This is a genomic window from Terriglobus albidus (assembly GCF_025685425.1).
Taxonomy (GTDB): Bacteria; Acidobacteriota; Terriglobia; order Terriglobales; family Acidobacteriaceae; genus Terriglobus; species Terriglobus albidus.
The window spans coordinates 1-115,343 of the sequence record NZ_JAGTAS010000048.1; the positions used below are offsets into that span (position 1 = coordinate 1).

91 protein-coding genes, 1 tRNA gene and 1 riboswitch (1 of these 93 running past the window's edge) are annotated in these 115,343 nt (G+C 59.3%); of the genes, 42 read left to right on the top strand and 50 right to left on the bottom strand.

Translation table 11 applies throughout. The features are described from left to right. Window positions 1-204: 204 nt before the first annotated feature. Window positions 205-1,851, bottom strand: coding sequence for a DHA2 family efflux MFS transporter permease subunit (locus tag OHL21_RS08040; protein ID WP_263416736.1), 1,647 nt, complete (start codon window positions 1,849-1,851; stop codon window positions 205-207). Between the two features lie 263 nt (window positions 1,852-2,114). Between OHL21_RS08040 and OHL21_RS08045 the strand changes: the two genes are divergently transcribed. Then, window positions 2,115-2,690: a 5' nucleotidase, NT5C type gene (locus OHL21_RS08045; RefSeq protein WP_263416737.1), complete on the top strand. Its 576-nt coding sequence runs from the start codon at window positions 2,115-2,117 to the stop codon at window positions 2,688-2,690. Between the two features lie 321 nt (window positions 2,691-3,011). On the opposite strand, the gene OHL21_RS08050 is transcribed toward OHL21_RS08045, so the two are convergent. Then, on the bottom strand, window positions 3,012-3,737 hold the full coding sequence (locus OHL21_RS08050) for a helix-turn-helix domain-containing protein (protein WP_263416738.1): 726 nt from the start codon (window positions 3,735-3,737) through the stop codon (window positions 3,012-3,014). 281 nt (window positions 3,738-4,018) lie between these two features. Between OHL21_RS08050 and OHL21_RS08055 the strand changes: the two genes are divergently transcribed. Together OHL21_RS08055 and OHL21_RS08060 are read left to right on the top strand one after the other, a co-directional pair. Further along, window positions 4,019-4,918 carry a fibronectin type III domain-containing protein gene (locus tag OHL21_RS08055; RefSeq protein ID WP_263416739.1) on the top strand — a complete coding sequence of 300 codons (900 nt, stop codon included), beginning with the start codon at window positions 4,019-4,021 and terminating at the stop codon, window positions 4,916-4,918. After that, on the top strand, window positions 4,915-5,676 hold the full coding sequence (locus OHL21_RS08060; RefSeq protein ID WP_263416740.1) for a fumarylacetoacetate hydrolase family protein: 762 nt from the start codon (window positions 4,915-4,917) through the stop codon (window positions 5,674-5,676). Before OHL21_RS08055 ends, OHL21_RS08060 begins: the two co-directional genes overlap by 4 nt. 319 nt (window positions 5,677-5,995) lie before the next feature. On the opposite strand, the gene OHL21_RS08065 is transcribed toward OHL21_RS08060, so the two are convergent. The 11 genes from OHL21_RS08065 to OHL21_RS08115 form a co-directional block, all read right to left on the bottom strand. Continuing rightward, on the bottom strand, window positions 5,996-8,353 hold the full coding sequence (locus tag OHL21_RS08065) for an Orn/Lys/Arg family decarboxylase (protein ID WP_263416741.1): 2,358 nt from the start codon (window positions 8,351-8,353) through the stop codon (window positions 5,996-5,998). Between the two features lie 262 nt (window positions 8,354-8,615). Then, window positions 8,616-10,583 carry a PP2C family protein-serine/threonine phosphatase gene (locus OHL21_RS08070; RefSeq protein ID WP_263416742.1) on the bottom strand — a complete coding sequence of 656 codons (1,968 nt, stop codon included), beginning with the start codon at window positions 10,581-10,583 and terminating at the stop codon, window positions 8,616-8,618. Between the two features lie 14 nt (window positions 10,584-10,597). Further along, window positions 10,598-10,951: an STAS domain-containing protein gene (locus OHL21_RS08075; protein WP_263416743.1), complete on the bottom strand. Its 354-nt coding sequence runs from the start codon at window positions 10,949-10,951 to the stop codon at window positions 10,598-10,600. Next, window positions 10,952-11,389: an ATP-binding protein gene (locus OHL21_RS08080; RefSeq protein ID WP_263416744.1), complete on the bottom strand. Its 438-nt coding sequence runs from the start codon at window positions 11,387-11,389 to the stop codon at window positions 10,952-10,954. It abuts the gene before it with no gap. Further along, a complete protein-coding gene (locus OHL21_RS08085) occupies window positions 11,386-12,582 on the bottom strand; it encodes a PP2C family protein-serine/threonine phosphatase (protein WP_263416745.1) in 1,197 nt (398 codons plus the stop codon). The genes OHL21_RS08080 and OHL21_RS08085 overlap by 4 nt, the downstream gene beginning before the upstream one ends. Before the next feature lie 360 nt (window positions 12,583-12,942). Continuing rightward, a complete protein-coding gene (locus OHL21_RS08090; RefSeq protein ID WP_263416746.1) occupies window positions 12,943-13,611 on the bottom strand; it encodes a PspA/IM30 family protein in 669 nt (222 codons plus the stop codon). Between the two features lie 63 nt (window positions 13,612-13,674). After that, window positions 13,675-15,096: a flotillin family protein gene (locus tag OHL21_RS08095; protein WP_263416747.1), complete on the bottom strand. Its 1,422-nt coding sequence runs from the start codon at window positions 15,094-15,096 to the stop codon at window positions 13,675-13,677. Between the two features lie 126 nt (window positions 15,097-15,222). After that, the gene (locus OHL21_RS08100; protein WP_263416748.1) at window positions 15,223-15,789 is read right to left on the bottom strand and encodes an NfeD family protein; all 567 of its coding nucleotides are present in this window, start codon (window positions 15,787-15,789) and stop codon (window positions 15,223-15,225) included. A 2-nt stretch (window positions 15,790-15,791) separates the two neighbouring features. Continuing rightward, window positions 15,792-16,319 carry a helix-turn-helix domain-containing protein gene (locus OHL21_RS08105; RefSeq protein ID WP_263416749.1) on the bottom strand — a complete coding sequence of 176 codons (528 nt, stop codon included), beginning with the start codon at window positions 16,317-16,319 and terminating at the stop codon, window positions 15,792-15,794. A 224-nt stretch (window positions 16,320-16,543) separates the two neighbouring features. Next, window positions 16,544-17,575, bottom strand: a complete 1,032-nt coding sequence (locus tag OHL21_RS08110; protein WP_263416750.1) for a ribonucleotide-diphosphate reductase subunit beta — start codon at window positions 17,573-17,575, stop codon at window positions 16,544-16,546. Between the two features lie 67 nt (window positions 17,576-17,642). Continuing rightward, the gene (locus OHL21_RS08115) at window positions 17,643-20,093 is read right to left on the bottom strand and encodes a ribonucleoside-diphosphate reductase subunit alpha (RefSeq protein ID WP_263416751.1); all 2,451 of its coding nucleotides are present in this window, start codon (window positions 20,091-20,093) and stop codon (window positions 17,643-17,645) included. A gap of 133 nt (window positions 20,094-20,226) precedes the next feature. Further along, window positions 20,227-20,303, bottom strand: a riboswitch (adenosylcobalamin-variant (AdoCbl-variant) riboswitch). Window positions 20,304-20,470: 167 nt separating this feature from the next. Between OHL21_RS08115 and OHL21_RS08120 the strand changes: the two genes are divergently transcribed. Then, window positions 20,471-21,463: a transaldolase gene (locus OHL21_RS08120; RefSeq protein WP_263416752.1), complete on the top strand. Its 993-nt coding sequence runs from the start codon at window positions 20,471-20,473 to the stop codon at window positions 21,461-21,463. A 336-nt stretch (window positions 21,464-21,799) separates the two neighbouring features. Here the strand turns inward: OHL21_RS08120 and OHL21_RS08125 are convergent, their stop codons facing one another. Next, the gene (locus tag OHL21_RS08125; RefSeq protein ID WP_263416753.1) at window positions 21,800-22,612 is read right to left on the bottom strand and encodes a GNAT family N-acetyltransferase; all 813 of its coding nucleotides are present in this window, start codon (window positions 22,610-22,612) and stop codon (window positions 21,800-21,802) included. Between the two features lie 181 nt (window positions 22,613-22,793). Here OHL21_RS08125 and OHL21_RS08130 point away from each other — a divergent pair, with 181 nt between their 5' ends. Beyond that, window positions 22,794-23,396 (top strand): TetR/AcrR family transcriptional regulator, encoded by a 603-nt coding sequence (locus OHL21_RS08130; protein ID WP_263416754.1) that lies wholly within the window; start codon window positions 22,794-22,796, stop codon window positions 23,394-23,396. Beyond that, window positions 23,396-25,390, top strand: coding sequence for a squalene--hopene cyclase (gene shc / locus OHL21_RS08135; RefSeq protein WP_263416755.1), 1,995 nt, complete (start codon window positions 23,396-23,398; stop codon window positions 25,388-25,390). Before OHL21_RS08130 ends, shc begins: the two co-directional genes overlap by 1 nt. 278 nt (window positions 25,391-25,668) lie before the next feature. Here the strand turns inward: shc and OHL21_RS08140 are convergent, their stop codons facing one another. Genes OHL21_RS08140 through OHL21_RS08150 form a run of 3 tightly spaced genes read right to left on the bottom strand, consistent with a single transcriptional unit; the run spans window position 25,669 to window position 27,527 of the window. Further along, entirely contained in the window at window positions 25,669-26,097 is a 429-nt protein-coding gene (locus OHL21_RS08140; protein WP_263416756.1) for a GNAT family N-acetyltransferase, read from the bottom strand. Between the two features lie 14 nt (window positions 26,098-26,111). After that, window positions 26,112-26,687, bottom strand: coding sequence for a thioredoxin family protein (locus tag OHL21_RS08145; protein ID WP_263416757.1), 576 nt, complete (start codon window positions 26,685-26,687; stop codon window positions 26,112-26,114). Window positions 26,688-26,696: 9 nt separating this feature from the next. Beyond that, a complete protein-coding gene (locus tag OHL21_RS08150; protein WP_263416758.1) occupies window positions 26,697-27,527 on the bottom strand; it encodes a putative bifunctional diguanylate cyclase/phosphodiesterase in 831 nt (276 codons plus the stop codon). Window positions 27,528-27,654: 127 nt separating this feature from the next. Here OHL21_RS08150 and OHL21_RS08155 point away from each other — a divergent pair, with 127 nt between their 5' ends. Further along, window positions 27,655-28,623 carry a small ribosomal subunit Rsm22 family protein gene (locus OHL21_RS08155; RefSeq protein WP_263416759.1) on the top strand — a complete coding sequence of 323 codons (969 nt, stop codon included), beginning with the start codon at window positions 27,655-27,657 and terminating at the stop codon, window positions 28,621-28,623. A 369-nt stretch (window positions 28,624-28,992) separates the two neighbouring features. Here OHL21_RS08155 and OHL21_RS08160 read toward each other — a convergent pair whose 3' ends face one another. From OHL21_RS08160 to OHL21_RS08180, 5 genes are all read right to left on the bottom strand, one after another. Beyond that, the gene (locus tag OHL21_RS08160; RefSeq protein ID WP_263416760.1) at window positions 28,993-30,633 is read right to left on the bottom strand and encodes an amidase; all 1,641 of its coding nucleotides are present in this window, start codon (window positions 30,631-30,633) and stop codon (window positions 28,993-28,995) included. A 16-nt stretch (window positions 30,634-30,649) separates the two neighbouring features. Continuing rightward, window positions 30,650-31,636 carry a transglutaminase family protein gene (locus OHL21_RS08165; protein WP_263416761.1) on the bottom strand — a complete coding sequence of 329 codons (987 nt, stop codon included), beginning with the start codon at window positions 31,634-31,636 and terminating at the stop codon, window positions 30,650-30,652. A 12-nt stretch (window positions 31,637-31,648) separates the two neighbouring features. Further along, on the bottom strand, window positions 31,649-32,632 hold the full coding sequence (locus OHL21_RS08170) for an alpha-E domain-containing protein (RefSeq protein WP_263416762.1): 984 nt from the start codon (window positions 32,630-32,632) through the stop codon (window positions 31,649-31,651). A 9-nt stretch (window positions 32,633-32,641) separates the two neighbouring features. Beyond that, window positions 32,642-34,105 (bottom strand): circularly permuted type 2 ATP-grasp protein, encoded by a 1,464-nt coding sequence (locus tag OHL21_RS08175; protein WP_263416763.1) that lies wholly within the window; start codon window positions 34,103-34,105, stop codon window positions 32,642-32,644. 92 nt (window positions 34,106-34,197) lie between these two features. Continuing rightward, window positions 34,198-35,082: a hypothetical protein gene (locus OHL21_RS08180; RefSeq protein WP_263416764.1), complete on the bottom strand. Its 885-nt coding sequence runs from the start codon at window positions 35,080-35,082 to the stop codon at window positions 34,198-34,200. Between the two features lie 97 nt (window positions 35,083-35,179). Between OHL21_RS08180 and OHL21_RS08185 the strand changes: the two genes are divergently transcribed. Together OHL21_RS08185 and OHL21_RS08190 are read left to right on the top strand one after the other, a co-directional pair. Further along, window positions 35,180-36,502, top strand: a complete 1,323-nt coding sequence (locus tag OHL21_RS08185) for a zinc dependent phospholipase C family protein (protein ID WP_263416765.1) — start codon at window positions 35,180-35,182, stop codon at window positions 36,500-36,502. 60 nt (window positions 36,503-36,562) lie between these two features. Next, entirely contained in the window at window positions 36,563-38,329 is a 1,767-nt protein-coding gene (locus OHL21_RS08190; protein WP_263416766.1) for a glycoside hydrolase family 13 protein, read from the top strand. A 71-nt stretch (window positions 38,330-38,400) separates the two neighbouring features. On the opposite strand, the gene OHL21_RS08195 is transcribed toward OHL21_RS08190, so the two are convergent. Further along, window positions 38,401-39,564, bottom strand: coding sequence for a glycosyltransferase (locus OHL21_RS08195; protein ID WP_263416767.1), 1,164 nt, complete (start codon window positions 39,562-39,564; stop codon window positions 38,401-38,403). A gap of 45 nt (window positions 39,565-39,609) precedes the next feature. Between OHL21_RS08195 and OHL21_RS08200 the strand changes: the two genes are divergently transcribed. Further along, window positions 39,610-40,188, top strand: coding sequence for a hypothetical protein (locus tag OHL21_RS08200; protein ID WP_263416768.1), 579 nt, complete (start codon window positions 39,610-39,612; stop codon window positions 40,186-40,188). A gap of 119 nt (window positions 40,189-40,307) precedes the next feature. Here OHL21_RS08200 and OHL21_RS08205 read toward each other — a convergent pair whose 3' ends face one another. The 3 genes from OHL21_RS08205 to typA form a co-directional block, all read right to left on the bottom strand. Next, entirely contained in the window at window positions 40,308-41,258 is a 951-nt protein-coding gene (locus tag OHL21_RS08205) for an LOG family protein (RefSeq protein ID WP_263416769.1), read from the bottom strand. Between the two features lie 106 nt (window positions 41,259-41,364). Next, window positions 41,365-41,667 (bottom strand): hypothetical protein, encoded by a 303-nt coding sequence (locus OHL21_RS08210; RefSeq protein ID WP_263416770.1) that lies wholly within the window; start codon window positions 41,665-41,667, stop codon window positions 41,365-41,367. 35 nt (window positions 41,668-41,702) lie between these two features. Then, window positions 41,703-43,520, bottom strand: a complete 1,818-nt coding sequence (gene typA / locus OHL21_RS08215; protein WP_263416771.1) for a translational GTPase TypA — start codon at window positions 43,518-43,520, stop codon at window positions 41,703-41,705. A 113-nt stretch (window positions 43,521-43,633) separates the two neighbouring features. On the opposite strand from typA, the gene OHL21_RS08220 reads away from it, so the two are divergent. Continuing rightward, window positions 43,634-44,005: a hypothetical protein gene (locus OHL21_RS08220; RefSeq protein WP_263416772.1), complete on the top strand. Its 372-nt coding sequence runs from the start codon at window positions 43,634-43,636 to the stop codon at window positions 44,003-44,005. A 216-nt stretch (window positions 44,006-44,221) separates the two neighbouring features. Here OHL21_RS08220 and OHL21_RS08225 read toward each other — a convergent pair whose 3' ends face one another. Further along, window positions 44,222-45,901 carry an AsmA-like C-terminal region-containing protein gene (locus tag OHL21_RS08225; protein ID WP_263416773.1) on the bottom strand — a complete coding sequence of 560 codons (1,680 nt, stop codon included), beginning with the start codon at window positions 45,899-45,901 and terminating at the stop codon, window positions 44,222-44,224. 107 nt (window positions 45,902-46,008) lie between these two features. Here OHL21_RS08225 and OHL21_RS08230 point away from each other — a divergent pair, with 107 nt between their 5' ends. Further along, a complete protein-coding gene (locus OHL21_RS08230) occupies window positions 46,009-48,036 on the top strand; it encodes an ABC-F family ATP-binding cassette domain-containing protein (protein ID WP_263416774.1) in 2,028 nt (675 codons plus the stop codon). 2 nt (window positions 48,037-48,038) lie between these two features. Next, window positions 48,039-50,837, top strand: a complete 2,799-nt coding sequence (locus OHL21_RS08235; RefSeq protein ID WP_263416775.1) for a phosphoenolpyruvate carboxylase — start codon at window positions 48,039-48,041, stop codon at window positions 50,835-50,837. A 70-nt stretch (window positions 50,838-50,907) separates the two neighbouring features. Here the strand turns inward: OHL21_RS08235 and OHL21_RS08240 are convergent, their stop codons facing one another. Both OHL21_RS08240 and OHL21_RS08245 read right to left on the bottom strand, forming a co-directional pair. Further along, the gene (locus OHL21_RS08240; protein ID WP_263416776.1) at window positions 50,908-51,126 is read right to left on the bottom strand and encodes a hypothetical protein; all 219 of its coding nucleotides are present in this window, start codon (window positions 51,124-51,126) and stop codon (window positions 50,908-50,910) included. A 36-nt stretch (window positions 51,127-51,162) separates the two neighbouring features. Next, window positions 51,163-51,411: a hypothetical protein gene (locus OHL21_RS08245; RefSeq protein WP_263416777.1), complete on the bottom strand. Its 249-nt coding sequence runs from the start codon at window positions 51,409-51,411 to the stop codon at window positions 51,163-51,165. A 117-nt stretch (window positions 51,412-51,528) separates the two neighbouring features. Between OHL21_RS08245 and nadC the strand changes: the two genes are divergently transcribed. The 6 genes from nadC to OHL21_RS08275 are packed head-to-tail and all read left to right on the top strand — an operon-like array spanning window position 51,529 to window position 58,782. Further along, window positions 51,529-52,413: a carboxylating nicotinate-nucleotide diphosphorylase gene (nadC, locus tag OHL21_RS08250; protein ID WP_263416778.1), complete on the top strand. Its 885-nt coding sequence runs from the start codon at window positions 51,529-51,531 to the stop codon at window positions 52,411-52,413. Further along, window positions 52,413-53,183 (top strand): biotin--[acetyl-CoA-carboxylase] ligase, encoded by a 771-nt coding sequence (locus OHL21_RS08255; protein WP_263416779.1) that lies wholly within the window; start codon window positions 52,413-52,415, stop codon window positions 53,181-53,183. Before nadC ends, OHL21_RS08255 begins: the two co-directional genes overlap by 1 nt. Before the next feature lie 28 nt (window positions 53,184-53,211). Beyond that, entirely contained in the window at window positions 53,212-54,039 is an 828-nt protein-coding gene (locus OHL21_RS08260; RefSeq protein ID WP_263416780.1) for a type III pantothenate kinase, read from the top strand. A gap of 2 nt (window positions 54,040-54,041) precedes the next feature. Further along, window positions 54,042-54,779 (top strand): hypothetical protein, encoded by a 738-nt coding sequence (locus OHL21_RS08265; RefSeq protein WP_263416781.1) that lies wholly within the window; start codon window positions 54,042-54,044, stop codon window positions 54,777-54,779. Continuing rightward, window positions 54,776-56,062: a 23S rRNA (uracil(1939)-C(5))-methyltransferase RlmD gene (gene rlmD, locus OHL21_RS08270; protein WP_263416782.1), complete on the top strand. Its 1,287-nt coding sequence runs from the start codon at window positions 54,776-54,778 to the stop codon at window positions 56,060-56,062. The genes OHL21_RS08265 and rlmD overlap by 4 nt, the downstream gene beginning before the upstream one ends. Before the next feature lie 20 nt (window positions 56,063-56,082). Next, the gene (locus OHL21_RS08275) at window positions 56,083-58,782 is read left to right on the top strand and encodes a DNA internalization-related competence protein ComEC/Rec2 (protein WP_263416783.1); all 2,700 of its coding nucleotides are present in this window, start codon (window positions 56,083-56,085) and stop codon (window positions 58,780-58,782) included. Here the strand turns inward: OHL21_RS08275 and OHL21_RS08280 are convergent. The 5 genes from OHL21_RS08280 to OHL21_RS08300 form a co-directional block, all read right to left on the bottom strand. Beyond that, window positions 58,772-59,512 (bottom strand): SDR family oxidoreductase, encoded by a 741-nt coding sequence (locus tag OHL21_RS08280; protein ID WP_263416784.1) that lies wholly within the window; start codon window positions 59,510-59,512, stop codon window positions 58,772-58,774. The two genes, OHL21_RS08275 and OHL21_RS08280, sit on opposite strands and share 11 nt — an antisense overlap. Window positions 59,513-59,522: 10 nt before the next feature. Next, window positions 59,523-60,851, bottom strand: a complete 1,329-nt coding sequence (locus OHL21_RS08285) for an FAD-binding oxidoreductase (RefSeq protein WP_263416895.1) — start codon at window positions 60,849-60,851, stop codon at window positions 59,523-59,525. 184 nt (window positions 60,852-61,035) lie between these two features. Next, on the bottom strand, window positions 61,036-61,410 hold the full coding sequence (gene rplT / locus OHL21_RS08290; protein ID WP_263416785.1) for a 50S ribosomal protein L20: 375 nt from the start codon (window positions 61,408-61,410) through the stop codon (window positions 61,036-61,038). Window positions 61,411-61,594: 184 nt separating this feature from the next. Then, window positions 61,595-61,792 (bottom strand): 50S ribosomal protein L35, encoded by a 198-nt coding sequence (gene rpmI / locus OHL21_RS08295; RefSeq protein ID WP_263416786.1) that lies wholly within the window; start codon window positions 61,790-61,792, stop codon window positions 61,595-61,597. 268 nt (window positions 61,793-62,060) lie between these two features. After that, window positions 62,061-62,600 carry a GNAT family N-acetyltransferase gene (locus OHL21_RS08300; protein ID WP_263416787.1) on the bottom strand — a complete coding sequence of 180 codons (540 nt, stop codon included), beginning with the start codon at window positions 62,598-62,600 and terminating at the stop codon, window positions 62,061-62,063. 151 nt (window positions 62,601-62,751) lie between these two features. Here OHL21_RS08300 and gyrB point away from each other — a divergent pair, with 151 nt between their 5' ends. From gyrB to OHL21_RS08320, 4 genes are all read left to right on the top strand, one after another. Then, window positions 62,752-65,364, top strand: a complete 2,613-nt coding sequence (gene gyrB, locus OHL21_RS08305; protein ID WP_263416788.1) for a DNA topoisomerase (ATP-hydrolyzing) subunit B — start codon at window positions 62,752-62,754, stop codon at window positions 65,362-65,364. 199 nt (window positions 65,365-65,563) lie between these two features. After that, complete coding sequence (locus OHL21_RS08310; protein WP_263416789.1) at window positions 65,564-66,346, top strand: sulfite exporter TauE/SafE family protein; 783 nt, start codon at window positions 65,564-65,566, stop codon at window positions 66,344-66,346. Window positions 66,347-66,371: 25 nt separating this feature from the next. Beyond that, entirely contained in the window at window positions 66,372-66,806 is a 435-nt protein-coding gene (locus OHL21_RS08315) for a DUF971 domain-containing protein (RefSeq protein ID WP_263416790.1), read from the top strand. Next, window positions 66,803-67,462, top strand: a complete 660-nt coding sequence (locus OHL21_RS08320; RefSeq protein ID WP_263416791.1) for a ferredoxin--NADP reductase — start codon at window positions 66,803-66,805, stop codon at window positions 67,460-67,462. Before OHL21_RS08315 ends, OHL21_RS08320 begins: the two co-directional genes overlap by 4 nt. 211 nt (window positions 67,463-67,673) lie before the next feature. Here the strand turns inward: OHL21_RS08320 and OHL21_RS08325 are convergent, their stop codons facing one another. From OHL21_RS08325 to OHL21_RS08340, 4 genes are all read right to left on the bottom strand, one after another. After that, complete coding sequence (locus OHL21_RS08325; RefSeq protein WP_263416792.1) at window positions 67,674-68,492, bottom strand: LytR/AlgR family response regulator transcription factor; 819 nt, start codon at window positions 68,490-68,492, stop codon at window positions 67,674-67,676. A 127-nt stretch (window positions 68,493-68,619) separates the two neighbouring features. Continuing rightward, a complete protein-coding gene (locus OHL21_RS08330; RefSeq protein WP_263416793.1) occupies window positions 68,620-69,153 on the bottom strand; it encodes a zinc ribbon domain-containing protein in 534 nt (177 codons plus the stop codon). Continuing rightward, on the bottom strand, window positions 69,153-69,479 hold the full coding sequence (locus tag OHL21_RS08335; RefSeq protein WP_263416794.1) for a hypothetical protein: 327 nt from the start codon (window positions 69,477-69,479) through the stop codon (window positions 69,153-69,155). Before OHL21_RS08335 ends, OHL21_RS08330 begins: the two co-directional genes overlap by 1 nt. Next, the gene (locus OHL21_RS08340; RefSeq protein ID WP_263416795.1) at window positions 69,479-70,108 is read right to left on the bottom strand and encodes an RNA polymerase sigma factor; all 630 of its coding nucleotides are present in this window, start codon (window positions 70,106-70,108) and stop codon (window positions 69,479-69,481) included. The genes OHL21_RS08335 and OHL21_RS08340 overlap by 1 nt, the downstream gene beginning before the upstream one ends. A 174-nt stretch (window positions 70,109-70,282) precedes the next feature. On the opposite strand from OHL21_RS08340, the gene rlmB reads away from it, so the two are divergent. Beyond that, complete coding sequence (gene rlmB / locus OHL21_RS08345; RefSeq protein ID WP_263416796.1) at window positions 70,283-71,068, top strand: 23S rRNA (guanosine(2251)-2'-O)-methyltransferase RlmB; 786 nt, start codon at window positions 70,283-70,285, stop codon at window positions 71,066-71,068. Then, window positions 71,069-72,895, top strand: coding sequence for a gluzincin family metallopeptidase (locus tag OHL21_RS08350; RefSeq protein WP_263416797.1), 1,827 nt, complete (start codon window positions 71,069-71,071; stop codon window positions 72,893-72,895). A gap of 95 nt (window positions 72,896-72,990) precedes the next feature. On the opposite strand, the gene OHL21_RS08355 is transcribed toward OHL21_RS08350, so the two are convergent. Together OHL21_RS08355 and lepB are read right to left on the bottom strand one after the other, a co-directional pair. After that, window positions 72,991-74,613 carry an AsmA family protein gene (locus tag OHL21_RS08355; protein WP_263416798.1) on the bottom strand — a complete coding sequence of 541 codons (1,623 nt, stop codon included), beginning with the start codon at window positions 74,611-74,613 and terminating at the stop codon, window positions 72,991-72,993. After that, complete coding sequence (gene lepB, locus OHL21_RS08360) at window positions 74,614-75,411, bottom strand: signal peptidase I (RefSeq protein WP_263416799.1); 798 nt, start codon at window positions 75,409-75,411, stop codon at window positions 74,614-74,616. It abuts the gene before it with no gap. 226 nt (window positions 75,412-75,637) lie between these two features. Between lepB and OHL21_RS08365 the strand changes: the two genes are divergently transcribed. The 3 genes from OHL21_RS08365 (at window position 75,638) to OHL21_RS08375 (ending at window position 77,881) form a co-directional block, all read left to right on the top strand. Further along, window positions 75,638-76,180, top strand: a complete 543-nt coding sequence (locus tag OHL21_RS08365; RefSeq protein ID WP_263416800.1) for a regulatory protein RecX — start codon at window positions 75,638-75,640, stop codon at window positions 76,178-76,180. Next, on the top strand, window positions 76,177-77,073 hold the full coding sequence (locus OHL21_RS08370; protein ID WP_263416801.1) for a hypothetical protein: 897 nt from the start codon (window positions 76,177-76,179) through the stop codon (window positions 77,071-77,073). The genes OHL21_RS08365 and OHL21_RS08370 overlap by 4 nt, the downstream gene beginning before the upstream one ends. Before the next feature lie 292 nt (window positions 77,074-77,365). Then, window positions 77,366-77,881: a DinB family protein gene (locus tag OHL21_RS08375; protein ID WP_263416802.1), complete on the top strand. Its 516-nt coding sequence runs from the start codon at window positions 77,366-77,368 to the stop codon at window positions 77,879-77,881. Between the two features lie 371 nt (window positions 77,882-78,252). On the opposite strand, the gene OHL21_RS08380 is transcribed toward OHL21_RS08375, so the two are convergent. Then, the gene (locus tag OHL21_RS08380) at window positions 78,253-79,401 is read right to left on the bottom strand and encodes a GGDEF domain-containing protein (protein ID WP_263416803.1); all 1,149 of its coding nucleotides are present in this window, start codon (window positions 79,399-79,401) and stop codon (window positions 78,253-78,255) included. Window positions 79,402-79,525: 124 nt separating this feature from the next. On the opposite strand from OHL21_RS08380, the gene alaS reads away from it, so the two are divergent. Both alaS and OHL21_RS08390 read left to right on the top strand, forming a co-directional pair. Continuing rightward, window positions 79,526-82,204 carry an alanine--tRNA ligase gene (gene alaS, locus OHL21_RS08385; RefSeq protein WP_263416804.1) on the top strand — a complete coding sequence of 893 codons (2,679 nt, stop codon included), beginning with the start codon at window positions 79,526-79,528 and terminating at the stop codon, window positions 82,202-82,204. A gap of 327 nt (window positions 82,205-82,531) precedes the next feature. Then, window positions 82,532-84,802, top strand: coding sequence for an N-acetylmuramoyl-L-alanine amidase (locus OHL21_RS08390; RefSeq protein WP_263416805.1), 2,271 nt, complete (start codon window positions 82,532-82,534; stop codon window positions 84,800-84,802). Window positions 84,803-85,162: 360 nt separating this feature from the next. Here OHL21_RS08390 and OHL21_RS08395 read toward each other — a convergent pair whose 3' ends face one another. Beyond that, window positions 85,163-86,356: a hypothetical protein gene (locus tag OHL21_RS08395; RefSeq protein WP_263416806.1), complete on the bottom strand. Its 1,194-nt coding sequence runs from the start codon at window positions 86,354-86,356 to the stop codon at window positions 85,163-85,165. 158 nt (window positions 86,357-86,514) lie between these two features. Between OHL21_RS08395 and OHL21_RS08400 the strand changes: the two genes are divergently transcribed. From OHL21_RS08400 to OHL21_RS08430, 7 genes are all read left to right on the top strand, one after another. Beyond that, a complete protein-coding gene (locus OHL21_RS08400) occupies window positions 86,515-90,012 on the top strand; it encodes a TonB-dependent receptor (protein ID WP_263416807.1) in 3,498 nt (1,165 codons plus the stop codon). Window positions 90,013-90,182: 170 nt separating this feature from the next. After that, complete coding sequence (locus tag OHL21_RS08405; RefSeq protein WP_263416808.1) at window positions 90,183-92,735, top strand: amylo-alpha-1,6-glucosidase; 2,553 nt, start codon at window positions 90,183-90,185, stop codon at window positions 92,733-92,735. A 305-nt stretch (window positions 92,736-93,040) separates the two neighbouring features. Further along, window positions 93,041-94,180 carry a DUF6599 family protein gene (locus tag OHL21_RS08410; RefSeq protein ID WP_263416809.1) on the top strand — a complete coding sequence of 380 codons (1,140 nt, stop codon included), beginning with the start codon at window positions 93,041-93,043 and terminating at the stop codon, window positions 94,178-94,180. Window positions 94,181-94,525: 345 nt separating this feature from the next. After that, a tRNA-Thr gene (locus OHL21_RS08415) sits at window positions 94,526-94,601 on the top strand. A 213-nt stretch (window positions 94,602-94,814) separates the two neighbouring features. After that, window positions 94,815-96,296: a glycoside hydrolase family 55 protein gene (locus tag OHL21_RS08420; protein ID WP_263416810.1), complete on the top strand. Its 1,482-nt coding sequence runs from the start codon at window positions 94,815-94,817 to the stop codon at window positions 96,294-96,296. Between the two features lie 320 nt (window positions 96,297-96,616). Next, entirely contained in the window at window positions 96,617-97,531 is a 915-nt protein-coding gene (locus tag OHL21_RS08425; protein ID WP_263416811.1) for a tetratricopeptide repeat protein, read from the top strand. A gap of 34 nt (window positions 97,532-97,565) precedes the next feature. Continuing rightward, a complete protein-coding gene (locus OHL21_RS08430; protein WP_263416812.1) occupies window positions 97,566-98,810 on the top strand; it encodes an MFS transporter in 1,245 nt (414 codons plus the stop codon). 50 nt (window positions 98,811-98,860) lie between these two features. Here OHL21_RS08430 and OHL21_RS08435 read toward each other — a convergent pair whose 3' ends face one another. Next, the gene (locus tag OHL21_RS08435) at window positions 98,861-99,589 is read right to left on the bottom strand and encodes a hypothetical protein (protein WP_263416813.1); all 729 of its coding nucleotides are present in this window, start codon (window positions 99,587-99,589) and stop codon (window positions 98,861-98,863) included. Window positions 99,590-99,729: 140 nt separating this feature from the next. On the opposite strand from OHL21_RS08435, the gene OHL21_RS08440 reads away from it, so the two are divergent. Further along, window positions 99,730-100,293: a peroxiredoxin family protein gene (locus OHL21_RS08440; RefSeq protein WP_263416814.1), complete on the top strand. Its 564-nt coding sequence runs from the start codon at window positions 99,730-99,732 to the stop codon at window positions 100,291-100,293. 211 nt (window positions 100,294-100,504) lie between these two features. On the opposite strand, the gene OHL21_RS08445 is transcribed toward OHL21_RS08440, so the two are convergent. The 4 genes from OHL21_RS08445 to OHL21_RS08460 all read right to left on the bottom strand — a co-directional run bounded on the left by OHL21_RS08445 (window position 100,505) and on the right by OHL21_RS08460 (window position 106,140). Continuing rightward, window positions 100,505-100,879 (bottom strand): DUF59 domain-containing protein, encoded by a 375-nt coding sequence (locus OHL21_RS08445; protein WP_263416815.1) that lies wholly within the window; start codon window positions 100,877-100,879, stop codon window positions 100,505-100,507. A gap of 131 nt (window positions 100,880-101,010) precedes the next feature. Further along, window positions 101,011-101,916 carry a polyprenyl synthetase family protein gene (locus OHL21_RS08450; protein ID WP_263416816.1) on the bottom strand — a complete coding sequence of 302 codons (906 nt, stop codon included), beginning with the start codon at window positions 101,914-101,916 and terminating at the stop codon, window positions 101,011-101,013. 25 nt (window positions 101,917-101,941) lie between these two features. Continuing rightward, window positions 101,942-103,651 carry a glycosyltransferase family protein gene (locus OHL21_RS08455; protein WP_263416817.1) on the bottom strand — a complete coding sequence of 570 codons (1,710 nt, stop codon included), beginning with the start codon at window positions 103,649-103,651 and terminating at the stop codon, window positions 101,942-101,944. Beyond that, a complete protein-coding gene (locus OHL21_RS08460; protein WP_263416818.1) occupies window positions 103,648-106,140 on the bottom strand; it encodes a penicillin acylase family protein in 2,493 nt (830 codons plus the stop codon). Before OHL21_RS08460 ends, OHL21_RS08455 begins: the two co-directional genes overlap by 4 nt. A 248-nt stretch (window positions 106,141-106,388) precedes the next feature. Here OHL21_RS08460 and OHL21_RS08465 point away from each other — a divergent pair, with 248 nt between their 5' ends. The 4 genes from OHL21_RS08465 (at window position 106,389) to OHL21_RS08480 (ending at window position 111,981) form a co-directional block, all read left to right on the top strand. Beyond that, the gene (locus tag OHL21_RS08465) at window positions 106,389-108,041 is read left to right on the top strand and encodes a Na+/H+ antiporter (RefSeq protein WP_263416819.1); all 1,653 of its coding nucleotides are present in this window, start codon (window positions 106,389-106,391) and stop codon (window positions 108,039-108,041) included. Then, on the top strand, window positions 108,038-108,721 hold the full coding sequence (locus tag OHL21_RS08470; RefSeq protein ID WP_263416820.1) for a GNAT family N-acetyltransferase: 684 nt from the start codon (window positions 108,038-108,040) through the stop codon (window positions 108,719-108,721). The genes OHL21_RS08465 and OHL21_RS08470 overlap by 4 nt, the downstream gene beginning before the upstream one ends. 75 nt (window positions 108,722-108,796) lie before the next feature. After that, entirely contained in the window at window positions 108,797-109,783 is a 987-nt protein-coding gene (locus OHL21_RS08475; protein ID WP_263416821.1) for a DHH family phosphoesterase, read from the top strand. 770 nt (window positions 109,784-110,553) lie between these two features. Next, the gene (locus tag OHL21_RS08480) at window positions 110,554-111,981 is read left to right on the top strand and encodes a sensor histidine kinase (protein WP_263416822.1); all 1,428 of its coding nucleotides are present in this window, start codon (window positions 110,554-110,556) and stop codon (window positions 111,979-111,981) included. Between the two features lie 87 nt (window positions 111,982-112,068). On the opposite strand, the gene OHL21_RS08485 is transcribed toward OHL21_RS08480, so the two are convergent. The 3 genes from OHL21_RS08485 to rseP all read right to left on the bottom strand — a co-directional run. After that, window positions 112,069-112,563 (bottom strand): response regulator, encoded by a 495-nt coding sequence (locus tag OHL21_RS08485; RefSeq protein ID WP_263416823.1) that lies wholly within the window; start codon window positions 112,561-112,563, stop codon window positions 112,069-112,071. Further along, complete coding sequence (locus OHL21_RS08490) at window positions 112,553-114,082, bottom strand: PAS domain-containing sensor histidine kinase (protein ID WP_263416824.1); 1,530 nt, start codon at window positions 114,080-114,082, stop codon at window positions 112,553-112,555. Before OHL21_RS08490 ends, OHL21_RS08485 begins: the two co-directional genes overlap by 11 nt. A 332-nt stretch (window positions 114,083-114,414) precedes the next feature. After that, window positions 114,415-115,343, bottom strand: the 3' portion of a protein-coding gene (gene rseP, locus OHL21_RS08495; RefSeq protein WP_263416825.1) for an RIP metalloprotease RseP. It continues 424 nt past the right edge of the window; only the last 929 of its 1,353 coding nucleotides appear in the window; the start codon falls outside the window, past its right edge; it ends in the stop codon at window positions 114,415-114,417.

Consider the following 115,343-nt stretch of genomic DNA (forward strand, 5'->3'; position numbering starts at 1 on the left):
CAGCTTCCGCCTTCTTCTCCATAACAGACGCAGCGGTTCCTCACAGAGCTACTTCTGATTCAACCCTAGCTCCCTCTCCTCAACTCACTTTTTCTCCTCTCACGTACAAAGTAAGTGACATTAGGCTAAAAGCCCACGGCTCCCACCGTTTTGAGCTTCGTTCGAAGATCCCGTGCGTGATGGATGGAATTTCGAACTGCAGTTTTAGTGTCCCGCCGATGCACTGGCGCCCTTTGGCGGCCGCGGAATGAGGAACAGCAGCGGCAGCATGAGAGCGCAGAAGATCGTCAGATAGCGAATGACGTCGATGTATGCCAGCGCGGATGCCTGACGGTGCAGCATGTTGTAGATATAGGCCTGCGCCGTATGCAGCGCTCCCTGGGACTCTGAGCCTCCGTTGCCGCCGGCGAAGATGCTGGCGAACGAGTGGACGCGATCCATGAAGTTGCGATCATTCGGTGTCAGGTTGCGAATCATCGAGTTCTCATGGGCTGCAATGCGACGCGTAAGCATCGTAGCCATGAAGGCGGTACCGCAGCTTCCACCTACATTACGCGCAAGGTTCGTCAGGCCGGAGACGTCGTTGTTCTCGCTCTGCTTTACGCCAATGTACGCAATGGTGTTGATCGGGATGAACAGGAAGGCGAGACCGGATGCCTGGAAGATACGCATGAGGACCAGCGTTCCATAACTGACATCCAGGTTCAGCCTTGCCATGTTGATCAGAGATAACGTCAGTGAGGTGAAGCCGAAGGCAATCAGCTTGCGTGGATCGACCTTGCTTGAAAGGAAGCCCACCACCGGCATCATGGCCATCATCATGAAGCCCGCGGGTGAAAGTACCTTGCCGGCGAGCTCGGCTGTGTAACCCAGCAGCGTCTGTACGAACTGCGGAATCAGGATGGTGGTTCCGTAGAGGGTGAAGCCCAGGACGAACATCAGAATGAAGCTGATGGAGAAGTTCGTCCGCTTGAAGAGCGTCAGGTTCACGATCGGCCGGTGACCGGTGCGGAGCTGACGGAGTTCCCACCAGATCATGGCGATGAAGGCGGTGACCATCAGTACGGTGAAGAAGGTAATGGCGCGCGAGGAGAACCAGTCGTCTTCCTGGCCCTTATCGAGCACGAACTCCAGCGAACCGAAGGTCATACCCAGCAGGGCGAATCCCAGGAAGTCGAGTTTGATGCCCCCCTTCTGCGCCTCGGCGACCTGCTTGTGCACATACGGCGGATCTTCCACGATGCGGCTGGTCAGGAAGAGCGACAGCAGACAGATGGGCACATTGAGGAAGAAGATCCATCGCCAGTCGTAGTTGTCGGTGATCCATCCACCGAGGGTGGGTCCGATGGCGGGAGCCACGACGACGGCAAGACCATACATAGCGAAGGCCTGCCCTCGTTTTTCAGGCGGAAAGGTATCGGCCAGGATGGCCTGTTCGGATGGCGCCAGACCTCCTCCTCCCACACCCTGCAGGATACGGAAGAAGACCAGCAACGGTAGCGAGGGCGCCAGACCGCACAGCGCAGACGAGATGCCGAAGAGCGCCACGCAGATCATGTAGAACTTCTTACGACCGATGAAGGTCGTCATGTAGGCGCCTGCGGGCAGAATGATGGCGTTCGCCACCAGGTAGGCGGTCAGTACCCAGGTCGCTTCATCCTGACTGGCTCCGAGGCCGCCGGCGATGTGCGGCAAGGCTACGTTGGCGATCGAGGTGTCCAGCACCTCCATGAACGTGGCCAGTGTGACCGTCATGGCGACGACCCAGGGGTTTACCTTGGGACGCCATGGCTGTACAGGGGCGGCGGCGGTAGACGCGGAGGTTGTTTCCAGGGTCGCTGTAGCGCTCATAAGTTCCGGCAAATTAGGGGTCTATTGCTTAGGGTTTGGATGTGCCGGCTATCGCTCCGATGCAGTTTATTCACCGGTCGCAGGCTGCTCATTAAATGCGCCGAGGTTTCCCGTGCAGGCAGAGCGCGGTACGATCTATATCGAAAGCATTTTTCCTGTTGCTGGGTATCCCGGAAGAGGGAGTGCAGCGGCGTTTTCATTGCGGAAACGCCCATAGATGCGGATGCCCTACTCTAGCCCTACAGGAAAAAATGCTAAGCCCTATGTCGCTGAAAAGAATCGCAATCGATATGGATGAGGTAATGGCGGACACGCTCAGTGAGCACATTGCCCGCTACAACCGAGATCACGGCGAGCGGATTACGAAGGAAGATCTCACCGGTAAGTGGCTCTGGGACGTGGTCTCGGTCGACCGCCACCATATATTGCAGCAGTACCTCTCCAGTGAGGACTTCTTCGCAGACCTGCCCATCATGGAAGATGCGCAGCGGGTGATTCAGGCGCTGCAGGCGAGGTACGAGGTCTTTATCGCCTCGGCGGCCATGGAAGTGCCGTCCTCGTTCGCGGCGAAGTTTCGCTGGCTGGAGCGCCACTTCCCCTTTCTTCCGCCCTCTCATATCGTCTTCTGCGGCGACAAGGGAATCATCGATGCGGATTATCTGATCGACGACAATCCCCGACAGTTCCGCCGGTTCAAGGGCGAAGGCATCCTGTTCACCTCGCCGCACAACAAGCTGATCAAGGGCTATCGGCGGGTGAATAACTGGCTCGATGTGGAAGAGCTTTTCCTGGGGGCGGCTGTTGGCTCCGGCGGTCTGCAGGAAAAGCTGATTCCGTAGCGAGACGTATCAATACATTTTGGGCACCCCTACTCTGGGTGCCCCATCCATTGCATCGCAATGGGTGGGTATTCGAGCGAAGCTCGAACCGGGTGGGAGCCGTGGGCTGAAAGCCCACGGTCTATCGGCTCAATATTGAAATGGGCTTTAGCCTTGGGCTTTTTCCTGTCAGACAAAGAAGGCCCGGGGCTAAGAAGCCATTACTTTTACGCCTTTATCAGCGGGCTGAAGCCTGGCTGAAGCCCGCTGCTCCCACCAATTTTAGACATCCTCCGGGCTGTCTCAGATCAACCTCGAATTGGATGACAAGCCCTGACGCGCTCACGCGCTTTGTTGTGGACGATTCACCACAGACAGGCGCCGGGAGTTGTTTGCTCCGTTTGCGTGCGGCCGCTGGCCCGGGTCGGCCTGATGTGCTCCCTGCATGCTGATGATGAGAGCGCGGGCGTGAGTCTCTCCAACGCACTGGTAGCTGTGAATCGTGCCGGAGTCGAAGTAGATCGCATCATCGGCTTCGAGCCGATGTGTTTGCCCGCCATGTGTGACCTGCAACTGGCCGTGCAGCAGATACAGGAACTCATGTCCCGGATGTTGATGAGCGCGCGTCTCGCGGCCCGGCTGCGCTGGCAGAAACTCGGCAAGGTAGGGGTCCAGCTGTCGATCGGGAACCAGGTAGCCCAGGTTTTCAAAGTAGTAAGCCGGGTTTTCCGTACCGGATTGCGGCATCTTCACGCGCTCACTCGCGCGGTGAATCCGAAAGAGCGGCCGTGGCTCCGGTTCGAAGAAATAGGAAAGGTCCTTGGAGAAGACCAGGGCAATGCGTGCCAGGTTGCGCAAGGTTGGCACCACGCGTCCAGTCTCGATCTGCGAGAGGAAACTCGCCGAAAGACCGGTGTGGCGCCCCAGCTCTACCAGTCCCATGGACTTTTTCAGGCGCAAAGCCTTGACTCGTTCGCCGAGGCGTTTTTCCTGAATGCTGGCTTCGACAGCGCCTGAAATCGGGTCGGAGGAGACGGGATCTTCCGGAAGGGATGCGGTGAGGGACATGCGTTTTGCTCTCCTGCGGGGAATACGTTATGTCGCAAACGTTAGATTTTGGCCCATCAGCAATTTCTTTACGGCAGAGACACCAGAGGCGGAATGCTAGTCTCTAGATGGTGGTGCTGGTTTCGAGACGGATGCGACTAAGGCAAAGAAAAGCTTATTTATGTGCATCTTGCTCCCTTCTTGCGGTCGTGGGATGTGCGAATCCCGGGCCGCCAAAACCACCGTCACTTCATCTTGCGCGCGTTCCTACGGACCTTTCAGCAGTTCGACAGGGAACCCGAGTGACCCTCCATCTCACGCTCCCTAAGACGACAACCGATAACGAGCCTCTGGACCGCGACTCCAGCGTGGAGATCTGCCGCAGCGAGGGCACATCGGAATGTGCGCCTGTGATCAAAGTGCCAATAAGTAAGATCAATGACTTACGAGACACGTTGCCTCAGACCCTCGCTTCTGGTGCGGCAGTGGAGGTGCACTACCAGGTACGCATCACAAATGCGGCGGGGCGCGCGGCGGGTTGGTCAAAGCCGGTGACGGTCGCGGGTGGAGACGCTCCGGACCAGATCCAGGGGTTGCAGGCCTCACTTGGAGGCACAGGACTACTGCTGCGTTGGGCACCTTCCGCGGCGCCTTGTGACGAGATCCGGATCGAGCGCATTGAGCCGGACAGGGCACAACCCAAAAAGAAGACATCCATCGAACGCAAGCGGGAGCAGCAACAGATCGTGCTAGCCGTACCCGCAACCCAGGGAGATCCAGGTGGCGCTGTCGACGCCACGGCAGAGGCGGGGCAGCGCTATGTCTATCGTCTTGAGCGGCGCCGCCGTCTGCGGCTGGGTACCGATGAGATCTGGGTGGCTGGTGCGGCTACGGAATTGGATACGGGCGTCCTGCGCGATACCACTCCACCGGCGGTTCCGCAGTCCCTGGAGGCGCTGTCGTCAGAGTCGGGCATCTCTCTCTCCTGGCAGCCGGGAACCGAGACCGACCTGGCGGGATACGTGGTCTATCGCGTGGACGACTCCGGAGAGCTTCGCCTGACTGCCATGCCTGTCACCGCACCGCAGTTTACTGACACGACAGCCATAAAAGGCAAACAGTATCGTTATCGCGTCGCGGCTGTGGACCGCGCCGGCAATGAGAGCGCTAAGAGCGAACCAGTTACTGAGGAGATGCGATGAGGTACTGCCGATTTGTTGCCGATGGACAGCCCACGTATGGGCGTATCGAAGGAGACCGGATCGTCGCCCGCGCTTCCAGCTTTGAAGGCCTGGCAAACAGCTCGCCTGTGAGCCTTGCGCTGGATGAAGCCGAGCTGCTCCCCCCGGTCGAGCCAACGAAGATTCTTTGCGTGGGCCGCAACTATCGCGACCACGCTGCCGAGATGGGCAACGACGTTCCCAAAGAGCCTCTGCTCTTCCTCAAGCCTCCGTCGGCGCTGCTGGCGCCGGGCGGCACGATCTGGAAGCCGGCCATCACGCAACGCCTGGACTTCGAGGGAGAACTCGGCATCGTGATTGGCAAGCGAGCCAGCCGCATCGGGCCGGATGAGGACGTGCGCGGCTACATTCGCGGCTACACCATCGTGAACGATGTCACCATGCGCGATATCCAGAAGGCAGATGGGCAGTGGACGCGCGGTAAGGGATTCGATACCTCCTGCCCCGTGGGACCTGTGGTGACCGATGAGGTGGATCCGCTTCAGAGCTCGCTTACTGTGGAGACATCGCTGAACGGCGAGGTTCGTCAGCATGGCGAGACACGCGACTTCATCTTCCCGATTCCCGAGCTTCTGCGTTACATCACAGCAGTGATCACGCTGGAGCCGGGAGATCTGATTCCCACGGGAACGCCCGCGGGCGTTGGGCCGATGCAGAGCGGTGACAGGGTCGAGGTGCGAATTCAGGGGATTGGTTTGTTGACGAATAAGGTGGGTTAGCTCACGGAGAACTCATCTCCCTTTCAATGAATTCGGGTGGGAGCAGCAGGCTCCAGTCCGCTGATAGAGACTTGTAAAGAAATGGGCTTTTAGCCCCGGGGCCTCTTTGATCTATTACGCTCAAAGGCCCAGGGCTAAAAGCCCAAATTCTTATAGAGCTATAAACCGTGGGCTGAAAGGCAGACTGAAAGCCCACGGCTCCCACCTGATCTCGCTTCGCTCGATACCCACGCTAAGCCCAGCGAACAAGTTCGCTGGGGACCCCACCCTTTCGCTGTTCGCGAAAGCATGGGCAACCATGGCATCGCTCGTGCGGGTTTTACTTTGCGGCTGACTGACGCGGTTTCTTCTTTTTGTTGCGGCGGATGCCCTTCTCAATCACAGCGCGCATCCAGTAGTTACCGTTGCCGTCGACCTCGATACCATGGACTTCGCGCTCGAAGCCGGGGAAGCGCTTGCCGAACTCTTCCATGGCCAGAATCAGCTTGATCACCGGGCTATTTGGTCCGCCCAGCCGCTCACCCGGCATCGACATCGGGATACCTGGAGGATAGGGAACCAGCATCACGGCGGCGATGCGGCCGGCCATCTTGGCGAAGGGTACACGCTCGGTTTCGTGGCGGACGAGCTTCTGGTAGGTCTGTGACGGCGTCAGCACAGGATCGAAGTCTTCGTCGCAGGCGGCATTGACCAGGCCGGCGAGATTCAGCTCGATCATGGCCTCGTGCATCTCGTCGGAGAGCTCCTTCAAGGTGGTATTGCGATACCGCTGCGGAAACCGGGCTACCAGCTCGGGCAGTGCTTCTTCCAATGAGGCTTCGCTGTCGTAGAGGCGCTTGAACTCAAAGAGGTTCTCGAGCAGCGATCCCCACTTACCCTTGGATGTGCCCACACTGAAGAGCACCAGGACGGTGTAGTCGCCGGTACGGGCGATCTCCACGCGGCGGGAGTCGAGAAACTCGGTCAGGATCGCGCCGGGGATGCCCCAGTCGGCCACGGTACCCTGCGCGTCGACGCCCGGGGTCAGGATGGTGACCTTGGTGGGGTCGAGCATGCAGTACTCGTCAGTGATATCGGCGTCCTGGTAGCCGTGCCAGTCGTGGCCGGGCTTCAGGGTCCAGCAGGAGGGATTGGTGCCCAGCAGCTCGTCGGGGGCCTCTTCGAAGAGGTGTGTCTCGCCGCTGCCGGGGTCGGTAACCGACTCCGGCTGGAAGAGGCGGAAGAACCAGCCATCTCCGTTGTCTTCCGTAGAGCGGAGACGGTGAGCGACCGAAGACATGGCCTTGCGGAAGCTGATGGCGTCCTGAATGGTGTCTTCCATCAGCGTCGGACCCGAGGGCTCATCCATCATGGCCGCGGCAACGTCGAGAGAGGCGATCAGCGGATAGAACGGCGAGGTGGTGCCGTGCATCATGAAGGCCTCGTTGAACTGGTCGAAGTCCATCGGAGCGCGCTCCGACAGGCTGACGTGAATCATGGAACCCATGCTGAAGGCAGGCAGCATCTTGTGCGTGGACTGCACGGCGAAAATAGCCGGGCGGTTCGCCATATCTTCCGGAACGCCCATGGCGTAACGGCCCTTGTAGATGGGATGGAACTTGGCGTAGGCGTACCAGGCCTCATCGAAGTGAACGCGCGGAACCGAGGCGGCCAGCTCCTTCACGACGCGATTTACGTCATAGCAGAGGCCGTCGTAGGTGGAGTTGGTGACGACGGCGTAGGTCGCCTCCTGCGAGGCGGCGCCCTTGCAGAACGGACTCTTCGCGATCAGCTCCTTCACGTTCTTCGCGCTGAAGCGCTTCAGGGGCACCAGACCGATCATGCCGTAGCCGTTGCGTGTCGGCTTGAAGTAGACGGGACGAGCTCCGGTCACCGTCAGCGAGTGACAGATGGACTTGTGACAGTTGGCGTCGGCGAGGACGATGTCGTCTTGCGCGATGACGCCGTGACCGACGATCTGGTTGGAGTTCGACGAGCCGCCGAGCACGAAAAAGGTCCAGTCCGCTCCGAAGATGCGGGCGGCATTGCGCTCGGCGTCTCCCGGAGGTCCGAGGTGATCGAGCCAGCTTCCCAGCGGAGCGGTGGAGATGCCGAGGTCAGAGCGCATGAGGTTCTCGCCGAAGAAACGGTGGAACTCCATGCCGATGGGATGCTTCAGGAAGGCGACGCCGCCCATGTGTCCCGGGGCGTCCCAGCTATACGCGCCCTGATCGGTGTACTTCTTCAGCTCGCGGAAGTAGGGCGGTAGCAGGGTCTCGTGGTAGCGCTCGACGGCGAAGTCAACGCGGTTGGCGATGAAGGCTGGGGTATCGCCAAAGAGGTGAATGTACTCGTGCACCTGCTTCACGACTTCGATCGGTAGCTCGCTGACCAGGGTGCGGTCGGCGATGAGGAAGATCGGGATCTTCTTGTTGTGGCGGCGTACGGCGCGCAGAATCTGCACGGCCTCGCGTTCTTCGAACTGGCTGTCTCCTTCGAGATCCCAGTCCAGCAGAACGGCGGAGTAGGAGGGGTCCGAGATGACCAGCGACAGGCCGTCTTCGGGGGTCGTCGTACGGACAACATCGTAGCCTTCATCGGAGATGGCTTCGACCAGACGCCCCATGGCGCGGTCGGATACAGATTCGGTGCCGCCAACCTCGGAGGCGATCAAAAGGACCCAGCGTTTTTCACTCATACCAGCTATGTATGCTATCGCGATTGCGTGGTTTATGTGTGAGTAGGAACGCCTAATCCCATTCACCTTCCTGACTGCCCGGGTGCCCCACCCTCGCAACGCTAGGGTGGGTAAGGAAAACTCCAGAATCTATCGCAAGACAAAATCAAACTTGCTGCGTTATTTCTCGATCTATCGTGACTTCGAACCCACCCTAGCGTTGCGAGGGTGGGGGACCCGGGTTTGGAAAAAGATGCCTCAGAAACGACGAGATGGACACACTCTACTCCAAGGCCAAAGCCAGCACAGTAATGTCGTCTGTCTGCCCAAAGGCATGCGCAACTTCGGCGATGTCATTGGCAGGCAGGCGTGTCAGCGTTACCAGCTTGTCGAAGCCGTAGAGATCGCCTGTGGCGGAGCGCGCCTCCGGCACGCCGTCGCTCAGCAGCACCAGCCGTTGGCGAGTGGCCAGGTTGCCATGTTCCGTGTCGTATTCCGCCTCGGGGCTGATGCCGAGTGGAAGAGCTCCGGCACTCGGCAGCTCCTCTCCGTCGAGATAGGGATTCAGATGGCCCGCATTCGCGTAACGGAAGCGTCCGTCCTTTTCCACCAGCAGTGCACAGGCGGTGGTGAAGCCGATGTCACCTTGCGAGAGCAGAGCGCCGTTCAGGTTCTGCAGCACGAGTGAGGGTTCACGCGAGCTCTCGCGGTGCAGCGCGCCCAGAATCAGCGAAACGCGTAATGCCGCCTGCATGCCTTTGCCGGAGACATCGCCGACGATCGCGAAGAGTGAACCGTCCTCTCCAGGGGAGATCAGGAAGAAGTCGCCACCGACCTCTGAGGCGGGACGATACGCCGTCTCAACAGCGAATCCGGGCGTCGGTTTGTTGGCGCGCGCCAGCAGCAGCGTTTGTACGTTGTGTGCGGCTGCAATCTCGGCGGAGAGTTCGGCCTTCTCGCGTGCCAGACGGATGGTGCGCAGCACCATGAAGACCAGCAGCACGATGCTGGCAAAGAAGGACGTCACCTCGGACCAGCCAATATTGAAGGTGATGCCGGGAACCCGTTCGAGAGGATTGCTGCCGCCCGCGATCACCTTCGTAAGGATGAGGATGCTTCGCGTAATCTGTGCCAGAACCAGCACAGACGATGGTAGTACGGCGACCAGAAGCAGACCGGCGTCGCGATTCCCACGGCGCCATGCACGGTAGATGATCACCGGAACGACGAAGTCGAGAAGTGCATAGGTGCCGATGGCAAACGCTGTCGGCAAGAGACCCTGAACCAGGAAAGAAAATATCTGTGGTGCGAGCAGGAAAAGATTCTGCAGGACAACGCCATTGACCAGCAGCAGAAGCTGGATGATGCCGAAGAGCTTCCATCGTGGCCGGTCCAGAATGCGGCGGATGAACTCAAGATTGAAGATGACCGGAGCGGTGGCCAGCAGCGTCGTCAGTAACAGGGCAAAGCCGCTGCGCTGAATCGGCCTGGTGAACTCCCACATCTCGAGCATGTTGTAGACAGCGATCGTGATGTAGCTCAGTGCGAGGTCAAGGTACTCTCGTCCACGCGCTGAGAGATAGAGTCCCAGGGCAACGATGCCGGCGATACATGCGATCACCAGGTTGGTGTAGTTGCTGGCCAGGCTCTCGAAGATGGAGAGGGAACGCGTGTCGTTGATATGTGCGGCTGCACCCAGAAGCAGAGATGAGTCTGTGCTGATGCCGCCCTGTTGCGAATCTTTGGTGAACAGAATGCCCGTGCGCAGGGCAAGCACCAGATGGCCATCCGGAGCGATATCCGCGGGTAAAAGGTAGACCATGGGAACCATATCGCCAAAGACTCCCGGGTCGCCGATTCTTCCTGCGCCGCCGACGCGCTGTCCGTTGGCATACAACTCAAACGGACCATGGATGCCATTGACGCTGACGGCAAGATCTTTGATCCCCGCAGGCGCTTCGATATGGGCACGGTACCACACTACATGGGATGGCCGTTGCCAATAGGCGCGCAACGCGTCACTACGTTTGCGCGGTCTCCAGTGTGAGTCGTCATAACCGGGCTGAGCGAAGGCAGGTTCATCCTGTGTGGAGTTGGTAAACCAGAACGAAGAGATGTTGAGCGGCCGGTCCATGCCGGTCCACGTCAGATGCGCCGGGTCGGCGGTATCGGGCGCTGGAACAGGTATCTGCGCACGCAGCGCCGTCATGCTCAGCAACAGCAGAATCGCGAGAAGAGATCGGCGCGGCATAGAAGTTCAAGTCCTTAGAGCAGGCGCAGAGCTGTTGCTTCATCCGGTGAGAGCGTGGCGTACTTGCCGATGCCCACCATCGTAAAGACCTTTTGAAAGTGCGGTGTCAGGCCGAAGATGCCGACGGTCCGGCCACCATTCCTGGTGGCGTCCAGCAGCAACTGGATGATGATGGCGATGCCGGAAGAGTTCACATACTCGGTCCCGGAGAAGTCCAGCAGAAGCTTCTGCGCGTCGGTAGCTCCGTATGCCTCCAGAATGGGCTCCTTGGAAGTGGAGGCGATGTCGCCCGCAAAGGCGAGGATGGTCACCGGAGCTCCGGAGGCAGCGATCGCTGTCCGCGTAGCAACTTTCGTCGGGGCCTGCATTTAGTTCTTCTCCTTGTCGAGGCGGATCACCAGCCGTACGAAGCTCTTTCCCGGCGGTCCCTGGTGCCATTCGGCCTCATCGACCAGTGACTGAATCAGAAAGATGCCCATGCCGCGTGGGTCCTCTTCGCCGGCCATCTTGCGGTCGATATCGGGTGTGGCCGGTTGTCCTATGATGCCTGCTCCATCGTCAATGACCTTGATCTCAAGATGATCTTCGCCGGGTGACAGAATCACGCCCACGGAGAGCGTGTCGTCCATCTGATTGCCGTGCTCGATCGCATTGATACAAGCCTCGGCCACGGCCGTCTTCAGATCTTCAATGCGGTCGGGGCTGAAGCCCATCAACTGGGCCATGCTGGCGGCCGTGCTCATGGCTACTTTTTCAAAGCCGAGCTCGGAGGGCAGGGTTACTTCGACGGCGCTTCCGTTCTTCATGCGGTTGCTGCCTCAAGATGGCAGAGGGCCAGGCCGGTCATGTCATCGGTTGGTGGTGCGTTGTTGGAGAAGGCGGCGAGCGTCGCCCAGATTGCGTCGAGCATCGCCTCCGGATCGCGGGTCTCAAGCTGCTGAAAGGCTGCTGCCAGCCGCTCGCAGCCGAACTCATCCTCGCCACAGAAGACCTCGCTGAGGCCATCGGTGTAAAGCAGCACACGGGCGCCGGCAGGCACGTGGATCGGTTCGGCGGTATAAGTCATGCCAGGGAACATACCCAGGGGAGGCCCGGAGGCCTCGATCATGCGCAGGCTGCGGTCCGGCTCCAACAGAATGCCGGGATTATGGCCACAGTTCACAATCTCTCCCTCGCCTGTCCTGGGATCGAGCCGCAGCAGGATCGCCGTCACATAGCGGCGTCGCGCTTCACTGCCTTCATCGTAATGCTGCTGGCCTACCTGTGATGCCATCTCGGCCAGCGACACTGCGCGGCTGGCCAGCGAGCGGAGTGCGGAGCGAAAGCTGGTGGCGACGATGGCCGAGGCCAAGCCCTTACCGGCAACGTCGGCAACCACCATCAGGTGCGATCCGTCGGGCAGCTCAATGGTGTCCAGGTAATCACCGCCCACCTCATAACAGGTGGTGGAACGCGCCGCGATGGCGAAGCCGGGAATCTGCGGCATGGCTTTGGGAAGCAGTGACCGCTGGATCTGCCGGGCGGCGTCCAGATCCTGCTGTACCCGAGCCCATTGGAGATTGCGTTCGTGGAACGTTGCGTTCTCCAGGGCAACGGCGGTCTGCAGGACAAGACCTTCGAGGAAGTCCTGTTCGTAGAGTGAGAGCGCTGCATTCTGTGGTGTGGCGACGATAAGGGTCGCGAGGCTGGAGCCTTCTTTTGAGAGCAGGGCAAACCGGGGACAGCCATCGAAGGGCGGCTGAGGAGCCTCACCATAACTTGCCATCACGTCCCCGTCTGAAGCGAGAAAGACTGCTCCTTCCATCTCCAGCTCACGCACCACGATACGCGCAGTCTGCTGCAGTACCTCGCTCGCCTGAATGGTGGAATGCACCTGACGCGAGGCCTCGAGCAACGCCTGGAGGCGCGCGATCTGTTGTTCGAGAATAAGGGTGTCCTGGAGGCTCGACATAGCGGTGATGCCGGAAGTGTACATGGAAAACCCTTGCGAAGTTCGCAAATTGGTACTTCTAATAGGCACTCATGGTAAGCGGTCGATCACCTTGAGCGGGAGATAGCCCATACTCTGGGTGCCCCATCCATTGCGTAGCAATGGGTGGGATATTCGGGTGCTCGGCGAGCTTGGTTCGCTGGCTTGAACGATGCGAGCGAAGCTCGAAACGGGTGGGAGCTGTGGGCTTCCAGCCCACAGTCTATTGGCTCAATATAGAAATGGGCTTCAGCCCTGGGCTTCTTTGTCTGTCAGGAAAAGGCCCAGGGCTGAAGCCATCTACTTTTTCGTCTTTATCAGCGGGCTGAAGCCCGCTGCTCCCACCCACTCAGCTGATCATTCAATCATTCCATTCTTCAATCATTCAATTTACCCCGGCAGCCGTTGTTGTTCCTTGAGCTCCAGCAACAATGCATCGATCTGGCTTTCACGCTCCAGCTTGTGAAAACGGTCTTCTACCGTATTCATGCCGAGGACGGTCTGTGCACCGGTGTTCTCGGCTTCCTGTCCCAGGATCTTTGCTTTCATCCGGTCGAGAGAACGTAACGCGGCTCCATCGGCGATCTTCGTCTGCGCCGCCGTGGCTTTGCTTGCAGCGCGGGCGCGACGATTGCGCGCCATCAGCAGCTCGCACTGTGCTTCGGTCTCTTTCAAGCGCGCCTGCAGTTGCAGATAGGCATTGCGCATGGTGTCCAGCTCTACCTGTTGATCTTCAATCTGTTGATTGAAGCTGACAGCGAGTTGCTGCGCGCTCAGGCTGCGGTCCAGTGCGGCGCGGGCAAGGTCTTCATCGTGGCGGCCGATGGCCAGCTCGGCTTTGCGTCGCCAGCCGGCGGCAGACTCTTCATACTCTCGCTTACGATTTTCCAGCAGATGCAGGTCGGCCACGGCAATCGCGACTTGAGTCTTAACCTGGAGCAACTGGTTTTCCATATCGAGCAGGAGCTGCTTGATCATCTTTTCGGGATCTTCAGCCTTATCGATCAGGTCGTTGAGATTGGCTCGCAGCAGTGTAGTGACTCTTTCTAAAAGCGGCATGATGGGTTCCTCCTTCCATCGAAGCCGGCGGAGCCGCATGATCCGGCTCCGCCGACTTACAACTTACGCATGGCTGTTGCCCTGAGAGTTGTCGCGAGGCTTCATCTGCTTCACGTTGCTCATCAGGTCGTTCAGGTTCATACCGCTCAGAGCTTCGAACAATGCCGGAACTTGCGAGGCAATCTTGGTCATCTCGCCGGTGAGCTTGTTCGCGCCCAGGTTGTTGCCGTCGCCGGTGGAGACGATGGTGATCTTGTCCACCTTCGAGAGCGGCTCGCTCATGGCGCGTACCACCTCAGCCATATTCGAGATCAGGCGGTCGACAACGGCAGCCTGCGTCCACTCCTGATAGGCCTCGGCCTTCACGTTCATGGCCTTCGCTTCGGCCTCACCCTTCTGGAAGATGATGGCGGCTTCCGCTTCACCCTGCGCACGGATGGCAGAGGCGCGGCCTTCGGCTTCGGCAACCAGGCGGGCACGTTCAGCGGCGGCAAGGTTTTCGATGCGCTTACGCTCGATCTCAGACTGCTTGAGCACCGTAGCGATCAGCTCTTTCTCGTGACGCAGGATCTCAGCCTCCTGCACCTTGACCTGCTGCTCCTTCTCCACCTGCTGCACCTTCACTTGCTCAGCCACAACCTGCTGCTGCATGACGTTGGTCTGCAGTTCGTAGGCTTTGTCGGCCTGGGCTTCCTGGCGGCGGCTCTGCTCGGTGAACTGTGCCTTCTGGATGTCGAGGTCGCGTTGTGCCTCAGCCTGTTTAGCCAACGAGGCGGTCTCGGCGATGACTCGCTCCTGGTCGGCAGCGGCCTTGGCAATGGCGGCTTCACGCAGAGCATTAGCACGCTTGATGGCGGTATCGCGCTCTGCTTCGGCTGCGGCGATTTCAGCATCGCGGCGAATGCGGGCAACGTCCGGGCGGCCCATGTTCGTGATGTATTCGTTCTTGTCACGCACCTCCTTGATGGTGAACGAGACGACTTCCAGACCCATCTTGCTCATGTCTTCAGCACAGGTGGAGCGCATACGGTCGGCAACCATCTCCGGCTCTTTGACGATCTGTTCGACCGTGAGCTGACCGATGATGCCGCGCAGATGGCCTTCCATAACCAGGCGGATCAAGCCCTCGCGCTGTGGGGGCGTCTTGGTCAGGAACTGCTCCGCGGCTGTAAGGATCGACTGCTGATCGCTGCGTACTTTGATCTGTGCCACGGCCTCCACCGTTACGGCGACACCCTGTTTGGTGTACATGTCCTGCTGCGGGGCTACGTCGAACGACATCAGTTCAAGCGAGAGCTCGCGGCAGCTTTCCACGAGCGGGAAGATCACCGAGCCGTGTCCCTTGATGACACGCGGCCCACGAAAACCGTAGACGATTAAGGCTTCGTTCGGTCCGGCTTTACGAAACATCTTGGCCAGAAGGACCAGAAGAACCAGCGTCGATACGGCAATGAGTCCAACAATAATGAATACCGAATCCGGCATAACATTCCTTTGAGTTAAGCCAGTCGTAAGGCATGGGCTGCCGTTCACCCGGTCGCTGGCTGCGGCCGGGCAGGCATTGAGCTTTTCTTCTGCAGCTCAGGTAGAAGAACTTAGTGAAATCTGGCCCTAAGGCGTGTCATCGAGCCGGAGATCGTTCCATGGCTTCACGTACGCCACGCCCCTCTCATACCGCAGCACGATCACCTCGGCGCCACGCGGTAGCGGTTGTCCATCCGCACTGCGGGCGATCGCCGAGCAGCGCACACCGTTCTGCGTGTACAGCAGTTCGCCGGTGCCTCCATCGCGGATGCCCGCACTCAACCGTCCGGTAACACCCCGAACATCTGTGTCCTCGGCGGTCAGCTCCCGCTCGCGGGGCAGCAGCACCTTCGCGAAGAAGGTGAACAGAATCGCCGCTCCCACCAGGCCGCTTGCCGCCGCCAGCAGCAGGACTACAGGAGCGATGAATACGCTGTAGTGATGCAGCAGGTAGCCTGCGCCGCCGAACCAGCAAAGAAACGCCAGAACGGTGAAGGCGTTGAAGCGGGAGACTCCATGTCCGTGGTGCAGGCCGGCCGAATGGCCGAGGTGGAAGTGTCCCAGATGAAGATGCCCAAAACCACCGACTGCGGACAGCACACTCAAAACCAATCCAGTACCAAAGCAGACGAGATAGATGACATCCCAGTTCATCGTTATTCCTTCCTTCCGCGGGCTGCCTTCTTTGGGACAGCCTTTGCGGGTTTCCTCTCCACCTCTGCCGGCCGCAGAATCTCCGTCAGCCGCTCGACCAGGTGGGGCGTGTCGAGAATCGATGCCAGTAACAGCAGGCAGTGCCGGGAGCGTTCGTTCCGCGCTAGCTTCAGCAGCGCCGCGCGCAGCTCCGGATCGCGCCGGAAGCGCTCAGCTCCGCTGACCAGCCAGAGATCGACCTTGTCCTCCAGCACTCGCGCATCCGACAGCAGGTCGGCGTGATATCCCTCAGGGTCATCCACCAGGTAGCCGGGATGGACCTTGAAGAACTTCGCCAGCACCTGCCTGGTTGTGTTGGTGAGGTGAGGACGGGCTCCGCTCTCGATCTGTGAGAGGTAGCTTTGGCTCAGGGAGCCTCCGGTCTCTGTCTCAATGGCCCGCAACAGTTCCTGCTGCGTCATCGACCGGTTCATCCCGCGAAGCGAACCTTCCACTTCGCGGAGGTAGCGGATTTTCTCTGCCAGTTTCATGGCCATCGCAATCCGCAATATTTATATCGCAATTTGCGATATAGGTCAAGGGATGTTGTGGCTGTCGTTTACCGCGTGGGTGGGTTTTGTTGAATAGTTGAATGGTTGAATTGTGTGATTGTGGCGGGCTTTCAAACACAAGCCACACGGAACTAAGTGGAGAGGCCCTCTCGGTGAGAGGGCCTACGATTCAACCATTCAACTATTCCACCATTCAACCGTTTTTAGAAATCCTCATGGCTGAAGTCGACTTCTCCTGCTACCGCGACCTGGTAAGCCGAGACGCGGCGTTCGAAGAAGTTGGTCAGCTCCTGAACGTCCTGCAGTTCCATGAAGGCGAAGGGATTCTTGCTGCCGAAGATCGGCTGCATGCCCAGGCGGGCGACGCGTGAATCGGCGACGTACTCGAGATACTGGCGCATGTCGCGGACACTCAAACCGGCCACGCCGCCGGAGAGCAGGTCTTCCGCGAACTGCAGCTCTGCGTTCACCGCGTCCTTCAGCATCTCCGCAACGTCCTGCTCCATCTGTGCGTCCCACAGGTCGGGTTGCTGGCCGCGGACGACGTTCACCACTTCGAAGGCGAACTCCAGGTGCGCGCTCTCATCGCGGAAGACCCAGTTCGTTCCCGAGGCCAGGCCATGCAGCAGGCCCTTCGAGCGCAGGAAGTAAACATAGGCGAAGGCTGCGAAGAAGAAGAGGCCCTCGATGCAGGAAGCGAAGCAGATCAGGTTCAGCAGGAACTGGCGGCGGTGCTGCGCGGTCTCCAGTTGATCGAGCTTCTGGATGGAGTCCATCCAGCGCATGCAGAACTCGGCCTTCTTGTGGATGGAGGGAATGTTCTCGACGGCAGCGAAGGCGGCGGCGCGTTCATCGGGATCGGGGATGTAGTTGTCCAGCAGCGTGAGATAGAACTGCACGTGCACGGCCTCTTCAAACAACTGGCGCGAGAGATAGAGGCGCGCTTCAGGCGAGTTGATGTGCTTGTAGAGATTCAGCACCAGGTTGTTGGAGACGATGGCGTCACCGGTGGCGAAGAAGGCGACAAGGCGCTGGATGAGGTGAATCTCGGCCGGGGAGAGTTTGCTGCGCAGATCGACCAGGTCGGTAGAGAAGTCGACCTCTTCCACGGTCCAGGTGTTCTTGATGCCGTCGCGGAACATGTCGTAGAAGACCGGGTAGCGCATGGGGCGCAGGGTCAGGCAGAGGCCGGGATCGAGGATATGTTCGGGAACTTCGACGGAAGACGTAGACATGGGTAGGCTCCTTCGAGTACAAGGCCAGTCCTTCCCGTATCAGAGAAGGACTGGCGGATGAATTGGGTTACTGGCAGGCTTCGCAGCTCTCGGGATTCTCGAGCGAGCAGGCGATGGCCTCAGAGGGCGTATAGGTGGTGGTAGCGGCGGGAGCGGCTGCCGGAGCAGTCTGCCGCGCGCTGGAGCCCTGAATGGTGGTCTTGGCGATACGCGTCGCCGGGCGCGAGCGCAGGTAGTAGGTGGTCTTGATGCCGTTCTTCCAGGCATACATGTACATCGACGACAGCTTGCCAATGTTCGGGCTCTCGGCGAAGAGATTCAGGCTCTGCGACTGGTCGATGTAGGCTCCGCGGTCGCGCGCCATATCGATCAGGGAGCGCATGGGGATCTCCCACACGGTGCGGTAGACCAGCTTCAGATCGTCCGGAAGCTCGGCGATGCCCTGTACGGAGCCCTCGCTCAGCTTCAGACGCTGCCGCATCTCTTCGTTCCACAGACCGCGCTCTTTCAGCTCGTTCACCAGGTACTTGTTCACCTGCAGGAACTCGCCCGACAGCGTCTCCCGCTTGAAGAGGTTTGAGATCTGGGGTTCGATGCACTCGTAGCAGCCGACGATCGATGCGATCGTGGCTGTCGGAGCAATGGCTATAAGCAGCGAGTTGCGAACACCGAACTGCTTGATGCGCTCACGCAATGCATCCCAGCGCGCGGTATCTTCCGGAACCACGTTCCAGAGATCGAACTGCAGCTTACCCTCGGCGAGACGGCTCTGCGCGAAGGCCTCGTGAGCGCCGAAACGCTCGGCGAGCTGATTGCTGGCGACCAGGGCGTGATAGTAGATCTCTTCCTGGATCTTGCGCGAGAGCTCACGAGCCTCGGGAGAGTCGAAAGCGATCTTCATCTGGAAGAAGACATCCTGCAGTCCCATCAGGCCCAGGCCTACCGGCCGCCATTTGGCGTTGGACTTCGCCGCGGGCTCGACGGGGTAGTAGTTGATGTCGATTACGCGATCGAGCATCGGGAGGGCGATGCGAACGGTCTCGGCCAGCTTGGCGAAATCGAACTTACCCTCCGGAGTGAGGTAGAGCGCCAGGTTGATGGAACCCAGATTGCAGACGGCGGTCTCGTCCTTGCTGCTCACCTCGGTGATCTCGGTGCACAGGTTTGAGAGATGCACGGTGTTGCCGGGAGCGCCAGTCTGGTTGCACTTCAGGTTGCAGGCATCCTTGAAGGTCATCCAGCCATTGCCGGTCTCGGCCAGCGTACGCATCATGCGGGCGTAGAGATCGCGAGCCTTTACCTGACGGCGGTACTTCTGCTCTGCCTCGGCCTGCTCGTAAGCGGCCTTGAAGGCATCGCCGAAGAGGTCAGGAAGCTGTGGAACATCCTTCGGATCGAAGAGCGACCACATGCCGTCGGCATCCACGCGCTCCATGAAGAGGTCGGGGATCCAGTTGGCCAGATTTAGGTTGTAGGTACGGCGGGCGTGGTCGCCGGTGTTGTCGCGCAGCTCCAGGAACTGTTCGATGTCGGCGTGCCACGGCTCGAGGTAGACGCAGCAGGCTCCCTTACGCTTGCCGCCCTGGTTTACCGCGGCGACAGAGGAGTCCAGCGTGCGCAGCCACGGCACAATGCCGTTGCTCAGGCCATTGGTGGCGCGGATCAGCGAACCTTCGCTGCGAACGCGGTGAAAGGCGAGGCCGATGCCGCCGGAGAACTTCGAGAGCATCGCGACCGATTTGTAGGCGTCATAGATCGACTCCAGCGAGTCCGACGGAGAGTCATGCAGATAGCAGCTCGACATCTGCGCATGCTTGGTACCGGAGTTGAACAGCGTCGGCGAAGAGGGCATGTACTCGTGCGATGCGATCAGGCGATAGAACTCGATTGCCTCAGCAGGTGTGCCGGCAAGCCCGCAGGAGACGCGGAGGAAGAAGTACTGCGGCGTTTCGATGACGCGGCGCGAGATCGGATCGCGCAGCAGATAGCGGTCATAGACGGTGCGCAGGCCGAAGTATTCGAAACGGTCGCTGAACTCATCGTCGATGGCGTGATTCAGCTTGCGTGCATGCGTGTTCACGAACTCGGCAACGGCCTTGTTCACCACACCCTCGGCATGTCCATAAGCGATGGACTGCGAGAACGAGTGCAGGTTCTGGTTGGCAACCTCTTTGTGAATAGTGGCCAGCAGCAGGCGGGCCGCCAGCCGCGAGTACTGCGGCTCCTCGGCGATCAGTGCCGCGGCGGTGTCGATGGAGATCTTGTCCAGCTCCCGTGTGGTTGCGCCGTCGTACAGGCCGCCGATGGTCTTCGATGCAACACGGATCGCATCGACACCGTTTAGTCCCTGGGCGCAGCGCTGTACCGCGCGCACGATCTTGTTGACGTCGACCGGCTCCAGCGAGCCGTTGCGCTTGCGCACATGCATGACTGCGGTCTCAGAGGCAGGCGCCGGGAAACCCGGATGTACATCATGCAGTGTGGTCTGCGAAATGGGATGGGTGGAGAGGGTGGCCATCGCTCATGAGCTCCTTGTCACCGGCCTCTGCGGTCGTGGCGGGAAAGGAGGGCTTCCAGGGTGCGAGCACGACAAGGGCACCTGAGCCGCTGACCACGCCATTCCCTCCGCGGGGACGATGATTGCGTATTTCCTCACGGCAGGTGCTCGGACTTTAACCGTTGCGGGACAGTGCCGGGTTTCCACCGGTCTTTCCCTGCACATCGTGAAGTTTCTCCACAGTAACTTGCGATCGATTAGAAAGCAACCCAAGATATAGCGGTCGATGTGGAAATGTGGCCTAGGCCTTGGATTGTCGCGGGAAGCGATGTATTGGTAGGACCACACCTGCTATCCGCCTGGAAGGTGTAGTCTTAAAGTGCGAGGAGAACTTTCCAATGGCGACCCTTTTGGAGCAGCTCAAGCAGTACACAACCGTCGTAGCCGACACCGGCGACATGCAGTCGATGGAGAAATTTAAGCCGACTGACGCCACCACCAACCCGTCCCTGATCACTGCCGCGGCCAACATGCCCGCCTATTCGCACATCGTGGACGAAGTGCTGAAGGAAGCCAAGCAGAAGGCCGGCGCCAACGCCGACGATAAGGCGATTGCCGCCGAAGCCTTCAAGACGCTGGCTGTCGCCTTCGGCAAGAAGATTCTTGAGATCGTTCCCGGCCGCGTGTCGACCGAGGTGGACGCTCGCCTCTCCTACGACAGGGAGAAGACGATCGCGGTCGCCCACGACATCATCAAGCAGTACGAAGATGCCGGCATCAGCCGCGAGCGCATCCTGATCAAGATCGCTTCCACCTGGGAAGGCATCAAGGCCGCCGAGCAGCTCGAGAAGGAAGGCATCCACTGCAACCTGACGCTGCTCTTCGGTATCCACCAGGCTATCGCCTGCGCCGAAGCGAAGGTCACGCTGATCTCCCCGTTCGTCGGCCGCATCCTCGACTGGTACAAGAAGGACACCGGCAAGGACTACGTCGGCGCCGATGACCCCGGCGTGCAGTCGGTTACCCGGATTTACAACTACTACAAGAAGTTCGGTTATAAGACTCAGGTGATGGGCGCCAGCTTCCGCAACATCGGCGAGATCATTGAGCTGGCCGGAAGCGACCTTCTGACCATCTCGCCCAAGCTGCTGGAAGAGCTGGACTCCAAGGACGCTCCGCTCGAGAAGAAGCTGGATGCCGAGAAGGCCAAGGCTATGGACATCGAGAAGATCTCGATCGATCAGGCCACCTTCGAGAAGATGCATGCCGAGGACCGTATGGCCCACGACAAGCTGAAGGAAGGCATCGAGGGCTTCTCCAAGGCGCTCGAGGAGCTGGAAGCTCTGCTCGAAAAGCGTCTCAAGGAGATCGCCGAGCCGGTCACCGCATAAATGTGATCAAGAACAAGAGACGCTCCCTTCGGGGAGCGTTTCTGTTTTAAGGACAAACCTCATCAGAGAAGGTTCGGGGGAGATGAGGGCTTGACCTCAGCGGCTAAAGCCGCGCGTCTTCTGAACCTTAAGGGGACGGCTGAAGCCGTCCCCTTAAGCAATGCATTCGCACCTGCGGCGCGAAATGGTTGCGCTAAGCGCAACGGCGGGTTGAAGCAATATTTCTCTCCAACGCCATAGGATGTTTTGTTTAAGGGCACGGCTTTAGCCGTGCCGTATCAGCGATTTAAACGACATGCGGCTTTAGCCGCTGAGGGCTAAAAAACTAAGTGTTGCCTAGCCAATTCTTGGTGGCTCAAGCTGCCACTTCGTCCGTGTATACGCGATACGGAAACCATTGCGTTGGGCGTTACGTTGCGAGGTGCTTCCCGGCTCCGTCACCATCATGAAGAGATCACATCCTATGACGCAGGCATGACGCATGCGAGCATTGAGTAGCGCTGATTGAGCGCCAAGCCTGCGTAGTGGGGGCAAAGTCGCAGAGCCGGCAAAGAGAGCTACACCTCCATGGACATGCAGTACCGCTGTTGCAGCGGGCTGTCCATCGATGATGGCGAGAAAGCAGTGGGTATTCTCCCGGCTAATCGAAATCTTTCCCATGTCCAGCAGGAACTCGCGAAACTCCGGATGATCCGCAGACCACGCGTCTGCGGCGACTCTGCCCCACAGCTCGGCTTCATCCTGCTTCACGACGCGCACATCGACGGTTGCGGGGACCTCAGGACAATGCGCTGGCTGATACATCACGCTGCTCATCTCGACCGGCCGGTAGCGACGCTTGCAGAGCAGTTGGTGTAGCGCGAGGCCCGCCAGCGGTGAGACCTCGTGATTGACAGCAGCGCCGCGCGAGAAGAAGAACTCCTCCAGCGCGCCAAGGCTCTCTTCGAAGCCATCTGAACTTGTGATTCCCAGGCAGAAGGTCTGAGTCAGTGGCGAGTCGGGTCCATCGAAGACAGCAATGGCGCCGTGCGCGGTATCCCAGGCGGTGCTGCTCTCGGGGTTCAAGCGCTTACGGGTATGAGCGAAATCCAGGCAGGCATGGCCTTCGGCGAGCTCCAGCCGATGCGCAAGGGAAAGGTCAGCAAACATGCGTTCCAGCATAGAGGTTCGAGAACAGAAGAGTTAGAACATTTTTCCCTGTTGCTGGGTATCCCTGAAGAGGAGTGCCGCGGCGTTTTTATTGCGGAAAACGCCCATAGATGCGGAAATCCTAGGCTACATCTACAGGGAAAATGCTACTGTACCGTCTGGACGGTATACTAAGCAGCGTATGAGTAAGCGTGACACCATCCTCAAAAGCGCCGAAACCCTGATCCGCAGCGAGGGCTCGCAGCAGTTGACCCTTGACCGTGTTGCTGAGAAAGCCCAGGTCAGCAAAGGAGGGCTGCTGTATCACTTTCCCTCCAAGGAAGAGCTGGTCGCCGGCCTGGTGGCGCGCACCATCGAGTACTTCGATCGTGATCTGGCTGCGGCCAGAGCAGAACTCCCTGAGAGACCCGGGCGCAACACACTGGCCTTTGTTCTGGCATCGCTTGAGGGCCGCTGGGCGCAGGATGCCGGTCTCTCTCCAGAGCGTCTGGACGTCTTTGCCTCAGCGCTTGCCGCCGCCTCCACGGACATGAAACTGGTTGAGCCTATGCGTGAGGCCTATGCGCGCTGGCAGGCGCTGTTGGAGAACGATGGCATCGATCCCATTACTGCGACGATCGTGCGGCTGGCGGTAGATGGCCTGTGGTTCACAGAGATGTTCGGCTTCGACGAAGCGATCTGTACCGGCGAACGCCGTGCACAAATCATGACGCGATTGAAACAAATGTGCACGGCGGAACCGCAATCCACATCCAAGCGTAAGAGCAGGAGAGGGAAGGCCTGATGAGAGAGCAGTTCGGCGGCGCCATTCCGGCCGTAATCAGCGTCGGCAGTCTTGAATTAGAGCAACAGAACGAAGAAGTTAGCCAGCAGGCCATCGCCCGGCTGGAGCAGCAGTTGTCGTTGACCGCTGAGGCTCTGCTGCGGAAACAGCATGCTGACGGCTACTGGTGCGGCGACCTGACAGCAGACTCCACCCTGGCCTCGGATTACGTGTTGCTGCAGCTATGGCTATTTCCTCCCGAGGAGGGCGGTCCGTGGACGCCTCCGAGCGCACAGCGTACAGCGAAGCTCGTCCGTTATCTGAAAGGCTGCCAGCTTGCGGACGGTGGATGGAATCTCTTCGCCCAGGGCGAAGCTGATGTGAACGCTACGGTGAAGGCCTATACCGCGCTCAAGATCATGGGTGAGGATATGGACTCGGAGTGTATGCGCGCGGCTCGTGAGCGCATTCTGGAGCTTGGCGGCCTGCAGGCATGCAACAGCTACACCAAGATCAACCTCAGCCTCTTCGGTCTTTTCCCGCGTGAGTTTGTGCCCACGGTCCCGGCGGAGATCATGATCGTGCCCGGCAGTTTTCTCTACGAGATGTCATCGTGGACACGCACTATCATCGTGCCCCTCTCCATCGTCCAGGGCCTAGGCGTTCAGCGTACGGCGCCCTTCGGCATGACGCTGCAGGAGCTGATCTATCCTGGCTCGCCGATCACCATGCCGCGCAAGGATCTTACCTCTGAGCTCTTCCTTCATGCCGATAAGCTGCTCAAGCACTGGGAGCGCCGCGGTGTGCAGAAGATCCGCGGCCGTGCGATTGCCGCCGCCGAGCGTTGGATGCTGGAACATCTGCAGCACTCCGAGGGTCTGGGAGCCATCTATCCTTCGATGATGTACGCCATCATGGCGATGGACTCACTCGGCTATGAGCGTGATCAGCCTGACATGATCGAGGCGATCCGCCACTTCGATGATCTGCTCCTGGAGCGTGAAGACTCCATCGAGTTTCAGCCCTGCAAATCGCCGGTATGGGATACCGCGATTGCTGCCTTCGCTCTTGGTGAGACCGGAGACATCGATGCCACCGCCATGACACGAGCGGCGGACTGGCTGCTGAGTAAAGAGGTTCGCCGTAAAGGAGACTGGTCGGCCAAGCGCCCGAACCTGCGCCCCAGCGGCTGGGCCTTCGAATTCGCCAACGACTTCTATCCCGACATCGACGATACGGCGATGGTGCTGCTCGCGCTGCAGCATATCCGCGCTTCCAATCCTGAACGCCAGGCGCGTGCGGAGCAGCGAGCCATCGACTGGCTTCTCGGTATGCAATCGGCAGATGGAGGCTGGGCGGCCTTCGATGTTGATAACGACTGGCAGCTGTTGAATAAAGTCCCTTTCGCCGATCACAATGCGATGCTCGACCCAACCTGCGCCGATATCACCGGCCGCGTGCTGGAGGCTCTGAGCAAACGTGGGCTGGGAACGAAGCATCCCGCAATCGTAAGAGGAGTGCAGTACCTGCTTAGCTCACAGGAACAGAATGGAAGTTGGTACGGCCGCTGGGGAGTGAACTACGTCTACGGCACCTTCCTGGCGATGCGCGGGCTCATTGCGACCTGTGACTCTCGTGCACATTCTGCTATCGAGAAGGCAGCTCGATGGCTGTTATCTGTTCAGAACGACGATGGCGGCTGGGGAGAGAGCTGTGTCAGCTACGAAGTCGATCACTTCGTAGCCGCACAGAGCACACCCACGCAGACCGCCTGGGCTCTGATGGGCCTGATGGCTTGCGGGAAAACTCGTTCATCGCAGGTGGAACGCGGCATACGGTGGCTGTTGGACAATCAGCGGGCCGATGGTGACTGGGATGAGGGCCTGACAACGGGTACTGGTTTCCCCAATGTTTTTTATCTCAGCTATCACCTCTACCGGATGTACTTCCCGGCGTTGGCACTGGCAACCTATCGCAAGGAGCTCGTGCGCCCTGCCCTGACCGTTCAACTTTGATATCAGGTATGGTCTGACATTTTGACGAGGTAATACACCCGTTGACCCATTCTTTGTCGAAGACAAAGGGTGGGGTATCGCGCTGTGCGCGACCGCTCTTCGCTTTTCCTTGAAGGTGCCAGACTCGCTTGAAGGAGGTTCTTTCCCAATGCGTAAAGACGGTCTCGTTTCGCTCGATACCCCACGCTACACCCCAGCGAACAAGTTCGCCGGGGACTCACCCTTCGCGATGAAACCGCGAAGAATGGGGCAACGGTGTATCGGTTGCCGAACATGCCCTACAGCTCTTTCTCGAAAAGATAGGAAGTCTTGGTGCGCCGGTAGCCATCACGTTCGTAGAAGGCATGCGCCCGTTCGCGCGTAGAACGCGAGGTCAGCATCATCGTTTTCAGACCTTGCTGCCGTGCCCACTCTTCTGCATGACGGCACAATAACGCGCCAACACCTTTACCACGGGCGCTCTCGCTGACCACCAGGCCGTCGATACGGCCTTTTGGCGCCACGTGCAGGTGCATCTCCGTAGAGAGATCGATGTAGCCCGCGATCTGTTCTCCGTCACAGGCGACGAAGACGGCTCGTCCGGGCACCTTTGTCTGGCGAGCGATACGCTCGGCAATTTCACTGGATGTGGTGGCATAGCCCAGCTCGCCTGCGAGCCGGACTATCTCGCTTGCATCGTCTTCGGTGGCAGGACGGATCGTGATCATTGCCGAGGAAGGTTCTAATCGGCTTTCCATTTGATGTTGCAGCCGATGGAATACTTCTGGTTCGGATCAGGCCGTTTGCCTGCCAGCACCATATCGATCGCGGCGCGCAGGTCTTTACCGGTTACCGGGAGATCGTTGCCGAAGTCTTTCCGCTGCGGCCGGCTGTCATCCAGTTGACCGCGATAGACCAGCTTCTGGTCGGCATCGAAGAGGAAGAGGTCGGGCGTGCAGGCTGCGTCATAGCTGCGGGCGACCTCCTGCGTCTCGTCATAGAGATAGGGGAAGGTCCAGCCGTTGCGGCTGGCCTGCTCCTTCATGTGTTCGGGACCGTCTTCGGGATATTGGCTGACGTCGTTGGCGTTGATCGCCACGATGCCGATCTTCCCCTGATAGTCCCCGCCGATACGGCCCAGCTCCGCCTCGACATGTTTGACATATGGGCAGTGCGGGCAGACGAACATCACCAGCAGGCCTTTAGTGTCTGCGGCAACATCATCACGGCCAACGGCCTTGCCGGTGATCACATCGGTAAGCTCAAACGGCGGGGCAACCGTGCCCAGCGCCACCATGGTGGACGGAGTTCGGGACATGCGGCGATTTTACGCCGTTTGCTGTGTCGGTTCCGCCAGCAGCCAGCGCTCAATCGCTACGGCCGGCATGGGACGAGCAAAGTAGAAGCCCTGGCCGAGATGGCATCCCATCTCGAGCAGCATGTTCACGTGCTCTGCGGTCTCGATTCCTTCGGCAATCACCTGGAGGCGAAGCTTCTGGCCAAGAGCCACGACGGTTTTGGTCAGCGACAGGCTCTGCGATTCACGATCCATGTCCGCGACCACGGTACGGTCGATCTTCACGCAGTCGAAGGGGAAGCGATGCAGATAGCTCAGTGAAGAGTAGCCAGCGCCGAAGTCATCCAGATGAATGCGGAAGCCCGCATCCTTCAGCTCACGCAGCGCGTTCAGGCCCGCAGCCTCTTCGTCCAGTGTTGCTTCGGTGACCTCAAGCTCAAGATCGTCGGGTTGCAGACGATGACGCTCCACGGCAGCCAGCAGTTCATCCAGCAGCAGGGGATCGTTCAACTGCCGTCCCAGGAGATTGATGGAGACGCGCGTGTGCGGCGTAGCAAGACCGCTTGCCCGCCAAGCTGCAAGTTGGCGCAGAGCCTGGTCGGCAACCCAGTAGCCTACGGTGCGGACCTCGTTGCTGCGCTCGGCCCATGAGAGAAAGTCACCGGGGGAGATAGAGCCAACGATCGGGTTCTGCCAGCGCAACAGGGCCTCATATCCCACGACAACGCCGGTCGCGCCTTCCGTCGGCTTCATGTCGATCTTCGGCTGAAAATGAAGGGTCAACTCCCCGCGCTCCAGCGCCCGGGCAAGTCCACCCTTCATCGGGATATGCTCAGTGTGGGGAGGATTTTCGTGTTTCATAACGTCCTTCATCGTAGGTCTCGCTAAAGGGGCCCAGCAATGCAACTTTCCGGCTATTACCCTCTGAAAGGGGTTCGGAGTCCCATTTCTCAATAGGATGCAGGTACCGGCCAAAATCCGCCAAGCGGTGGAACAACAGTTAGAAGGGCTTCCGCTCAAGCAGTTGCGGCAGGCCGCCGAAGTGCTCTCACAACGGTACCGCACGGAGGCACCGACCGCCAGCGCTCATTTAGCCAGTGATCTGGCTGCCGCGGCTTACCTTGCTGTCCGTTTTCCCGCAACCTTCAGCGCCGTTCGCCGTGCCATGGCGGAGACGGCAGACGTGCATCCGGAGTTTGCTCCGGTGACGCAGCTCGATGCGGGTAGCGGGCCTGGGACAGCCGTGCTGGCTGCCGGGGATGTCTGGCCGTCGCTAAGGCAGGCTCTTCTGCTTGAGGGCAGCGCTCCCATTCGCCAGTCAGGGGAACCCCTGGTTGCTGCGTCGGGGATCGCGGCAGAGTGGCGGGCTGGGGATCTGGCTTCGACGGCAATCCCAGATAGCTCCGAGGTCCTCACCCGCTTCGATCTGGTGACCTGTGCATATGTTCTTTCGGAGCTCTCGGCCACCGCACAGCGTCTGCTGGTCGAGCATCTATGGTCGGCAACCGCCGGCGTGCTGTTGCTGGTGGAGCCCGGCACTCCCGCCGGATGGCAGCGCATTCTGGAGGCGCGTACCGCCCTGCTGCATGCAGGCGCCCAGATCCTTGCCCCCTGCCCGCATGCCTTCGCTTGCCCTCTGGTGAGTCCGGATTGGTGTCACTTTGCCGAAAGGGTCGAGCGTAGCCGCATGCACCGCCTGGTCAAGCAGGGAGACGTGCCATGGGAGGATGAAAAGTTCCTCTACCTGGCGGTGAGCCGCGAGGAGCGGCCAGTGAAGCCTAAGTCACGCGTGTTGACGCGTCCGAAGATCAACAGTGGCTTGATCGCATTGAAGCTTTGTAATCCGGACGGAACAATGACCCAGCCGGGAATCCGGAAGCGGGACAAAATCTATAAGCAGGCTCGCAGAACTGACTGGGGTGAAACGCTTGATTTTATGTTGGATAACGAACAGTAGAATCTGTTAGATTACTAAGTAGGCAATGTCGTACCGCTCCGGCCCTGGTTACCAAAAATATAAAAATTTACCGGGTGCTCATCTCTCTTCCATTGCATAAAAGACACTTAGGTTTGTCGTTTTCTTGGCCTTGTATCCGTCTCGGTTGAAGCAGAGACTTGAAGATCGGAGCACGTTCTGTATCCATGAGTAGTAGAGAATGTTCAAACTGCATCGGCGTGATATTGGAACGTCGTCCGGCGAGCGGTTTATTTGAAATTATTGCTTCCCTTGTTGGTCTAAAGCCGTGGCGTTGTCGCCGCTGTGGGCGGACTCACATGCGGTTCCAATCCAAGTAAGGTTCTCCAGCAAGTCGAACGATCGGAGTGTCTATTCCGCCGCAAGCACGGGCGGTTTGCGGTGGTGCGTCTTCTGTTCATAGGCATATGCGTAGCCCAGCAGTGCGCCGTCTTGCCATACCTTCCCGCTGATCTCCAGGCCAAAGGGAAGACCATTGTCATAAAAGCCACCTGGTACCACGACGGCGGGAACGCCGATTCGGTTCACCCAGCCAGTATTGCTGTGTGGTCCAGTGGATGGTCCGCCGCCGGGCTGCGGAGCAATCTCGTCATTGGGCGGCATCTGCAGCGCTGGATAGACCATGCCGTCAAGATGCAGGCGATCGAGGGCCTCGTTGTATGCGGCCAGGGCCTTTGCCTGCGGATCCCAAAAGGTCTCTTTGGACTTCGGGTCATCTTCCAGGCGACATTGCGGAGTCGCAGGTGCATTGCTACGGCCCTGGCCTAAGAGGAACCCTGGCAGCTTCTGACCGGTAGCCTGTTCAAAGGCTGCCGGAGACTTATACTCGGCAGGTCCAAAATCTCTCAGGAAATTTTCAAACCCTTCTGCGCGGTAGGGGCCGGTACCGATGGCACGGACCAATGCTTCGAAGCTTGAGGGAAGAATGGTGTCATCTTCCACGATGGTTGCGCCTGCGGCACGTAGCCCCTCGATCGCTTTCCGGAATGCAGTCAGCGTTTCCGGGCGAAGTGCAAGGCTGCGTGAAGCACCTGTGGAGCTGAGCGCGGTTCCCTGATTGTTGAGGATGAAGCTGGGCACACCGAAGCGTTTGCCCTTCAGCGCATCGGCCTTCAGATACTGCGTGAAGTGGGGTGGTTCCTTGGCCGTTGAGCCGGCAGTACGATTGTCGAGCGTGTCTTCGCCCGCCATGACTTCCAGAGCGATGGCGGCATCGGTGACATTGCGCGCCAGAGGACCGGTATCGTCGAGCAGCCAGTCCAGGGGTGCGATGCCGGCAATGCTGACCAGGCCGCGTGTGGGCAGGAAGCCGACGAGCGAATCCGTCGAAGCGGGATTACGAATGGAGTTTGAAGTATCGGTGCCCTGTCCCAGAACTGTGAGGTTTGCCGCGACAGCGGTCGCGGTTCCTCCGGAGGAGCCGCCTGGAGAGTAGCGCACGTTGTAGGCGTTGCCGGTGCGTCCGCCGGCGCTGCTGTTGTTGGTGTCGCTGGCGGCGAAGTCCGGCATATTGGTGTGGCCGAGAATGATGGCGCCCGCAGCTTTGAAGTGCGCGACAATCTGTGCATCGCGCGGTGCAATCAGCTCATGACCGGGCTGCATGAAGCCGGTCCATCCATCGCTGGTCACACGGCCTTCGATGCTGGTGTTGGCCTTGATGGCGATGGGAACGCCCCAGAGAGGCTGTGTCTTCAGCTTTGCGGCAAGGGTAGCGGGAGACTTCGCTTCGGCATCTTCCTGATCGGCTCGCTTCAAGGCGCCTTCGCGGTCGAGCTCAAGCATCGGCTTGTATGCTGGGTTGTACTTGTCAATGCGAGCGAGATACCACTCCGTGACCTGCCGGACGGTATAGGTATGTGCGCGGTAGAGCGTATGCAGCTTCGTGACGGAGACCTCGAGCAGATCGCGGTCCATCGCCGCAGGGGTCGGTGTCGCGGCTATAGCGGACACGCTCAGCAGCGTGCAGAGGAGTGTGGCCTTCAGGACATGCATGACTTGGCCTCCGTACTTACTGTTGTTGCTGTGCCTGCTGAAGCTGTGTCAGGTTCACCAGCGGTGGCGATGGCGGCTGTTGTGCGCGTTCCACCAGAATCGACCAATCTTCCGGTACCGGCAGCTCCTGGTCGAGCAGCGGTGTACCTTCGCTCTGCGTCACGCGGACTGCCACGGTCAGTTCCGAGTTGGCAAGGCCGCGGAAGATTCCATGCGTCGGCGGTACATCAGCATAGTCGCGCCCGATGGCGGTGCGGATATGACGATCACCGGCGATGAGCCAGTTCGTTGGGTCGAATCCAACCCAGCCGAGCTGTGGCACCAACGCTTCTACCCATGCGTGTGTGGCTGATGAGACCGAGCGGTCATGGTCTTCGTTGCCATGAAAAAGATAACCGGAGACGTAGCGGCAGGGAATCCGCAGCTTCGAACGCACCAACGTGATCATGATGTGCGCGAAGTCCTGGCATACTCCCATGCGGTGATTGATGGCGACGTCGATCGGCGAATCCACCTTGGTGGACTTCGGCTTGTAGTCGAAGTATTTATAGAGCCGCTCATTCAACTCATGCAGCACCTGCAACGGATCGTCGCGGCGCGTTACCTCCAGGTTTTCGGCAAGCTCATCCAGAGCGGCTGTCGGTGTAGCAAACTCGCTGGGGAAGAGCATCTCCCAGTAGTCGCCCTGCTCGATCATGTAGTCGAGCTCCTTCCACGCATCCGGCGCGAGAAATGCAGGCACCTGTGGGACGGGAGCGATCTCCACCAGAGATTCGGCAACAATCACAAGCTGCGTGTGCTGCCCGGGAATATCAAAGTGATGGACATGATTGGCCAGATGATCGCGGTAACTGAAGACACGGCAGCGCGGTGTGACCGAGAGCTGAAAGTTAAGGCAGCGCTGGTTGGAGTCCGAACGTGGATGCATCCGCGTCTCCATGATGGACTCGCTTACCGGGTCGCTGTAGAGAAACTTCGTCAGATGGCGGACTGAATAGTACATCGGTTTTCCTCCTTAGCCTGCCAGGGCGGTTTGAATCGAGTAATCGATGTACAACTCATAGATGGCGCAGTGGATGTCGCGGCACTCGCTCAGGATGCCCTGTAGGTAATCAACCACATTGCCTCGCAGGATCTCTTCGACGCTGGAGTAGCGCAGGCTTGCCTGCAGCCGGCCCGCAAGCCGGGTTAGGTTTTCCGTGCGCGACTTACCGCTCTCTCGCTGAATCGCATCCAGTGCGCTGACCAGGCTCTCGATCGAGAACCGCAGCGAATGCGGGAAGTTCTCATCGAGCAGGAGAAACTCAAGAATGCGCTCGGGTGTGAGGTCGGCAGTATAGACCTTGCAATACGCCTCGAAAGCCGTAGCGCTACGCAGCAGTCCCATGTATTCGAGATATTCGTTGCCCTCGGGGATGCGTTCCGGATGTTCCCACAGGTCGTGGTGATATGCCTCCAGCAGCATGGCGGTAGCCGAGGCGCGTTCGATGAAGCGGCCTACCTGGATGAAATGCCATCCCTCTCCGTGCGACATAGTGGAGTCGGTGACACCCTGGAACTGATGGACGGCTTCCATCACGGACTGTAGAAACTCGCCTGGTTCCTGGCCTCCGCTCAGCAGGGCCTCGGCGTGCATATCGCTGTGCATCTCCGGCCGGGTGACGGCGAGATAGAGCGAGTTGAGCCGGTGCCACATTTCGGTAGAGATCTGCTCGCGGACATGGCGTGCATTTTCACGTGCCGCGATGATGCAGGAGAGCACCGACGTGCGATTCGCCGTATCGAAGGTGAGGTCATGCGAAAGTTTATAAGGATCGCCGTCCCATTCTGTTCCCGCTGGGCCGAGAGCCGTCACCATGCGCTGCCAGCGATGATCGGTGCCACTGGCAGACTCATCGAGCATGAGATTGAAATTCACGTCGAGCAGGCGCGTGGTGTGCTCGGCGCGCTCGAGATAACGGCTCATCCAGTAGAGACTGTCTGCAACACGGGATAGCATGATGTCTCCTTAGCTCAACACCCAGGTGTCTTTGCTGCCGCCGCCCTGCGACGAGTTGACGACGAGCGACCCCTTACGCAGCGCTACGCGTGTCAGGCCGCCAGGGACGATGCTGACCTTATCTCCGTACAGTACATACGGGCGAAGGTCCACGTGGCGCGGTTCGAGCTGGTCATCGAACATGCATGGCGCGCGGGAGAAGCTGATGGTCGGCTGGCCAATGTAGTTGCGCGGGTCGGCCTCGATGCGCCGTGCAAACTCCTCTCGCTGCGCCGCGGTGGAGTGCGGACCAACCAGCATGCCGTAGCCTCCGCTTTCGCCGACTGCCTTGACGACAAAATTCTCCAGGTTGGCGAGCACGTGTTTGCGCTCATTCTCGCGGGCGCAGAGAAAGGTCTCCACGTTTTTCAGCACAGGTTCTTCGCTGAGGTAGTACTTGATGATGTCGGGGACGTAGGCATAAAGCGCTTTGTCATCTGCCACGCCGGTGCCGAATGCATTGGCCAGCGTTACGTTGCCGGCGCGGTAGGCGTTGAACAGGCCGGCGACACCAAGAATGGAATCTCCCCGGAAAGCCAGCGGATCGATGAAGTCATCATCGACACGGCGGTAGATCACGTCGACGCGCCGCAGGCCTGAAGTTGTCCGCATATACACGACGTTGTCATGCGTTACCAGGTCGCGGCCTTCCACCAGCTCAATGCCCATCTGGCGCGCAAGGTAGGCGTGTTCATAGTAGGCGGAGTTGAAGACGCCCGGCGTCAGAAGGACGATATTGGGCTCAGGCCGGCCTTCGGGCGCCAGCGAACGCAGTGTGCCCAGAAGCAACTGCGTGTACTGCTCGATCGGCCGCACGTTATAGCTGCGGAAGAGCTGCGGGAAGATACGCTTCATCACGCGCCGGTTGGTGAGCATGTAGCTCACGCCCGAGGGGACGCGGAGGTTATCTTCCAGAACGACGAACTCGCCGTTCTCCAGGCGAATGAGATCAGTGCCGGTGACCGCGATATAGATATTACGCGGCACTTGCAGGCCCACCATCTGGCGCCGGAACTGCTTGCAGGAATAGACGACCTCGCGCGGCACAATGCCATCGGCCAGAATGCGGCCCTCGTGGTAGATATCGCGCAGGAACAAATTCAGCGCGGTAATACGCTGTGTGAGTCCGCGTTCCACCGTCGCCCATTCTTGCGCGGTAATCACGCGAGGCAGGAGGTCATAGGGGAAAATGCGCTCGGTGCCTTCTTCCCGGCCATAGACCGTGAAGGTGATGCCCTGATTCAGGAAGGAGAGATCGGCAGCCTGTTTGCGGCGCTGCAGCTCCGCGTGGGGCAAAGACGTGAAGTGATTCAACAGTAATTGGTAGTGAGGGTGCAGCGCCTCGGGCGAGGCGAACATCTCGTCGTAGGCGTTGTCCAGAAGGTAGTTCTGGAGCGCCGGCATCTTGAACTGGCTGGTCTGAAGTGTACCCATCTGGAAACTGTGGTTTGAGTATAGAGGCCGCGGCATCGCAGTCAAACTGCAAATCCCGCGGCCGGCTGAATCTCAACCGCAGTTTCGTGGGTCTACTGCCGTGCGGCGACCGCAAGCGTCATCTGCGAACCGCTATCGACGTGTACGTTCTGTCCGCTGGCCGCCACAGTGCCGGAATTGGAGGTGTCTGTAGAAGCCGACAGCATCACGCCCGGGATTGCCGTCTGAACCGCTCCGTTCGCCCCGACCGTTCCAGCGCCGGAAACCTGACCGGCCGTTGAACCCACAGTCTCTCCGGCTCCATTAGCCGCACTGCCGACTGTATTCGTCGCGCCGCCTACTGTCTGGCCGGCACGATTCACCGTATTCGTTGTTGCCCCACGCACTCCGCCCACGGTATTGCCGACCACACCGCCTGCCGAGGGTGCAACTCCACCGCCGCCCGAGGGGTCGGGAGCCGGTGCAGGCGCTGCCATCCCTGGATCAGCGTTCCCGCCGCCGGTCTGGCTCATCTGGTATTGGGACATCAGGGATGGCTTCAGATCACGTACGACAGCGTAGATGGGGATCGTATTGCCTTCTTTGGTTTTGGCCTGATCGAAGAGGAAAGTCACAGAACCTGTGCCCGCCTGCTTGTTGTAGGCCGCAGCCTCGGTCACATGGCCGATCAAGGTCGTACCCTTGGGGAGGGTAGTGCCGTTATTCAAGACTGCGGCTGATTTCGTGACAGCCGTGACCTGATCGCCCTGCTTCGCTTTCTTGGAGTCCAGACTCGACTTCAGTTCCGCATCAAGGTTAGTGGCCTGTACTGCCTGTGCCGTAGTGTTGTTGCCCCTCTGTGCACCCTGCACCTGGGTCTGCGTGCCCTGTTGCACCTGGGTGCTGGTGCCCTGGCTTCCCACGGAATTCGGTGCCGTCTGCTGTGCGACAGAGACGGCCGAAACGAGGAGAAGGGCGGGGAAAATCCTGGAAGACATAGTCCACCTCCAGTCTTATGAGACACATGCGCCTCAGGCTGATGTTGCCTGCGATGCCTCTTTTTCGGATTTTGCATCTTACGTTATGAGAACGTCCATGATTCTGCGATGCTTCCACGGATTTGCCGTTATATGGGTGTCGTTGCTGCTGCTATTTGGGGATGCAGCTACGGCAAATGCTTACAGCGTGTTGTCGCACGAGGAAGTTGTCGATATGGTTTGGACACCCTACCTTGTCCCCCTGCTGCAGGCGCGCTATCCCGGATTGACCTCCGATCAACTGAGGGAAGCACACTCCTATGCTTATGGTGGTTGTTTAATTCAGGATCTCGGCTATTACCCATTTGGCAATAAGTTCTATTCGGACATGCTGCACTACGTCCGGACAGGAACCTTCGTCGAGAATTTGCTGCACGACGCCGGCAATGCGGACGAGCTGGCCTTTGCTCTCGGCGCGCTGGCGCACTATACAGCTGACGCGGTGGGACATCCGTACATCAACCGTCTGACCGCGGAAGAGAATCCAAAGCTGAAGAAGAAGTATGGGGATGTTGTGACTTACGAACAGGCCAAGGTCGCGCATATCCGTACGGAGTTTGGTTTCGATGTCGTGGAGGTTGCGCATGGCCGTTATTCCCAGGACAACTACCGCGACTTCATTGGCTTTCAGGTTGCGAAGCCTCTGCTCGACCGTGCGTTTGAGGAAACCTATGGCATGAAGCTTCAGGATCTACTACACGATGAAGACCACGCCATTACCACCTATCGCAGTGCGGTCTCCGAACTCATCCCAAAGATGACTGTTATCGCCGCGACCGCTTATGCGAAGCAGATCGAGAAGGAGAATCCAGGCTTTAATAAGCGCAAGTTCATTTATCGGCTTCGGCGCACGGAGTTTGAAAAGAAGTGGGGACGTGATTACTCGAAGCCGGGCGTTGGAACTCGCTTTCTGGCTTTTCTCGTGAAGCTGCTGCCGAAGATAGGTCCTCTGAAGGTGCTGAAGCCGAAGATTCCCAATGCGACGCAGCAGGATGGCTACATCAAAAGCGTGAATCAGACGGTCGATCGCTATGGCGAGTATCTCAAACAACTTGCGGCCAGTAATGGCCCGGCTGACAAGGCGCAGATTTCTACGGCTGCTCTGGGATTGGGTGGTGCAAATCTGGACACCGGCGATCTCATTCGGTTCGGACAATACCGCCTCTCCGATCAGACCCATGAACGGCTGTTGCAGGAATATCTGAAGCCAAAGGCCCAACCCGTGCCTCCGGCCGTTCTGGATCACCTTGTTCGCTTTTATGCCGACGGTCCTGTGGGCGAGAACCAGGTGCCGCAAAAGGACATAGATCGCATTCACCTTCAGCTTGTCTCCCTGCAGCAACGGGTGGCTGCTGTACGACAAGCAAAGGTATCGAATTGATTTCCTGTAACCACGTGAGGCGTGCAGATTGCGTCCAACAAAAGTAAGGTTGCAATAGCTATGGTCTTCCTTCGCCGCATGTTGGCAGTCGCTGCGCTGGCCTCTTCCCTGAGCTTGAGTGCGCAGATGTTGTCCCGTCCCGGTTGGGCGGGTTCGGGTATGTCTTCCGATCCATGGTGGCAGCACGCTGTCATCTATGAGATCTATCCCCGCAGCTTCCAGGATTCGAACGGCGATGGTGTCGGCGATCTGAAGGGCATCACCCAGCGCCTGGATTATCTGCAGTCACTTGGTGTGGACGCCATCTGGCTTACGCCCATCTATCCCTCGCCACAGGTCGATTTCGGCTACGATATCTCCGACTACACGTCGATCGATCCGCAGTACGGCACGATGGAGGACTTCGACAACCTGGTGCAGGAGGCGAGCCGCCGCAACATCCGCGTGCTGATGGACCTGGTGCTCAACCACACCTCCGACAAGCACGCGTGGTTCGTAGAGTCGGAGTCGAGCAAGAACAATCCCAAGCGCGACTGGTATGTATGGCGCGATGGCAAAGGTTCGGGTCCAGATGGCAAGCCTTTACCGCCGAACAACTGGCAGAGCCTCTTCGGTCACTCCGCCTGGCAGTACGATCAGAAGACGAAGCAGTTTTACTATCACTGCTTTTATCCGCAACAACCTGATCTGAACTGGCGAAACCCGCAGGTGAAGCAGGCCATGTTCGATGTGGCGCGTTTCTGGCTCAATCGTGGTGTCGCCGGGTTCCGGCTCGACGCCATCGATACCTTGTTCGAAGATTCGTCGTTGGCCGATGCGAAAGAGCTTCCAGGACTGAACATTTTCGGCGATCCCAATATCGAAAAATCGCAGCAGATGGGTCTGCCGGAGATACACGGCGTCCTGCGGGAGTTGCGCTCCGTGATCAACAATGCACCGGGGCAGCGTCTTCTGGTCGGTGAGATTTACACGAAGAGTGCCGCCGATCTCGCCGCCTGGTATGGCGCAAAGAATGACGAGCTGCAGTTGCCGATGGATACAGGCGTAGGCTTCACCAACAAGCTGGATGTCACTGCCTTCCGTGAGAAGCTTGAGGCGGCGCAGACCCAGCTCCACGGCAACCCGCCTCTGCTGGTCTTCGACAATCACGACAATCCGCGCAGTTGGGACCGCTATGGGGATGGTCGACATAATAAAGAGATTGCACGTGTGCTGGCGACGATTCTGCTGACGTCGCGCTCTGCGTCGCTGCTGTACTACGGGCAGGAGCTCGGCATGGCCACTGCCACACCGGGACGCAAAGAGGATGTGAAGGACCCGATTGGTATTATCGGCTGGCCGAAAGAGAAGGGCCGCGACGGCGAGCGCACGCCGATGCAGTGGGACGGTAGAGCAGAGGCCGGATTCAGTAAAGCGGCAAAGACCTGGCTGCCGATTCCGACCTCGGCCATGACGGTGAATGTCGAGACCGAGCAGAAGGACGATCATTCGCTGCTGAAGTGGTATGAGCAGTTGATCGCGTTACGCCGCAGCCGGCGTGCGATGCGCGAGGGTCAGCAGATCCTGTTGAACCATGATGCGGATAACGCGCTGGTCTGGGTTCGCAAACATCAAGGTGTGACCGCAACCTCACCTGCCGTCGTGGTGGCCTGCAACTTCTCGGATAAGCCGGTCACGCTGCATCTGAAGAGCGAGATCACGAAGCTCGGTCTCCGCGGCCAGTTCTTGCGCAGCCTGATGCGCAGTGACTACGGCATGGGCCCGATGAACCTCGACTCCGTGAAGCTTGAACCGTACGGCGTGTATATCGGGGAAATCCATTATTAGTTGAATGGTGATTTATCGGTAGGCACAATGCCTCGACTTACCTCGGGCTCACTATTCAACGATTCAACCAATCAACTATTCAACTTGCCGTAGGCATCGTACACCCTTTCAAACACCGCATCCCAACTGCAGTTCAAGGCGTATTCGCGTGCGGCGAGGCGCATGCGGGCCAGGGTCGTGGGCTCGCGTAGAAGGCGTTCGATGGCGTCGGGAAAGCCTTCGTCGGTGGCGATGTAGCCGGTCTCGTCGTTGCGCACGATGTATTTGGGGCCGCCGTCCGGGGTAACGACAGCGGGAACTCCGCTGGCGAGTGCTTCCAGCACCACATTGCCGAAGGTGTCGGTATGCGATGGGAAGACCATCACATCCATGTTGGCGTAAGCGGTGGCCAGCGCGGTGCCCTTCAGCACGCCGGGGAACTCGGCGCGGGGCAGGGCGGCTTTCAGCAGAGCATCTTCCGAGCCATGACCGATGACCAGAAAACGGAAGTTGGTGATGCCGCGTGATTCGAGGGCGCGTTGAATCACGGGCAGCAGTGCAACATTCTTTTCGACGGAGAGCCGGCCGACGAAGCCAAGGACAAACTCATTGTCGTCCAGCGGACGGGTGCGATGCGCGGGAGAGAAGGTGCCAGTCTCCACACCGCGCTGCATCAGGTGGCAGGGTTTGCCGGTGGCGTTGGTGAGCAGCGTGCACAACTCATCGTTGGGTGCGAAGAGCACCTTGGCCAGGCGATAGAACCGGGCCGTGGCGTTCAGGGTTGCGTCTTGTACCGTGCGTTCGGTCGCTTCTTTGGCGCGGGGAGAGAAGAAGCGCGTCAGCCATTCGGCGCGGCGGGCAGCGTATTCGTGCACGTTGGTGTGCCAACTTGCGGCGAGCGGGATGCCCATGCGCCAGGCGAAGATAGCGCCCAGGATCCCCTGTTCGCTCGGGCCGGTGATGTGGATGAGGTCGGGCCGGAAGCTCTCCAGCCGCAGCCGCACTATGCGCAGATGCCGCAAGAAGAGCGTATCGAAGGCCAGGTCGCGTTCCATGGGAACGGAGGCGAAGCTGCGCCGCAGTTCCAGTGTTTGCACGCTGCCATGCTCTTCGAAGGCAGTTTCGCGCGATCCGGCGCGGACGCAGAGGAAAGGGAGCTGGTGACGCTCGGCAAAGGCTTGAAAGTTGCGGCTGGTATGGGCGACGCCATTGACTTCATGAAAAGAGTCCGGAAAATAGGCGACGCGCTGCCTCATGCAAGCTAGCGTAACAGTGCTCCGTCTATGCTGTGTGTAGCCTGCATGATCACGGAATCTTCAGCGCCACCCTCCATCACGCTTCGCGGCGCCCTGGTGGATATTCTCAGTAACCCCGGCCAGCATCTCCTTCGGGAGTGGAACTGGAAGGCGGCGCTCTTCAGCGCTGCCCTCCGCGCGCCTATCTTCTTTGTCTCTGACCATCACGCCGCTCCGGGGCAGGCGCTGGGCGCCATGCTGACCGAGGCCGTCTTTGCAGCCGGATTAGGCGGTTTTCTTGGCTCCATCATCCAGCGCCTGCGCGATGCCCGTCCACGCTGGGGCACGGCGCTGATCATGCTGGTGGCGATTCCGGCCGTGCTGGTTGGCGTGCAATATGTAGTGCACACCTGGGTCTCACCCCAGAAGATCCGCGGCAGCCTGATCGCCAGTTTTCTGTTGGCGGCGCTGTCGACAGGCTTCAATTGGTTTGCGACGGAACAGGGAGCCATCCTCACGGATGGGCAGGCTGACTCGCTCGGAGCGGACTTGCAGCACATTCCGTTGATTATTTACCGGTTTTTAATGGCTGGACCGAGGGCGCTGTTTGGGAGAGGGTTGAATCGTTCGGTCGTTGAAGAATAGTTGCCAGTTGCTTACGCACGAAGTCGGACGAATGCTACTGCGTCTATCCGAATACTTGGGAAAGACCAAGTAAAAAATGTAGCCACGCAGTAACTGGCAACTGTTTACTCGAAACTGCTTTATCCTCTTGTTTTCGCGATATCGGGACCGACGAAGTCCTCCACAGTCGGCGGAGTTGTAGGTTCGGTCTGCGGCTGCAGGTGGTTCTTCGTCAGGCCGTCGACCAGAAGATGGAAGGCTTCTTCGGGTGTGTCGGCGAACTGGAAGAGGTCGCGGTCTTTGACGGCGATGGCGCCCTTATCCACCAGCACGTCGAGATTGATGACCTGTGACCAGTACTCGCGGCCATAGATCACCACCGTGATCTGCTTGGCCAGCTTGCGGGTCTGGGCGAGGGTCAGCAGCTCGAACATCTCATCCAGCGTTCCAAAGCCTCCGGGAAAGACCACCAGAGCCTTTGCCAGATAGGCGAACCAGTACTTACGCATGAAGAAGTAGTGGAACTGAAAGTTGAGTTCAGGCGTGATCCATGGGTTCGGCAGCTGCTCGAAGGGAAGCGCGATGTTCAAACCGATGGACTTGGCTCCGGCCTCTGTGGCGCCCCGGTTCGCGGCCTCCATAATGCCTGGTCCCCCGCCAGAAGTGACGACAAAGCGGTTGCGACGGCCCGGCAGCTTCATCGCCCAGGTAGCCATCATGTGCGCCAGCGTGCGCGCGTCTTCGTAGTAGCGAGCCATCTCAATGGCGGCTTCCGTACGCTTCTTCTTCAGCTCGCTGGTCTCGTCGCCGTCGAAGTCCGGCTGTTCTTCTTCCGGTGCGAGTTTTGCCGAACCGGTGTTCTCCAGCAGCCGCATCTGGTCTTGCGCGGCGTCCATACCGATAAAGCGGGCCGAACCGAAGAAGACCACCGTGTCCTGGACACGTTCCTTGCGAAAGCGGGCAAGCGGCTCAGAGTACTCCGCCAGAATGCGGAAGATGCGTCCATCGGGGGAGTTGATGAAGTGGTCGTTCTCGTAGGCGAGGGGGGCGTGCTCAAGGGGATCCGGAACCGGATGCTGGGGCTGACTCATAGCACAAGGGTAGTTGAATGGTTGATTGGTTGAATAGTTGAATGGTCGACAATCGGCAGCGCCAAAACCATTCAACTATTCAACTATTGCACTATTCAACCCGGCATCAGCCGCGGTAGTCCCGATACTGGATCACTTCACTGATGCCGATCCAGATGTCCAGCAGGCCCAGGCCGGAGATCAGGCCCTTGACGGCGCCATTCCGTAGAATGGCGCCGACGGCGGGATATGCATTAAAGAGATTGTTGTGGTCCCAGACGCGGGGCCACCAGGGAAGCACCGTCACCAGCACGCCCAGGTAGACACAGAAGAGCACCAGGATGAACAACGAGATGCGTTGCAGCCAGACGGGGGCCGGACGATCGTGGTGCTGTCTTTCCTCGTGCGCTGCTTCCGGCTGTACTGCCATCAAATCTCCGAGACTAGCTCTTAGACGTAAGCCTACTACTCCACGTTTTGGTTGCGGCGCGGACGGCGGTTGGCCTGCAGGACCTTCTTGCGCAGGCGCAGGCTCTTCGGCGTTACTTCGACGAGTTCGTCATCGGCGATGAACTCGATGCACTGTTCCAAGGTGAGTTGCTTGTAGGGCACCAGACGGAGGGCTTCATCGGCCGAGCTGGCGCGCATATTGGTCAGCTTCTTTTCGCGGACGCAGTTCACGTCGAGGTCGTTGTCGCGCGAGTGCTCGCCGACTACCATGCCCTCGTAGACCTCTACACCGTCGCCAACGAAGAGAACTCCACGATCCTGCAGGCCGTTCAGCGCGTAGGTGGTGGTGGTGCCCGCACGGTCACTGATCAGGGCACCGCTCGGACGCTGCGGAATCTCACCCTGGTAGTTGGTGTAGCCATCGAAGATGGAATTCATCACGATGGTGCCGCGCGTTTCGGTCAGCATTTCCGAGCGCAGGCCGATCAGGCCGCGGCTGGGCACCTTGAACTCCATACGCAGACGGCCCTGGCCGTGCATCTTCACCATTTCGCCCTTTCTGGGCCCGAGCTTCTGGATCACGGTTCCGGCAAACTCTTCCGGAACGTCGATGGTTACGTATTCCACCGGCTCCATCAGGGCGCCGTCGATGCGCTTGGTAACGATCTCAGGGCGGCCGACCATCAGCTCGTAGCCTTCGCGGCGCATCATTTCGATCAATACGGCAAGCTGCAGTTCACCGCGGCCCAGCACCTTGAAGCTGTCCGGTGAATCCGTCTCTTCCACGCGAATAGAGACATTGGTCAGCAGCTCGCGGTCGAGACGGTCACGCAGGTTACGGCTGGTGACATACTGGCCTTCGCGTCCGGAGAAGGGCGAGTTGTTGACCGAGAACTGGATAGCGATCGTCGGCTCATCGATGGTGATCTTCGGCAGCGGCTGCGGATTGTCCACACCGGTGATGCTCTCGCCGATGGTGATGCCGGCGACGCCGGCGATGGCGACGATATCGCCGATCTGGGTCTGCTCGATGTCGGTCCGCTTCAGGCCGGCAAAGCTGAACAGCTTGGTGATCTTAGTCTTCTGCAGCGATCCGTCCAGCTTGGCAACGTTGACTTCGTCGCCGGTCTTCAGGGTGCCGTTGAAGACGCGGGCGATGGCCAGGCGGCCGAGGTAGTCGGAGTAGTCGAGGTTGGTGACCAGGATCTGGAGAGCGCCGTCGTGATCGCCGACGGCCGGCGGAATCTTCGCTAGGACGGTGTCGAAGAGCGGCTTCAGGTCGGTGCCGGGCTGGGCCAGGTCCAGGGTGGCGGTACCGGCCTTGCCGTTGGTGTACACCACGGGGAACTCGAGCTGGCTCTCGTCGGCGTCCAGGTCGATGAACAGGTCATAGACCTCGTTCAGAACTTCCTGAGGACGGGCGTCGGGACGGTCGATCTTGTTGATAACAAGGATTGGAGGCAGGCCGGCTTCAAGAGCCTTGGAGAGCACGTAGCGGGTCTGGGGCAGAGGACCTTCGCTGGCATCGACCAGCAGGACGACACCGTCCACCATCTTCAGCGCACGCTCTACCTCGCCGCCGAAGTCGGCGTGGCCGGGGGTGTCGACGATGTTGATCTTAGAGTCGCCATAGTGGACCGCGGTGTTCTTGGCCAGGATGGTGATGCCGCGCTCTTTTTCGAGCTCATTGGAGTCCATCACGCGCTCGGCCACGGCCTCGTTCGCGCGGAAGGTGCCGCTCTGGCGCAGCAGCGCGTCAACCAGTGTGGTCTTGCCGTGGTCGACGTGGGCGATGATGGCGATATTCCGAATAGGCGTAGTGGCGTTGCTCACGGGAAGTGGATCCTGTTCTGAAAACTTGAGTTTTGCGGGGAACCGGCAGGAATCTGCCGCCTCCGACAGTTTACCAGCACGGGCTGGCGGCAGACGACGGAGGAGGCTAATCTTTGGCCATAGACCCTATGCCACCACGCTTTACAGCAGACCCGCGCTCTGTCCCCGGCGATTTTTACGTTATCCAGAACGAGTGCATGGGCTGTGGGATTCCCCAGAAGATCGCTCCGGAGCTGGTGAATTGGGTCGAAAACTCTCCTCCGCACTGCGGTTGGGTACGTCAGCCCGCCACCAAGAAAGAACTGAAGCGGGCGATCGAGATCCTGAAACAGCAGGACTTCGGCTGCCATCGCTATGCGGGAATGGATCCACGAGTGCTTCAGAGTGTTCCGGAGTGCTGTGATTATTACGTCCAGCCGGGAGTAGATATGTCGCCACCGAAGGTGAATTGGTGGTGGCGGCTTTGGAGGAGGCTGATTCGATAGCCCATGCACTGGGTGCCCCCATCCATCGCATCGCGATGGGTGGGAATTCGAGCTGTGCTCGAACATGTTTTTGTCGTTCGTAGCCAAGAGGACTGGCAAAGCGATTCGAGCTTGCGCTCGAACGTCCCACATATGCTTCGCATATATGAGGCACCCGGTGTATGGGTGCTCATGTAGCCAAGCCTCAACTAGCCACCAGGAACTAGCAACCAGCAACTACTTCGGTGGCGGCAGATCCTTCCCCAGATCCTTCGTCCGCTCATCCTTGAAGTCTGTTCCGAAGTGCGGCTCGTCTTTGGTGCCGTTTATCTTCACCGGGATCTCCGCACCGGCGCCATGCTTTTTGAAGAAGGGGTCAGCGGGTTTCAGCAGCCATCCCTTCCACCCTGTCACCATCTGGCTTATCCGGGCTTTGGTGCGCACCTTGCCGACGAAGTCGAAGGTGTTGCCGTCGGTCGAATACTGGCCAAGCATCAACACCTGCGCGCCAGGCATGTCATAGCGCAGCGAGGGAACGTTGATGATGCCGTTTTTGAGCTGGAAGCTCCCGCGCATGTCGCTGGGGATATCGAAAGCGGCGGTACCCTGAGCGTTGGCCTCCTTGGGCTTGCCCTGGGCGCGCATGCTCAGCGCATCGACCTTCTCCTGAATCTTGTCGCTGGTGAAGTGGGCGTTGCGAATCTCAAAGGTGCCATCGGTCAGTTCTATTTTTTTCGCTACCGGGATATCGCCCGCTGGAATATGCAGTTTGGTCTTCATCTTGAAGCCGCCGGTCATCAGCGGAGGCGAGGTCTTCACTCCCAGGCGCAGCATGTCTTCAATCCGTGCCTTCGGCATTACAACGTCAAGGCGGATGTCCTTGCCTTTCGGATCTTTGTTATTGATCACGTGGCCGACGCACACGAAGTAGCTTTTGAGCAACCAGGCTTCAACCGGCTGCAGCAGGACATCTCCGTTGGTGCCGTCGATGATGGCGTGATACTTCGTGTGCAAGGGCACAGGATGCTCGCTGACGTCCAGGCGGAAGTCCGGTGTATCGGTTTCGCCGTCCGCGACGATATCGTCCAGGGTTCCACCAAAGGTGCCTTTCGAGGAAAGGATGCCGGCGATGCCTTTCGTTGTGCTCAGATCGGCATTCGAAAATTCATAAACCCCGTCGAGCGGTGTATCGCCAGGAACAAAGACATTCCACGGGCCGAAGTGGCCCTTGGCGGCGATATTACCCAGCGGTTTCGGGTTGACCAGCGTGGCGGTGTAATCGAAGGGCCGCTTTGCTCCGACATCGACCAGCACCATGTGGGCGATATCCCATTGAAGCGGCAGCTTGTCCGGCTTATGTGTCTCCATTACCAGGTCGGCATGATCGACGATGATGCGGTCGACGACGATTGATTCCTTCGGCGGTTTCTTCGGTTCCGGAGGCGTCGCCTTGCGGTCTTCCTTGGGTGGTTTGCGGAGATGCAGACCGGTAACGTGGACCTCGCTTACATGCGTCGGCGACTTGCGTAGGTCGTTCAACGTGCTTCGAAAGCTGAACTCGTCGACGGCCAGCATCGGTTCTTCCCGCTGCTGCCCCTGCGCATTCACCTCCGTCAGGTACATGATGCGTAAGCCCTTACCCTCAACGCCAAGGCCTTTGGCGACGGTGACATGGAACTCATCCAGCTCGACAGGAGATTGAAAACGGGCTGAGAGCGTGTCGATGATGCGCTGACGCATCAGGGGCTCGGCGTGGCGAGCAAGCCACCATGTGGCTGCCCCAAAGACCAGCAGTACCAGGCAAGCAGCAAGGCCGACCCATTTCAGCCAGCGAAACCGGCTTTTGGGTCGGGATGGGGATGGAGTGGACTCGGAGGCGGGGGAACCGCTGGCTAGCTCGCGTTCTTCGTCGTTCACTGCAATGGCCTTTCCTGCACGTCGTGCTGGGTTTTCAGATGCCACATAGCAGAGATGTGCTGCCAGTAAGGGATGTGGGCGCCTACACCTGCGAAAATAGAGTTGTAATGCTGCAACTCGCCGCTGCCGGAAAACGATTCGGTCCCAAACTGCTCTTTGACGAGGCCAACTGGCTGATCACCGCCCATGAACGCACCGGGCTGGTGGGCGGCAATGGCACTGGCAAATCCACCCTGCTGAAGACCTTAGCCGGCATCGAGACACTCGACTATGGCGCCCTGCACCGCACCAAGGGCATGACCCTGGGTTATCTGCCGCAGGATGGCCTCAATCTCACCGGGCGCACCGTCTTTAACGAGTGCCTGACGGTTTTTCAGTCCCAGCGCGAGATGGAGCAGGAGCTCGAGCAACTTACCCAGGCCATGTCGGAGCTTGATCCCGCCTCCGCTGAGTACACCGAGGTAGGCGAGCGTTTCTCTGAGATCAATGATCTGTTCCAGGCCCACGACGGCTATTCTCTCGATGCCCAGGTGGGCAGCGTCCTCGGCGGTCTGGGCTTCAGTAAAGCAGACTGGGGCCGCGATACCAGCGAGTTCTCGGGCGGCTGGCAGATGCGTATCGCTCTGGCCAAGCTGCTGTTGCAGAAGCCCTCGCTTTTATTGCTCGATGAGCCCACGAACCATCTCGATCTCGAATCGCGCAACTGGCTTGAAGGCTATCTTAGGGGCTATCCGCACGGCTTCATCCTTATCTCGCACGACCGCTACTTCCTCGACGTCACGGTTGAGAAGATCGTGGAGGTCTGGAACAAGCGGCTGCACTTCTACACCGGCGGCTACGAGAAGTACGTCACACAGAAACAGGAGCGCAAGCAGCAGCTTCTGTCGGCGTATAAGAATCAGCGCGACCACATTGAGCAACTCGAAGCTTTCATCGGCCGTTTCCGCTACCAGGCCACCAAAGCCAAGCAGGTGCAATCGCGCATCAAGGAGCTCGAAAAGATCGAGCACATCGACATTCCTGAAGAGGAGTCCACCATCCACTTCACCTTCCCCCAGCCGCCGGCCAGCGGTCGCACTGTTCTGGAGGCGAAGGGGATCTACAAGTCTTACGGCCCCAAACAGGTTCTGGAGAATGTAAGTTTCACCATCGACCGCGGCGACCGCATTGCCCTGGTAGGCGCAAACGGAGCCGGTAAATCGACGCTGATTCGCCTGCTCTCGCAGCTTGAACCACCCACATCGGGTGAGATCAAGCTCGGCCACAACGTAGCCGCCGACTACTTCGCGCAAGACCAGTACAAGGTGCTCGATCCGCAGGCCAAGATGCTGGACGATATCTCGTCCGCCGCACCTAAGGTGCCGGAGGTCGAGCTGCGCGGGCTGCTGGGTTGCTTCCTCTTCTCCGGCGACGATGTCTTCAAGCAGCTTGGCGTGCTCTCCGGCGGTGAGCGCAATCGTTATGCCCTGGCCAAGATGCTGGTCTCGCCGGCGAACTTCCTGCTGATGGACGAGCCCACGAACCACCTCGATCTGCGCGCCAAGGACGTTCTGCTGGAGGCCATCCGCAACTTCACCGGAACGGTGGTCTTCGTCTCGCACGACCGCTACTTCATCGACGGCCTGGCGACCCGCGTCTTCGAGGTCGAAGGCGGTCACGTCCACGTCTATCCTGGCAATTACGAAGACTATCTGCGGACTAAAGAAGGACAAGCCGCTTCGGCAGGGTCCCAGTCCAATGCAGATTCTTCCTCACCCCGGGTGCCCCAGCTTCGGGATCCCCACCAAACTTCGTTTGCTGGGGTGAACGCTCGCAACGCCAGGGTGGCTTCGGAGGCACAACTTTCCGAACAGGTACATACTGCAGGATCGGTACCGCCTCCTCCACAAAACACCACCACCAAACGTCTGAACCCCATCAAACTCCGTCAACTGGAAGACCGTCTGGGCACCCTTGAAGAAGAGATTCCGCGCACCGAATCGGCGATAGCGACCACCGAACAGGCCCTCTGCAACTTCGTCTCTGCGGATGAGACGCAGCGGCAGACCGAGCTGCTGGCGCAGCTCCGCGATCAACTACAGTCGCTCATGCAAGAATGGGAAGAGCTCTCGCTCACCCTTGAATCACAGGCATAAGTATGGCTTCGTTGTGGCAACCGAAGAACTGGAGCGAACGTCTGGCCGAGTTGGAGGCACAGACGGGCGATCTGAAAGAGGCGCCGTTACGGCGCGATGTGCGCTCGCTGGGCAAACTGCTGGGCGATGTGCTTCGCGAACAGGTCGGCGAAGAGCTGTTCCAACTGGTGGAGACACTGCGCCTTTCCGCCATTGAGCGCCGCGACGCAGATGCGAAGGGTGATACTGCCCGGGCCAACAGCAATCTGCAACAGACGATCCTCAGCATTCACAGCCTGGATGAGAAGCAGGCCTACCAGTTGGCGCGCGCGTTTGCCTTCTACTTCGAGCTCATCAACCTGGCGGAGACGAATCACCGCAAGCGTCGCCGTGTTGCACACGAGCTGAATCCTTCCACGATCCCTCAGCGCGGGTCGCTGCGGGGTACGCTACGCCGGATGAAGCAGGTCGGCTATACGGCAGAGCAGGCGTACGACCTTCTAGGCAAGCTGTGTGTGACGCCGGTCTTTACTGCGCATCCCACAGAGGTGGCGCGCCGCCTGGTCATGTTCAAGCAGCGCCGTATCAGCTACATTCTCTGGCGGCTGGACCGTATCCCCACCGCTCCCGAGCGTCTTGAAGCCCTGGAGCGCGAGCTCATGGCTGAGATTACGGCTCTGTGGCAGACCAACGATGTACGCACCGAGAGGCCTTCGGTCCGTGACGAGATTCGCATCGGCCTGGACTACTACGAGGCCTCGCTCTTCGCCACGCTGCCCCGGCTCTATGGAGAGATCTCCGGCGCTTTGGCCGCCGAGTACAACCTGAAGCCCGCTCCTGCCGATCTGCCCATCGTTGTGGACTATGGCTCCTGGATCGGCGGCGACCGCGACGGTAATCCTTACGTCACGCCCGATGTCACGCGCGAAGCCATCACGATGGCTTCGAATCTCCTGCTGAAGCACTATGGCGCGCGGCTGCAGAATCTCTTTGAGCAACTCGGCGCCAGCACCCAGCAGGCGCCGGTCTCAAAGGAGCTGTTGAAGCTGATGGCCGGCTACGTCAAACACTTCCACGGTACTGAGCACGAGGGGTTGGAGAAGCGCTTTGCGCATGAGCCGGTACGCCTGCTGGTCATCTGCATCATGATCCGCCTCGGCGCTTCGCCGCGCAGCAGCGTGCCCTTCTCCGGACTGCCTGCGTTGCCGCGCTACGCCAGCGCCGATGAGTTTCAGCATGACCTGTGTGTGCTGCGCAGCAGCCTGATGGAGAATCGCGGCAGCCGCCTCGCTGAGCTGCTGCTCGATCCGCTATTGCTGGAGGTGCGTACCTACGGCTTGCATCTGCACACCCTCGATATCCGCCAGCACGCCCGCGTACACGCTGCTGCTGTTGCGGAGCTTGGCGATGTGCAGCGCGTGAGCGAAGGCGCTTTGCCGAAGCAGATCTCCGCGCAGACGCTGGAGCTGATCGAGACGGTGCGCGCCGTTGCCGAGATCAAGCGGAAGTCGCCCCGCGCCATTCGCCAGTACGTCATCAGTGGCGCTACCGAAAAAGAAGACCTGCTCCGCGTCATCTGGCTGGCCCGCATGGGCGGCGTTACGGTGGAAGGCCGTGAAGGCGATCCTGGTCTGAAGCCGGTGCCGCTCTTCGAGTCGATTGAAGATCTGCGCAATGCTCCGCGTATCTGCCGCGATGTCTGGACCAGCGAGGCTTACAAGCCGCTGCTCGAGAGCTGGAACTTCGAGCAGGAGATCATGCTTGGCTACTCCGACTCCAACAAAGACGGCGGCATGATCACCTCGACATGGGAGATTTACAAAGCACATCGCGCGCTGCACGATGTTGCCCGCGAGTGTGGCGTGAAGCTGCGGTTATTCCATGGCCGCGGGGGAACCGTCGGCCGTGGCGGTGGACCGACGCACCGCGCCATCTATGCGCAGCCTTTCGACGGATTCAACGGTCAGTTCCGCATCACCGAGCAGGGCGAAGTGATGAACTGGAAGTACTCTGATGTGGTGCTTGCCGAGCGTAATCTGGAGCTGATGCTTGCCGCTTCGCTCGACGCCCTGGCGCGTCCCGATGCCAAGGCGCAATGCGATGCGTGTCTCACCGGTCTGCTTACGCCGGAGTGGGAAGAGGCGCTGAACGAGCTGAGCGACACCTCCTATGGTTTTTACCGCTCCAGCATCGTTGAAGACCCGGAGGTCTTCACCTATTTTGAGCAGGCCACACCGGTGGTTGAGCTGGAACACGCCAAGATCGGTTCCCGCCCCGCCCGTCGCAGCGGCAAGCGCAATTTTGCTGATCTGCGCGCTATTCCCTGGGTCTTCGGATGGATGCAGAGCCGTCACCTGGTGCCCGCGTGGTTCGGAGTCGGTTATGCGCTGGAGAACTTTGCCGGCAAGGGACCGGAGGCTTTGGCTCTGCTGCAGCAGATGATGCGCGAGTTCCCGCTCTTCATCGACATGATCCGCAACGTTGAGATGGCGCTGGTGAAGAGCGACTTCGGTATCGCCCGCATGTATGCCGGACTGGTGAAGGATGAAGGGCTCCGCGAGCGTGTCTGGTCGAAGCTGTTGGCCGAATTCGAGCGTACCAAGAAGATGGTGCTAGCGGTGACCGGGCAGACAGAGCTGCTTGCTACCAACCCAGTGCTGGCGCGGTCAGTGCGTCTGCGTAATCCGTATGTCGATCCGATGAGCCTGATCCAGGTAGAACTGATGCGGCGTAAGCGCGATGAGGGAGAGACAGACGACCTGAATCGCGCCATCACGGCGACCATCAACGGCATCTCCGCGGGTCTGCGGAACACTGGCTGATGCGAAGTTACCTACATAACGAAGGCCCGCATCCGTCTGTTGCGGGCCTTCGTGTTTTGCCGAGATTTATCTAGCGATGCTGTTTACCGCTACGGCTTTGAACCTCAGGTGGCTGACGCAGACTGTTTCCATGGCTTCCGGAGCTGTTACCGGAATCTTCCTGTGGTTTCATCTGTTGCATGCCGTCAGTCCCGGTGTGGGCGGCGTAGCTGCGGTCGTGGCCTCGGTTATGCACGGGTTCCATGATGTCCCCGTGTTGTTTGAGTGGAGTCGATTGTTTATTGCTCATCCTCTTCTCCTTTCCACTTTTGTGCCGATACAGCGATCAGGCAGCTTCTGTCTCACTCTCGTCCCCAATCTCCAGTGCTCTGACAGGCTCGTCACCGGGAGGGGATGGAGCGCCCCAATCATACTCATGACCGGGATATTTCTCCTCCACGCCGGGCGGTCCCACGGCGGGAATGCGGCGCTCGTCCTCGAACAGTTGCCAGCCCTGTTCGTGAGCGTATTCGCCTGAAAGGCCGCGTGTGCGGTTGGTGAATCCGACGGGTTCGTGGTGCGGTGCTTCAACCATCGCCTGTCACCTCCTTTTGAGGGTGTTGAGATGGGGCTGCCCCGCAGGTGGATGCCCGTTTCCGGGAGAAATATGCCAGGGCTCAGCAGGAGCGCGAAACACCGTAGAATGAAGCGCATGGACTGGAAGAGTAAGCGCGTGACTGCCCTGCTGGAAGCCGCGCTGATAGAAGACCGTGCGACTGAGGATGAGACAACCCGACTGACGATTGACCCTTTGCTGCGAGCCTCGGCGTCGATCCTGGCAAAAGAAGACTGTGTCGTCTCCGGATTGGGCTGTATCCCCGCATTTCTTGAGATCTTTGCCCGGCTCAGCAAGAAGCCCGTCGGGCGTTTTGAAGTCATCAGCCACCCCGAAATCTTCGATGGCGTGCGGGTGAAAAAGGGGCAGGCGCTGGCGGTCATCCGCCACAATGCCGCGTCGATCCTCTCCTGCGAGCGCGTGATTCTGAACCTGATGCAGCGCATGAGCGGCATCGCAACGCTTACCGCACAGTACGTGCGGGAGGTACAGGGAACGAAGGCCAAGGTGCTGGATACACGCAAGACCATGCCCGGAATGCGCCTGCTGGATAAATATGCCGTGGCCTGCGGCGGCGGCACCAACCACCGGCAGGACCTGCATGACGACGTGCTCATTAAGAACAATCACATCTCGCTCGGCGGTGGCATTCCTACCGTGTTGAAGAAGGCCTTGGAAGATCGCCGCGGCGGCATGAGGGTCCAGGTTGAGGTCCGCACCTTTACCGAACTGGAACAGGCACTGCTGGGCGGGGCAGAGGCTCTGTTGCTGGACAACATGACACCCGCCGAGGTCGCCAAGGCAGTCAAGGTGATCCGCAAGCGGGCCCCGGGTGTCTCCATCGAGGCCAGCGGCAACATGAACCTGAAGACCATTCGCAGCTATGCCGAGACTGGCGTGGACTTTATCAGTGTTGGCGCGCTGACACACTCTGCCGTTGCTGTCGATCTCAGTATGAAGATCACCGCGGACGTGTACTGATGTATGACCTGGCAGCAATGCAGGCCGCGCTTCGCGGGACCATCTTTGCGGACCAGGTCGCGTACTTTCCCACGATCGACTCGACCAACACCTACGCCCTGGCACAGGCGCAGCGTGGAGCTCCTCACGGCAGTGTCTATCTAGCCGGGGAACAGACGGCGGGCAGGGGACGCGGCGGCCACCAGTGGCACTCGCGTCCGCAGGACGGCATCTACGTCAGTGTTTTGGTGCGGCCGTCGCTCAGCAGCGACCGCGCGCTCTGGCTTTCGTTGATTGCCGGCATGGCGGTAAAAACGGCCATCGAGGGGGCAACCGCGCTGGCAGCCGATATTCGCTGGCCCAACGATGTTTTGTTGCATGAAAAGAAGTGCGCGGGCATCCTGGTGGAGTCGGTATATGCGGGCGATGCAATGCGGTACGCCGTGATCGGCATTGGCCTGAACGTAAACCACGAGAGCTTTCCTGAGCCGCTTTCCCATACAGCCACTTCGTTGCGCCAAGAGACCGGGCATCCCCAGAGTCGAGAGGTTCTTCTAACCACTCTGTTGCACGCCCTGGAGGCGGAGCTGACGGCATTGGCGGCAGGAGAGGACGTGCTGGAACGGTTCGCCGCAGCCTCTTCCTGGGTGCGGAATAAGCAGGTGAGCGTGGCCGAAGACGAGGGCTATACTGGGGTGACGTGCGGGTTGAATCCCCAGGGGTTTTTGCTGGTTAAGACTCGTGAGGGGATACGAACGGTTCGCTCCGGCGGCGTGCGTCCTTGCGAATGACGGAAGGGAAAGAGGCTAAGAGCGCGCAATGCTACTGGCACTCGATGTAGGAAACACCAACATTGTGCTGGGCGTGTATGACCGCCCGGAGGCCGGTCAACCGGCAAAGCTTATCGCCGACTGGCGTGTTACCACCATTCTCCATCGCACTGTCGATGAGATGAGTGTTCTTCTGCGAGAGCTCTTTGAGCTGCGCGACCTGAAGATTGAAGATGTGACCGGAGTCGCTATCTCTTCTGTTGTTCCACCCGTCGACCAGGTGTTGCGCCGTGTCTCGGAGACGTTATTTAAAATCCGGCCACTCTTCGTGGAGCCGGGTATCCGCACAGGTCTCGCTGTCCTGGTCGATCATCCCACTGAGGTCGGCGCCGATCGTATCGTGAATTGCGTCGCGGCGTTCGAGCGCTATGGCGGCCCCTGCATTGTGGTGGACATGGGCACGGCCACAACGTTCGATGTCATCTCGGCTAAGGGCGAGTTTCTCGGCGGCGCTATCGCTCCTGGTCTGGGCATCTCTGCCGATGCGCTCTTCAATCTGGCTGCGCGGTTGTCGCGCGTCGAGATTCGCAAGCCCTCCAAGATCATCGGTACCAATACGACGGAAAACATTCAGATCGGTCTGTACTACGGCTACATCGGCCTGGTAGATGGCATCCTGGAGCGCATGATTACTGAACTCGCTGCACCGGTGAAGACAGTCGTGACCGGCGGTCTCGGCAAGCTGATCGCGCCCGGCTCGCGCTATCTCGATACGGTCGACGAAATGCTTACTCTTGATGGTCTGCGCATCATCTACGACCGCAACCAGGAGCGCCGCCGCCGGCAGGGCGAAGCTGCGAAGGTGTTGCAGGCGTAGCGGTGCTGAATTACTTCAACTACTTCACTGAGATCGAGCAGCGTTTCCAGCAACGTCGGGGATCGCTTCTCATGCTCTCCACGCTGGACTGGGCTTTGATTGAGACCTGGCGCGATGCCGGCATTCCGCTGGAAGCGGTGCTCCGCGGCATCGATCAGGCCTTCGATAAGTACGATGAACGCCAGCGGCGTGCGCCTCGCGGCGTGCGCAAGGTGAACGGCCTGGCATGGTGTGCTCAGGCCGTGATGGAAGCAACCGAAGAGATGAAGGAAGCCGCGATTGGCGCCTCGAAGCATCCGCAGGAAGAACAGGAGTCCGGCTTCGAGGGCGAGTCTGTCGCGCGCTACCTGGAATCGAATGCCGGCATTCTTGCCGGCGCCAAACTGGCGGCCCCTGCTGATGCTGTGGCGGCTGAGGTAGCGGCGCGTCTTCGCGCGCTGGCTGCAGAGATGCGTGTGACGGCTGGTGGAAGTCTTGGAACACAGCCCGGCAATATGGAGCAGCTCGACCGCACGCTGACCGTGCTGGAGGAGAAGCTCTTTGCCGGCTTGATGACGGCCGCGCCCGAGGCAGAGCTGACCGCCTTGCGCGAACAGGCCGCGCGCGAACTTGCTCCGTATCGCAGCCGCATGCAGGCCGTGCAGATTCGCCAGGTGGAGCAGCAGTTCCTGCAGAAACGCATCCTTGAGGCGCGTAATCTTCCACGTCTCTCGCTCTTCTACATGACTCACGATTTATGAAGCTGCGCATCGAGAAGGCCATTTACGGCGGCAACGGACTCGCGCGCATGACAGAAGGCGAGCAGGCGGGCAAAGCTGTCTTCGTTCCCTTTACTCTTCCGGGCGAGGTCGTGGATGCAGTCGTGCGCGCATCGAAAAAGGGTTTCGCCGAAGCGGAGTTGCTCGCTGTCGTTGAGCCTGCACCGGAACGTGTCGCTGGGCTATGCCGCCACTTCGGCGTATGCGGCGGATGCCAGTATCAGCATGCCGCCTACGAGGCGCAGCTCGCCATGAAACGCGGCATCCTGCGCGAAACAATGGAACGCGCAGGCGTACGTCAGCTTCCAGAGATCGCTGTGCACGCCGCCGAACCATGGCACTATCGCAACCGTATTCGTCTGCGCTGCGAGAACAACCGGCTCGGCTATAACCGCCGGGGATCGCATGTCTTTCTGCCGATTGCTGAGTGTCCCATCGCCGCGCCACTGTTGTGGCAGGCCGCGCAGGCCTTGATGGGGCTTCCGCTGGAAGGCGTTGCTGAGGTGGAGTTGTTTACCGACGCATCCGAAAGTGCGCTCCAGCTCACGCTGCTTGCTGTTAAGCCCATTGCGACGCAGCGTCTCGCGCGCCTGTGCGAAGCGCTGCAATCGAAGATGCCGCAGCTCATCGGAGCCAGCGTTGTGCAGGCAGATCGCGACCAGCGCGGCCATCGTGGCCAGCCGGATGAGTCGGTAGAAGGCCATGTTGCGGCACAGTGGGGCGAGCCGTCTCTGCCGTATACGGCGGCAGCACAGATCTATCGTGTCCAGGCAGGCGGCTTCTTCCAGGTGAACCGTTTCCTTATCGACACCATGGTTTCGCTGGTGACAGCACAGCGCAGCGGACAGCACGCATGGGATCTGTACGCCGGTGCGGGTCTTTTCACTGCTGCCCTGATGCAGCATTTCGCGCAGGTAACAGCCGTCGAGATCGGTGAGGCCAGCTTCCGCGAGCTTTCATCGTTGGTGACCCTGCCCCATCGTGCCCTTCGCGCGACGACGGCAGAGTTTCTGCGCCGCGGCAAACTGCAGGCGCCAGATCTGGTTGTGGTCGACCCGCCGCGTGCCGGGTTGGGGCAAGAGGTGGTTGAGCGGCTTGGCGCCTTAGGAACGCCGCGTATCGTCTACGTCTCCTGCGATCCTGCTACTTTCTCGCGCGACGCAGCTGGACTGCTACAATCCGGCTACACGTTAGCTGAGCTGCATCTCGTGGACATGTTCCCCCAGACATTTCATTTGGAGACGGTTGCCGTCTTCGAGAGATAGCTTTTGCCGGCGTTCTATTTGTGCACGCGGCCACATCCATTCTCGACAAGCTGTGGCCTCGCTGGGCGATTGAGCCGTTGCGGCTCGGGCGTATTCCTGTCTTTCTGGCGGCCCTAAGTTTCATCTCCGGCATCGTTCTGGCGCGATGGAACTGGATTCCGATCGGCTGCCTGCTATGGCTCAGCGGATGTTGTGTTCTGGTGACATGGCTTGCTCTACGTCATGCTCCGCGGGTTGCGCTCTGGCCTGCTTTGCTGCTTTGGCTGGTAGCCGGCATGATGTGTCTGGAGTTGGAGCCTCGCGCCGTATCCGCATCCGGGTTGGCGCAGTACGCTGACCGCCTCAGCCGCCAGATTACGGCACAGGTGGTTCGCGTGCAGCCGCTCAGCGCCGCAACCTACGCCCCGGAAACCTTCGATCCCGAGGCGCTCGAAGACGAGTCTGCTCCGAAGCGTGCAAACCTTCTCGCTGTGGATCTTGCGGTCGACAGCGTAGAAGAGGTAAAGCCCGACACGTCGCGCATGCTTCCCGTGAAGGGAGGTCTTCGTCTCTACGTGCAGGCGGCCGATGTTACGGCGCTTCCGCGGTTGCACTGTGGTGACAGGCTCGCGTTTGCCGTGCAGATGCGCACGCCGGAACGCTATCTCGACCAGGGTGTATGGCAGTATGCCGAATACCTGGAGCAGCAGGACATTGCCGCTACCGCGAGCATTCACGCAACGGTGCTGCAGCCAATGCCATCTGCGCACGCTGGGTTTCGCTGCACGCTGCATGCCTGGGCAACGTGGGCCGCGGGCCGCCTGCAACGCGTGGCCGACTCACGCGGAAACCGCATGTTGCCCGCGATGCTGCGGCTTACGGGCGACGATGCCGGCATGCTGAGTGCCATGCTCTTCGGCGACCGCACGCTGCTGGACCATGGCATGCGTCTTGCCTTCGAGCGCACCGGCACCTTCCATGTCTTCGTCGTTGCCGGCATGCATCTAGCGCTTCTGGCAGCGATGATCTACATGCTGCTGCCGCGACGTTTGCCGGAAGGCGGTCGCGTGTTGATCACCATCGGACTCACGACGCTCTATGCTCTCCTGACCGGCTTCCAGCCGCCGGTGCAGCGCGCGCTAACCATGACGGTTGTCTTCCTGCTGACGCGCTGGCTCTCCCGTGAACCCAGTACGCTGAATGCCCTTGGACTCGCTGCGGTTGTGGTGATCGCGGAGGCCCCACACCTGATCTTTGAAGCCAGCCTGCAGATGTCGCTCCTGGTGATCATCGCGATCGGTGGAATTGCAGTGCCTCTGCTTGAGCGCACCGTGCAGCCGTATCTCCGGGCGACGCAGCGGTTGCGTCTCGTGCAACTCGATACCGGCTTTCCTCCGCGGATTGCCCACTTCCGCGTGCTGCTGCGCATGTACGGCCGGCCCGCAGGATGGATCTTCGGTGCGTGGGCTCGCAACTTGCCCGCGTGGATGGTACGCGCGGTGTTACACCTCGTGGAACTTGCCTTCGTCAGTCTTGTGGCGGAGATGGTGATGGCGCTGCCCATGGCCATCTACTTCCATCGCCTCACGCTCTTCTCAGTCCCGCTCAACCTGTTGTGTGTGCCGCTGCTGGGCATGCTGATGCCAACAGCAATCGTGACCTTTGTTGCATCCCTGATCTCACCCTGGCTGTCGATTTTGCCGGCTGCGGCGACATCGCTGTTGCTGCATGCCATGACTGTGATTGTGCAGCGGGTCAGTCATGCACCTGCGGTCGATCTTCGCATGCCTGCACCACCGGTATGGGCCATGCTCTTCGCTCTCGCATGCTGGGGCGGGTGTCTATGGCTGGTACGGCGACGTGGCGCCTGGGTATGGCTGACAGCCGTGCTGCTTCCTGTAGCGATGCTTGCGGTCACGTGGCACTATCGCGCTCCATTGCATCAAGGAGAACTCGAAGTCACGGCGCTCGATGTCGGCCAGGGAGACTCCATCCTGCTTGCTTCCCCGCATGGAGCCACCATGCTGATCGACGCGGGAGGTCAGGTCGGTTCTTCACAGGTTTCCAATGGTGGTTGGGATATCGGCGAAGAGGTCGTCTCCCCTTATCTCTGGTCGCGTGGGATCCGCAGGCTGGATGTGATTGCTCTCACCCACGCGCACAGCGATCACATGGGCGGCATGGCCGCCGTGCTGCGAAACTTTCATCCACGTGAGCTATGGGTCAGTGTTAATGCGGGTTCGGCATCGTTTCACCGTCTTTTGCAGCAGGCGCGTGATCAGGGAACTGTCGTGCGATGGATGCATGCTCCCGACTCACTCACGTGGGACGGCCTACGCGTGCAGGTGCTGGCTCCACAGGCATCCGCGCCCAACGGTTTGGGGCCGATCAATAACGATTCCCTGGTGATGGAGGTCGATTATGGCCGCGCCTCTGTGCTGCTGGAAGGCGACGCAGAGCGGCAGAGTGAAGCCACCATGCTCTCATCAGGCATGGTTCATTCGGTCACGTTGCTGAAGGTCGGCCATCATGGCAGTCTATCCTCCACAACGCCGGAGCTGTTGCAGACCCTGCATCCGGGCTACGCTGTCATCTCCGCCGGAAGACATAACCGTTTCGGCCATCCGCGGATGGAGATCCTGCAACGGCTGCAAACAGCACAGGTCCGTACAGAGCGTACGGACCTGCGGGGTGCTTCTACGTTTCTGCTGCGTAATGACGGCAGCGTCACTACAGATTGAGCTTCTTGAAGACCGACTCCGGAATGTGGCGGATCACGAACATGATGATCTTCCAGATGCCCGGTACGTACAGGACATCTTTCCGCGCATGGATCGCGTCGACGATGCTCTGCGCCACCTTATCCGGATCGGCGAACTTCTCACTGCCTTTGATGCCCATGGTCATCGCAGTCTTCACCGGGCCAGGCTTGATGGTGAGCACGGTCACACCCTGGCGGTCCACGCGATTGCGCAGGCCGTCGAGGAAGGCAGTCAGGCCGGCCTTTGAAGAACCGTAGACATAGTTGGATTTACGGCCGCGCTCGCCGGCTACGGAGGAGATCACCGCCAGCACGCCACGGCCCTGCTTGACAAAGTAGTTCGACAGCCAGGTGCAGAGTGAAACCGGTGACAGGAAGTTGGTGTACAGCACCTGTGCGGCGGCGTTGAAGTCTTCTTCCGACTGCTGCTGCTCGCCCATAATGCCGTGGGCGAGGTAGGCAACGTCCAGGCCGCCCAGTGCGTTGATGGAGTCGGCCAACAGTTGCGGATGCCGCGCGGTGTCATCGAGATCGGCGACTGCGGTCTCCACAAATTTGGCTCCGCGGGCGCGCAGATCGGCGGCTACGGCGCCCAGCTTATCGGAGCTACGGCCTACCAGCACCAGGCTCGCGCCCTGTTTCGCCCATACGCGGCACGTAGCTTCGGCAATGCCGGAGGTTGCCCCCAGTACAAGAACTCGTTCGCTCATTGATGTTGTTCTATTCCTCTCGTGTCACGCGCTCCCAGAAGCTGGAGGAGAGCAGCGGGTCTTTGTAGCGCCGGAACTGCTGCCACTCCGGATAACTCTTCTGGTATTGCGCAGCAGTCATGCGGGCATCTTTGGCCGGATAAAGCTTGCCGCCGAACTCCAGCGTCATCTTTGCCAGGCGATCGAAGAGCGGGAAACTCTTACCGGGCTTGATGGGGAAGTCCAGCGCCAACGTAATGCCGGGCTGCGGGAAGCTGAGCAGGCCGGGCGATGGAACATCGCCGAAGGCCTTCAGTACTGCGAGGAAGGAGGCGAGGCCGCTCTTCGCAACCTCATTCAGAATGGCGATTGTGCCCTCGCGTGCATGCTCCCACGGAATGGCGTACTGGAACTGCAGCAGGCCGCTAGCGCCATACATGCGGTTCCATTTCAGCACCTTATCCAGCGGATAGAAGAACGGCTCGTAATCCTGCAGTGCAGTGACGCGCTTCTTCATCTGCTTATGGAAGAAGACCGTGTTGAACGCGGCGACGGATGCTGAGTTCAACATGAAGCCTGGAGCTTCGAAGGGAAAGATAAGCTTCGGTTCTGGTGAAGGCTTCAGCTCTCCGGGATTGCGGGTGTGGTCGCCCTGCATGAAAACGCCGCGGGCAAAGTTCTTTCCGGTCGAGGAGCAATCGATCCAGCTCACCGTGTATTCCACATGCTTGCTGGCTTCAGTCAGCGCGAGAAACTCATCGACACCGTGGAACTGGATTCCCTCGTAGTCGATCTTGCGGCTGACGATGGGCTTCATCTTCAGCTTCGCCCATGTGATCACGCCGGTCAGGCCCAGGCCGCCGATGGTGGCGGCATACCAGTCAGGGTTCTCCGTCGCGGAGCAGCGCAGATGGGTTCCGTCGGAACGCACCAGCTCAAACTCCGGCACATGGCAGCCGAAGGTGCCGGCAACATGATGGTTCTTACCATGAATGTCGTTGGCGATGGCCCCGCCCAGGGTCACGTATTTCGTGCCGGGCGTGACGGGCAGAAAGTAGCCGCGTGGAACGCAGAAGTCCAGAATCTGAGCCAGCGTCATGCCGGCCTCCGCGGTCAGAATGCCGGTCTCAGGATCCCAGCCGAGGATGCGATTCATCCCGGTGGTGACCATCAGATTGCCGTCTTTCAGCAGGCAGACGTCGCCATAGCTGCGTCCCATGCCTACGGCGAGTGCGCCGTTATGCATGCCGCCATACCGGGAGACGATTGCGGGAAAGTCGCTTTGCCACTGCAGGGGAACGACATTTGCGTTGTATTTCGGATAGCGGCCCCATGGTTCAAAGGGAGGCTTTCCGGTCATCTGGTCGTCGCTCTGGTCAGGTACGCTCAAGGTTCTTTGAGGGGATCCGGCGGCAGTGGCCATGAAGACAGGATAGCTGATGGAGTTTACGAAATTAAAAACTCTGGATTAGAAGAGGGTGGTTCCAAACACAACGGGCGCGACCGAAGTCGCGCCCGTTGGTTTGAAACTTTGCAGCGGTTACTTACGCAGCCTGCTTGGCGGCGGCGTTGGCATCCTTGGCCTGCTGGGCCAGGGCGGTGAAGCCCGCGGCGTCGTTGACGGCGATGTCGGCCAGAACCTTGCGGTCCAGCTCCACGCCGGCCTTCTTCAGACCGCTGATGAACTGCGAGTAGCTCAGGCCATTCAGCTTGGCGGCGGCGCCGATACGGACGATCCACAGCGAGCGGAACTGACGCTTCTTCTGCTTACGGCCGGTGTAGGCGAACTTCAGTCCACGCTCAACAGCTTCCTGCGCTGCCTGGTAGAGCTTTGATTTTGTGAGGAAGTAACCACTTGCGCGCTTAAGAATCTTTTTGCGCCGGTCACTGCGCTTTGTGCCACGTTTTACGCGAGGCATCGTATTTCTCCTTTTGCGTACTTCGTTTAGGCGGCTGGAGGTGAGAGTACCTCTTCACGCGCTTACTGCTTCAGGTCTGGTGTCGGTGTCGCACCCTTGTGCTCACCGAGGGGCCGGTACGCTTTTCTTGGCCCGTTGCTGTCTCCAGCGGCTCAACCTGAAATGGTTCAGATTCTGCCTACGCTCACGCGTAGGGAATCATGCGGCTGACCTTTGCGTAGTCGCCGTCGGAAACGTAAGACGACTTGCCGAGCTTGCGCTTCGTCTTGGTCTCCTTCGAGGTGAGGATGTGGCGCATCTTCGACTGACCGCGCTTGATCTTGCCGGTCCCAGTCTTCTTGAAGCGCTTGGCCGCACCTGAGTGTGTCTTGAGCTTAGGCATGGTTTCCCTTACGGAGTTACTGCATCGAACAACGTTTTTCAGTATACCCCAGATTCTGCCCGGAACGGCTGTGTCCTCGCTCAGTTCAGCCGCCTCCCGGCGGGTTGCACCATGGTTGGAGCACGGCCATTACCGGTTCGGTAGTTCTGAGCCGGCTAGAGAGCATTTTCACTGTAGGTGTCCTGCAGGGCTTCCACATCGATGGGCGTTTTCCAATGAAAACGCCGCTGCACGCCTTTCCGGGATACCCAGCAACAGTGAAAATGCTCTAAATCCTCTTCCGCATCCTCACTACCTCAACCGTCAGTCCCCCACCCACCGGCGCGTGGTGTCGCTCGATCTCGACATACCCGTGCTTCAGGTAAACCGGATACCCGGTCAGCGTTGCACCCATCTCCAGCTCCCGGAAACCCTCTGCCGCGGCGGCCTCTTCGGCGGTCCTCAGCACCAGGCTGCCCAGGCCTTTCCGGGCATGGTCCGGATGCACGAAGATCGCCCGGATCTTGGCTGCGTCTTTTGCGGGGTCAAGGAGTTCCGGTTCTTTGGCTTCGACTTGCGCATCGCCTCCGTAAAGGGTCTTCCGGCGGCTCCAGCCTCCACAGGCTGCGAAAGTGCCGTCGGGCGCCTCTACGACGAAGTAGGTGCCATCTGCGACCAGCCGGGTATCGACGGTGAAGATGGTGCGGACGGCGGCATTAATCTCCGCCGGGCCGTAGTCTCCGGCCTGCAGCGAACGGACGGAGAGCTCCAGCAACTGTTGCAAGTAGGGGACATCCGCGGCTCGTGCCGTGCGCAGGGTGTATTCCATGGAAAAAGTGTGCCATTTCCCGCGAAAAACGCCATGTTTGGGCATCTGGGCACACCAGCGGGAAGACCCCCGAACGTGCTAAAATAAGCATGTCATCGAAGTTTCGAACGGCCATGCTAAGACGCTCAAATTCAGTAATTTACGGAGCCTGATGTCCACTCAGAATGTTCTCCCCGAAACAATGCCCGGTACCCAGCCGAGCGCCTCATATACCAGCGAAAATATCAAGGTTCTGGAAGGCCTTGAGGCCGTCCGCTTGCGCCCTGCCATGTACATCGGTTCGACCACTGAGCAGGGATTGCATCACCTGGTGTATGAGGTCGTCGACAACTCGGTCGACGAGGCCCTGGCCGGCTATGCGACCAAGATCGATGTCGTCATTCATGTCGACAACTCCATCACTGTTATCGACGATGGCCGTGGTATTCCCGTGGACGAGAAGACGTTGCCGAATGGCGAGCGTATGCCTGCGGTGCAGGTGGTGCTGACCAAGCTGCATGCCGGCGGTAAGTTTGATGCCAGCACCTACAAGGTCTCCGGCGGTCTGCACGGCGTAGGCGTAAGCTGCGTCAACGCGCTGTCGGAAGAGTTCGATGTCGAGATCTGGCTCAATGGCCAGACCTACGAGCAGACCTACTCCAAGGGCGAGCCCACCAGTAAGGTACGCCAGACCGGCGTGACCAAGAAGCGCGGCACCAAGGTACACTTCCTGCCCGACAAGACCATCTTCACGGTCACCGAGTACAACTACGACACGCTGGCCAATCGTCTGCGTCAGCTCGCCTTTCTGAACAAGGGCATCGAGATCACGTTGACCGACGAGCGCACCAGCGATGCCAAGACCGGTGACTCCAAGACGGCGACCTTCAAGTACAACGGCGGTATCGCCGAGTTCATCAAGCACCTCAACAAGGGCAAGCAGGTGCTGCATGACAAGCCGTTCTACATGGAAGCTGAGAAGGGTACGCTGGTTGTCGAGGCGGCGCTGCAGTACAACGACTCCTACTCGGAGACGGTCTTCTCGTTTGCCAACAACATCAACACGGTCGACGGTGGAACCCATCTCTCCGGCTTCCGCACGGCGCTGACGCGTACCATCAACGCCGCCGGCCAGTCGCTGGGTCTCTTCAAGGACATGAAGGAGTCGCTCTCGGGCGACGACGTCCGCGAGGGTCTGGTCGCTGTGGTCTCGGTCAAGATTCCCCAGCCGCAGTTCGAAGGCCAGACCAAGGGCAAGCTGAACTCCGATATCTCGGGTCAGGTGCAGAGCTTCGTCAATGAGCGTCTGGGCGCCTTCTTCGAGCAGAACCCGCAGGTGGCCAAGCGCATTATCAACAAGGCCATCGAAGCCGCACGCGCTCGTGAGGCAGCCCGTAAAGCTCGCGATCTCACCCGTCGTAAGGGAGCGTTGGATGGCGGTGGTCTGCCGGGCAAGCTGGCTGACTGCAGCGAGAAGCAGCCTGACCGTTGCGAGCTCTATCTCGTCGAGGGTGAGAGCGCAGGCGGTACCGCCAAGCAGGGCCGCGATCGTAAGTTCCAGGCCATCCTCCCGCTGAAAGGTAAGATCCTCAACGTCGAGAAGGCCCGCTACGACAAGATGCTGGGTCACGAAGAAATCCGAGCCATGATCACGGCGCTCGGCGCCGGTATCGGCAAGGACGACTTCGATGCCGCCAAGCTGCGTTACGGCAAGATCATCCTGATGACCGATGCCGACGTCGACGGATCGCACATCCGTACGCTGCTGCTGACCTTCTTCTTCCGTCACATGACGGAGCTGATCCAGCGCAGCCACGTCTACATCGCGCAGCCGCCGCTTTACAAGATCAAGAAGGGCAAGTTCGAGCAGTACATCAAAGACGACCGCGAGTTCGTGAAGGTGATGGTCAAGCGCGCCTCTGACGGCATGGTGATCCGCTACGGCGAGAACGCTGCCTCTCTGGAAGGCCGTGCCCTGACCGACTTCATGGGCAAGCTGAACGATTACATCGGCTTCTTCGACAAGGCCAACAAGCGCCTGCGCAACGAAGCAGTGACGGCGGCCTTCGCCAACCTCTTCGCACACGAAGGCAAGGATCCGTCGAAGCGCTCCGACTTTGAGACACAGGACAAGATCAAGCAGCTTCGTGCAATCCTGATCGAGATCGGCAAGGAAGCCAAGTTCAAGGGCGTCTCCGATCCCATCCTCGACGAGGAGCACCAGACCTGGTCGGTAAGCTTTACGGACTCGAATGGCGCTGAGCGCAAGCTCGATTGGGTGCTGGCCTCCACGCCTGAGATTCGTCAGCTCTTCGGCAAGCACGCGCAGATCAAGGACCAGCTTCAGCCGCCGTTCATGATCGAGTACGTGCAGAAAGGCGGCAAGGTGGATGCCGACGACATCGTCGAAGAACAGCAGACGGAAGGCGTCGCCGAGGCCGCGGCCGCTCCTGGCACCGCGGTGCAGAACAAGGGCGCCAAGCGCGCGGCCAAGCTGCCGCAGGACCCGGTCGAGAAGAAGTCCGCACGCGAACTCTTCGAGTTCGTCATCGAGCAGGGCCGCAAAGAGTACGACGTACAGCGTTACAAGGGCCTCGGCGAAATGACCGCCGAACAGCTCTGGGAGACCACCATGGATCCCGATCGCCGTACGCTGCTCGAAGTGAAGCTCGAGGACATCGCGGGCACGGAAGAGATCTTCACCACACTCATGGGCGAAGACGTCGAAAGCCGCCGCCGGTTCATCGAAGAGAACGCGCTTGATGTAAAGAACCTCGACATCTAAGTCCTTGTTCAACCCAACAAAAGAGGAGGCCTCGGCCTCCTCTTTTGCTTTTCAACGGTTTTAGGGCATATCGACAACGTGGAGTAACCCATGCACCGGCTGCCCCACATACGCGAAGCTTATGTGGGAGCTTCGAGCGAAACTCGAATACGTGGGAGCCGTGGGCTTCTAGCCCACGGTGCAACCTACAATAAAGACAATGCCCGCCTATCTCACCACGCACGGCCACTATCTCTGGCTGATCCTTGCATCCTTCATCGCAGGCGTGATGAATGCGCTCGCGGGCGGAGGCTCGTTCGTTTCTTTCCCGGCGATGCTGGCAGTCGGCGTGCCGCCCATTCAGGCGAATGCAACGAACACTGTGGCTATCTGGCCGGGGCAGCTTACCTCGCTCGCTGCCTTGCGTGAAGACCTGCGCCGTGATGCCGCCTGGGTAGTGGCTGTCGCTTCGGTGATCGGCGGCATCGGCGGAGCGATCATTCTGCTGCACACACAGCAGCAGACCTTTCTGCATGTGCTGCCATGGATGCTGTTGGCGGCATCTTTACTCTTCGGCGTTAGCGGACGCATCTCCCGTTGGCTGCGCAGCCGCAGCGAACACCCGCATCTCGAGCACAAGGTTCCGGCACTTTACGTACTGCTCTGCCTGCTGCCGGTTACCTTTTATATCGGCTACTTCGGCGCCGGCGCCGGGTTTCTGATCATGACGGTGCTGGCGCTCTTCGGCGTGGAAGAGATGAACCAGTTGAATTCGCTCAAGGTGCTCGGCGCCTGTGTCTCGAACTTCTCCGCGGTGGTCACTTTCATCGTGCGCGGAGCGGTGGTTTGGCATTTCTGTCTGGTGGCGATGATCTTTGCCGGACTGGGCGGATGGCTCGGCGCCCGCTATGCCCGGCGTATGAACGGGAACGTGCTGCGTGCCCTGGTGGTTGTCATCGGCTGTGCCGTCGCCGGCTGGTTCTTCTACCGCAATGCAGTTTGAAAATCGAGCCTAAAATAGAAACAGTATGAGTCACGAAGGCATCCGTTTCGTCAGCCGGGAAGAGGCGCTGGCCGACGCCGCGCAGGACAACCGTCTGCCGCGCGAGGCGGTCACTCCGGCCAAGGTGCGCGTGCACCTGACCTCCGGCGAAGGCGTCGAGATCGAGTGGAAGGACGGCCATCGTTCGCAGTGGACCTTCCCCTGGCTGCGTGATGCCTGCCCCTGCGCCACCTGCCATGAAGAGCGCCAGCATACCGGTCGTAAGCCGGGTGAGGCGAAGCCAAAAGCCAAGGAGCTCTTCACGATGTACCAGGCGCCTGCAAAGCCGGTCTCGGTGGAGAAGATCGGCAACTACGCGCTGAAATTCAAGTGGAATGACGGCCACGAGGCCGGCATCTACTCCTGGGATCACCTGCGCCGTGTCTGTAACTGTGACGCCTGCCGGAGTGCACGGGCGTGATCGCTGCCACGCTCACTGCGAAGCGTTTGCTCAGTGAAGCCTCGCAGACCTGGGAGCTCTCCTTCACCTGCAGTGAACCGCTCACCTATCAGCCCGGCCAGTTCTACTCGTTTGTGACGCAGCGTGACGGCAAGCAGGAGGTTCGCGCATATTCGTTGACGCAGGCTCCCGAGGGCGCCCGCATGGTGCTCTGTCTCAATCGCGCCGGATGGTATTCCAACCTGCTGTGCAATCTCGAGACTGGGGGGACGGTGCAGGTACAAGGTCCCTACGGTGGGTTTGTGCTTCGCGAAGGTCCAGGCATTATCCTCGCCGATGGCGTCGGTATTGCGCCTGTAGCAGCGATGGTGGATGCCTTACTACGAGCACAGAGCAACGCCGGCCCGCTGCATCTGCTGCATACCGCCTCTTCGGAATCGGAGATGTTTTATCGTGACCGCTTTGAGCACGCTGAACGCGAAATTGCCGGGTTCCATTATCTGCCGCTGCCGGGCGTTGAGGTCGCTCCGCATCTGGAAGAGATTCTGTCGCAAGCTGGAGATGAAAAGCCGACTGCCTACATCGTCGGCCTGAATGCTTTCGCCGCTCCCTTGCGGCAGTGGTTCAAAGACCGCGGATGGGATCGTAAGCAGATCGTCTTCGAGCGTTACGACTGATGCAAAGCTCGACCCCATAAGTAAAGTTATCGAGCGAAGCTCGATCCAGGTGGGAGCCGTGGGCTTCAGTCCACGGTCTATCGGATCAACAGAGAATGGGCTTCAGCCCTGGGACTTTCCTTACTAACAGAGAAGGCCCAAGGCTAAGCCCAATTACTTTTACGCCTTTATCAGCGGGCTGAAGCCCGCTGCTCCCACCAGACCAAACACACTACAGATTGAACAGCTCTTTCAACCGTTTCGTCTGTGCGCGGCTTACCGGAATCTCCGTCTGCTGGCGGTCATCCATACGGAGCTGATAGCTTGACTTGAACCACGGCACAACTTCGCGGATGTGATGGATGTTCACCACGTAGCTGCGATGGGCGCGCCAGAAGATCTCCGGATTCAACTGGTCCATCAACTCTTCGAGTGTGCGGCAGTTTGAGGTTCCTTCAACATTCTGCGTCACGATCGAGATCTGGCCCTCATCGATGGCGGCAAAGCAGATGTGCTTCTGATCGACCAGAAGCAGCCGGTTCTGCGCCCGCACTACGACCTTGCTGCTGGCGCGTGCCGGAGCGGCAGCCTGCTGGGCCTGCTCCTCCAGCAGCTTCATCAGGGCATCGAGCTTGGCGCTGTTTGGATCAGTAGGAGCTTGCGCAGCGGCAGCGGCCTCCGCAGCGACACGGCCGCGCGCTTTTTCCACTGTCTGTTCCACACGCGCGCGGTCGAAGGGCTTCAGCAGGTAGTCAACCGCATTCACTTCAAAGGCGCGTACGGCGTATTGATCGTATGCCGTGGCGAAGACCACCTGCGGCAGGCGCGCCACCTTGCCGATCAGCTTCTTCAGAACGGCAAACCCATCCAGGCCCGGCATCTGAACGTCAAGAAAGACAACGTCAGGTTTGTGTTCACGGATGAGTTCGACGGCTTCAATCCCATTCGATCCCTGAGCAAGCACTTCCACATCGCCGGCTTTTTCCAGCAGGTATTCCAGCTCCTGCCGGGCAAGCGGTTCGTCGTCGATGATGAGAGCGGTCATCGCCATGCCAATGATTCAGTATAGAAGAAAGGGAGCGAGCGGCTCGTGCGTGTTATCGACAAGCCAGGTTTGAATCCCTACACATGATGGGAATGATGTTTGAATAGCCGGACCGCGAACAAAATTGTAGCGGCTACTCGTCGTGGTAAGCCCGCAGGCGGCGCGGAGATCCATCGGCGGCAAGATCGTGTCCGCAGTTGGAGCAGTAGATGTCAGTGATCTGTACGCTGCGGAAGCACTGTCCACAAACCGGTGCGGTCTGGAAGCGGCACTGCGGGCAGAAGTTGTAGCCGGCCTGCAACTCCGTGCTGCAGTGTGGGCAGCGGGAGACGACCGGCTGCCGCACCAGGAAGTAGACAATGGCTCCGATGCCGGCCGGCATCAGGATGACCATCAGCATCCAGAGCGGCGCCGACATATTGCGGCGTTTGACATCGCGGCTGACGTATCCGGCCAGCAGAGCATAGCTTGAGAGAGCTGAGCCCCAGAAGAAGCCCATGGCGATCCGCATGGCCAGCAGCTCACCGTGCCGGTGAGGCATCTTGAAGTGAAAAAGATACTGCAGCCCTACAAAGAAGATCGCGGCGAGCAGAATCGACCAGGTAGGAATCAGGCTCAGGTCGTACTCGGCGCTGCCAGTATCTCTGCGCTCGTGAACTTCCGCCATTAATGATTTCCTCCGCGGCCAGCATTCACACGCTTGTACCAAACCACGCCGATCGCTGCTGCGGAGACAGGGATGAGCCACATGAGCAGCACGAAGATCTGTTCACTGGCATAAGGCAACGTGTCTTCCACGTCGGAGTCCGAGGCGAGGATCACCGCCGTAGTCACCATGGCAGCAATCAGCAGGACACCTCCGAAGATGAGCGGGAGATACAGACTCCGCACCTTCCTCTTCTGTGCCTGTTGTTTCAGGGCCTGTGCGCGAATCGCCCGGTGCGTGCGATTGACGACGCGGGATGGAGCGGTGGAAGTCATGATTGTAGCCATCACCGTGTTCCTTCCGCCGGTAATCTGCGAAGGGCTTCGACCTGCGGCCGCAGGGCTGCGAGGCCGCGATAGAGCCGGGATTTCACGGTCGAGAGAGGAGCCCGTGTCACTGTCGCAATCTCCTCAAGCGACATATCTTCATGGAAGCGCAGCGTCAGCACCTCGCGGTAACTGGGCTCCAGCGTCAGCAGCACGGTGGCTACCTCTGCGGCGTTCTCACGCTCCTGAAACTGTTCGAAGGGCGAGGGTGCATCCAGGGCAATCTCGAAGGGGCGCTCGTCTTCTCCGCCTTCGCTCATCTCATCCAGACTGGCCATGGTCTTGCGGCGGGCGTTGTCGATCACGAGGTTGCGGGCGATCGTGAACAGCCAGGTCTCAAAACGAGCTTTGCCGTTGTACTGAGAGCCACGCACCAGAACCCGCATCCAGGTCTCCTGGAAAAGGTCCTCGGCCATCTCCCGGCGTCCGGTCAGGAAGGTCAGGTAGCGCATCAGGCGGTGCTGATACTGCTCGATCAGTGTGTCCAGAAGGTCCGCGTCCTGCCGTTTCAGCCCGCGCGCAATGGCGGCGTTTTCCTGCGCCTGCTCCGCGATGGCGGCTTCAGTACGGACTATAGAGAAGGACGGCACATTTCCTCTGACGGGCATATCGCGCCAAAAGACTCGGAGGCGGCGATTTTTTCGTAAAAATCGAGTGAGGATCAGTATAGGTCCGTGGCCGCGGCGGCGAAACAGAATTTCCCGCATTCGACGGTGCCTGGTAACGGTCAATTCTGTCTTCTGGACAGACGATAAACTGCTTGGATGGAAGTTCTGTACGGCATTCACCCGGTGGAGGAGGCAGTACGCTCCGGCGGCCGTCCGCTGGATCACGTCCGCTTCGCCCGTGACCGCCGCGATGCCCGGCTGGAAACAGTGCTCGATCTCTGCCGCAAAGCAGGAGTTAAGTGCTCGCCGGCCTCAAAAGATGAGCTCACCCGGCTGGCCAAGACCGAGATGCACCAGGGTATTGTTGCGCAGGTACGCGAGCGTAAGTTCCTGGCAATCGAGGACTTGCTGGCTGCTCCACCCCGAAACGGAGAGCATTATTTCTTCCTCGCCCTTGACGGCGTCGAAGACCCACACAATCTCGGTGCGCTGCTGCGTACTGCCGATGGGGCCGGGGTCGATGGCGTCCTTCTGCCCGAACGGCGCTCAGCGCCTCTGACCGCCGTGGTCGCGAAGTCGTCGGCGGGCGCCAGTGAACACGTCCGTATCGCCCGCGTCACCAACCTGGTGCGAGCTCTGGAGACCTTGAAAGAGGCAAATGTCTGGGTGGTCGGCCTGGATGAACGTGGCACGCCCGATTACAGCGATTACGACTTCAAAACTCACACGGCGCTGGTCCTTGGACGCGAGGGCGCCGGGCTGCACGACCTGGTCAAGCGCACCTGCGATCACCTGCTGCGCATCCCGATGGCAGGCTCCGTCAGCTCCCTGAACGTCTCCGTCGCCGGGGCGGTGGTGATGTATGAGGCGATGCGACAGCGGGCCGGCGCTCCCGCGCAGGTGGCAAAGCCGTCCAAACCGCGTAAGGGTTTAGGTTCCTAGATGTATTTTGTAAGCCGATTGGGATGTACGGCCCTGTTGCTGGCCGCTGGTGTGGCGTGGGCGCAGCAGCCGCCGCAGGTCATCGTTCAGTCTCCTCCGGAGACGGCCCAGAAGAAACCCGCCGTATTGATCCAGCTCTCGGACGAGGTCCGCTCGTCGCTGATCTTCACTGCCTATGACATGGATCTCCACCTGAATACCTCGGAGAGCATGCTCTCCGCGCGGGTGCGGCTGACGGTGCGCAATGGTGGAACGAAGCCCATCGAGGACCTTCCGCTCCAGATCTCCTCGTCCATGATGTGGGATCTGGCCCGTCTGGTTGAAGATGGCAGCTCGGTCACCCTGCCGGTGGCCCAGCACCAGGTGAAGACCGATCTCGACCACACGGCTGCAGTGACCGAGGCTGTGCTGCATCTGCCCAGGCCTCTCTCCGTCGATGCCTCGGTGACTCTCGATGTGCTGTATTCCGGCAAAGTGAAGCAGACGACCGGATCCGAGAGCTCGTCCGCCCCATCCGCTTTGGAGTGGGATCGCATCACGGACGACTTCACCGGCGTCCGGGGCTTCGGCAATGTGCTCTGGTACCCCGTCAGCGCTCCGCCCGCGTTCCTTGGCGATGGCAACCGGGTCTATGACCTGATCGGCCGCAACCGGCTCGCGACGCAGACGGCCCGTGTGAGCGGTCGCCTTACCGTCGAGTATGCCGGCGACCCACCGCGGCTGGCGTTTTTGTCCGGCCATCAGGCTGTACTGGAGACGCACCAGGACAATCCGAATCAGCCCTCCGCCGCTGCCACCGGTGTGGCCACCGGGAGCTTCGCTGGATTTCCTCTGGGCTTCCGTCCGCTCAGCCTCTTTCTCAGCAAAGATCAGCCGGAGATGTTAGGTGGTGGCTATCTGGCCGTAATCTCTGAAGCCGCCGACCGGGCTAGCAACCTGAACAAGACAGCGCTGAATGTTTTTCCGCTGCTTACCACCTGGCTGGGGGCGCGGCCCAACCGACCGCTGACACTGCTGGAAGCGGACATCCTGCAGCCCTTTGAGTCTGGACCGTTTCTCGTTGGGCAACTCCCTGGTCACCCCAACGAAGCTACAGAGGTGCTGGTGCATGCCTTTACGCACGCCTATACCGGTAACCAGCCCGCCTGGCTGGATGAAGGTCTGGCGCGCTTTATGGAGCTGCTGTGGATCGAGCGCACCGAAGGACGCGAAGCCGCGATTGCAGCGCTGGAAGACGGTCGTGGTGCATTGACGCTGCTCGAGCCTGACCTCTCCCAACCGGATGCGGGTGATGGGCAACCCCTGGAGAAGGCGCACAGCGATCTGATCTACCGCAACAAAGCGGCCTATGTGCTGTGGATGCTGCGGTCAATCGCCGGAGATACCGCCCTGCAGCAGGCGCTGGCCGCACTGCGGACGCAGGCCACACCGAATGCGGCAACCTTCCGCCGTCTGCTTGAAGAGACATCGCAGAAAGACCTCGGCTGGTTCTTTGACGATTGGGTCGACCATGACCGTGGCTTGCCCGATCTCTCCATCGTCTCCGTAACGCCGCGCGCCATCGAGCATACCGGCGAGCGCACTGGCGGCTACCTGATCTCCGTTGAGGTCTCGAATACGGGCTACGCGGTGGCCGATGTTCCGATAACGATCCGCTCCGGTAACCTGACCACCACGGAGCGCCTGCGCATTCCGGGACGCTCCCGCTCGACCACCCGCATCGTCTTCAACGACGCACCGCAGCAGGTCCAGGTCAACGACGGAACAACGCCAGAGCTACGCTCGACGGTGCATGTGCTGGATGTGAATTTGAAGACCGCACCGTAGGTGCGGTCGGTTGAATAGTTCAATAGTTGAATTGTTGAATGGTGAGGCTTACAGGCTCAACTCACCCATGACCCACCATTCAACCATTCAACTATTCAGCGCCTGCGTGCTACGCGCGCAGGAGGCGCAATATTGGCGCACACAATGGTGCTGCTGCGCTCGCAGCTCAGGTTCAATTGGGTGGAACCGTCTTTTGGCAGCAGGGGATCAATCTGGTCGCCCAGTGGAGTCAGCAACGCCAGATCTCGTGTCTCTGCCGCATCTGCCTCGCCTGTGATCTGGAGCAGGCTCAGGTGAGAATCGAAGCGGCCGTTGATCTGGGCTGGGTTCTTTCCACCCAGGTCGACCGGCAGCCGGTCGAAGGTGAAGGCATAGCGCCGCAGGTCGCCCTGCAGATTGTTATTTTCGGGGTTCAGGCCGGGGCGGCCTTTGAAGACCACCGGAGTTACGGCAACATCAGTCAACTCGACCGTCTGGTCTTTGATGACCTCATGGTCCTTTGCGGAGAGTCCCAGCTTGTTGGCGGTGAGGTTGCCCTTCCATCCGCTCACTGCGCCGTAGGTTAGATCCGCATCAATGGTTCCGGAGGCGGTCCACTGCGGCGATACGCGTGAGCTCGCGACTTTGAGCCAGTTCAGCAGCGTATCCGCGGCAACCTGGTGAAGTCCGAGCTGGATCTCCGCCTTCTCGGGTTCGCGGACATCATCGATCCGCCCGGCCAGGGAAACGGCGCCGGCATCCACAGGCGCCTCGCACTTCACATCGTCCAGGGTCAGGAAACGGTTGGTGGCACGCAGCCCGCAGCGTATCTCCGCCGAGATCGGCTGTGACGGAAAGAACTCCGCCCGGCGCAGGCCTTCCAGCTTGATCCAGGTCTGCACGTTGGATTCGGCAAAGGTGCCTTTAACATTGGCTCCCCATTCCAGGGTTCCGCGCAGGCCGGCATCGGCTCCGGTCAGCACCTTGCTGGTTTCGCCGAGCTGGGCCTTGGTCCATACGCCATGCAGGTCAATCGGAACCTGGCTGAAGCTGTCCGCATGCTTAAGGGTGCCTTCGATCCGCAGAACGCCGGTATCGCTGGCATCGGTATCGGTGCGTGAGGGATGCGCCTCCAGGCGGATCCGCCACTCGTCGGGATTCGGTAGCCAGAGTGCAAACTCCGCCTCGGTGAGAGAGAATGGCGTCTTCTCGTTGCCCAGCTTCAGGTTGACGCGGGCACTGGTGGCCTCGATATAGGGAAAACGGGGCTTACTGCCGGCTTTGGGCTGTGCTGTAGGAGCGGCATCCACCTGCGTGGCGTGCATCAGGATCCCCTGCAGGTTCCAGCGGCCATTCTCGGCGCGAACCAGGTTCACGCTGGGCTCTGTCAGTGAGATGGAGGAGGCCTCCAGCTTTCGCCGCCATAGGGAGCTCAAACGCAGGGTTACGTGGACCTGATTGGCCCGCATCACCGGCTCCGCGCCGAACTCCGGATCTTCGCTGATGACAAAATTTTCCAGGGTGAAACCCGGTGTGGGCAGCATGCTCAGGGTGATGTTGTCGATATGCACCGGCCGCCCGATGGCCTCGCTGATGCTCTGCGCGACCCGCAGGCGATAACGGCCCACATTGATCATGGGCAGCGCAAAGATGGCAATCAGGATCAGAACAATCAGGCCAAGAGCCATGGCGATGCGCCGACGCCGCGAACGCTTCGGTTGTGCGCCGATCTCAGACATCTACTTCACCAGGTGCAGCGTACGCTTCCAGCGCGTCTCGTCGAAGAAGTGCAGAATCACGTGGCCCGCGAAGCTGATGCGGTCGCCGACTGTCTGCTTGTTGATCTGGTCCGCCGGAGTCTCGAACGACCAGTAAACGAACATAGGCCGACCGACGATATTTTCCATAGGAACGAAGCCCCAGAAGCGGCTGTCCAGCGAGTCCAGGCGGTTGTCACCCATGGCAAAGACCTTCCCCGGAGGGACCACGAGATCCTCTCCCTGGATGTGGGAGGGAAGATCTTCACGCCAGACGCCAGGAACGTCCTCTGAGGACATATAGGATGGCGGGGGATATAGCGGGAAGTCGTCGCGGAACTCCTGATACTCGCGAATGTTTCCGTTCTCGTCCCGGTCGCCGGGCTTGGAGATATAAGGCTCGTTCTGCTGAACGCCATTGACGTACAGAATGCCGTTGCGCAGGTGAATCTTATCGCCGGGCAGGCCGACGAGGCGCTTGACCAGGAAGAGATCGGGCCAGCCGGGCTTCAGGAAGACGAAGACATCCCCGCGGTGGGGCTGACGGTAGTGCACCAGCGGCATCCACTTACTCTGTGGAGCCAGGGTGACACGGTCCACCAGCACATGGTCGCCGATCAGCAGCGTCTTCACCATGGAGGCCGACGGGATCTCAAAGTTCTGAAAGATAAAGGTCATGACGAAGAGACCCACGGCCAGAACACTGGCGATGGAGGCAATGCTTTCGAGCAGGGTCTCTTCGCGCTTCTGTTCTTCAGGCTTCTGCTCTTCGTTTGGCAAAGGAACTTTCTCCTCAGCAAGTGTAACTGGTCGGGTATCCGGGAGGGCACCCACCCGAATTCTGTGAGCGTTTAGTCCAGGGAACACGTTCGTTGGGAATCCGAAGTGGGGATCCAGCAAGATAAGCGCTTGATTCTCCGTACCAAAATTCGTCAGTACAACTCCTTCAACAACCCAATCAATCCAGTACCCCGTTCATCAATTCTTCTAGAATTTCCTAACCGCGATGCCGTTCCGTAAACCCAAACCGCGCGAACCGATGAGTGAGACCGAGCTGCTGGACTACGCCGCCGCCGCCCTGGGCCGCCGCATGCGTACCGTAGCCGAGCTGAAGAAGCTGATGAAGGCGCGGGTGGAAGACTCCGCCGAGGGCGAAGCGAAGATCGGCCGGGTGATCGCCCGGCTGGAAGAGATGCGCTATCTCTCCGATCCGCGCTTTGCCGCGGACTTCACCCGGCTCCGCCAGGAGAACCAGGCCTTCGGCAAACGCCGCATCGCCAACGATCTGCGGCAGAAGGGGATTGCGTCTCCTCTGATCGAGAAGACGCTCACGGCAGCCTTCGAAGACGTAAAAGAGCTCGATCTCGCCCGCGAACATCTCCGCAAAAAGCGGATCGCCGCACCGGCAAATGAAAAAGAATCGGCGCGGATTGTGCGCCGTCTCGCTGCGGCCGGCTTCTCCACCGGCACCATCTTTGCGGCGCTGAAGGAGCTGAAGGCCAGTGATGATGTCCTGGCCGAAGTCGAAACGCTGGACGAGATGGAATGAGCGTCACGCAGGTCATCGCGATCGACTGGTCAGGCCGCGTCGATGCCGCCGGCCAGCGCCGCCATATCTACGCCGCCCGCTGGCACAACGGGAAAGTCACGCTGACCAACGGCCGCACCCGGCAGGAGACGGCCAAGTGGTTGATCAAGCTGGCCAAGGATGATCCATCGCTGGTCGTGGGCTTCGATTTCTGTTTTTCGTTTCCCGCATGGTTTCTGCGAGAGTTGGAGATGGAGAGCGCTCCTCAGTTCTGGCGCCTGGTGACCGAACAGCACGGGGAGCGCTGGCTCTCACGCGAGTGTGAAGACCGCCGCTTCTGGGGAAAGCCGCACAAGCGGCCCGCGGAGTTTTCAGGCGATCGGCTGCATCGCATGCTGCGCGCAACCGATATTGATTGCAAGCTGGTGGCGCTTATTCCGGAAGAAGAGCGTGCGTTAAGAGTGAAGGGCATCACACCGAAATCTGTATTCCAGATCGGCGGATCCGGATCGGTGGGCACAGCCTCGCTGCGCGGTATGCCGGTGCTGCTGCAACTGCGCGAGGCAGGTTTCTCGGTCTGGCCCTTCGACCCGCCAAAGTTGCCGCTCGTGGTGGAGATGTATACGCGGCTCAACACCGGGCCGGTGCACAAGTCCAATCCGGAGAGGCGCGCCGAATATCTGCTGCGCAAGCGGAAAGAAGATCCGGCTTATGCAGCTCTGCCGCGTGGCGTGCTGCAGACGGCCCGCGCCGGGGAAGATGCGTTTGATGCTCTGGTCAGCATGATGGTGATGGTGGAGCGGCGCGACGAGTTTCCGCGTCTGGTGCAACCGCGCGATCCGCTGCATGCGATGGAGGGCTGGACGTGGGCGCCCGATCTGCAAGCGACACAAAAGAAGAAGAGCCGCCGTTGACGCTTACACTGCCCGGGTGGCCGCCCTCGCAACCGGGGTCCCCACTGAACGAAGTTCATTGGGGCGATAACGCCAGGGCGGGTAAGGAATATCCGTACCTCCTAACAAAACGCGAAACGAAAAGACGCGAGAAGGTTCGCAGCGATCTGCTTGCAGCAATCTGCTTGCAGCAATCTGCTTGCAGCAATCTGCTTGCAGCAATCCTTATGTCCGGCGCAATTTTACTTATAACGATGGCGCGGAACCGCGAAGGTAAAGCACACTTCTCTCGCGGAGTTTAGGGAGGATTGGCATGACGCAGATCGCAGTGTGGTTTGAGCGGAAGTTTTCCTTCGGATATCCGAAGGAGCTATTACCTAACCTGATGGCACGGCTGCGCGGCACACCGGCACGGCTGGAGGAGGAGCTGCGGGGCCATACGCATCAGCGGTTGATTGCCAGACCGGAACATGGCTGGTCTGCGCAGGAGAACGCCGGACATCTTCTACAGCTTGAGCCGCTGTGGCTCACCCGCGTGGAAGACTTCGTCCGCGGCAGCGACACCCTCACGCCGACTGACCTTGCGAATCGCGCCACGACCGATGGCGGCTACAACGAGCGTCCACTTGAAGAGATTCTTTCGGCTTTTCGCGGCGCACGCAGCAAGCTTCTGAGCCGCGTTGCCTCGCTGGAAGAAGAGGCATGGGACCGCAGTATCGTGCACCCGCGTCTGAAGCAGCCCATGACTCTGACGGACCATCTCTTCTTCGTCGCAGAGCACGATGACCATCACTTAGCCCGCATCTGGGAGCTATTTGAAGGGCTCTGAAGGAAATCTCCGGAGGGCTCTGAAGCGCTGAAGGCGCGCTCTATACCAGCCTGGGGCAACGCCCCAGGTACGAGGTAAGGAGAAAGATAAGGTCCTCCGTAGGAATTCGCTTTCCAGTTCACTACATAGTCATGGGCTGGAGCTTTTAGCATTTCTGGCCCAGACAAGGCATGGGATTCCTTGACCGAGCCGTCCGGAGAACTCAACTAGCATGATGACCTTTCCGGTCACATGAGCTGCCCTTGCGATTGGAGGATAAATCGGCGTGTTGTTTTCGATGATGGATGCTAGTCCGCACGGAGGCTCTTGCGCGGATGCCTGGACCGCGAGGAGCGACAAAAAGATAAGGCTCGATTTCATCGGGTCCGCCGCTAAGCCATAAACGCGGGCTCAAGATCTCCGGAGGGATATACCCGATTCCGTCCGGCGGCCTTGGCCTCATACAGTGCGCGATCAGACTGCTTGATCAGATCTTCCAGACCTAAAATCTGGCCCACCAGCGTGGTAATGCCGACTGAGACCCGTACCTGGAACTGATGAGTTTCGGTCCGCACCCGCAGGGCAGAGACCTCTCCGCGGATGAGCTCGGCGATCATGCGCGCCATCTCCATGGATGTATCCGGCAGCACCACCATGAATTCATCTCCGCCCAAACGAGCCACCAGGTCGGTGCTACGTACGGAGCGGCGGATGGCATTTGTTACCGCCAGCAAGGCCTGGTCGCCGCCATGATGGCCGAAGCGATCATTGATGCCCTTGAAGTGATCCATATCCAGCATCAGCGCCGAGATGGTTCCTCCACTCTTCGCCGAGCGTTGCAGCAGCTCAACGACCTCACGCTCGACGGCGCGACGATTCAGCACCCCGGTCAGCGGATCGGTCATAGCCTGGCGCTCCAGGTCCTCGCGCAACCGCGCCGCTGACATCCAGATAAACCCGAAGGCGATGCCTGCAATGACGATCAGATCGAGCCAGATGAAGTAGAAGCTAGGAACGTGGAAACGGTAGACCGCATACCCGCGCACGGAGCAGACCGTGGCAAAGAACAGGAAGACTGAGCCCAGCAGGCGCGAAGCGGTACGCACGCCGGGAGCCGCCGGTCCGAAGAGCACCCATGCCGTCATCAGCGCCGGAGCCGCCATCATGGCGGAGATAACCGCGACCCGCACACCGATATCAGGGCGTACCAGCGAAAAATACGCGACGCCGCACATCCCCACCATGCAAACGCCAAGTATCGCGATCCACATCCGTTCCATGCGGCCAAGAAAGGTGGTCACGGCTCGGTTCAGGCACACCAGCTGCGCCACGAAGAGCAGATTCGAGAGGACGATGCCGATCACCACCGGCAGATGCGCGCGTGCACCCTGCAGCGACAGGGCAATGCCTCCGGCAAGGTTTGAGATGACAAACCAGTACGCTCCGCGCAGACCAGGGTTTGCAAGGGAATTGACGAGCATCGTGAGGCCGAAGAGGAAAAGCAGGCTCGACTCCACGAAGAAAAGGGTATTGATATCCATTGGGCCGAAGTCCGTTCAGGGAACGGAAAAAACATCATTTGGGATTCTTGCGCTTAGTGTTGCAGGCGGCGGGCGGCAAAGCAACGGCAAAATGACCGGACCGCGCTGCTAGACTTAACAGGTCATGCAATATCGTTCCGGAAGCCAGATTCGCGAGGATTTCCTTCGCTTTTTCGAGACCAAGCAGCATCGCCGCATCCATTCGTCGTCGCTGGTGCCGGCCAATGACCCAACGCTGCTGTTTACCAATGCGGGCATGAACCAGTTCAAAGACGTCTTCCTGGGGGCGGAAAAGCGTGACTATTCGCGCGCCACTACCAGCCAGAAGTGCGTCCGCGCCGGCGGCAAGCATAACGATCTCGAAAACGTCGGCTTCACCCGCCGCCACCACACCTTCTTCGAGATGCTGGGCAACTTCAGCTTCGGCGACTACTTCAAAAAAGACGCCATCGCTTACGCCTGGGAGCTGCTCACCAGCCCGGAGTGGTATGGAATCCCTAAGGACAAGCTCTACGTCACCATCTTCGCCGGCGAGGGTTCGGTACCTCGCGACGACGAGGCGGAGCAGTTCTGGATTGCGGCCGGCGTTCCCAAGGAGCGCATCTTCGAGATGGGCGCCAAGGATAACTTCTGGCAGATGGGCGAGACCGGCCCCTGCGGCCCCTGCAGCGAGATCTACTTCGACCTCGGTCTTGAGGCTGCTGACCAGCCCGGCGTGGACGTTCCCTTCCCACAGGACGAGCAGCGCTATGTCGAGATCTGGAACCTGGTCTTCATGCAGTTTGACCGCGCCTCTGACGGCACGCTGACGCCGCTGCCGAAGCCCTCCATCGACACCGGCATGGGCCTGGAGCGCATTGCATGCGTACTTCAGGGCAAGATCTCGAACTTCGAGACGGATCTGTTCACACCGCTGATTAATCGCGCTGAACAACTCACCCATCACAAGGTCGAGAAGGATTCGGATATCGACGACCGCTCACGTGCCTCGCTGCGCATCATTGCCGATCACGCCCGCGCCGCTACTTTTCTGATCAGCGATGGTGTACTGCCCGCCAACGAAGGCCGCGGCTACGTGCTGCGTAAGATCATGCGCCGCGGTATCCGCCACGGACGTCTGCTCGGCCAGGAACAGCCCTTCATGCATCAGATGGTCTACGCCGTCCGCGATGAGATGGGAACGGCCTATCCGGAGCTGCACGAGACCGCTGATCGTGTCGCCAAGGTAGTGCTCGCCGAGGAACAGCAGTTCGCTCGCACGCTGCAGCTCGGTCTCTCGCAGATGAACGAAGAGACGCTGAAGTCGGGCGCGCTCGCCTTCCGTCTGTACGAGACCTTCGGCATGCCGCTCGACTTCATGACGGACGCCGCTCGCGACGCCGGCATCGAGTTCGATCTTGTGGGCTTCGAGAAGGCCAAGGAAGAAGAACAGGCCCGCGCCCGCGCCTCCTGGAAGGGCGGCTCGCAGAAGACCGCCGCTCCCGTCTTCCGCGACCTGCCGAAGACTGAGTTCCAGGGATATCGCCTGTTGCGCGTCGATGGAGCGAAAGTTCTGGCCGTTGTTAAGGATGGCGTCGGCGCCAGCGTGTTGAATCCGGGCGATGCCGGTGAGGTCGTGCTCGACACCACCAGCTTCTACGCCGACTCCGGTGGCCAGGTAGGCGATATCGGCTGGCTCTACTCTGCCGATCACAACTCGGTCGTTGCCGATGTTGCCGGCTGCACCAAGCCGGTGCAGGGCGTCTTTGCGCATAAGGTGGTCGCGCGTCAGCCGATCGCGGTGGGCGACTTTGTCGACACCGTCGTCAATGGCGAGGTCAGGGCTGCCTCTACCCGCAACCACACCGGCACGCACCTGCTGCACGCCGCGCTGCGCGAGGTGCTGGGCACCCACGTCAAACAGGCAGGTTCGCTGGTCAATCCGCAGCGCCTGCGCTTCGATTTCTCGCACTTCTCGCAGGTAGCGGACGAAGAGCTTGAGCACATCGAGTCCATCGTCAACGATCAGGTGCTGAAGAACACTCCCGTACAGGTCTTCGAAGATGTGCCGATCGACGAGGCCATCAATGACCTGAAGGCGATGGCTCTCTTCGGCGAGAAGTATGGTGACCTCGTCCGAGTCATCAAGATCGGCGACTTCTCCACCGAGCTCTGCGGCGGAATCCACACCGCGGCCACCGGCGAGATCGGTTTGCTGAAGCTGGTGGGAGAGGGGTCGGTCTCGAGCGGCGTCCGCCGTGTTGAAGCTGTGTCCGGTACCGGAGCTCTCAGCGAGTTCCGCAAGGACTTCGATGTGGCTCGTGTGGCTTCGCAGATCGTCGGCGCGACGACGGCGGCTGACCCTGGCATAGCGCTCCGCGAGAAGATCGCGGCGCAGGAAGAGGAACTGAAGAAACTGAAGCGTGAACTCGACCAGGCGCGCATGAAGTCAGCAGCTTCGGCGGTCTCCGGCGATGCGGCCGTCGATGTCGACGGCATCAAGTTGCTGGCGCAGCGCGTGCCGGGGCTCGACCGCAACCAGATGCGTGAACTGGTCGACAACCTGCGGAATCAGATCGGCTCCGGTGTTGTGGTGCTGGGTACGGCCACCGAGGATGGAAAGGTAGCCCTGATCGTGGGCGCCACCAAGGATCTTGCCGGCAGCAAGGTGCACGCCGGCAAGCTGGTCGGCGCGCTCGCAGCGAAGGTCGGCGGCAAAGGCGGGGGACGTCCTGACCTGGCCGAAGCCGGAGGATCGGATGTCGCGGCCCTCGATGGAGTCATCTCCTCCGCAACCGAGACCCTGAAGGCATTGCTCGGGTAGGCACGAATCCGGGTGCCCCAGGTCCCTTAGGGATCTGGGCATTCGCGTTTCGCGCGTACCGCTTTCTACGTACCAGGAGATATCGGCAGAGAAGCAGATTCTTCGTTCCCTCCGGTCAACCACCCCAGCCAGCAAGCTGGCTGGGGATCCCGGTCACTGCGAAATGACAAAAGGGAAGGACGAACCGGGTTGTCACGCGAAATAACAAAAAGCGGATCGACTCCGATACCCCATTTACCACCCAAGTACGCTCCGGTTTTTGTGCAGGTTTTCCGGGTTAACTGGTCGGTAAACTGAAAGCGTTTCGGCTTTTGCCGGCGCTGCCGCATGCGTGTCTTTGCCTCAATTCGCTCTGGAATCGTTGTCGGGCTGTGCGTCTCTACGCTGGCGGTGGCGGCAGTGCGGAGGAAGGTGGTGACAGTCTCGCCCTGGCAACAGGCTGAGCAGTTACGTGAGCAGCTCGAAGCAACACCCGAGCAGCAGCGGACCCGCGCGGCTTACTCCCGCGCCATGGACGCTTATCGCGCTATTTATCACGCCAATCCCGCCGACATGCATGCTCCGGGCTCCATCTTTGCTGTAGGTGAGCTGCTTGCCGAGCAGGGCCGCAGCCTGAATGATCCAAAGTCGTTCCAGGCCGCGCTCGGTCAGTTTGAGTTCCTACGCAAGCAGTATCCCGGTTCATCGTTACGAATCCCGGCGCTTCTGGCCGAAGGCATCATTGCACAGAACGATCTCCGCGATGCGAAGCTGGCCCGCCGGCATTATGACGAGCTGCTGCGGCGCTATCCCCATTCGACAGAAGCGCAGGACGCCCGCGCCGGTCTCGACGCTATCAAGCATGGCGATCGTCCTGCTCCGCGTCAGCCGGTAGAAGCTCAAGCAGCGCCCCCGGTGGAGATGCCGCAGCCGCGCCAGAGCAACCTGGCACGAATACCGGCAATGCCTCTTACCTCAGGAGCGGCGTCGGGTTCGGCGATCGACCCAATGCCTTCGAGTGCTCCGGCTGATACGTCTTCGCAGAAGCTGCAGCCGGTCTCGACCGCACCTATGCCTCGTCACAAGGGAGCGCTGGCACAGGTCAGCGGTATCCGCCACTGGTCCACGCCCGACTACACGCGCGTCGCCATCGATCTCGGCGATGAGGTGCAGTATGAGGCCGCACGCGTCCCCAATCCCGAACGTATTTTCTTCGACCTGCACGGCACACGGCTGGCGCAGGATCTGGTGGGCAAAAACTTTACCGTCACCGACGACGGGTTCCTGAAGAAGATTCGCATCGCCCAGTTCTCGAACGACGTTACTCGCGTCGTGCTCGACGTAAACAATGTCACCGAATACTCCGCGTTTCTATTGCCGAATCCGTATCGGCTCATCATCGATATTCATGGTTCGAACGGTGCAGGGAAGAATAACAAGCCTACCGAAGTTACTGCGAAGCAGCAGGGCGAAGGCGTAACAGCAAAGGTCGCGGACAAGTCGGCTAAGCCCGTCAATGACGATCACGAAGGCGTCTCCCGCCCGGCGAACGATTCCGTTACCGAAGATCAGTCTTTGCCTCCAGCTCCGGAGAAGAGTGTGGCTCCGGTCTCGGCCGTGCCCAGCACGATCGCGACGAAGCAGGCGAGCACACGCGAGGTCGCGAATCTCAGCACACAGCCCGGCAAAGTCAAGGCGACGTCTGCTCCCACGACACAGCCCATCGCCGCAAGCGTGCGGCCTGTAGAGGTTGCTGTGAATGACCTGCCCGCTCCTCCTGCTGCGGACAAGAAACAGCGCAAGGGAAAGAAGATCGCCGCCGCGGACGAGCCCATCGGCCATATCGCCACACCGACGGCTGCGGGTGAGACCTCGCTGGTGCGTGCGCTCGGTTTGAAGATCGGCCGCATCGTGATCGACGCCGGCCACGGCGGTCACGACTCCGGCACCATTGGTGTCGACGGACTGATGGAGAAGGATGTTGTGCTCGACGTTGCACTCCGTCTGGGCAAGCTGCTGCATGACCGTCTAGGCGCGGAGATCGTCTACACGCGTTCCGACGATACCTTCATCCCGCTGGAGACGCGTACAGCCATCGCCAACAAAGCACAGGCAGATCTCTTTCTTTCGATCCACGCCAATAGCTCACGCGACGACTCCGCCCGCGGTGTCGAGACCTACTATCTGAACTTCACCTCCCAGCCCGATGCGCTGGAGGTCGCCGCTCGCGAGAACGCGGTCTCCAATCAGTCGATCTCGCAGTTGAGTGACCTGGTGAAGAAGATCACGTTGAAGGACAAGATCGAAGAGTCGCGCGAGTTCGCCTTCGATGTCGAACAGTCGCTCTATAGCGGCCTGCAGAAGGGTAACGACGGCCTGAAGAACCGCGGCATCAAGAAGGCTCCGTTTGTCGTCCTTATCGGCGCGAATATGCCCTCTATCCTCACCGAGATCTCGTTCGTGACTAACCCTAGAGATGCCTCACAGCTCCGCCAGCCGGACTACCGCGAGCGCATCGCCGAGTCCATCTATAAAGGTGTTGCCCGTTATACGAGCGGTCTTAGCGGCATGAAGCTGGCTGACGCGAATGGCGGCGGGCCGAAGGCCACCGGAAACTAAGACATCTCAATCGAGAACCCATGCACGGGGTGCCTCACCCATCGCAAATCACCCCAACGAACGAGTTCGTCGGGGACCCCGATACGCGATGGGTGGGATATTCGAGCGAAGCTCGAATAAGGTGGGAGCCGTGGGCTTTCAGCCCGCGGTCTATCGACTCAACATAGAAATGGGCTAAAGCCCGTTTATTTTTATGCCTTTATCAGCGGGCTGAAGCCCGCTACTCCCACCCGTTTTAGACCTGCTGGCCTGGTCGTAGATCATTTGCATTTGTCGATACATCCTAGGCCAGATCCTTAGAGAAGCAGATTTCTTCGCTCCCTGCGGTCGCTACGAAATGAGAAACAAAAAAAGAGTTAGCTACCGCGTATGAAATGCGACGATCTCTGCATCAAGACCAACGTTCCGTCTTACATGCACTCGTAGCAATGCTTCGAATGGACGAGCCAGGTTATGGTCCAGCCCCGCGCGTTTTGCCAGATCGGCGCGATGTATCGGATCGAGTGCGAACTCCACGGCGGACTGTGTGCCGACCGTTGTCAATCCTGTGAAAGCAAGGATACGGGTCGACGGTTCAAGACCGGGTAGCAGTGCGACAATCGCATACTCATCGCTTCCATCGGTGACGAACTCGTGTGGCTCCCCGGCAAGCGGATGTTCATTGCTCACATAGCCATGAGCGTTGCTATCCAGCCGGATCACAAACTGAGTCGCCCTTGGCAGTTCCGCCAGCGCCGTGTTCTGTGTGGCAGCTCCCAGAAAGACAAGATTGCGCGACTTCGCGTCATCCCACGTCACCAGTCTGCTGCGCTTCAGCACGAAGTCACGATTCGCGCGATCGAAGAAACGCGTCAGGGTGTAGATAGCCTGCGCCTCTCCCGTGCCGGTATAGGTGTCGTCTTCTGGCGCATCACTGGCCGTGCCGGGGGGAAGCAGCCGCAGCCCCTCCTTCAAAGGAGCGCCACGAAAGATGGGATTGCTGTAGATCACCAGCGGTGGCTGATCCTGATTTAAAAATGGAGCCCAAAGCGGATCACGTAACTGCGCAGACGCAATCCCGCGGCGCGGCAGAGCATAGCCAAGCACCAGGCCCGTAGCCAGAGCCACCAGAATGAAGATAACGCCGAGCGATATCCGCCCTCGACTTTCGGGAGCCGTGACGGTTGGAAGTGAGAGAGCGGATGTCATTGCGGGAAGACTGGCATCGCCGGTCGAGCGCTTCTTGAAGACAGGCAGGTAGTGGCCCTTCGGGATCTCGATAGTGATGGGCTCCGACGCACCTTCCTCCTTAAAAAAGGAGGCGAGTTTCTGCCGCAGCAGCCGCGCTTGCGATCGTACGATCGAGTCCTCACTGGAGTTGTAACCCGGCTTGCGGCCGAAGACATTGACTCCAATCTGTTGTTCTGAGGCCTCTTCCGGGCATTCGCGCAAAGCGCAGTCCACGATGTAGTTCAGGAACTCCCTGAGCTTCGGTGAAGCGGTCAGCTGAGAACCGTTTGAAACCCGCTCCGTGACGCTCCGGTACTGTTCGATCTCTTCCGGGCTGAACTTCATTTCCAATCAACAGTTTACTCCCGTGAAGCACAGTCAATTGACCGTAAAGCGGCCTGCCAACCTGTGTCACGGGATAGCCCGCATGCAAAGCTGAGGCATCCAACACGACGTCCCGACAAGAGACGGCGCATGGTTTCCACCATGCAGGAGTAAACACAATGAAGAAGCAACGACGTGTATCCCTCGTGGGCTACTGTCTGCTCGCACTGGTCTTTTTGATCGCCGGCGCGGCGCAGCTCTCTGCCCAGGCACTCTACGGATCCCTGTACGGCAACGTACTCGACGCGACCGGTGCCGCCATTCCTGGAGCCACAGTGACCGTGACAGACATTCAGAAGGGAACGCAGCAGGTCGTGACCTCTGGGCCCGACGGTGGCTGGAGGGTCGATCGCCTGATCCCCGATACATACAAGGTCAAGGTCGAGGCTCCCAACTTCTCTCCGACCGAATCGCAGCCCGTCGACGTCCACGCCGACAACGCTCAGAAGGTCGACCTCACCGTCGGCCTGCAGGCTGCGGCCACGACCATCAATGTCACCACCGAAGCTCCCGCCCTGAAGACAGATAAAGCGGATGTTGCAACGGTGCTCGATCAGACCACGATCGCAAATGTACCCAACTTCACCCGGAACTTCACGAACTTCCTGCTGCTGACCCCGGGCGTGCAACACTCCAGCTTCAACATCGCCGGCCCGGAGAATCCGCAGGGCGGCATCGCTCTTAACTCCAACGGCTCCAACTATGGCGAGCAGGGTTTCATCCTCGACGGTACCGACAACCGCGATCCCGTCCTGGGAATCATCGTGATTAACCCCACGCTCGACTCCATTGCGGAGACCAAGGTCATCACGCAGAACTACGATGCTGAGTTCGGCGGCGCTGCCGGCGGTATCGTCAACGTCACGACCAAGTCGGGCGGCAACGACCTTCATGGCGATGCCTTCTTCTTCCGTCACAGCGACTACTTCTATGCTCGCAACCCATTCACGCAGTACCAGGCCGATCCTGTCAGCAAGCGCTTTGTCCCCAGTGAGCTCTATAGCCAGTTCGGCGGAGCCCTCAGCGGCCCCATTATTAAGGACAAGGCATTCTTCTTCCTCGACTATCAGGGCCTGCGTCAGCGGCTCGGCAGCACGGTGCAGCAGAACGTGCCTACGGCGTTACTGCGCTCCACCTGCCTTGCATCGAGCGGGAACTGCAACCTTTCACAGTACACGAGCCAGGTGCTCTATAACCCTGTCACCAAGACTCCGTACAGCAGCACGCCAGGACAGATTCCGGTAAGCGCGCTCTCTACACAGGCAGTGAATCTGCTGCGCCTTATCCCTGCCCCCAACGCCAACGGTACCTCGACCGCGAACAATTATGTCGCCAGTGGTAACGGTGTTCTCAATGGAGATCAGGCGGACGTTCGTCTGGATCACCAGGCAACCCAGAACCTGCATCTCTTCGGCCGCTATGATTACGCTCTCTTCCGCCTGACTGGCGTACCGGTCTTCGGCGCCGCCGGTGGACAGGGCTTTGGTCTGCAGAACACCAGCGGCCTTACCAACACGCAGAATCAGAGCGCGACCGCGGGTCTCGACTGGGCGCTCTCGCCTTCGCTCGCGACTGACCTTCGCTTCGGCTTCCTCAGCTATCACGTTGCCGAGAGCAAGTATCCCGGCCAGGTCTCTGCGGACGCGCTCGGTATCCCCAATCTGAATGTTGCGGCTGATACCGGCGGAGCTCCGACCTTCAACTTCAACCAGGGCGGCTTCAGCGGCCTGGGCAACCAGGGCTGCAACTGCCCGCTGCTGCAGAGCGAGCAGGTCTTCCAGCTTGTGAATAACTGGACCAAGACCCGCGGCAACCACACCATCCGCTTCGGCGCCGACCTGCGTTATGCGAAGAACGTCCGTAACGCCAGCGATTTCAACCGCAGCGGCCAGTTTGTTTTTGATAACTCATCGACGGGGCTGAATGGCTCCGGCGGGAGTGATGTCGCTTCGTTCCTCGTCGGTTATGCAGCGCGCTTCCAGCGCTTCGATGTCTTTATCAACGATCAGTACAGCTATCAGAAGCGTCTTGCCTTCTATGCGCAGGACAACTGGCGTGTCACGCCGAAGCTGACGGTGAACTACGGCGTCCGCTGGGATCTCATCTTCCCCGAAGCGGTCAACGGACTGGGACACGGCGGCTTTGCTTCGCTCGAGGCCGGCGGCATCCGTGTTGCGGGTGCAAACGGCATCGGCACCAATGGAAACCAGCGTATGGACTACACCAATCTGGCGGGCCGTCTCGGCATCGCCTATCAGCTTCATCCCAACACCGTCATTCGTGCGGGTGCGGGCATGACGTATGACACCGTCGGTTACTTCGGAACCCTCTTCGGCAGCGTGCTCTCGCACAACCTGCCGGTGCAGGGCAATGAAGATGTCAATCGTACCGGCAACTACGCCGCCAATCAGTATGCCGCTTCGCTGGCTGCGCCGCCGACGCGACCCTCTGCGTTCACCATTCCGACGAACGGCATCATTCCGTTCCAGGATAAGTACGCGCAGGAGTTTCGTGGCGATCGCATCACGCTGCCACGGGTCTTCCAGTACAACGTCGCCATCCAGCAGCAGTTTGGCAGCAAGACCACGGCTGAGATCGCATACGTCGGCAACATCGGCGATCGTGTTTATCCCGGTGAGACCTTCGGCTACGACCTGAACAGTCCACGCCTGCCAAACTCGGCGGCAGAGCTTGCTGCCGGCAACACGGTACGCCGTCCCTACTACAACCGGTTCTCCGGTGTGTACCAGGGCCAGGTCGTAACCTGCTGCTCCAGCGGTATGACCAGCGCACAGGCGAACGGCCGCGCCATCTACAACGCACTGCAGACCAAGGTGACGCAGCGTATGTCGAATGGTCTGTCTTTCAACGCTAACTACACCTGGTCGAGGGCCATGAACTATGCCAACGACGCCGCCTTTGCGCGGTACAAGCGTGCCTCATGGGGCCGCAACGACACCAACCGCGAACACATTTTTGTGCTGAGCGGCGTGTATGAGCTGCCCTTTGGCAGGAACCGCATGCTCTTCTCCACGGTGAGCAAACCGGTCGATTACGTGATCGGCGGATGGTCTCTCTCCGGGCAGAGCACGTGGGAGAGCGGACGTCCATTTACGCCCACCTATGCGGAGTGCGCGTCAGATCAGGATCTTGACACCGGCTTCGCCAGCCCGGGAACGACGAGCCTCTGCCGTCCGAACGGCAATGCGTCTGCCTTCCCGCGGTCGGTCGGCTCGTTCGATACGTCGAGTCACTCCCGCCGTTACTTCACACCGGTGGCCGCGCTTGCAACCAATGGAGCTGTCTCCGGTCCGTTCAGCCGCCCTCAGGTCGGTCAGTTCGGCAACATCGGCCGTCTCTCGATGGTTGGCCCCCGTGACTTCTTCGCGGATGCCTCGTTGATCAAGGACTTCCCGATCACCGAGCGTGTAAAGGGGCAGTTCCAGTTCCAGGCCTTCAACGTCTTCAACCACGCGGCCCTGGATATCCCCACCGCAACCTATGGGCGTTGCATCGACTGCTCACTGTCCACACAGTCGACTGCCGGTACTATTACCTCTCTCGAACCCAACAGCACGATGCGCCGTCTGCAGTTTGCGGCACGTCTGCAGTTCTAGCTTGCAGGCGGGGCGTGAGGACCGGTATCGGTCTTCACGCCCACTTACTCGTGAGATGTTTTGGAATCCGTAACAAAATGATGTCATCCTGAGCATCGCGAAGGACCCGCTCTTCAACACCTGTGACGGCAGGTCCTCCCATCAACACCTGAGGTCTCATGCGTTTCGTTATGCCACGCATACTGCGTCTGCCTGTTGCTCTTGCTGCTCTGTATCTTCTCTCTCTGGCGAGCGCATGCGCGCAATCGCTTCCGCTCGACCGCGCTTATCAGCAGCGTGAATTTCATGCTGTCGATGCGTTTTCCCTCAATGCGAATCCACTCGTCATCTATCGTCATGCCCGCGCCAATCAGCCCTTTTCTGTAACGGGAGAGCGCGGAGCTATTCTCGGCCAACAGGATGGAAGCTTTGAGCTGTGGCTGCTTCCCGTGAAGATCTTTCACAACGCGAAGCTCTCGGCGCGGCTTGAGGGCTATCCCGCGCTCATCGATCTGAATGCGCAGGCGGCGGAGGTCGAGGTCCGTCCGGACCACACGACTATTACTTACTCGCATGCTGCGATTACGGTGAAGCAGCACATGTTCGTTCCGCGTGGACAGCCGGCTGGTTTGGCGACGGCGATGGTTCTCTTTGAGGTGCATGCATCGCGCCCCGCGGCCATTACGCTCTCACTCGATCCAAGCCTCGAACGTCAGTGGCCCGCGCCTAACTTCGGCCGTCCGAACGGTAGCTGGATCCCCGCAGGCACCGGCGGAGCCTACCTGCTGGAGACGGACAACCCTGCCTTCTTCGGCGCCATCGCGATGCCGCAGGCGGCACACGGCGATATCCGTCCCTACCAGGAGCGCCCACAGACCACACCGCTAACCTTTACTTTTACCTACGATCCGGCGAAGGACGATGCGCACTTCTATCCACTGCTTTGTTCGGTCGCAGATCTGTCGAGTGCCACGCCGCAAGACAGGCGCGCACTGCTGGAAAAGACCTTTGCTGCCGGCGATCACGTTCAGGATCTCTATCGATCCACGGCAGATTACTTTGCTCATTTCTTCGATCGGCGGCTGACCGCGCATACGCCGGACAAGCATTTCGATGAAGCGTTGCAATGGGCCGAAGTCGCGATCGAGCAGTCGAAGATCGCGCGCAGCGATGGAGCAGGTCTTGCGGGCGGATGGTACACCTCCGGTGATTCAGCCCGTCCCGGTTTCGGCTGGTTCTTCGGCCGCGACACACTGTGGACGCTCTATGCCGTAAACAGCTATGGAGACTTCACGCTCAGCCGCCAGGCACTCGAGTTTCTCATCTCGCATCAACGCGAGGACGGCAAGATGATGCACGAGTACTCGCAGACGGCCGACGCCGTGGAGTGGACAAAGCTGCCATATTTGTACGCCTCCGCCGATGCGACGCCGCTGTTCGTCATGCAGATGGAAGACTATGTCCGCACTACTGGCGACGTCGCGTTCCTGAGGGCGCATTGGGACAATGTGAAGCGAGCCTATGCGTTTACACGCGCTCACACGACTGCGGGAGCCTTCGACAACTCACAGGGAACAGGCTGGGTGGAAGAGTGGTTGCCGAAGCTGCCTCATCAGGAGATCTACCTGGTGGCTCTCGACCAGCAGAGCAGCGAGGCGATGTCGCGACTGGCAACGCTGATGAAGGATGCCGAACTTTCATCCTCCGCGGCAAGCACAGCAAAGTTGATCGCCACACTCCTCAAGGAATTCCGCGGCAGCGACGGCATGTATGCATTCAGTCGCGATGCCGATGGCGCATACGAACGTGTGCCGTCGATCTTTTCCAGTGTTGCCTGGTGGACTGGCCAGCTGAGTTTGCCGGATGCGAATCCGATGTTTGCCGCGTGGGCCGGCTCGCAGTTCAGCACGGACTGGGGAACGCGTTCGGTGGCGAGTTCCGCGGCGATTTACGATCCCATCAGCTATCACCACGGTTCGGTGTGGCCGCTCTATACCGGTTGGGTCAGCATGGCGGAGTTCCGTTCCGGACATAGTCTTGCGGCGATCGAGCATCTGCGCCAGAACATGCAACTCACCTGGCTGCAGGATCCCGGCTTCGTCACTGAGGTGTTGTCGGGCAAGTTCTATCAGCCGCTGGGGCGCAGCAGCTCGCACCAGCTGTGGTCGTCGGCGATGGTGCTCTCGCCCGCCATCCGCGGTCTCTTTGGGATTGAAGGGGATGCGCAGCGGCATGTCCTTTACGTCCATCCCCAACTCCCGGCGGACTGGAATGAGGTTACGTTGAACAATGTACGAGTCGGCGATGAGTTCTATACGGTTAGTATGCGGCGTATGGATGGCTCGCTTGAGGTGGAAGCCACTTCAGAGAAGCCGACGGTGCTCACACTGGTTGCAGGCTCTGAAACGCCCTCGGCTCCACAGAACCCGTCAACGCACCATGTACTTCGCCTGCCGTTGCCAGCGGTCGAAGTCGCTCTTCCTCTTATGCAACCGCGTGAAGGCGAGGAGACCTCGGAGCTGAAGGTCATCGATCAGCAAGTGACGAATCGCCGTCTGACGCTCACACTGGAAGCACCTGCAGGAGCGACACAACGATTAAAGGTGCGCACAAACAGCAAGCAGAAACTTGTGCTGCACGCGGCCGGCGGAGATCTTCGCGATGATGTATTGCAGCTTTCGTTCGAAGGAACGCCGCAATCCACTCCAAAGTACATTTCCAAGACGGTGACGCTAACTTGGTAGGAGTGATGAATTAGAGATAGCCCATGCACGGAGTGCCCCATGTCCCTCGGGGCATGGGTTCGAGTGGAGCTCGACCGGGTGGGAGCCGCGGGCTTCAGCCAGGCTGAAGCCCGCGGCTCCCACCAATTCCACTGATCTACTGCAGCATCAAAGTCGCCAGGGTCGTTACACCATCGAAAAGATTTCCCACACAGGCCGGCTCACTCCCAAGCCGTCGCGGGAACTAAATCGACCCCGGCGTTGTCTATTTCTTCATGCAAGCTGCGGCGTGCTTCCATTGGCGGTCGGATGGTAGTCTCACAAGTGTGATCAGGCGTTGCTTTTCCGCGGTTCTTCTCAGTGTTGCTCTGGGAGCAGGTGTGTTTGCCCAGCAGCCGGCAGCTCCGGGAACGAGCCAAGCTCAGAAGCCATCGACCACAGTACAGCTGCCCCCGGCGCCGCTGCTTCCGCAGTCGCTCGGGGCATGGACGCTCACTGATCAGAAGCCCGCTGTCACCGATACAGGCTTTAACGACGTCATCAACAAAGAGCTGGGCGTAAAGCGGTCGCAGGCAGGTGTTTACACCTCCGGAAACAATCAGCTCTCGATCGTTGCGACGCAGTATATGGATGCGACCGGTGCTTATGCTGCCTTCGCTTCGCTGCGTCAGGCGGACACGCATGCCACTCCGGTAAAGGTTGGAAATGAGTCTGAGGTGAAGGGAAACGAGGTCCTCTTCTGGAGCGGACCAACGCTGGTCTCTGCATCGTTTCAAACACAGCCCGACTACAAAGCATTGGAGACATTGACCAATGGCCTGCCGAAGCTTGGCGGCGCCGCAGGCCGCGCTCCGGGACTGCTCTCGTATCTGCCGAAGTCTGGGCTTCGTGCGGAGAGCGTGAAGTATGCCGTTGGTCCTGCGACGTATCAGCGCGATGGCGGGCAGTTGAATCCCTCCATCGTAGATTTCTCCAAGTCGCCGGAGATCGCCACAGGGCAATATCCTCATGGCACCTTCGTTGCGATCTACTATCCCACGCCAACGATTGCGGGTGATCGCTCGCGTGAGCTGCTGAAAGATCTACTTGAGCATCTACCGGCAGGAGCCACAACAGACTCTGTCGCTGTTCGCCGAGCGGGTCCCATTGTTGCGGTCACCTATGGTCAGTTCACTGCGGAAGAGGCCAAGAAGCTTCTTGATCAGGTGCACTATGAGACCAACATCACCTGGAACAAGCCAGAGGGTTACATCAGTGAAGCCAGCAAGGCGGCACGCCTGCTGGTCAACATCATCCTTGGTGTCTTTGCCATGGGTCTCGCTGCGTTGGTGCTGGGAGCATTCTTTGGTGGAGGCCGTGCATTGATTCGCGTGCTGCAGGGAAAGCCTGCCTCATCGATGCATGATGCCGAGTTCATTCACCTGGACCTGCGCCAGGATGCCCCACCTCTCCAACGGGAAAACTGACCCGTTTCTGGTGCAGCCAAATATCTAACGGGCTGAATTCAGGCAGGTTCGCCGGAAAAGATTACCTTTTCTGAGGAGAACAAAGGGCGAACAGGTTTTGGCCCAGGTTACTGTTTGGTCACTCTTTATCTCATTGATAATAAGCGGCTTGTGGACGGTCAGAAATTGCCTTGACACCCCGTTTGGGCGAACCATAGTATTTCGCCAGAAAGTTCTGATGGCTTTGCCTCCGTTGGAACTATTCTCCCTACGAAGAGGCCGCCCTGTTGCCGGGCGGCTTCTTCCTTTTCATTTCTGCCGCCTTTGCGTGCAGCGTCAATCCCCGATAAAATCACGGAGGAGTCCGCCGACGTAGCTCAGTTGGTAGAGCAGCTGATTCGTAATCAGCAGGTCGCCGGTTCAAGTCCGGCCGTCGGCTCCATGGATTCTGTGATTTAGGCAGGCCTCGAAGGTTTCGATGAGCCGATGTGGTGTGAAAGTGTGACCGTCCTGAGGGCAGTCGCGCTTTTTCTTTTGTACGCGATGCCCTCTCCACGAACGACCGGTTATGCGAACTCGGAAGAGGTGATAAGGCATGCGAGAGCATTTTCCCTGTTGCCGGGTATCCCGGAAGGGTCGTGCAGCGGCGTTTTCAGTGCGGAAAACGTCCATAGATGCGGAAGCTCTGGACTACACCTACAGGGAAAATGCTCTAAGTGCGACCGGCGACGGCCCGACCTATCAGCGTATTACCGCGAAACCGCGGATGTGGTTTTTTTGCCACATTCTGGCTCTACTTCTTATCCCAGTGATGTCCGGGACGTTGATGGTCCGAGGCCAGATGTCGACCGGACAGATAGTGGATGTCTGCGAACATGGGGCAGTATGCGATGGCGTTACGGATGATACCGCTGCGATTCAGACAGTGCTTTCGAGATCACAGAAGATTCGCATCCCGTCCGGAAAGACTGTGCTTAGCGGCCCGATCAATGTTCCCAGCAACCGTACGATCCAGGTAGATGGCGCCATGAAGCTGAAGGCGGCTACCTATGCACCGCTTACAGGACTTCTCCAGGGCCATGAGGTGTCGAATATTACGGTCAGCGGCAAGGGCACGCTGGATGGGAATCATCAAAGCGGCGGGACTTCTGCGATCTTCTTCGATAATGCCTCGAATATCAGCACCAGCGATCTGCGCATCGTCTCCGCCGGCAACGGCATCATGTGCTACGCATGCACCAACTTCACCGCACGGCGTCACCTTGTTACTGATACCTTCGCCAATGCGATCAAATGCGAGACATTCAACGGCGACTCGCGTGGCTGTTACATCGAAGATAACCAGATCGAGACAACTTCCCAGCAGGACGGCATCTTCCTCTGGAATGATCACGGCTATACTTTCACCGACTTCAAGGTCTGTGGCAACAAGGTGCACAACGTAACCGATGTTGGTATTGAGATCAGCGTCGGCGTCGTGGGCGGAACGTTGTGTAATAACCGGGTGACCAGTGATGTTGCCCGGGGTAACACCGCGTACTACCTGCGAAGTGCCTCCCATGTGACCAGTATCGGCAATTATGGTCGAGGTACGACGGATGGCTGGGTCGTGCAGTCGAATGGCGAATCGCAGGCCACCGATATCACGAGCACCGGCGACGTTATGGAGTACATGACCCGCGCGGGTTTTAAAGTCAGCAAGGGTGTCCGCATTACTGTTACGAGGGCGACCTCGCAGGCCAATGGAGTCGGTTTCAATATCTCCCAAAGCAGCGATGTCAAATTGGTTGATACGATCGCCCACCACAATAAGCTGGACGGCGCGGCCATTGAAGATACCGACACGCTCGAGATCGTCGGCGGTCAGTACTATGACAATGTACAGCAGCCGGGAGCGGGCGCGGACATCAGCGCCATCCGTCTTGCCAGGAACACGGGCAATGGGGTGCGCAACGCGCGAATCCGGAACGTGCAGGTATGGGATGACCAGCCCAGCCGCACCCAGAATTACTGTCTTTCGCTTGAGGGCACCAATGCCGTCTCGGCAGAAGACACCTCCTGCCGCACCTCAAAGTCGGGTCAGGCGGTCTATAAAACGGGGAACAACAGCAACAATGAGTTGCCGGCTGGATGGTAGCCCCTTCCGTACCGCCGCCGTGCGCTGACGAAGACCCTGGATCAAGCCCATAGGTAATGGACAACTCTGTGCTCATGTCTCTCCCTAACCGCATTTCTGTCGATGGTTAGGATATGTTCTCCATGCATGACGTCTTCATTGCCATCCTTTTTCTCGTGATTCTTATTGCTCCCTGCCTCGTCGCTTTGGGCTTCACTGACGACACGGGCGAACTTTAGTATCAGATTTGGTACGAGAATTCCACTGATTTCTTCCGTAGAACCCGCTAACCCTCTTGATTACAGCTTGTTTGCGAAGCATACTCGGCACAAGAGGAGACGGTGTCGACCGAGATCACCCCAAGCGATAGCTACAGCCGTCAGGATGTGCTTCGTATTCTGCGGCTCCATCCCCGGCAACTGGCCGGGTGGGAGCGTGCTGGCCTCTCGGCCGTCAAAGAAAGCTACAGCTTTGAAGATCTGGTGCGGTTGCGGCGTCTGCGCGACCTCAGCGCCTCACGTATCTCATCCCGTTCCATCCGTGCCGGCATCGATGCCATGCAGCGGGTCTCAGGCATGACCAATCCGCTGGTTGAGGCAGCTTCCATTGCCCGCCGCGGCTCCCGTCTGGTCTTCCGTCACTCCGGTGCTCTGGTCGATCCTGTCGCGCAGCAGCTTCTCTTCGACTTCGATCCGCAGACTTCCCGGCCGCTTGCCGTGGTGCACGCGCATGAAGCTGCCATCGACAAGGCGATGCACGTGCAGGAGATGTTCCTGCAAGCGGTGCAACTGGAAGAGCACGCCGCGACTGTCGGCCAGGCACAGCAGCTCTACCTTGACCTGCTGGAGCTCGATCCCAATCACGCTCCAGGCTGCATCAACCTCGGCACCATCTACTACAACCAGAAGCTGTATGGCCGAGCCGAGCAGCTCTACCGTCGCGCAACGATTGCTGACCCCAGCTACGCGTTGGCTTTCTTCGACCTTGGCAACGTGCTGGACGAGCTGCAGCGGCTTCCTGAGGCCATTGAGGCCTACAAGCGTGCCATCGCCCTGTCACCCTCCTATGCCGACGCCCATTACAACCTGGCGCTGACCTACGAGCGCTGCGGAGAGCGCCGCCGGGCGCTGCCCCATTGGCTTGCCTATGTCCGCCTGGACCCCATCGGGCCCTGGGCCACACACGCCCGGAGCCAGGCCAGACGCATCCTGGCCGGTGAAAAGCTGGCCATCGTGAAACGTCACGCAAGCAAATAGTTCGCAAAGGGCCTACAATCAGTGGTAGGACCACATGAGTAAGGCCCAAAAGCACACCCCACTGCCATTTCTTGGTCTTGCCTGCGCTGTGGGCGTGTCCAGCATTTATTACAACCAGCCGCTGTTGGTGGAGATGGGTCATACCTTCGGCGCCACCAGCGGAGCCACCGGATACGTCGCCGTAGCGACGCAAGTGGGCTACGCGCTGGGCATGCTGGCTTTTGTCCCCATGGGAGACCTGAAGGAGCGTCGTGGCCTCATGCTCCGCATGTACGCCGCCGTCTCCATCGCGCTGCTTCTGACGGCGGCGGCCCAATCGCTGCCATGGCTCATTGCTGCCAGCGCTCTGGTGGGCCTGCTGGCGTCCGTAACGCACATCGTGTTGCCCATTGCCCCCGACCTCGCCAGCGACGAAGAGCGCGGCCGCGCGATCGGTACGGTAATGACCGGCCTGCTGCTGGGCGTGCTTCTGGCCCGCACCTTCTCCGGCTGGGTCAGCCGGATTCACTTCGGCGCCGCTGCGGGCTGGAGAACCGTCTTCGTCGTTGCCGCGGTGATCAATCTCAGCTTCGTTCCTATGCTGCGGCGCACCATGCCGGCTCTGCCGCCAAAGCATAAGCTCAGCTATGGTGACGCCATTCGTTCCTTGTGGACTCTGTGGTCGAGCCAGCGGCTGCTGCGCGAGTCGGCTGCGATGGGCGCACTCATCTTTGCCTCCTTCTCCTGCTTCTGGACCACACTGGCCTTCTTTCTCGGGACTCGCTATGGCCTTGGAGCCGGCGTCGCCGGTACCTTCGGTGTTGTGGGAGCTGCCGGGGCGGTCGTCGCTCCGCTTGCCGGACGCATGGCTGACCGTCACGGACCTCGCTACGTTCTCTCCTGGGCTCTGGTAACGCTTGCGGCCAGCTTTGTCTGGCTGTGGGTGCAGGACCGCCTGCACATGCCTATGGCGGCTCATGTGGGCGCTATGGTGATTGGGGTCATCGTCCTCGATATGGGCGCGCAGATGTCGCAGATCGCCAATCAGACCCGCATCTTCGGTCTCGACGCCTCAGCTCGCAGCCGGCTGAACACGGTCTACATGACGGTGTACTTCACGGGCGCAGCCGTCGGCTCAGCCCTGGTGACCTTCGCCTGGGTGCACTGGCAGTGGAACGGCGTCTGCATGCTGGCGCTAGCCCTGCTCAGCGTTGCCGCCATCGTGCACGCTACCGGACAAAAGGGCGCTTGCTCGGTGGATCACATCCCAGTTGAGGAAGAACGCGTGCTGGAAGTTTAGGAAGACAGTTTCCGTTGGTGTTATCTCGTGAATCAGCAGAAGTCGATTGTTTACGGCTTCCCATACTGACGAAGGATCGCGTCCTGCCACTGTTGCGAAACCCCAAGAGCCTGGAGTTCTTTTGCACGCAGCGTGAACGCGGTGGCACATGGGTGAGCCACTTGTGGCAAGGCTGCAGGAAAAATTTTCAGCCCATTTGCGTTCTCATCCGGATAGAGATGAAACTCTGTCTCTCCAGCTACGATTTCTATGCCGCAATCGCGAGTGCCTTTGTAACTGGCCACATAAAGAGCCTGAAGATGTTTCGATCGAACGGTGATCCATGGCATGCCATCGCTCGAAGATGTGCTGACTTCTTCCGCCTTTCCCTTGGGAAAGACTTTGTCCCATCTCACGGCGTCACCAGTCCGCAGATCGTAGACCAATGGAAAGGTCTCATCAAAAGGATGAACTCCACCACAGTCAGCGCTGTCTGAGACGAGCACGCTCAGCAAGGCGGGACCGCTTTTGGTAACCGTAACCACTCGTTTCCAGAACATGCCCGGTCCACTGCACGCTTCTGCGGCTTTCCTGACCCAGAGGTCTTGCCGATCGAGTGCGGCATTGATCTTTGCCTCGGCGATATTCGGAGCTGCAATGCGGGGCAGAGCAGCAACTCCCTCCCGGATCTGCTGCCCGCTCACCAGCTGCAAGGTCTTCTGCGCAACGCTCCAGTGAGCTGAAAGGAGCAGGGCTAATCCCAGACAGAGCCCAGGCTTTAGCTTGTCAACGAGTGGCATTCAGCATCCCTCCTCATTGTCTTGGGATCGCAACTCGAGATAAATATTTGTCGGATGGTCCGTAGACCGGTTCCCCACCAGGCAAGGCATCATAATAGCAATGTTTTCAAATTCCGCCCTTTGAAAAGAAAGGTTTGGTCATGCTGAACGTTCGCCGCAGAGTTGGACTCGTTCTTCTTACTACGTGTGCTTTCAGTCTCACCCTGCTGCCACCCGCCTACGGTCAAAGGAATGTTCACGCCGTTCTTGTAGCCACCGCCAACCGAAAGGCGGCTCCGATCTTTCATCTTTCAAACTCGAATGGAAAGAAGGTTCAGATCGCGGACTTTCGTGGAAAGGTTGTTCTGGTGAACTTCTGGGCAACAGAGTGCGGCGGCTGCGTTCTGGAGATTCCGTCTTTCATCGAAATTCAGCACGCATACGAAAATAAAGGCTTCACCGCGCTCGGCATCTCGGCAGACATCCCCTATGAAGGGCTGAAGAGTGAGCATGAGGCGTGGGGAAAGGTGCGGCCGTTTGTTCGCAGCAATCACGTCAACTACCCAATCGTGATGGGCAACGACGCTGTCATCAAGTCTTTCGGCTTCGCTTTGTATCCGGCGACATACCTGATCGATAAGTCAGGACGCATTGCGGCGACCTATATCGGGATCGTAAGCAAAGAGGATGTTGAAGCCAACATCAAGCGCCTTCTTGCGGAGTAGCGCAGAATTATAGATCGGGACTTCAGCCCTCTGTCTTTCTCGTGTCTGAGACCTGGGGCGTTGCCCCAGGCTGGTATAGAACGCGCCTTCAGCGCTTTGATTCTGTGTCTTGTTGTGAAGTAGTGACTTCCTTACCCACCCATCGCGTTGCGATGGATGGGGCACCCAGTGCATGGGCTATCCCATGTCTTAACGCTTTAACTTTTAACTTTCAACTTTTAACTCTTATCTGTACTAACTGCTGTGGCCGCAATTGTGCTGCAAGCAGTTCGCGGGCTTCGTCGGTTAGCCGTTGCGGAGTCCATCCGTCCAGCAGTGTGATCTCGACCGTGCCGGTCTCGGGAAAGCCGTAAAGGCGATTGCGAATCAGTTCCGTCATCATCGCTGTTGCCGTCTCATCCTCTGTCGGACGATACAGCGAAAGCCGAACGATATGTTTCTGCGGAACGCCGGGAATTCCCGCTCCCGGCGCCTCTTTATCGGGAGTGACGCTGATCTCTTCGATCAGGCCCAGAGCTTCCACATTCAGCTTCAGAGCAGGATGGAAGCAATCACGCAGGGCGCGGCGAATATGCTCGATGGTCATAGCTTGTCCTGCCCAAACACTCCAAACCACCCATGCCGTACGTCTTCAACTTTCAACTTGAAACCTGCAACGTACCAGACGAAGGTGCCCAGATACCCAACACCACCGACGTCGTACGTCTCCAACTCTTCTCAGTGTTTCCGTTCGACGAGGAAACGCGCAATCGTCTTCAGCGGTTCGGCGGCCTCGCCCCATGGCGCGATGGCGTCGTATGCCTCGCGGATCATGGCGTCAGCATCGGCACTCGATTTCTCAATGCCGTAGACTGCCGGCCAGGTGGCCTTATCGGTCGCGGCATCTTTGCCGGCGGTCTTTCCCAGTTGAGCAGAGTCCTGCGTAAGATCCAGAACATCGTCCACGATCTGGAAGGCGAGGCCCAGTTTCTCGCCGAACGTGCGCAGGCGCGCCACATCTTCTGCGGAGGCGCCGGCATACAGGCCGCCGGCAACGATGGAAACCGTGATCAGAGCTCCGGTCTTCGAGCGGTGAATCGCCTCTACCAAGTCAGCGGTGGGCTTCTTGCCTTCGCTTTCGATATCGACCACCTGCCCCCCGATCATGCCGGGAGCAAGTCCATCGGTGCCCACGCCCGTATTCACGGCGATGGAGACCTCGCGAAGAATCTGTACCGCCGCTGCCGCCGGGCACTTCAGGTGTGCCAGTGTCTGGAAGGCCGTCGTCTGCAGAGCGTCGCCGGCAAGAATGGCAATCGCTTCGCCGAAGACCACATGGCAGGTCGGCTTGCCGCGGCGCAGGTCATCGTTGTCCAGCGCCGGAAGATCGTCGTGGATCAGCGAATAGGTATGCAGCATCTCGATGGCGGCGCCGCACTCCTCTACGCCTTCAGGCAAACTGCCGGCAACCATGCGGGCTGCTTCGAGCACCAGAGCGGGCCGAAGCCGTTTCCCGCCAGCGAAGGTCGAGTGGCGCATGGCGCGATGAATGGAATGGGGCTGGGCATCGGGGCCGGGCAGCAGGCGCTCTAGCGCGGCGTCCGTCAGGGTGACGGCTTCGGTAAGTATGTTTTCGACAGACATTGCGTTCACGTTTAAGAATAAATGGTCACAGTGGCGTACGACCGTGCTGTGATTCGATTCGATGCACCAGGATCGCTGTCAGAATGCCCATAAAGAAGAGCACCAGGCCCAACAGTTCTGCCGGCGTGTGGTGGTAGTGGATCTCCACATCGTTCGGCCCGGCGGGCAAAGGAATCGCCATCAAACCGTCAGCACGCTCGGTAATGGGAACCGGTGCGCCGTTGTTGGTCACCTGCCAGGCGGGATAGGCGCGCCGATTCACGATCAGCCAGAATGACCGCGGCCACAGCACCTGCATTCGCGTATGTTCCGTATTCCAGGTGACATCTTCTGGTCGAGGAGGAAGGCCCAGGACGCGCATGCGCATCTCCGTTCCCGGACCCAGCGCGGGCGCCGGAGCGTCCGGCTTAGCGGCGATCCACCATACGGGATTGCCCTGTTGCAGCGCGTCATTGTCCGCATCACGCACCGTGTATTCGTCCGTGGGCATCACGCCGCTGCCGCGGGCAAACAGAGCAATGTGTGCAGCGGGTGCGTCTTCCTCATCGCACTGCTGCAGGTAAAAGTGATGCGCGATGACGGTGGTAGCGGCCAGAACCGCTACGGCTCCGGCAGGCATGATCCAGTTCTTTCGAATACGCGTAAGAGATGGCACGCTCAGCGTCAGCAGGACGGCGGCAATGGTCTGTTGCAGGCAAAGGAAGCGCCAGGGGAATTGCAGGAAGCCGAGTTGCGGCGCGTGATGCCACACCACAGCCGAGACCGGCAACAGCAGAAGCAGAATCATCAGTGTCATGGCGCCGAGGAGGCGCGCTCTCCTATCGCGGCGAAGCAACAGCACCAGGGGCAGACTTACGGCGAATAACACAACCGCGATCCGCGAGGCCTGCCACAGGACTGTATCGTGCAGCGGATCCGTTGTGTGTCCGAAGAGGAAGTTATCCTTGGGCCGCATGCCTTCGACCATTGCCATCGCTGCCTGTACCCATTTGCGGTCCAGGACCGCCGGCACAATATAGAACGCCGCGAAGAGCAGACCGAAGAGGGTGCCCAGCGTAAACTGCGTGATGGTCCCGCGACGGAGCGCACTCGGCCACAGTACCAGCCGCAGCAGGCCAAGCATCAGCAGACCATAGCATCCCAGCACCGCGGCAGGAGCGTTCGTCAGCCACAACAACGCCACTGGGATGGCGATTTCGAGCCATCGCGGTCTCTCGCGCAACAATGCTGTCAGCAGCAATGGCATCCATGCCGCCGCAAGCAACTCGGCATAAGCCGTACGCTCGTAGGCTGTAAACAGAAGATAAGGATTCCCCAGGTATGTGACGGCAATTGCAGCCGGTATCCAGCGGTGCTGGTTTACAGAATCGCCTCCCACTGCCGACACCATGTGCAGACACGCTACACCTGCGAGGAAGAGGCAGAGCCATGTGTAGACAATGGGTGCAACCGTATACGGCATCAGGAAGCCAAGCAGGCCTCCGATGACCCATGAAAGCGGCGGATAGAAGACGAAGCGCGGTTCACCCGCTCCCCAGGCGGCGGTGAAGGCCCACTGCGGATGCAGCACGCCACGCTGAAACTGTGCATGTACCTCCAGCCAGTTCACCAGGTGGAAGTCGAAGTCATGGCCGCAGGAGCAGCCATGCAACACCAGAGGCAGCACGGCAAGAAATGCGGCCACCGCAATAAGGGCGGCAGGCGCAAGCTGTCGCTTCCACGCTGGTGGGCTCATGGTTCCAGCGTAAGTGTGTGCTGTGCCTTCACCGTCTTCCAGGGAAGCGGCAGAGGCTTGCCGCGATACCAGTTGGTCCACTGGTCGCGGAAGTTTTCGCTGCGTGGGTTGCCGGACTGGCCGACAGGCAGATTGAGATTCGAGTTCTCCCAGTCTGCAAGATCGGCAGTGAAACGTTCGCTGGCGCCGAACGTCGCAGAACCCGCACGCACGGTAATGCTGTCGCCAGGTAGCGGGAAGTCGCCGGGACCGGTGGGCGCAGGGAAGATACGGCGGAAGATCCGGTTCGATCCGTAGAGAGGATGCTGCAGGTCGATGCGGTGCATGGAGCCATAGCTCCAATGCGACAGGTCTCCGGGAGCATGCGCATCCCGCAGTCCCTCCTGAACAGCAGCCGTCAGTAACTCGTTCCAGTCACTGTACTGGCTCGGGAGCCACCGTGCCGGAGCATGCGAGATCAGCTCTTCCTGCACAAACGCACGGGAGTTCCAGCGATAGAGCCTCCAATCGTTGCCCAGCAGAGGCCGTAGCAGCATGGGCCACAGCGCCGTGCGCGTCGAATTCACAATGGCTGCTGCCGCGGAGTTGGTCTCCATGTTGCCGTTCCACACGCGCAGCAGATCGGCGGCCTGGTGCAGCCGCTTATCTTTCGTCTTTGAGTGGTCGATGGCATATGCCAGCTTCTGTGCAATGACGCGGTCGCCGTCAGAGTAGACGTCGAGCTGCAGCTTCATCATGTCGGCTGCTGTCAGGCCCTTGGAAGGTAACAGCTGCTTCCAGATGCGCTCATTGCGGTAAGGGTTCTCCCAGTCGAGCGACAGCGTATACGGAGCATCGTCTGCCGTGACGCGGGCATTGGCCGTAGCTAGTACACCGGACTCAGGATCGAGCGCCTGCGGCATCAGGTCGTAGCTCGCATAGCCACTCCACTCATACGAGCCGTCTGTCACCGGGACCGGAGATAGGCCGGAAGGATGCTGTGCATCGCCACGCACCGGCACCTTGCCAATAGCGTGATAGCCGATATGTCCCTGGTCATCCGCATAGACGGCCGAGAGTGATGGTCCTCCGAAGTTGCGGAAGGCCGTCACGAACTGTTCGTAGGTACTGGCCTGATCCACTGCCTGGAAGGGAAGGCTGGCGGTGATCTCGGGATCATAGATCGTCCATGCCAGCGCCAGCGGCCGCTGTTCCCGCGGAATCATCGGGCTGATGATGGGCGTGGGGTGTCCGCCGTGGCTGGTCAGACTGATTTCCAGCGGCACATCCTTACTACCGCGAACGTGGATCACCTCCTGACGGGTGGCCACGGGCAGCCAGTTGCCCTCATGCGTCTGGAACTCGCGCTGCTTCGGATTGGCGGCGGAGGGCCGGAGCTTTTCGATATAGAGATCCTGCACGTCAGCGAGCGATGCGGTGAAGCCCCAGGCGATGTGCTGATTATGGCCCACGATGATGAAGGGCAAGCCTGGCAGTGCGACACCTGCCGCATGTAGCTCAGGCGACTCCAGAGATGTCTCATACCAGATGCCTGGAATATCGAGTCCCAGGTGCATGTCGTTCGATAGCAGCGGCTTGCCCGTCGCGGTGTGCGCTCCGCTGACCGCCCAGTTGTTCGATCCGGAGACGCAGCCGTCGCAGGCGAAGGGATGAAGGACATGCTGCAGCTCTTCGATGGAAGATGCTGGAAGCGTCAGCTTTGTCTGCGTCTCATCCAGCGGAGCGTCGGGAGGGTCCTGATTGGGCGCGGAGAGACTCGGGTGGCCATCTACGGGAGGATGATCGCGCCACGAGCCGACTGGATAAAGATCGGCCAGCAGCTCGGGCGACAGCCGGGATGTGAGCGTCTCGCGAGCCAGCTTGGTGGGGAATGAGGTCGAGAGCTCCTGGCTCATCGACAGGCCCACCAGTAGTGAGTCATGGGGGGTCCACTTCGCCGGGGAATAGTGAAGCAGCCGGAACTCCAGCGGAAGATGCCCCTCGCTCTCGGCAATGAAGGCGTTCACACCATCGGCGTAGGCGTTCAGCAACTGCATCTGGTCTGCTGCTATGTGAGGAAGCGCGGCATCGGCCGCGGCTCCCAATTGCAGATAGCGCTGTGCCCGGTCGTGTTCCAGTGTCATGGAGCCGAGGATCTCCGACAGACGCCCTTCGGCGTAGCGCCGCAGCATGTCCATCTGCCATAGGCGGTCCTGCGCCGTGACATATCCCTGCGCGAAGGCGAGGTCGTGCAGATTGCCCGCATGAATCGCCGGCATGCCCGCTGCCGTGCGCTCTACCTTGACGGGTGCGGTGAGCCCGCGAGCATACACGGTTCCGTCTACCTGCGGCAGACTCACATTGAGCGCATGTGAGAGCCACAGCCGTAAAGAGACGCCGGCAATCAGTACTAGAGCAAGAACAACGCCGGCGCTCACGCCAACGTACTTCAAAATCCGGCGTGTGCGCTCCGGAGAGCTCGCAGCGGCCTGGAGGTCGGTTACTTCCATGGTCAGCTTGAGTCTAGAGCATTTTCCCTGTTGCCGGGTGTCCCGGAAGAGGAGTGCAGCGGCGTTTTCATTGCGGAAAACGCCCATCGATGAGGAAGCCCCACTCTATCGATGAGGAAGCCCCACTCTATCGATGAGGAAGCCCCACTCTACACCCACACGGAAGATGCTCTAAACGCATTCCCTGTTGCTGGGTATCCCGGAAGAGGAGGTGCAGCGGCGTTTTCATTGCGGAAAACGCCCCATCGATGAGGAAGTCCCACTCTACACCCACAGGGAAGATGCTCTACCCGACGCTCCGGTATGCTGCTGAGATGGGTGGAAATCTGCACTCGCTGGAATTGGTGCTGATGCTTCTGCTGGCCTTCGTCGCGTCGATCGCGGGTGTGGCCCGGCGGTGGCAGAAGCCGTATCCCATTGTTCTGGTGATCGGCGGCCTGCTGCTTAGCTTTGTGCCGCATCTTCCCGCCATCCCACTGAATCCGGATATCGTCTTTCTGGTCTTCCTGCCTCCGCTGCTTTACTCCGCTGCATGGCAGACCTCGTGGCGCGACTTTCGGTTCAATTTCACCAGTATCGCCATGCTTGCCGTCGGCCTGGTCGCATTTACTGTCATTGGTGTCGCCTGGGTGGCTAACCGCTGGCTTTTGAAGGAGTTTGACTGGCGCGCCGGTGTGCTTCTGGGGGCGGTGGTCTCGCCGACCGATGCTATTGCTGCCAGTGCGATCGCCAAGCGGCTGGGGCTGCCTCGCCGCATCGTGGACGTACTTGAAGGCGAGAGCCTGCTGAATGACGCCACTGGCCTTCTGGCTCTCGAGTTCGGCCTGGACCTCATGCTGCACGGTACTGCCCCTACGGTTACGGGAGGGGTTCTCCGGCTGCTCTGGCTGGTAGTCGGCGGTGTCGGTGTCGGCCTGCTGCTCGGCATTATCTTTACCCGGCTGGAGCACTGGATCGACGATGGTCCGGTTGAGATCGCTCTCGGGCTCGTCGTGCCCTACGGCGCCTATCTCGCGGCGGAAGAGGTCAGAGCCTCCGGCGTTCTGGCTGTGGTGGCCTGCGGCCTTTATCTCGGCCAGCAGTCGGCGCGTATCTTTTCGCCACAGGTCCGGATGCAGGCGTATGCGGTGTGGGAGACATTGGAGTTCACCCTCAACGGCCTGGTCTTCGTTCTCATCGGGCTGCAACTGCCTACCGTCCTTGCGGGCATCAAGGGATACAGCCACATGGAGATGATCCGGAACGGCATCATCCTCTCCGTCGCCCTGATCGTCCTCCGGCTTGTCTGGGTCGCTCCCGGTTCACGCGTGGCCTACTTTATCCGCCGGCATCTGCTCCGGCAGCACGTGCCTTATCCCGCCATGAAGGCGTCGTTCGTCGTGGGCTGGACGGGGATGCGCGGTGTCGTGGCTCTGGCGGCCGCGCTCTCGCTGCCGGAGGAGATCCAGCAGAAGAACCTCATTGTCTTTCTGACCTTCTGCGTCATCTTTGTCACGCTGGTGCTGCAAGGTCTCACCCTGCCGAAGGTCATCAGGGCTCTCGGACTCGATAACATCAGTGGCCCAGACTGCGAAGAGAACGAGGCGCGCAAACTTGTACTGGAAGAGGCGCTCGCCTATCTGCAGGAGAGCCGGGATCGGGCCGGAGAGCACGCCGGTCATGCCTATGAGGATCTGATCCATCAATACGAGCACCGTCTGGAGGCGGTTGTCGACTGCGGCGAGCCGGAGACCACCGAAGGGCACTCCCATCGTTATCGCGAGGTCGCTCTCGCAGCCATTCACACGGAACGCAATGCACTTCTCCGTCTGCGCGACGAAGGTCGTATCAGTGACGAGGTGCAGCGCAAGATCGAGCGTGAGCTCGATCTGAGCGAAGCCCGCAGGGAGTCCCCACTATGAGTCATCCGGACTTTACCAATCCCTTCTGGAGCGGCCTGGTGACCGCGAATGCTTCACTCGCCATCGGCGGAGATCTCGCGCGTCGTTATCCGCCGGAGGTGATCCCCTTCGGCGGCGTTGCAGATGTCCGCGATCCCGCTTGCATGGCTGCCTTCCGGGATCTGTTGCAGCCTGGTGAAAAGGTTTATCTCACCGGTGACGATCTGGCCCCGGTGGATGGCCTGGTGGAGAGCGTGCTTCTCCCGGGCGTGCAGATGCACTTCGCGGGCGGCTCTTCTGAGAGTGTCTTCAGCGACCAGGTGGTTCCGCTGGGCAAAGCAGAGGCGCATGAGATGGTTGCGCTCACGGATGTGGCCTTTCCCGGGTATTTCCGTCCCGCGACCTGGAAGCTGGGGCAGTACTACGGCCTCCGCGTCGAAGGAGAGTTGATTGCCATGGCTGGTGTTCGGGTCTCGCTGCCGGGCTGGCGCGAGATCAGCGCTGTATGTACGCATCCGCAACATACCGGGAAAGGATATGCCGCTACGTTGATCCGCCACGTGATGGCGGAACACCGCAAAGCCGGCGTGGAGAGCTACCTGCATGCGGCTGCCGCAAACCACCGCGCCATTGCCATCTATGACCGGCTGGGCTTCACGCATACGAGGAATATCAACTTCCGCGGCATGCAGCTTGCTTGACACCTCCGGCCCGATCACTATGCTTAGAGTTTCGCAGTGAAAACAGGCTGCGATCGAGTGAGGTCTTGCCCGCATTTGAACTGCCGCGTCTTTTATCACGACAGATGTTTTGATGGAGCGTGCTCCGCGTCGCTGTTTACACGTTTTCACCGGGAGTGCATTGGCACAGCGTCGGAGTATCAGTACCAGGGCCTGGTGCATCGTGCCGGAGCTTTATTCGATGGCGACGAGTTCGTCGGCGATGAGAATGCCATTGTCGATTTCAAATACTCGCCCTCACCGAAACTGACCTGGTGGTTTGACCACCATCAGTCGGCCTTTCTCACCAGGGAAGATCAGGCTGCCTTCGAGACAGGCCAACTCGATGGCTCGAAGACAATGCGGCACTTCTTCGATCCCACTTACATCTCGTGCACTAGCTTCATTGCGCATATCGCCAGCACGAAGTTCGGGATGGATGTCAGCGGGCTGAAGGATCTTATTTATTGGGCCAATATCGTGGACGGCGCCAAGTATGAGAGCGCTGAAGCCGCGGTCGGCATGAAGGAAGCCGCCATGCGTCTGACCATGGTGATTGAGTCTACGCAAGACGATACGCTGATTCCACGTCTGATCCCGATGCTGACAGAGATGCCGCTGGAAGAGATTCTGAAGCAGCCGTTCGTTGCCGATCTGCTGGAGCCGTTGTTGGCCAAACATCAGGCATCGGTCGAATTGATCGGTTCGCGCGCGACGTGTGAGCGCGGTGTGATTACATTCGATATCACCGATCAGCCGACCGAAGGCTATAACAAGTTCATTCCGTACTATCTCTTCCCTGAGGGCGTCTATAACATCGGCCTCAGCAAATCATCATTCCGTACGAAGGTGGCCGTGGGCACAAATCCATGGACGAAGGTCCCAGTGGAGAAGCTGGTGAACCTCGCCGCGATCTGTGAGCGCTACGGCGGCGGCGGTCATGCCCGCGTCGGCGCCATCAGCTTCCCGCCCGACAAGGAGTCCGAAGCGCGCGAAGCCGCTAAGGTGATCGTGGAAGAGTTGCGAACCACATACGAAGGTTGAACCGCAATAACGAACGCAAGCCTGTCTATCGGGGTGTATCAACAAACAATTCCAAGGCAGTAGGTATTCGTTGCCCCATTCTTTCGTGAAGAAAGGGTGGGGTATCGCGCTTCGCGCGACCGTATTTTCCGTCGACAGGCCCTCGTAGGAATTTGGGTATTCCTTACCCATCCTAGCGTTGCGAGGATGGGGCACCCGGGCGGGGAAAATGTCAGAAAAGCAGATTTCTCCGCTACCCTTCACCCGAACCAGCAAAGCTGGTCGACGACTCCATAGCTTCGAAGTGACAAAGGATGCCATGGTTCTAAGCGCTGAAGGCGCGTTCCATATCAGCCTGGGGCAACGCCCCAGGTATTGTTCACATTGAACGATGAAGGGCTGAAGGCCCGTTCTATAACTCGGCAGTGACCCGAGGGACATGGCGCACTCAGTGTATCGACTGTCTCGAATATGTCGCCTCTTCATTCATCGAAGTTATCGATACGCGTTAATCGTGGTTGCGTCGATTAACTGCCTGAAAGCTTGAAAGATCTTTTGGTGCGTTTATCGATACATGATTACCAGAGGAATAACGAAGGTAATGATTCGAAATATCGCTATGTTGCACAGGGAGTAAACCGGATAACTTTTCGGGAATCGGCAACGCTGAATCGAATAAATCCGGTAATCTTTTGCGAAAGAAAGGGGCTATCTTTAATCAACTTTAGTCAGATTGATCGATATTTATCTCTTTATCGGAGAAGCTGCGCCGATCCCAGAGAATTTTTGAAATGCGCATGTTCTCCCGCCTCGGTCTAATACCTTCCGGCAAGGCCCTCTCCCTGCGAACGATTGGTGGGCTGACCGCGGCTCTTTTTCTTCCTTTTCTTCTCACGCGCGTCAGCCTGCATGTTGATGTTCTGAAACATGTACCGTTCGCACTGGCACTGCTCTTTGTTGGGGCGATTACTCTCTGGCAGCGATTCCATGCCGGTATTGTGGCTTCCTTATCGATGGCTTTGGGAGCATGGCGGAAGTTTCTCGAACTGGACCATGGCGAGCATCCGGTTCGCGCGGTTATTCGGGCAAGTGTAACCTTCGGCATAGGGTGTCTTTTCGCTGCCGGCTGGGAGTGGCAGAGGCGAAACCGTGATTGCCTGGCTTTTGCCTTGTCAGAACTCGGCGCGCGAAGAGAAGTGCTTACCGAAGCACAGAGAGCCTCAAAGTCCGTGGCATGGTCCTACAATCTTTCAACCAGCCGCATGACATGGGAGGAGGATGGCCTGGATGTCTTTGGAAGATCGCTCTTCGATGCGTCCACTCCTCAAACCTCATTGGAGCTCGTCTATGAGGACGATCGCGATCGCGTGTCACGTCTGTATCAGGAGGCGCTTCAAAAAAACGCACCCTTTGAGATCGAGTTCCGGTGTCTATGGCCGAATGGAGAGATGCACTGGCTTGAGGCGCGTGGGAAGCCATCGGCCACAAGGCCGCATACCTGGATTGGCATCACAAGCAACGTTGACACCAGGAAGCGATCGGAGCAGGCGCTGATTCGATCGGAAAAGCTGGCAGCGATTGGACGCCTGTCTTCCACCATTGCGCACGAGCTCAATAATCCATTGGCTGCGCTGACCAACCTGATCTACCTCGCCCTGGCTGATCCGAAGCTGTCGGATGAGTCGCGCGAGTATCTTGCAGTCGCGCACACACAGATCAGGCGCTTGAGCACCGTGGCGAGACATCTCCCGACCCAGCGGGCATTCCCTCAGGGAGGCCCGGCCGATCTCCACGAGATAGCGAAGGAGGCCGTCGATCTATTTGCAGCGCGGTGTGCATCCAAGGGGTGCCGGATAAGAACCGTCGAGAAGAGCCCGGTGAGAACCAGCGCTCCTAAGGAAGACGTTATGCAGATCCTGATCAACCTTCTGAACAACTCCTGCGATGCCGTAATCGAAGGGATAGGAGAGATCGTGGTTGAGGTTTCTTCTCAGGGAGAGGTCGCCTGTATTCGCATCCTGGACAATGGACCGGGTATTCCGGCCGAGGTGCTCAAGCACCTCTTCGAACCCTTTTTCACCACGAAAACTGATATCGGCACAGGTGTCGGTCTTTGGATGGCCAGAGAGCTTGCAGTCCGGTGTGGTGGACGCCTCGTCCTTGGCGACTATGCCGCGTCATTTGCGACCGTCTTTCACCTGGAACTTCCACTGTCCTAGAGGATTTTCCCTGTTGCTGGGTTTCCTGGAAGGGGCATGCGGCGGCCATATGCGGATGCTCTGGACTACACCCACAGGGAAAATGCTCTATTTCTTGGGTGCCAGCTCTTTCAGCCTTTCGATGAGCGCCAACGGATGCACCGGTTTAGCCAGCAATGGATACTCGTATCCGTTATCACGAGCGTGATCGAGGAGTTCCGTGATTCCCGCTTGCCCGGAAAAAAGCACAATAGTCGTGGCGGGAAGCATCTTGGAGATAACGAGCGCCAGCTCGATGCCATTCATCTCAGGCATCTTGACATCGGTAAGGAGGCAGTCAGGTTGAAAGGAACGAGCCGTCTCTACAGCTTGCCAGCCGCCGTATACCGCTCTTGCCTCGAAGCCGGCCCCACGAAGAATTGCCGCGGTCGTATCCGCCAGAAGTTTCTCGTCATCGACTACCAGAACCCGAAATTTTGCGGGCGAAGATCCATCTTGATTCGATTCCGGTAGGCTAAAACCCGATACAGAAGGTTCTGTGCCGTCGGTCAGGCGGACGGCCGGCTCCACATACGGCGCCATGGCATATCGGTTAGCTATCACGTTGAGCACCATCGGGTTTCGCTGTAGTCCCTTCAAAACTGCCAAATGGCAGGTAGATTGTGACCGTTGTTCCGCTGGCCCCTGGCTCCGTACTGCTGGAGATGGAAATCTGGCCATGATGACGTTGGACAAGCTGGTTCGCTACCCATAGACCGATACCGGTTCCGAGGTTTCCCTTGGTGGTAAAGAACGGTTCAAAGACTTTGTCGAGATGTTCGCGGGGAATGCCGCCGCCTGTGTCCCGGACTGTGACTTGAATTCCATCACGATCCACCTTCCTGGTCGATGCAACGGTAATCGACATGCAGCCGCCGAGGCGCATTGCGTCCATTGCATTAGAAATAATATTCGACAACACCTGAATGATCTCTCCGGGCCGGACCTTGATCTTTCGCAGATCGTTAAAGGTTGTGTCCAGCACAATATTGTGCGCATGGAGCCGGGGCCTGTACACCGACAGGACGTTCTGGACCAGATCGTGGAGGTGGACCTCACAGGGCGATGCATTATCGCGATAATAGCCGAGTGTCTGCCTGGCAATGTGGGAGACGCGTTCAAGCTCGCTCTCAGCCGTGCCGAGATATTCCTGGATCTCCTCTCTGGAAGCACTGCTCTGGCGGGCGAGGAAGATAAGGTTTAACACTGACGCAAGCGGGTTATTGATCTCGTGGGCGATGGCTGCCGCCATGCGGCCCGTAGCCGCAAGTTTTTCCGCCTGGACCAACAAAGATTCCATCTTCTTGCGTTCCGAGATATCGCGGGCAATCTTGGAGACTCCAATCACTTCACCTGCATCATTGCGGATGGGAGAGATGGTGATGGAGACCTGGAGCAGATCGCCGTTCTTGCTGACACGGGTGGTCTCGTAATGCTCTATCTTCTCCCCGGCGCGCAACTTCTCTAGAATCTCCCCTTCCTCGTACTGAAGCTCTTCCGGAATCAAACGCAGGATTGGCTGCCCGATCATTTCTTCTTCCTGATAGCCGAAAAGGCGCACCGCTCCTTTATTCCAGCTTGTGACAATCCCGCTGAGGTTCTTGCTGATGATGGCATCGTCAGCCGAATCGACGATCGCAGCCAGACGGGAACGGTTCTCTTCGGCGCGCCGGCGTTCCGAGATATCCCGGGCGATCTTGGAGGCGCCGATGATGGCTCCGGAATCGTCCTTAACGGGCGAGATCGTGACCGAGATGGGGAACCGTTCTCCATTCTTCCTGACCCGCGTGGTTTCGAAATGCCGGATGCGCTCTCCAGCGCGGAGTTTGGCCAGAATCGCGTCTTCTTCATATTGCAATTCTTCGGGGATAAGCCGCCGGATGGACTGCCCCACCATCTCTTCAGCTTTGTAGCCAAAGATGTTGTGTGCTCCTTCGTTCCAGCTTGTGACGACTCCCTCCAGATCTTTGGTGATGATTGCGTCCTCCGAGGATTCAACGATGGCAGCAAGGAAATTCTTCCCTGTTTCGGTAAATACACTTTCTTTTCCGAAGAGTTCCGCAGACAATGCTGTCTTCTTCAAGGGGGGCTCCGGCAGATGAATAGTGGCGCTTGGAGCAAACAACTCCAACAGGCTTTGGATGCTTTTTCAAGGGCGGACAGTTGTTACCTTCAAGCAACAATATCGTGCAGCGATGAAGGATGGAGCATTTTCCCTGTAGGTGAGTCCAGAGCATCCGCATCTATGGTGTTTTACGGCAATGAAAATGCCGCTGCACTTCTCCTTCGGGATACCCAGCAACTGGGAAACTGCTCTGGGCGATGAAGTGGGCATGCTCAACCGTTGTTGAGCCGATTGTCTTAAAAGCAAAAGCCCGGCGCTTCCGCCGGGCTTTTTTCCACGCCTAAAGGTCACTACGGTTTCAGCTTCGCGAACCATCCCAGCTTCGAGATGTCGTTGAAGATCACCATCGCCGCGAAGAGCAGCAGGCAAACGAAAGCGACCTGGTAAACCCGCTCCTTGAGCTGCTGATTCAGATCGCGGCGGATGACTGATTCCACGATCAGCATCAGGATCATGCCGCCATCCAGAATCGGAATCGGCAGCAGGTTAAAGATGCCAAGGTTGATCGAGATCATCGCCATCAGACGGAAGACCGTCCATACTGAGTCGCGTGCGGCAGCGCCGATCTGCTGGCCGATGCCAATCGGGCCGGAGAGGCTCTTGACCGAGACCTGGTGCGTGAACATCCGCTTCAGCACCTCGACGATCATGGTTGAGTCTTTCCAGTTCTCCTGGGCCGACTGCGCGACAGCCTCGCCCCAGGGCAACTGCGAGATCCGGAGCGGCATCTGTGCCGGGCGGAAGCCAAGACGATACTTCTTGATGCCGTTGCCGATGTCGCCGATCTCCGGCGTGACGGTTGTCGTTAGCGTCTTGCCGTTGCGGAGCACCTGCAGCGTTGAAGTCTTTCCGGCCTGGTCGTTGAGATATGCCAGCAGTGCGGGGACAGAACGAAGCTGCAGACCGTCGATCGCGAGAATCTTGTCGCCCGGCTGCAGACCGGCACGCTGCGCCGGAGTTCCTCCATCCACCTCATTGACGCCGATCGGTGCATCCTGCATCGTCGGCACCATGCCCAGGCTCTGCATCGCTTCGGCATTGAATTCAGTGGTCTTGCCAACGTTGACGTTGAAGCGGGTATCAACGCGCTGACCGTCGTGCAGGTAGCTCATCGCCACGGTCTGATTCATGTTCAGCGCGGCCCGGCGCAGCACGCCTTCCCAGTCCGGATTCTCAGTGTTGTCGAAGTGAACAATCGTGTCGCCACTTCGTAGACCCG

Bases quoted from the DNA above. Each gene is read 5' to 3' on its own strand.
- OHL21_RS08230 (WP_263416774.1), top strand. From the start codon at position 46,009: ATGCTGCAACTCGCCGCTGCCGGAAAACGATTCGGTCCCAAACTGCTC.
- OHL21_RS08370 (WP_263416801.1), top strand. From the start codon at position 76,177: ATGAGCGTCACGCAGGTCATCGCGATCGACTGGTCAGGCCGCGTCGAT.
- OHL21_RS08235 (WP_263416775.1), top strand. From the start codon at position 48,039: ATGGCTTCGTTGTGGCAACCGAAGAACTGGAGCGAACGTCTGGCCGAG.
- OHL21_RS08335 (WP_263416794.1), bottom strand. From the start codon at position 69,479: ATGGCTACAATCATGACTTCCACCGCTCCATCCCGCGTCGTCAATCGC.
- OHL21_RS08460 (WP_263416818.1), bottom strand. From the start codon at position 106,140: ATGGAAGTAACCGACCTCCAGGCCGCTGCGAGCTCTCCGGAGCGCACA.
- OHL21_RS08455 (WP_263416817.1), bottom strand. From the start codon at position 103,651: ATGAGCCCACCAGCGTGGAAGCGACAGCTTGCGCCTGCCGCCCTTATT.
- OHL21_RS08310 (WP_263416789.1), top strand. From the start codon at position 65,564: ATGCCCGCCTATCTCACCACGCACGGCCACTATCTCTGGCTGATCCTT.
- OHL21_RS08375 (WP_263416802.1), top strand. From the start codon at position 77,366: ATGACGCAGATCGCAGTGTGGTTTGAGCGGAAGTTTTCCTTCGGATAT.
- OHL21_RS08405 (WP_263416808.1), top strand. From the start codon at position 90,183: ATGCCACGCATACTGCGTCTGCCTGTTGCTCTTGCTGCTCTGTATCTT.
- OHL21_RS08395 (WP_263416806.1), bottom strand. From the start codon at position 86,356: ATGAAGTTCAGCCCGGAAGAGATCGAACAGTACCGGAGCGTCACGGAG.
- OHL21_RS08105 (WP_263416749.1), bottom strand. From the start codon at position 16,319: ATGAAACTGGCAGAGAAAATCCGCTACCTCCGCGAAGTGGAAGGTTCG.
- rlmD (WP_263416782.1), top strand. From the start codon at position 54,776: ATGAAGCTGCGCATCGAGAAGGCCATTTACGGCGGCAACGGACTCGCG.
- OHL21_RS08145 (WP_263416757.1), bottom strand. From the start codon at position 26,687: ATGTCCCGAACTCCGTCCACCATGGTGGCGCTGGGCACGGTTGCCCCG.
- OHL21_RS08075 (WP_263416743.1), bottom strand. From the start codon at position 10,951: ATGCAGGCCCCGACGAAAGTTGCTACGCGGACAGCGATCGCTGCCTCC.
- OHL21_RS08400 (WP_263416807.1), top strand. From the start codon at position 86,515: ATGAAGAAGCAACGACGTGTATCCCTCGTGGGCTACTGTCTGCTCGCA.
- OHL21_RS08165 (WP_263416761.1), bottom strand. From the start codon at position 31,636: ATGTACTATTCAGTCCGCCATCTGACGAAGTTTCTCTACAGCGACCCG.
- OHL21_RS08040 (WP_263416736.1), bottom strand. From the start codon at position 1,851: ATGAGCGCTACAGCGACCCTGGAAACAACCTCCGCGTCTACCGCCGCC.
- OHL21_RS08280 (WP_263416784.1), bottom strand. From the start codon at position 59,512: ATGAGCGAACGAGTTCTTGTACTGGGGGCAACCTCCGGCATTGCCGAA.
- OHL21_RS08110 (WP_263416750.1), bottom strand. From the start codon at position 17,575: ATGTCTACGTCTTCCGTCGAAGTTCCCGAACATATCCTCGATCCCGGC.
- shc (WP_263416755.1), top strand. From the start codon at position 23,396: ATGAGAGAGCAGTTCGGCGGCGCCATTCCGGCCGTAATCAGCGTCGGC.
- OHL21_RS08175 (WP_263416763.1), bottom strand. From the start codon at position 34,105: ATGGGTACACTTCAGACCAGCCAGTTCAAGATGCCGGCGCTCCAGAAC.
- OHL21_RS08060 (WP_263416740.1), top strand. From the start codon at position 4,915: ATGAGGTACTGCCGATTTGTTGCCGATGGACAGCCCACGTATGGGCGT.
- OHL21_RS08240 (WP_263416776.1), bottom strand. From the start codon at position 51,126: ATGAGCAATAAACAATCGACTCCACTCAAACAACACGGGGACATCATG.
- OHL21_RS08160 (WP_263416760.1), bottom strand. From the start codon at position 30,633: ATGCATGTCCTGAAGGCCACACTCCTCTGCACGCTGCTGAGCGTGTCC.
- OHL21_RS08430 (WP_263416812.1), top strand. From the start codon at position 97,566: ATGAGTAAGGCCCAAAAGCACACCCCACTGCCATTTCTTGGTCTTGCC.
- OHL21_RS08050 (WP_263416738.1), bottom strand. From the start codon at position 3,737: ATGTCCCTCACCGCATCCCTTCCGGAAGATCCCGTCTCCTCCGACCCG.
- OHL21_RS08070 (WP_263416742.1), bottom strand. From the start codon at position 10,583: ATGCCGCGCCGATCTCTTCTCGCGATTCTGCTGTTGCTGAGCATGACG.
- OHL21_RS08445 (WP_263416815.1), bottom strand. From the start codon at position 100,879: ATGACCATCGAGCATATTCGCCGCGCCCTGCGTGATTGCTTCCATCCT.
- OHL21_RS08255 (WP_263416779.1), top strand. From the start codon at position 52,413: ATGTATGACCTGGCAGCAATGCAGGCCGCGCTTCGCGGGACCATCTTT.
- OHL21_RS08390 (WP_263416805.1), top strand. From the start codon at position 82,532: ATGCGTGTCTTTGCCTCAATTCGCTCTGGAATCGTTGTCGGGCTGTGC.
- OHL21_RS08350 (WP_263416797.1), top strand. From the start codon at position 71,069: ATGTATTTTGTAAGCCGATTGGGATGTACGGCCCTGTTGCTGGCCGCT.
- rplT (WP_263416785.1), bottom strand. From the start codon at position 61,410: ATGCCTCGCGTAAAACGTGGCACAAAGCGCAGTGACCGGCGCAAAAAG.
- rlmB (WP_263416796.1), top strand. From the start codon at position 70,283: ATGGAAGTTCTGTACGGCATTCACCCGGTGGAGGAGGCAGTACGCTCC.
- OHL21_RS08190 (WP_263416766.1), top strand. From the start codon at position 36,563: ATGGTCTTCCTTCGCCGCATGTTGGCAGTCGCTGCGCTGGCCTCTTCC.
- OHL21_RS08090 (WP_263416746.1), bottom strand. From the start codon at position 13,611: ATGCCGCTTTTAGAAAGAGTCACTACACTGCTGCGAGCCAATCTCAAC.
- OHL21_RS08210 (WP_263416770.1), bottom strand. From the start codon at position 41,667: ATGGCAGTACAGCCGGAAGCAGCGCACGAGGAAAGACAGCACCACGAT.
- OHL21_RS08465 (WP_263416819.1), top strand. From the start codon at position 106,389: ATGAGGAAGTCCCACTCTACACCCACAGGGAAGATGCTCTACCCGACG.
- OHL21_RS08245 (WP_263416777.1), bottom strand. From the start codon at position 51,411: ATGGTTGAAGCACCGCACCACGAACCCGTCGGATTCACCAACCGCACA.
- OHL21_RS08285 (WP_263416895.1), bottom strand. From the start codon at position 60,851: ATGACCGGAAAGCCTCCCTTTGAACCATGGGGCCGCTATCCGAAATAC.
- OHL21_RS08095 (WP_263416747.1), bottom strand. From the start codon at position 15,096: ATGCCGGATTCGGTATTCATTATTGTTGGACTCATTGCCGTATCGACG.
- OHL21_RS08170 (WP_263416762.1), bottom strand. From the start codon at position 32,632: ATGCTATCCCGTGTTGCAGACAGTCTCTACTGGATGAGCCGTTATCTC.
- OHL21_RS08435 (WP_263416813.1), bottom strand. From the start codon at position 99,589: ATGCCACTCGTTGACAAGCTAAAGCCTGGGCTCTGTCTGGGATTAGCC.
- gyrB (WP_263416788.1), top strand. From the start codon at position 62,752: ATGTCCACTCAGAATGTTCTCCCCGAAACAATGCCCGGTACCCAGCCG.
- OHL21_RS08300 (WP_263416787.1), bottom strand. From the start codon at position 62,600: ATGGAATACACCCTGCGCACGGCACGAGCCGCGGATGTCCCCTACTTG.
- OHL21_RS08100 (WP_263416748.1), bottom strand. From the start codon at position 15,789: ATGAACTGGGATGTCATCTATCTCGTCTGCTTTGGTACTGGATTGGTT.
- OHL21_RS08440 (WP_263416814.1), top strand. From the start codon at position 99,730: ATGCTGAACGTTCGCCGCAGAGTTGGACTCGTTCTTCTTACTACGTGT.
- OHL21_RS08065 (WP_263416741.1), bottom strand. From the start codon at position 8,353: ATGAGTGAAAAACGCTGGGTCCTTTTGATCGCCTCCGAGGTTGGCGGC.
- OHL21_RS08480 (WP_263416822.1), top strand. From the start codon at position 110,554: ATGCGCATGTTCTCCCGCCTCGGTCTAATACCTTCCGGCAAGGCCCTC.
- rpmI (WP_263416786.1), bottom strand. From the start codon at position 61,792: ATGCCTAAGCTCAAGACACACTCAGGTGCGGCCAAGCGCTTCAAGAAG.
- OHL21_RS08380 (WP_263416803.1), bottom strand. From the start codon at position 79,401: ATGGATATCAATACCCTTTTCTTCGTGGAGTCGAGCCTGCTTTTCCTC.
- OHL21_RS08330 (WP_263416793.1), bottom strand. From the start codon at position 69,153: ATGGCGGAAGTTCACGAGCGCAGAGATACTGGCAGCGCCGAGTACGAC.
- OHL21_RS08450 (WP_263416816.1), bottom strand. From the start codon at position 101,916: ATGTCTGTCGAAAACATACTTACCGAAGCCGTCACCCTGACGGACGCC.
- OHL21_RS08315 (WP_263416790.1), top strand. From the start codon at position 66,372: ATGAGTCACGAAGGCATCCGTTTCGTCAGCCGGGAAGAGGCGCTGGCC.
- OHL21_RS08120 (WP_263416752.1), top strand. From the start codon at position 20,471: ATGGCGACCCTTTTGGAGCAGCTCAAGCAGTACACAACCGTCGTAGCC.
- OHL21_RS08180 (WP_263416764.1), bottom strand. From the start codon at position 35,082: ATGTCTTCCAGGATTTTCCCCGCCCTTCTCCTCGTTTCGGCCGTCTCT.
- OHL21_RS08325 (WP_263416792.1), bottom strand. From the start codon at position 68,492: ATGGCGATGACCGCTCTCATCATCGACGACGAACCGCTTGCCCGGCAG.
- OHL21_RS08355 (WP_263416798.1), bottom strand. From the start codon at position 74,613: ATGTCTGAGATCGGCGCACAACCGAAGCGTTCGCGGCGTCGGCGCATC.
- OHL21_RS08205 (WP_263416769.1), bottom strand. From the start codon at position 41,258: ATGAGTCAGCCCCAGCATCCGGTTCCGGATCCCCTTGAGCACGCCCCC.
- OHL21_RS08080 (WP_263416744.1), bottom strand. From the start codon at position 11,389: ATGAAGAACGGAAGCGCCGTCGAAGTAACCCTGCCCTCCGAGCTCGGC.
- OHL21_RS08185 (WP_263416765.1), top strand. From the start codon at position 35,180: ATGATTCTGCGATGCTTCCACGGATTTGCCGTTATATGGGTGTCGTTG.
- nadC (WP_263416778.1), top strand. From the start codon at position 51,529: ATGGACTGGAAGAGTAAGCGCGTGACTGCCCTGCTGGAAGCCGCGCTG.
- OHL21_RS08365 (WP_263416800.1), top strand. From the start codon at position 75,638: ATGCCGTTCCGTAAACCCAAACCGCGCGAACCGATGAGTGAGACCGAG.
- alaS (WP_263416804.1), top strand. From the start codon at position 79,526: ATGCAATATCGTTCCGGAAGCCAGATTCGCGAGGATTTCCTTCGCTTT.
- OHL21_RS08470 (WP_263416820.1), top strand. From the start codon at position 108,038: ATGAGTCATCCGGACTTTACCAATCCCTTCTGGAGCGGCCTGGTGACC.
- OHL21_RS08045 (WP_263416737.1), top strand. From the start codon at position 2,115: ATGTCGCTGAAAAGAATCGCAATCGATATGGATGAGGTAATGGCGGAC.
- OHL21_RS08125 (WP_263416753.1), bottom strand. From the start codon at position 22,612: ATGTTTGCTGACCTTTCCCTTGCGCATCGGCTGGAGCTCGCCGAAGGC.
- OHL21_RS08115 (WP_263416751.1), bottom strand. From the start codon at position 20,093: ATGGCCACCCTCTCCACCCATCCCATTTCGCAGACCACACTGCATGAT.
- OHL21_RS08260 (WP_263416780.1), top strand. From the start codon at position 53,212: ATGCTACTGGCACTCGATGTAGGAAACACCAACATTGTGCTGGGCGTG.
- OHL21_RS08150 (WP_263416758.1), bottom strand. From the start codon at position 27,527: ATGAAACACGAAAATCCTCCCCACACTGAGCATATCCCGATGAAGGGT.
- OHL21_RS08195 (WP_263416767.1), bottom strand. From the start codon at position 39,564: ATGAGGCAGCGCGTCGCCTATTTTCCGGACTCTTTTCATGAAGTCAAT.
- OHL21_RS08200 (WP_263416768.1), top strand. From the start codon at position 39,610: ATGATCACGGAATCTTCAGCGCCACCCTCCATCACGCTTCGCGGCGCC.
- OHL21_RS08140 (WP_263416756.1), bottom strand. From the start codon at position 26,097: ATGATCACGATCCGTCCTGCCACCGAAGACGATGCAAGCGAGATAGTC.
- OHL21_RS08130 (WP_263416754.1), top strand. From the start codon at position 22,794: ATGAGTAAGCGTGACACCATCCTCAAAAGCGCCGAAACCCTGATCCGC.